Raw genomic sequence first — 113,566 nt, forward strand, 5'->3', positions numbered from 1 at the left:
TTCCGCTGGGTGCCGTCGCCGGGGCGGTGGCCGCGGCACCCTGCGCGCCGCCGGTGGTGAGCGCCCAGACGAGAAGCGTGAGCGCGGCGAGCGCGATGGCGGCGTTCATGGCGTGCAGGCCTCGTCTGATCCAGACGGACATGGCATCGCCTCCCTGGATGTCGGCGGAGGACGCCAGGGGCGGAACGGGCGCCCCTCGACCTGGAAGAGCCGGGAGAACAGCTCGTAGTACTCCAGGCGCAGGGCCTGGATGGCGACCACGAGCCCCTCGATCGTGAGGGCGAGCGCGGTGCCGACGACGAAGACCGCCGCGGCCCCGACGGGGTGGCCGGGCCACAGAGCGGTGGTTCCGGTCCAGACGATCGACCCGATGGCCGCGTGGGTGAGCCCGAAGGCGGCGAGCCGGGCGAACGACGCCAGGTTCGCGCCCAGCCGTACGACCACGTCGAAGATCCGCATGGCGGCCTGGGCGGTCCCGCCGGCGCCGCCGCCCGCCTCGGCCAGGAAACCGGCGAACGCCAGCGTGAGACCCACGGCGGCGAGCAGTCCGCCGGCCACCACGAGATCGTCCAGCCCGGAGTACCAACCGGCGAACGCCAGCCCGAACCCGATGAAAACCGCCGCTCCCGCGATCCCGGCGGAGGAATAGAGCGCGACCCGCACGCCACCTTCGCGCCACCGGTTCACGATGCCGAGCAGGTACGCGGCGCCGAGCAGCAGCGCGCCCGCGCCGATGGCGGCGAGCAGCAGTGGGACCGGATGGGAGAGCGGTTCCAGCCAGAGCACCGGGACGACGCCCGTCGGCCCGAAGAACTCGCCGTAGAGCAGGCCGAAGAGCATGCTCGTCAGGCCAGCTCCGGCGGCGAACGGCCAGGCCCGGCGGAACCGGCCCAGCCATCGTGGACGGCCGAAGTACAGCCCCGCCGCGGCGCAGAGCACCAGCAGCCCGTGCCCGACGTCGCCGAACATCATGCCGAACATCAGGACGTACGCGCTCGCCGCGAGCGGTGTGGGATCGATGTCGGAGTACGGCACCGTCCCGTACGTGGCGACGAGCGGGGACAGGGAGCCGCGCACTCCCCGGGACCGGAGCAGCGACGGCGCTTCGACCCCCTTCGGCCGGGTGATCGGGACGGCGGCACCGCCCGCGGGGGCCAGCCGCTTCGCCAGTTCGGGGACCGCATCGGCGGGCATCCAGCCGGCGAGCGCCGCGACACCGTCGCGGACGACGGCCGCCTTCGCCACGGTCTGCGGCGACGCGTCCGGCGGCGCGGCGAGTTCCACCGCTCCCGCGTCCGCCACCTCGGCGAGCACCTCGCTCAAGGAGTCCACGGGGGCCGCGATCGCGACCCGCTCCATGCGTACCGGACGCAGGGCGTCGCGCCAGCTCATGATCGCCGCCTCGCCCGCGAACCCCGCCGCGCGGACAGGTCAGACGAGGGCATCGCGATCACCACCTCGTGCGGCGAGTTCGAGCGCGGCGCGGACCCTCCGGGCGTCCGCGGCGAGCACGGCGACCGCTCCCAGGACGGGCGTCATGGAGAATCCCGGACCGGCCAGGAGATCGCGGCCGTCCTCCTCCAGCCTCGTCCACCAGCGCTCCTCGCCCTCCCACAGCCGCCCGGGATCGTCGATGTCGCGCAGCGCCCAGCGGGCGGGCGGAGCGAGCCGCTCGGCCATCTCCGGGAGTGACGCCGCCTCGACGGCCCCGGTGCCGAGCAGGGCCCGGCAGCGCTCCCGGACCCCGACCGGCAGGTCACGGGCCTCGGCATGCCGCTCGCGGGCGGCCAGCAGCGCCGTCGCACCCAGGACCCACGCGCCGGCGGCGGGTACCGTGTCGGCGACACGCCCGGCCCAGGCGACGCGCATGCCGAGCTGGATCTCCCGGCGTCCCGCGCCGCCCGGGTCCCCCCACGCGGAGGCGGCCAGCGTCGCCCGGAGCTCGGCGAGCGAGGCGCACCGCCGCAGGCGCGGCCATGCCGTACCCGCCGAGCCGAGGGCGAACTCGGGATCGGCGGGCACACCGGACAGGCGGCACATGAGCTCGTCCACGTTGGCGATCTCGAACCACCGGACCACGACGCGGATCGCCTGCCCGCCCTCGCGGGGAAGCCAGCCGGCGAGCACGCGCAGATGCCACAGGAGCGTGGCGAGCACCGCCCACTGTGCCTCGGGCAGGCTCTGGCCACGCCGTACGTCGTGCCCGTAGGAGGTGCCGGTCAGCAGGGCGACCGCCTCGTCGGCGGAGCCGCAGGCGGCGATCCGGCGGGTGGCGGAGCGGCCGGCCCTCCTCCGTGCCAGGGCTCTGGCCCGTGTCGAACCGGCGACCCAGGCGGCGGTCATGACGGACCACCGGCCAGCCCCCTGACCTCGGCGACGATCCGCGCCACCTCGGCCGGCATCCGGACCTCGGCCCGCGCGCGAACATCGTCGGCGGCGCGCTCGGCGGCGCGGAGGACCGCCCGCTCCTCCTCGTCGGCCTCCCGCCCCGCGGTGGCGGCGGCCTGCGCCCTCTCGGCCTCCGCGGTGTGCCGCGCCGCCGAGGCGACGGCGGCGGCCTGGACCCGGGCCCGCTCCCGTATTTCCCCGGCGTGGTGCTCCGCCGTGGCGCGCATGTCCGCGCAGGCGGCCCGTACGTCGGCGAGGGCGGAGAAGACCATGTCGAGCTCGGTGCTCTGGTCCGCGGCGTAGTCGGCGGGCACCCCGGTCGGCGCCGCGGCACCCGGCACGCCGGTGGGGCGGAACCGCTGGAGGAAATCGCTCAATCGGGCCATGGTCACCTCCGCCGACGCCGGGCGCTTGCATGAGCTGTCAGTTGAGGTGATGCCCCTGTACACGCTGATATCGCCGACGCGGGGGCTTAAATATGTCCGAAATCCGGATATACGCCCAGAACTGGCGGGAGCGACAGGGCGGCGTCTGCGGGGGTGGGTGCGTCGCCAACCGGAACGAGGCGGTGGTGGATGAGCCCCTCGGCTTTCCGGCCGACTCCGGAGCGAGCAGGCGCACGCGCCGGAGCGGACGGGCAGGCAGGGGAAAGCTCATGCCACGAGGTACTCGGGCAGCCGCTTGCCGATCTCCACGAGAACCTCGGTGTTGAGCTGGTAGGCGAGCGCGGTCTCGGCGATGACCCTCTTCGCCTGCACCTCGTCCAGGTTCAATGAGTTGAGCCGGTTCCGGTAGTCGACCTTGAACTCCTTCAGGTCGGGGATGTCGGGGAAGAGGTAGAACGCGACGCCCGCCGATGTCTCGAAGTTGTACGCGCGCTCCACGAGCTTGCGGATCACCTGGCCCCCGGAGAGGTCGCCGAGGTAACGCGTGTAGTGGTGGGCGATGAAGCCGCCGGGCCAGTCGGCGATCTGGTTGATCCGGGCGACATAGGTCAACGTGGGCTTGGACGGGGTGATCTCGTCACGCCAGTTCGTCCCGTACAGCTCCTCCAAGTCGACTTCCAGCGAGGGGACACGCTCGAGTTCCCTGCTGACGAACGGGCTGGCGACCGGGTCGTCGGCGAGGGCGCGTCCCGCCGCCTCAAGGGCCACGTAGGCGTAGTAGTGCTGGGCGACCATGTCGGCGTAGCCCTCCCGGGACACGCGTCCACCCATGAGTGCGTCGAGGTAGGCGGTGCGTTCCGCCTCCTCGTGGTCGTTCCAGGTCGCGTTCTTGAGTTGGTCGGCGAACGTCTCGGTCGCGGTCATGTCCGAACTCCTCTTGCACCGGAATGTCGTTTCGCGACACAGTGTCAGAAAGAGTGCGGTCGGTCAACATTTATACGACATATCGTCGTAAACGGCCGATGGTCGTTCCGTTCCCGTTCGGGAAGGGGTGGCGACGGGGGCGTCGGTCGGGCGTGATCCCGGCGCGAGCGGGCCGTGTGGGCTGGGGGCGGTGGGAAGGCGGGTGGCGGTAAATCCACCCTTCGGATGATGACGATGTGTCGTCAAACCTCTTCCCATGTGAAAAGGTCCCATCTATCATTCCGTCCACATATACGAGATTCCGCACAGCGGAACATTGAGAGAGGTGGTTCGCCATCGTCTCCTATCTCCTCCGCCGTCTGATCGCACTGGTGACCACCGTCCTCGCGGTGATCTCGCTGGTCTTCGTCCTCCTGCGTCTGTCACCAGGCAGTCCGCTCTACACCCTGCTCGGATTCAGCTACAGCGAGGAAGGCAGGGCCGCCGTCGCCGAGCGGCTCGGCTTGAACGCCTCCATCCCCGAGCAGTACGTGCGCTACCTCCGGCAACTCGCCGGCGGGGACCTCGGCGCCTCGGTCTTCTCCGGCCAGCCGGTCGGGGAGCTCCTCGCCCAGCGGCTGCCCGTCTCCCTGGAGCTGGGCCTGGTGGCCGGAGCCGTCTGGATGGCGCTGGGCATCCTCGCCGGAGCGCTCGCCGCGCTCCGGCACGGCTCACCGTTCGACGGTCTCGTACGCGTCACGAGCGTGGTCGCGCTCTCGGTGCCGAGCTTCTGGCTGGGCCTCGTGTGCGTGCTGGTCTTCGGCGTCTACATCACCGGGGTGCTGCCGGTCAGCGGCTACGTCCCGATCTCCGAGGGTCTGCCCGAACACCTGCGCGGTCTGGTCCTACCCGCGTTCGTACTCGGCCTGCCCGCGTTCGCCGTCGTGGCCCGCACATTCCGCGGGTCCGTCCTGGAGGTGCTCGACCGCGACTACGTCTCGTTCGCCACATCGATGGGCATGTCCCGTCGCACGTTGCTGGCGAGGGTGGCGATGCGCAACGCCGCGATCCCCCTGGTGACCGTCATGGGACTGATGCTCGGCATGCTGGTCAGCGGCGCGATCCTGGTGGAGAACGTGTTCGGCGTACCAGGCCTCGGCCAGCTCATGGTCGACTCCTTTCGCCGGCAGGACTATCCGGTGGCCGCCGGCTGCTGCCTGGCCGTGGCCGTCCTCTACCTCCTCACCAACCTGCTGGTGGACCTCGCCCAGCTGGCGATCGACCCGCGCATCCGCGAGGGCGTGCTGAACGGCGGGCGGGTCCGGTGAGCGCCGTCGTCTCCGCACCGCGGGGCGCCCGGCTCCTTCCACGCGACGGCCTCACCTGGTTCGGCGCCGTCTGCGCCGCGCTGTTCTGCCTGCTCGCGGCGCTCGGGCCGTCGCTTGCGGGAGACCCGAACGCCACCGGCTCCGACGTGCTCGCCGCGCCGTCCCTCACGCACCTGTTCGGCACCGACCAGCTCGGCCGGGACCTGCTCGCCCGTACGGCGGCGGGCACCCGGGTGTCGCTGACGGTGAGCCTGGCCGCCGTGGCGCTGGGCCTGTTGGTCGCCCTGCCGCTCGGCATCTTCGCCGGATATCACGGCGGGCGGCTGTTCGACGACCTGATCATGAGGGTGCTGGAGATCGTCCAGGCGCTGCCGATGTTCGTGCTGGCGATGTTCGTCATCGGGCTCAGCGGCACGGCCACGGCGCACCTGGGGCCGATCCCGATCACCATGACGACCAAGGTCGTGCTCCTGCTCGGCGTCGCGTTCGTCCCCTACTTCGCGCGGGTGGCACGTGCGGCGACGATGGCGGAGACCGGCCAGGAGTACGTGGCCGCGCTGCGGGTGGTGGGCGTGCCGCGGCTGCGGATCCTCTTCGGCGAACTGCTGCCCAACGTCGCGCCCGCCATGGTGGTGCAGGCGTTCCTCGCGATGGCGCTGGCCGTCTTCGCCGAGGGCGGGCTGGGCTTCCTCGGGCTGGGCGTCCAGCTGCCGCAGGCCACGCTCGGCAATCTGACCGGCGGCGGCACCGGCTACCTGCCCGCGGGTGTCTGGTGGTACTCGGTCCTGCCCGGCGCGGTCATGCTCGCCGGGATCCTCGGCTTCAACCTCATCGGTGACGCCCTGTCCGACTCCCTCGGCGGACGCGGCACGACCCACGTGGAGACACGATGACCATTCCCCCCTCCTGGTCCCGGCGGCGGTTCCTCGGGCTGGTTCCCGCCGTGTCGTTGCTCGCCGCCTGCTCGACCGCTTCACCAACGGGCGGTGGCAGGACGCTCAGGATCGGCGTCGCCGCCGGCCCGAGCAACCTCAACCCGCTGGACTCCGGCAGCGAGGTCACCCGCTGGATCGCCGAACCGGTGATGGAGACGCTCTACGACTACGACGAGCGAGTCCGATCGGTCCCGCTGCTCGCCGCCGCCGAGCCGGCCGTCTCCGCCGACGGACTCACCTGGACCATCCCCCTCAAACGGGGAGTGACGTTCCACAACGGCGACGCCTTCACCGCCGAGCACGTGGTCGCCTCGCTCGACCACGTCGCCGCCTTCGCCAGCGGCAGTGAGTGGGTCGTCTACTTCCTCGGTTACTACTCCGGGGCTCGCGCCGTCGACCCGAACACGGTCGAGATCAGGCTCAAGCGCCCCTACGGGCTGCTCCGATCGCACCTGACCAACCTGCCGATCACGCACCGGGCCTTCGTCGACCGCAAGGACACCATGATGGGCACCGGGCCGTACCGGCTGGAGCGGGTCTCCGCAGGGCTGGGCTACTCGATGACCGCCCACAGGGGATATCACGGACCATCCCCCGCGTACGCCCGGCTGGAGTTCCAGATCATCCCGGACGGCTCGACGCGGGCGGTGAACCTGCGCGCGGGCAGCGTGGACATCGCCACCGAACTGCCCGTGGCGGCCCTGCCGCTCCTCGCGGGACAGCAGGCGGTGACCGTCCACCGGGTGGACGCGCCGATCGACATCCTCACCTACGTCAAGGCGGGGGATCCGCCCTTCGACGATCCGAACTTCCGGCGCGCGGTCGCCTACGCGGTGGACCGGCAGGGGGTGAACGACAAGGTATTCGGCGGCGCCGCGGTCCTCGGCCAGGGCCCCATCGGCCCGGCCGAGCGGGGGTACGACCCGGACCTGCGGGTCTTTCCCGCCCGGCCCGACACGGCGCGGGCGCGCGAGCTGCTGCGCGGCGTCACCGCCCCCTCCTTCACCCTCACGATCAGCGCCGGCCAGGTCATGGAGGACATCGCGCAGATCCTGGTCCAGAGCTGGGCGCGCGCGGGCATCACCGTGAAACTGGAGGTCCTCCAGGGCGGCCCCTGGGCACAGCGCTGGATCTCCGGCGCCTACCAGATGATCATGAACCGCTTCTCCAGTGGCTTCACCAGCGGCGACGCGAACTATCTCACCCTGTCTCCCGCCCAGTCCACGAGCGTCCTGGCCTGCGGATACGAGAACCCGTCGGTGGACACCGCGCTCGAGCGGGTATGGGCGATCGACGACCAGGACGAGCGCGACCGGCTGCTCCGCGAGGTGAACGCGACGCTGACCGAGGACGCGGTGATGTTCCCTCCCGTCTATCCGAAGATGATCGTCGCACAGCGCGCGAGCGTGAGCCCGATGGATCCCGCGCGGATGAAGATCAGCAGACTGGGCACGCCCCGGCTGCGGCCGGAAGGGAACGCCGGTGAATGACCGTCAGGCGACCGGCTCGCCGGTGACGGATCCGCCACCCGCCGATCTGCTGACCGTCTCGGACCTGCACGTGGACTATGCGGGGCGGCCGGCCGTGCGGGGCGTCTCCCTCAGCCTGCGCCGTGGAGAGATCCTCGGCCTGGTCGGGGAGTCCGGCAGCGGCAAGAGCACCCTGTGCTCGGCGATCACGGGCGTGCTCCCGGCCGGTGCGCGCGTCCGCGCCGCCGGGCTGCGCTTCGACGGGCGGGAGCTGACCGAGCTACCCCCCGAGGACATGCGGCGGATCCGGGCCTCCCGCATCGGTGTGGTGCCGCAGCGGCCCATGACCTCGCTCAGCCCGTCCACCCCCGTGCTGCGGCAGATGCGCTGGTACCACGACGGACACGACCTCGCCGACCTGCTCGCCCAGGTGGGCCTGCGCGCGGTGCTCGACCGGCCGCGCGACCACCCGCACCGATTCTCCGGCGGGCAGCTCCAGCGCCTGCTCATCGTGCTCGCCGCGCTGGCCAGGCAGCCCGACCTGCTCATCGCCGACGAGCCGACCACCACGCTGGACGCGACCGTCCAGGCGCAGGTGCTCCGCCTGCTGCTCGATCTGCGCGACCGGCTCGGGCCGGCGATCCTCTACGTCACCCATGACCTCGCCGTCGTGGCGCAGATCTGCGACCGGGTCGGGGTGATGTACGCCGGCCGGCTGGTCGAGTCGGGGCCCGTGAGCCAGATCTTCACCGCACCCCGCCACCCGTACACGCGCGCCCTCCTGGCCGCGCTTCCCGCCCGCACGGAACGCGGGCGGCGCCTCGGCGCCATGCCGGGGCACACCGTGGCGGAGGTCACGCTCTCGCGAGAGAGGGGCGCGCGAGCGGGCTCGGCGGGGTGCGCGTTCGCCCCGCGCTGCCCGGTCGTGCTCGCCCGCTGCCACGAGGAGGAACCGACGCCGATCACCATGGGGACGGACGTGGTCCGTTGCCACCGTGCGGGGGAGACCCCGGAAGCCGAGGAGGACGCGTGACCCCGGTGCTCGAACTCGACCACGTCACCCGCCGCTTCCCGGCGGGGCGGCGGCAGACGGTCCACGCGGTGGAGGACGTGTCGTTCCGGATCGATCCCGGCGAGACGCTCGCCATCGTGGGCGAGTCCGGCTGCGGCAAGTCGACCGTCGCCCGGCTCGCCGTCGGCCTGCTCCCTCCCACGAGGGGCGCCGTACGCATCGGGGGCGTCCCCGCCGGCACGCGGATGGACCGGGAGACCCGCCGTCAGGTGCAGTTCGTCTCGCAGAACCCGTGGTCGGCGCTCAACCCGCGCAAGACCATCGGCCACAGCGTGGGCCAGCCCCTGGCCGTCCACGGCCTGTGCCGGTCGGTGGCCGAGCGGGCCGAGCGCGTCGCCGAGCTGCTGGAGCAGGTCGGCCTCCCCGCGCACTACGCGGCCCGCCGCCCCGGCGGAGTGAGCGGCGGGGAACTGCAGCGGGTCACCGTCGCCCGGGCGCTCGCCGCCCGCCCCCGTGCGATCGTCCTGGACGAACCGACGGCGAGCCTGGACGTGGGCGTCAAGGCCACCGTGGTCAACCTGCTGCTCGACCTTCGCTCCGCACTCGGCCTGGCGTACGTGCTGATCACCCACGAGCTGGACATCGCCCGGCACCTCGCCACCAGGGTCGCCGTGATGTACCTGGGCAGGATCGTCGAGCAGGGCCCGGCCGACGAGGTCTTCTCCGCGCCGCGACATCCCTACACGCGCATGCTGCTGGCCGCCGTACCGGTGCCCGACCCCGCGCGCCGCAATCTGGTCGCGCTCTCCGGCGAGGTGCCCTCGGCCGTCCATCCCCCTCCTGGGTGCGCCTTCCACCCCCGCTGCCCGTACGTCGAGGACGCGTGCAGGGAGGCGGTCCCGCGGCTGATCGCCGTCGGCGACCGGCACAGCGCCTGCCTGCGCGACGGCGAGATCCCCGCCGACGCCGCAGGGGGTGCCTGACCGATGCTCCGCCAGGCACCCCCTCGGGGCGGGCCGGGGTGCCGGCCCGCCCGATCTGATCGTGACTTACCGGCGTCGCAGGAAGGTGATCGCACCGCCGATCCCGGCGAGAACCACGACGGCGATGACCACGATGAGGGGGAGGGGGATTCCCCCGTCGTCATCCGTCGCGGCCGACGGCGCCGCGTCGGTAGTCGTTGCGGGACTCGTGGGCGGCGAATCGGCGGCGGGACTCTCGGTGGCGCCCGACGCGGCGGCGAACGTGAGGGGTAGCTGGGTGAAGTTCGCGGTGTCCCGGGGGTTGGCCGGGTCGTTGGTCATGAGAGCGCAGGTCGTCGCGGTGCAATCGGTCGAACCGAACACGGCGGCCGGTGTCATCGTGGTCTCCAGTCCGCCGTCGGCGTCGGTGGTGACCCGCGCGAAGCTCCCCGTGTCACACGCCTTCCCGGGCGGCTGCTTGGTGTCGCAGAGGGCGACGAACAGCGTCGTCTTCGGTGTGAACCCCGTTCCGGTGACCGTGATCTCGGTTCCCGGGGCCAGATCGGTGCTCTGGCTCGCGGTCAGCTCCGGCTTGGCCGGCGCGGCGGCGGCCTCTCCGGCGAGCGGTGGGGCGATGGCGAAGGTGATGGCCAGCGCGGTGACGAGCCGTGCGCGCGCTGAACGACTGCAGGGCATTGGTGCCTCCCTTGTGTTCCAAGACGAGCCGATTGACGTCCCCGATCACTTGCGGAACACAGTTTCACGACATAGTGTCATAAAACAAGAGCCTCGAAGCTCTCTGATTCCCCTGAGCCCCCTCCGACGATCCCCCGGCCTTCCGGGCGCGGTCGGCAGGCGGAAAGGACGCATATGAGCGTGGACGTAGCGCTTCCACCGGCCGAAAGACACCAGCACCATCGAGACGTCACCGGAGGCTGGCTGCGGCCGGCCGTGTTCGGCGCGATGGATGGGCTGATCTCCAACTTCGCTCTCATCAGCGGTGTGGTGGGGGGCGGCGCCTCCAACACGATCGTGGTCGTGACCGGGCTGGCCGGGCTGGCGGCCGGTGCCTTCTCCATGGCCGCGGGCGAGTACACCTCGGTCGCCTCGCAGGCCGAGCTGATGCGGGCCGAGATCGACATCGAGAAGGCCGAGTTGGAACGCGACCCCGAGGGCGAGCTGGCGGAACTCGTCGCGCTCTACGAGGCCCGCGGCCTGGACGCGGAGACCGCCGAGGGAGTCGCCAGGCAGCTCACCGCACAGCCCGAACTCGCCTGGCGCGTGCACGTCCGCGAGGAGCTGGGGGTGGATCCCGACGACCTTCCCTCTCCTTATGTCGCCGCGTTCTCCTCGTTCACCGCGTTCGCCATGGGAGCGATCGTCCCCTTGGTGCCGTTCATGCTCGGCGCGACCGGGCTCGCCGTGGCCGCGGTGATCAGCGTGCTCGGCCTGCTGGGCGCCGGCGCGGTCGTCGCCCGGCTCACGGCACGCCCCTGGTGGAAGGGCGCGTTGCGCCAGCTGGCGCTGGGCGTGGCCGCCGCCGCGGCCACCTTCGGCATCGGCAGCCTCGTCGGAACCAGCCTCTCCTGACAACAGAAAGGGTCCGTTGAACCATGGGCATCAGAGAAGAAATGCCGTTGCTCGCCCGGCACGAAGGGGAGTGGGAGGGCACCTACGTCTACGTCGACGCCGACGGGAAGATTGTCGACTCGCACCGCTCCCACCTCACCTGCACCCTCGGCGACGGAACGGACGGGTGGGACTACCACCAGGTGAACGTCTACACCTGGGAGGACGGAAGGACCGAGGAGCACCGCTTCCCCGGCACCTACCTGGGCGGCGGACACTGCGGCTTCGACACGGACCGGCTCACGGGCGAGTTCTGGGGGGTCGACGACAACACGATCTACCTCTCGTGGATCTACAAGGAGAAGGGCGCCGACCTGCGCCTGTTCGAGCTGATCGTGCTGAGCGAGGACGGCAACCACCGGAACCGGGTCTGGCAGTGGATCCGGTCGGGCATCTGCGTCCAGCGGACTCTGATCAACGAGACACGCGTCGTGGCATGAGAGCGCAGCTGTCGATCGCCGGCGGCGTACGCGAGTTCGCCGCCGCCACCCCCTCGGCCGTCGCGGTCATCGACGGCGACAGGCGGCTCAGCTACGCGGCGCTTCACGACCGGTCGAGTCGGCTGGCCAACGCCCTGCTCTCCCGCGGCCTGACCTCCGGGGACACGGTGGCCCTCCTGCTGGCCAACCAGCTGGAGTACCCGGAGGCGGCGGCCGGCCTGGCCAAGGCCGGGCTGGTGATGGTCCCGCTCAACCCGCGCCTGACCCCGCCGGAGATCGCGTTCATCGTCGAGCACTCCCGGGCGCGGGCGCTGATCGTGGACGTGACGCTCGCCGACAGGGCCGAAACCGCCCTCGCCGCGGCGGAACCCGTGCTGGTCACCGGCGACGGCGGAACCTACGAAGCCGCGCTGGCCGCCGCGCACGGCACCGACCCCCGTGTCCCGGTGAGCGAGAACGATCCGTTCTGCGTGGCCTACACCTCCGGAACGACCGGCGCCCCGAAAGGCGTCATGATCAGCCACCGGTCCCGGGTGCTCACCTTCTATGCCTCGGCGCTGGAGTGGGGGCTCGGGCCGGGGCGCCGCTCGATCGCGGTGGCGCCGATGTACCACGGAGCGGGGTTCGCGTTCGGCTACGCCGCCGTCCACACCGGCGGCACGGTTTCCATGCTGCGTTCCTGGGACCCGGAACAGCTGCTCGCGATGATCGAGAAGGACCGGGCACAGTCGGTCTTCATGGTGCCGACCCACGCCCAGACGATCCGCGCGCTCGGCGACCTCACCCTGCGCCGGAGGGATCTGAGCAGTCTCGACACCCTGTTCTTCAACGCCGCCGCGCTGCCGGTCCCGCTGAAGGAGTGGGTGCTCGACACGTTTCCCCACGTCGGCGTGCACGAGCTGTACGGCTCGACCGAGGCGGGGATCGTCACCAACCTGCGCCCGGCGGACGCCGGGCGCAAAGCCGGATCCGTCGGCCACCCGTGGTTCATGACCGAGGTCAGGATCGTGGACGAGGCGGGCGTCGCCGTACCGGCGGGGACCGCGGGCGAGCTCTTCAGCCGGTCGCCGTACCTCATGAACGGCTATCTGCGCGACCCCGGCGCCACGCGGGCCTGCATGACCGACGACGGCTTCCTCACCAGCGGCGACATCGCCGTCAGCGATGAGGAGGGGTTCATCAGGATCGTCGACCGCAAGAAGGACCTGATCATCACCGGCGGCGTCAACGTCTACCCCCGGGATGTCGAGATCGCGATCGACGAGTGCCCGGGAGTCATGGAGTCCGCCGTCATCGGAGAGCACGACGAGACCTGGGGCGAACGCGTCGTCGCCTATGTGGTCGGTGAGACCACCGCGGATGAGATCGAGGCCCGTCTCCGGCCCCGTCTCGCCGGTTACAAGATCCCCAAGACCATCCGCTTCGTGCCGAGACTGCCGCGCAACAGTGCCGGGAAGGTCCTCAAGCGCGAGCTCAGGAAGGACGTCTGAATGCGCCCGCACGTTGAACTGATCCACGACGACGACTACATCTGGCATGCGGCGGAGCTCGTCAGCGGTGAAGGGCGGGCCAGCGAGCGCCGCCTGTCCGTCGACGAGGAGGACGGCTCCTCGTCGCTCCGGATCGACTTCCACACCGATTGGGGCCGCGGGCCGGGCATCCACCACGCCGACACCGAGTACTACGTGCTCGAAGGCTCGATGACGTACGGCGGCCGCGAGATCGGCAAGGGCGGCTACGTCTACGCGCCGCAGGGCGTCCCCACCGACGCGATCACCTTCGCCGAGGGCACCCGGATCCTGCACTACCGCGAGTACGGCGACGCCGGCTTCGACCCGGTGGACGGCCTGAACGCCCCGCGCTGGGCGGACGCGCGCGAGGACGTCATCGTCATCGACAGCGAGGCCATGAACTGGGACGCGGTGCCGAACCCCGGCCCCATGCCCGGCCTGTTCATCAAGTACCTGCACGTCGACCCGGTCACCGGCTTCTACACCCGCCTGGTGTTCTGCCAGGAGGGCTGGACCGACCACCGGCTCGCGCACCACCCCTGCTACGAGGAGGCGTACACCACCCAGGGCCACATGGAGTACAACTTCGGCACGCTCGACCAGGGCAGCTACTTCTTCCGCCCGGCCCGGGTGAAGCACGGCCACTTCACTACCATGGAGGGCGGCATGACCATGCTGCTGCGCTCCGACGGCGAGTTGTTCAACTGGTACACCCAGAACGAGTGGATCCGCTGGGGTGGCGAGGCTGTCAACTACGGTCCCGACGGCGGTCGTATGCGCTGGTCGCAGTCCTCGCACGACCTCGGGAAGGGCTCGGTCCGGCGTAGCGACCGCGACCTGGCGGATCTCGCCGCCTCGGTGCGGTACCAGCGGGAGCAGGGTGCCAAGGACGTCGACTACGTCCCCAACGGCGTGGGCTCCGACAAGAGCATGCTCGCGGTGGCCAAGGCCCTCGACGCGGCCAACCTTCAGGGCGGCCACGGCGGCCACGATCACCAGTACGGCCACGAGCACGGTGACCACGAGCACGGTGACCACGAGCATGTTCTGCGGGCGGACTGGGGCGCCGACCCGGGCTCGCTCGAACACCGCGAGGAGCGTACGGACGCCGGCGCCCACAACCGGGGGCAGGGCCGCCCCTGGAAGCCCGGCGAGCCCATTCCCGCGCCCATCATCTCCACCCTTCCGGTCCGGAGCCGTTCCCGCGGCCGTTGGGACGCCGACGGGATGTAGCGGGAGAGGATCATGGCGGCCGTCCCGCGGTGGCCGCGTCCGCCGGCCCGTGACGTTCAGGGCGAGCGTCTCGGGATAGCCGATCCAATCGATTCCACAAGCGGAAGCACATTCCAGAATCCGGCTGTGGCGGTCCTGACGCCCGCCGCGGTCGGCAGGAGACCGAGGAGAGAAAGATGATCTATCTCGTCTACCGGATGCGGCTGACTGAGCACGCTCGACGCGACATGAAGGCATTCTGGGCCTGGCTGGAACAGCGGGAGAGCTGGTTCTACCGGGACCTGCCGATGGTCAGGGAGCTCCGCTGGTACTACAGCGTCGTCGGTGACGTCTATGTCCTGGAGAACTGGGCCGCGTTCGAGGACGAGGCGGCCTGGGGAGCCTACCGGGCGGCCCTCGCCGGCCTCAAAGCCGATCCCTCATGGGAGTCGGAGCGGGTGTCGCAGGAATCGTGGTGGGACTTCCTCGGTACGAGGATCGTCTCCGACACGCCCGTGCCCGTCGGGTTCTCACGCGGCTAGGGTGCCGTCGTCGCGAGTTGAGGGGCCTCGTCAATGGAGACCGCCAAGCCGTTGCGCCGCCGTACGCCGGACGCCTCCAGCCAGACCGTCGCGACCGTCGAACGCGCAGCCGATGTACTCGTCCTGTTCGCGGAGCCGGGCTCCGTCACGCTCGGGGTCACCGAGATCGCCGGAAAGCTCGGCATGTCGAAGGCGGCCGTGCACCGGATCCTGACATCCCTGCGACTTCGCGGGCTGATCGACCTCGACCTGGAAACCCGCCGCTACTCCCTGGGCTCGACGACCATGCGGCTGGGGCTGGCCTACCTCGACAGGCTGAACGTGCGCGGACTCGCGGCCCCCGCGCTGGTCACCCTGTCGAGGACTCTGGCGGAGACGGCGACGCTGTCGATTCGCACCCGCTCGACCCGGGTGTACGTCGACCAGGCCACGCCCAGCCGAGAGGTGATCATGTCCGTCTCTCTCGGCGTCCCCTACCCCCTCCATGCCGGAGCCTCCTCCAAGGCATTCCTCGCCTTCCTGTCCGACGAGGAGATCGACGCCTATCTCAGGACCGTCCCGCTGACCCGGCTCACCGAGCGCACGCTGGTGCATCCGGACATCCTGCTCAAGGACATCGTCGCGATCCGGCGTCGCGGATATGCCCGATCCACTGCCGAGCGTCAGCACGGGTCGGCCTCGGTCGCCGCGCCCATCTTCGATCACCATGGCCGGCCGGCCGGTGTCGTGAGCGTATGCGGCCCGATGGAGCGGTTCCGGGGCGAAGCGCGGCATTGCGCGGAGGTCCTGCTCGAAGCGACCCGCCGGCTCTCGGCGCGGATGGGTCACGCCTCGGCGGAGAAGAGGTAGCGGTCCGGCGTTCGTGAACACGCCTGCGCCGCCGTCCTCGTCGTACCGCCCCGGCCCTGCCCCGCACGTCCACCCCCCGGAAAACGATCTCATTTGGGAAGCCCCGTGACGAACCTTTCGTACCGCGCCCTCGCCCTTCAGACCAGCACACATTCGGTGAGCGGGATGTCCGTCAGTGACGCCAGAACCTCGATGAGAAACGCCGTTGCGCGCATAGCCGCCCATGTCGGAGCATCAAAGCAGTGGATCGGGCCGGATCTGCGCCTCATCGTGCTCCCCGAGTACGCGCTGACCGGATTCCCGCTCGGCGAGCCGGTCCCGGTGTGGCGGGAGAAGGCGGCACTGGATCCCGGCGGCCCGGAGTACGAGGCAATGGCCGCCATCGCGCAGGAGCAGGACGTCTACCTGGCGGGCAACGCCTACGAGTGTGACGAGCACTTTCCCGAGTTGTACTTCCAGACGTCGTTCGTCCTCTCCCCGGCCGGTGACGTCGTCCTGCGCTGCCGTCGGCTGTACTCGATGTACTCGCCTACTCCGTACGACGTATGGGACCGCTATCTCGACGTCTACGGCGCCGACGGGCTGCTTCCCGTCGCGCGCACCCCGATCGGCAACCTCGCCGCCATCTCGTCCGAGGAGATCCTCTACCCCGAGCTGGCCCGCTCCCTGGCCTTGCGCGGAGCAGAGGTGCTGTGCCATCCCACCTCCGAGTCCTCGAGTCCGCTCCTCACGCCGAAGGCCATCGCCCGCAGGGCGCGCGCGGTCGAGAACCTCTCCTATGTGGTCTCGGCGAACACGGGCGGTCTCACCGGCACCGGCATCCCCGCCGACTCCACTTCCGGAGGCTCGGAGTTGATCGACTTCGAGGGACGGGTGCTGGCCCAGGCGGGAGCGGGAGAGAGCCTCGTCGCCTCCGCCGAACTCGATCTCGGCGCGTTGCGTCGCTACCGGGGCCGCCCGGGAATGGGCAACCTGCTCTCCCGCGCCAAACCGGCGCTGTGGGCCGTCGAGTACGGCCGCCACGAAGGGGAACGGCCCAACGAACTGGAAGGGAAGGTGCCGGATCGCGCGTGGTTCAAGGAACGCCAGATGGAGACGATCACCCGCCTGCGGGACGCGGGGGTGATCGCGTGAGCGGCGGGACCTACCAGGTCAGAGATCCGCGCACCGGAGAGATCGAGCGCCCGCTGTGCCCTCCCACGCCGACGGAGCTGGCCGATCTCGCGGCGCGGCTGCGTACCGCCCAGCCACCCTGGGCCGCGCTGTCTCCCACGCGACGCGCGGCGGTGCTCTCCGCGTGGCGCGAGGAGATCGCCTCCGCGCGAGACGATCTCGTGGCGGCGCTCACCGCCGACACCGGGAGGCTCACCGAATCCGTGATCGAGGTGGACGGTGTCCTGGGCATGCTGGACCGGTGGGCCGCTCAGGCGCCGGCGCTGCTGACGCCACCGGCGCCGCGGCAGGCGAACGTACCCGGTGTCGAGATCCGCGGCGACGGCGTGCCGTACCCGCTCGTCGGTGTGATCGCCCCATGGAACTTCCCGCTGCTTCTGGGGTTGATCGACGCGATCCCCGCCCTGGCCGCGGGCTGTGCCGTACTGGTCAAGCCGAGCGAGGTCACGCCCCGTTTCATCGCTCCCGTGATGAAGACCATCGCGCGGGTTCCGGATCTCCGCGAGGTTATCGCGGTCGTCGAGGGGGACGGCTCCACCGGCGCCGCCGTCGTGAACCTCGTGGACGCCGTGGCCTTCACCGGCAGCGTCGCGACCGGCCGCGTCGTGGCCGTGGCCGCGGCACAGGTGTTCATCCCGGCCTTCCTCGAACTGGGCGGCAAGGATCCCGCGATCGTCCTGGCGGGCGCCGACCTTGACAGAGCCGGCTCGTCGATCCTGTGGGGCGCGACCACCAACGCCGGTCAGTCATGCCTGTCGATCGAGCGGGTCTACGTCGAGGAGGCCGTCTTCGACGAGTTCGTGAGTCGGCTGGTGGAGAAGGCGGAGCGGCTCACGCTCGCCTGTCCTCGGCCGGGCGACGGTCAGATCGGCCCCCTGATCGATCCCGCGCAAGCGACGGTGATCGAGCGGCACCTCGCGGATGCCCGGGAGAAGGGGGCCACCGTTCGATGCGGCGGGCGGATCGAACACATCGGAGGCGGCACGTGGTGCCGGCCGACCGTCCTGACCGACGTCGACCACGGCATGTCCGTCATGACGGAGGAGACGTTCGGACCTGTCATCCCGGTCATGGCCGTCCGTGACGCGGACCATGCAGTCGAGCTGGCGAACGACTCGGTCTACGGACTGTCGGGTGCGGTCTTCGCCGCCGACACCTCAGCCGCCCTGGCCGTAGCCGACCGCCTCCATGTCGGAGCGATCAGCGTCAACGACTGCGCGCTCACGGCGTTCGTCCACGACGGGGAGAAGAACTCCTTCAACAGCTCGGGGCTCGGCGGCTCACGCATGGGACCCGCGTCCCTGAACCGCTTCCAGCGCCGGCGCTCCTACTTGATCAACAATTCCTCTCAGCCCGACCCCTGGTGGCACTGACGCCGGCAGGATCGGTACCGGCGGCGACGGGCGCCGAAGAGCGCCAGACCGTACACGCGATGGAAATCCTCAGGGTGGACGGCATGCGTGGACGGCATGCGTGGACTGCATGGATGGACGGCATGGGTGGACGGCCGCGCAGTGACGCCGTCACGCGAGCCGGTGGAGGTCCACGCGGTCACGTCTACGCGGTTACCGAGCCCTTCCGCGCGGCCGTGCCACCCGCCGGATCCTTCGCGAAGAGGCGGCCGCGGAGGCAGACGAAGAAGAGGACCAGGGCGACGGTGAGCAGAATGTGCCCCATCCCGGCGATGCCGGAGATCGCGGCACCGGTCGTCTTGCCCAGCACGGTCATGGTGCCGTGCACGGTCATCATCGTGGCCGTCATCACGAGCCCGACGTTGTAAATCCAGAAGAACCAGCGGAACGCCTTGCTCTCGGAGAGGGTGAAGGCCCGTTCGAACAAGATCATGGTGAGGAAGAACGCCATACCCAGCACCAGGAGATGGGTGTGGACGACGCCGAGCTGTGTCTGACCGGTGAAGTCGTTCAGCTTGGTCAGTTCACGGTAGTAGAGCCCGCCCGCGAGCCCGAGGACCATGTAGACGGCTGCGGCATAGTAGAGCTTTTTCATGGATTCTCTCCTTTGAGGGGAAATGTCAACTGCCGCCGCAGGAGGCATGGGAGGGTGCGACGTCCATGCCCACAGGCTTTCGCGTACGGCGTCACGAGGGCATCCGCCGCAGGTGGTGTCGCGGCGTACAACCACCGGGGTACATGCGATGGAACCGGGTGGGGGCATCATGGGTACATGGCTGAACGTTTCGACGCGTTCAGGTCACTGGCGGACCGGCGGGGACGTCCCGGCGTCCGGCTGCTGGAGGCCCTCGCCGATGCCTCGGGCCGTACGAAGGACGACCCGCGGTCATGGGCGCCCGACGTCGCGCGGCGCTTCGGCCTGCCGGCCGCGGCGGGGCTCGGGCCCGCCACCTACTACGCCGACCTCGCCACCCCGCACGCCCCGCGCCACGTGCGGGTCTGCGCCGCCGCCGCATGCTTCGCCGCCCGCGCGGGACACCATCTCGCTGAGGTCGAGAACGCGGTCGGCGTCGCCGCCGGCTGTGCCGATCCCCGGAGGGGGGTCTCCCTGCAGTGCGTCCGGTGCCTCGGCTACTGCTACGCGGGCCCGGCGGCACTGGACGGAGACACGCCCTGCGCCGGCCCTGATCTGACCGGGCAGCTCTCCGGGCGGACGCCGCCGCACGCGCCGCCGATCCCTGCGGCCGACGCCACCGGAGACCCGGTGGTGCTCGCCGGGGTCGTGGCGGGGGAAGCCGCCTGGCAGGTGTGGCCGGACGTCGTGCGCGGCACCGGCGGAGATCGGGTCCGGGCCGAGGTGGCCGCCTCCGGGCTGCGGGGGCGCGGTGGGGCGGGGTTCCCGGTCACCGCCAAGTGGGCCGCTGCGGGCGGCTCACCCGGCACGGTCGTGGTGGCCAACGGCGACGAGGGTGATCCGGGCTCGTACGCGGACCGGTTGCTCATGGAGGAGGACCCCGGGCGGGTCCTGGAGGGCCTTGCCCTCGCCTGTCTCGCGTGCGGGGCGCGGCGAGGCGTCGTGCTGGTGCGCTCGGAGTACCCCCGGGCGCTGGCCCGGATGCGGACCGCGCTCGGCGAGGCGTACGCCGCAGGACATCTCGGGCGCCGGATCTGCGGCCGGGACGTGGACATGGACGTCGAGGTGGTGGAGGGCGCCGGGTCGTATGTGGGGGGCGAGGAGACGGCGCTCATCGCCGGGTTGGAGGGCGGCCGCGGCTGCGCCCGGCCCCGCCCGCCCTACCCGACGGACCAGGGGGTGTGGGACGCCCCGACCGTGGTCAACAACGTGGAGACGCTGGCCGCCATCCCGTGGATCATGCGGCTGGGCGGTGACGCGTACGCCCGGCGCGGCACGGCCGCCGAGACCGGCACGAAGCTGGTCTGCCTGTCCGAGCGGTTCTCCCGCCCTGGCTGCTACGAGGTCGAGCTCGGGACGCCGGTGCTGCGGATCGTCTCCGAGTTGGGCGGCGGGCTGCGCGACGGCGCGGAGCTGGACGTTCTGCAGGTGGGCGGGCCGCTGGGCGGGTTCCTCGCCGCCGGCGAGCTGGACGTGCCGCTGACCGAGGCCGGGCTGAGCGGGCGCGGTGCCGCGCTCGGACACGCCGGGCTGGTCGCCTTCGATCGGAGCTTGGCGCCGGAGGGGGTGCTGCGCCACATCTGGGAGTTCGCCGCCGCGGAGAGCTGCGGCGCCTGCTCACCGTGCCGCGTCGGGTCCCGCCGCGGCCTGGAGCTCGCCTCGTCCGGCGGGCCGCCCGGCGACGAGTACGCCCGGCTGCTCCGGGTGATGGGCGAGGCCAGCCTGTGCGCCTTCGGCAAGCGCGTGCCCGCCGCGGTGCGCAGCCTCGCCCGCGCGTACGGGGACCGGCTCGGGGGGTGGGCCGGATGAGGATGCGCGTCGACGGTGTCACCGTCCGGCCCGCCGAGGGCGCCTCGGTGCTCGACGCGGTACGCGCCGCGGGCGTCGAGCTGCCCACGCTGTGCCACGACGACCGACTGAGCCCGGCCGGCTCCTGCCGTACCTGCCTGGTGCGGGCCTCCGGGCGCGTCGTCGCGGCGTGCGTGACCCCGGCGGCCGACGGCGCGGAGATCGAGGTCGCCACCGAGGAGTTGTGGGCGCTGCGCCGCGACGCCGTGGAACTGATCGTGTCGGCCCTGCCGCCGCGAGCCCTGGACGGCGGGCCGGACGGCTGGGCGGGTGGCGAGCTGGCGCGAGTCTGCGCCGAGTTGGGGATCACATCCGAGGCCGCCCGAGGGGCCGGAGGACGTGGGCGGGACGACTCACATCCCTACGTCCACCTTGATCGTGATCTGTGCATCGCGTGCGGCCGGTGCGTGCGCATGTGCGCCGAGGTGCAGGGCACGTTCGCGCTCACGCTGACCGGCCGGGGCGCGGATACCGTCGTCGCGCCGGGTACGGGCGGTTCCTGGGCGGATTCCGACTGTGTCGCCTGCGGTGGCTGCCTCACCACCTGTCCCACCGGGGCGTTGACAGAGCCCGGGCTGGCAGGCGGCGTCCCGATCCCCGTCCTCACGCGGACCCGTACCACCTGCGGCTACTGCGGCGTCGGCTGCTCGCTGGAGGTGCTCACCCGTGACGGCGCGATCAGCGCGGTCCTCCCGGATCGCGACGGCCCGGTCAACCGCGGCCACGCGTGCGTCAAGGGCCGGTTCGCGCACGGCTTCGTGCGCTCCCCCGACCGGCTCACCCGCCCGCTGCTGCGCCGTTCCGGACTCCTGGAACCGGTGAGCTGGCCGGAGGCCCTCGACCACGTGGCGCGCGGGCTGCGGACCGCCGTCGCCGAAGGGGGGCCCGACGCGGTGGCGGCGATCTCCTCGGCACGGGCGACCAACGAGGAGAACTATCTGGTGCAGAAGTTCATGCGGGTCGTGATCGGCACCAACAACGTCGACAACTGCTCCCGGCTGTGCCACGCTCCCTCGGCCGCCGGGCTCATCGCCTCGTTCGGGCTGGCCGGGGGAACGGACGGCTTCGACGACGTCGAGAAGGCCGACTGCCTGCTCGTCGTGGGCGCGAACCCGGTCGAGGCCCACCCCGTGGTGGGCGCGCGCCTGCTCCAGCGCGTCCTGCGGGGGACCCGGCTGATCGCCGCCGACCCGCGCGCCGTGGGGCTGGCCCGGTACGCCGACGTCCACCTTCGGCCCCGCCCGGGCACCAACGTCGCCCTCTTCCACGGCCTCGCGCACGTCCTCCTTGCCGAAGGGCTGGTCGATGAGGAGTTCCTGCGCCTGCGCGCGGCCGGGCTGCCCGAGCTGACCGGCCTTCTCGCGGAATATCCGCCGGACAGGGTGGCCGCCCTCACCGGCGTCCCCGCCGCGGACCTGATCACCGCGGCCCGGCTCTACGGGCGGGCCGAACGCCCGGCGATCGTCTACGGCCTCGGCGTGACCGAGCACCTCCACGGCACGGACGGCGTGCGCGCTCTGGCCAACCTGGCGATCCTGCGCGGCGCCGTCGGCACCGACCGCGGCTACGGGGTGAACCCGCTGCGCGGGCAGAACAACGTCCAGGGCGCCTCCGACATGGGCGCACTCCCCGACAGCCTGCCGGGATACGGCAAGGTGACCGATCCCGCCGCGTCGGCCAGGGCGGCCGAGGTGTGGGGCGCGCCTGTCCCGCCCCGCGCCGGGCTGCGCATTCCGGAGATGTTCGCGGCGGCGCGGGACGGCCGGCTCGGCGCGCTGTGGATCATCGGGGAGGACGTGTGCGCGACCGATCCCGACGCCACCAGGGTCGCCGAGGCGCTGGAGGCATGCCCGCTCGTCGTCTGCCAGGAACTCTTCCTCTCCGAGACCGCCCGCAGGGCCGACGTCGTTCTTCCCGCCGCCTCCTGGCTGGAGAAGGACGGCACCTTCGTCAACTTCGACCGCCGGTTCCAGCGCGTACGGCCCGCGCTGATCCCGCCCGGGGAGGCCAGGACCGACTTCGCCGCGGTCCACGCGGTCGCCGAGGCGCTCGGGGTCGATCTCGGCTGCCCTACGCCCGCGGACGCGCTGGCCGAGTGCGCGCGGGTGGCGCCCATGTTCGCCGGGCTCTCGCACGCGCGTCTCGACCAGGAGGGCGCCGTCCCGTGGCCGTGCCCGGACCCGGACGGCCCGGGGGAGGCCACGCTGTACCGCGAACGCTTCGCCACCCCCGACGGACGTGCCCGTCTCGCCGCATGCCCCTACCTCCCGCCGGGGGAGACGCCGGACGACGACTACCCGCTCATCCTGGTCACCGGCCGCCGCTGGGCGCACTACAACTCCGGCAGCATGACCCGCAGGACGGACAACCTCAGGCTCGACGCCGAGGACCGGCTCGACCTGCACCCGTCAGACGCCGCCCGGTACGCGGTGCGGGACGGCGAGCCTGTCGTCGTGGAGAGCCGGCACGGCCGCGCCACGCTCACCGCCCGCCTCACCGAGGAGGCGGCGCCGGGTCAGGTCTTCTGCGCGTTCCACTTCCCGTCCAGTGGGGTGAACACCCTCACGTCCAGCCACGCGGACACCGCGACGTCATGCCCGGAGTACAAGGTCACCGCAGTCCAGCTGAAACCGCTCCCCGAATAACCCAGGGTCGTGGACGAGCCGGGCGGCGTGCTCGGGGCACACCTGGCCGGGTTCTTCCAGCGGGCCCGCCTCCGTGCCGGTGCCGGCGGCCGAGATAAAGTGTGAGGTGGTTCTGCTCCAGAACGACCTGCGGTCAGGGGTCTCGCGCCGCGCTTGATGTCCTGGCGGGAACCGATCAGTACCGGCGATGACCGGGAAGTCGCGCTCACGGGGCACCATCGGCGAACCGGCCGGATGGGGGATCTTGCTGGTGAAGAGCGACAAGGCTGTTGAGTTCGTCTCGCGCCTGTCGGCGGGTGCCGCTGGGGCGGGTGACGCCCGTCACGCGAGGCAACGACGGCGCTGAGCGGTGTCTCGGCTGCTGAGAGAACGGGCCCGCCCGTCATGGGTGCGGGCGCATCAGTATGCGCCCTGGTTCGCGGTGGGCTCGGTGTGCATCGGCGCGTTCATGGGGCAGCTGGACGCGAGCATCGTCACGCTGATATTCCCGGCCCTTCAGCAAGAGTTCCATGCTCGGCTGGCGGCGGTGCAGTGGGTGTCCCTGGCCTACCTGCTCACGTTGGTCGCCCTGCTGCTCGGGGCGGGACGTCTGGCCGATGTCGCGGGACGCAAGCTGATCTACCTGTACGGGTTCACCGTCTTCACCGTGGCGTCGGCGGCCTGCGGGCTCACGCCGTCGCTGCCGGTCCTGGTGGCCTGCCGGGTGGTGCAGGCGTCGGGTGCGGCGATGTTGCAGGCCAACAGTGTGGCCCTGGCGGTGACCAGCGTCCGCCGGTCGCGGATACGGACCGCGCTGGGGATGCAGGCCGCTGCTCAGTCGCTGGGATTGGCGGCAGGTCCCACGGTGGGCGGATTGGTGGTCGGCTCGCTCGGCTGGCGGTGGGTGTTCTGGATCAACGTGCCGGTCGGGCTGGTGGCCATCCTCGCCGGACGGTATCTGCTGCCCCGCACCCGCGAACGCAGTCGGGGCGGCTCTTTCGACGGGGCCGGGCTGGTCTTGCTCGCCGCGGCCACGACCGGCCTGCTGCTGGCCATCTCAGCGGCGTCCGGTCTGGGGTGGCCGTCCTGGTCGGTCGTGGCCCTGCTGGCCGTGGCCCTGGCATCGGCGGCCGGTTTGCGGGCTCGGGAACGGCGGTCGCCATCGCCACTCTTCGACCCCGTCGTGGTGCGTAGCGCGGTGGTGGCGGCCGGGCTCACCGGGGCGTTGTGCGGATATCTCGTTCTGTTCGGCCCGCTGGTGCTGATCCCGCAGGTGCTCATCGCGGCCGGTCTCGGCGAGTTGCACGCCGGGCTGGTGCTCAGCGCGTTGCCGGCCGGATTCGCCGTGGCCGCGCTCGCCGGCGACCATGTGCTGCCGCGCCGGTGGGGTAACCGGCCGCGATGCGTGAGCGGCGCCCTGACCGCGGCCTCGGCGACCGCGCTGCTGGCGATCGCCCCTACCGTGCCCGGCCTGCTCGCGTGCTTCCTGGTGTTGCTCGGTCTGGGTCTTGGGATGTTCGTCCCGGCCAATAACGCCGCTGTCATGGCCGCCGTACCGGCGCGAATGTCGGCGACCGCCGGAGGAATGATCAACATGGCGCGCGGCGTCGGGACCGCGCTGGGCATCGCCGCGGTCACGCTCGCCCTCTACTCCGCGGGAGGGCCGGGGGTCACCGGGGCCCGGGCCGCTTTGGCGGTCCTTGGCGCCGTCGCCGTGGCCGCCGCGTTCACCGCCGTCCCCGCCCGCACCGGCCCCGTACCGGACGCCAGATAGCAGCTCATCGAGCGTGCTCAGGAAGGGAGAGACACGTCAGTGGCCGCAAAGGTCCCAACGCCGGTACCTGTCTCGACGGGTGTGCCGCCGGCCGACGTCCAGGAGGCCGACCATGCGCACACCACTGACCTGATCAGACGACCTTGAGACCCAAGCACGCCGTCTCTGGTGGGAGTGGCGTCGGTGGCGGCTGCGAGCCGTTCGATACCCGCCGGCCTTCGAGCACGGTCAGGTAGCCGGCGGGCAGGCTCTGCAGGATGCACCGCCGGAACAGCCCGGCGGCGGCCGGCATCGCGGCGAGTAGGGCCGCGGACGCGGCGCCGGCGGAGTGGCCGAAGACGGTGATGTTGTCGGGTTCCCCGCCGAAGGCGGCGATGTTGTCCTGGGCCCAGGCGAGCGCGGCGAGTTGGTCCAGCAGGCCGCGGTTGTCGGCGAGCTTGGCGAGCAGGCTGTGCAGGGTCTTCCGCTCCTCGGGTCCTCCACGCCCGGCACCTGCCTTCCACCCGCGCTGCCCCCTTCACCGACGCCGAACGGGTGAAGAAGGAGGAGCAGAAGGTGCCGGACCATGCACTCGCCGGATGGGCCGACCGGCACCCGGCATCGAGCTCCTCGTCGGCGTCGCTGGGCCAGCGGCGCGATGAATATCCGTTATTCCCAGGTGCGGTGACGTGCCCGGGGGGACGTCACTCGGGCACGCATGGTGGGGCTTTACGATGCCCACGTCTCCAGCGCGAGTAGATCGCGCATCGACACCATGCCGACCATGCGTCCGTCCTGCTCTACAGGCAGATGGCGAATGCCCGCGTCCAGCATCCGGCGGGCAACTTCACGCGAGTCCTCCTCCAGGCCCGCGGTCTTCACCTCGGTCGGGGCGCACGCAGCGGCGTTCACGGAGGCCGGATCGATGAACAGGGCCATCGCCGCCACCAGATCCCGCTCCGTGATTATTCCGGTGACCTGGTCGCCTTCGAGCACAGCCAGAGCACCGACCTTCTTCTCCACCATCCGCCGTGCTACCTCGGACAGCCGTTCGTCCGCTCGACAGCCGAAGACCACTGGACGATAGACGTTGCCGATACGCATATCTCCCCTGTCCGTAGCGTCCACTCGATCGCCTTGTGACTGGCGGCCTCGCCGGCCTGGGGCGAGCGTCGCCATTGCTGAACCTGGTCTGATCGGCCGCTTGGCGCCGGCGAGAACGCCGATCCACTTACCGCGGCCGGCCCTGTCATCGACGAGAAGGTGCATGCGGGTTCGGCTTCGAGTCTACGACCTCAAGAAGGAGCGCATCGTCCTGGACTGCCCGGTAGACCTCTACCACATGCTGGTTCACGACACACCTCCCTGACCTGGCCCTGGTTGAGGGCGTGCCCTGGCGGACCGCGACTCGCGGACGATCAAGGAATCGCAGAGAAGATGCCGGCACGCTCTTCTTACCTGGCCGCCTTGTGATCGTGGGTGCGGCAGAGGAACAGTTTGATCGGGATGGCTCCGGGAAGGGGCTCTTACACCCTTTTCTGATTCGACGAGATCGCGCGACCGGCAATGCGTCCTTTCAAATGCGTCCTTTCAGTCGATCACCACCTCAGTCGACCACCGACGTGGCCTGGAAGCGAAGGACGACCGATATGCAGCGGTCGGATTGGGGGACCGGAACGTCGGCAACCGCGCATCCTTGCCGCCTGATCTATTCGACTGGCTGGGGTCGCCGTGCGGAGGAGTGAGGCATCCAGGGGCGACAGCGCGGTTCCGCCGGGTGGGCGGACATCGGAGGAGACGGACAGTCGCAATCAGAATCAAGGAGTCTGCCATGCTGACGATGACCCACGAGGCCGTGGAGGCGATTCGCGATCTAATGGTCGGCGAGTACCTGCCGCACCACCGGGCGGGCCTGCGGATCGCTGTGAAGCCAGGTGAAGAAGGTGCACTTGAGTTCTCACTGGTGAGCGACGCCTGGTCCGGAGATCAAGTGATCGAAAAGGAGGACGCACGCGTCTTCATCGACCCGGAAGCCATCACGTTCCTGGAGGACAAGACTCTGGATGCCGGGAGCGATGCTCGCGGTCGGCCGGTCTTCCGGCTGACGCCCTGACGTTAGCGCCTGGTCTCATATTCCGTTCTGATGCGTTGGCCTCATTTCCTTGGGGAGGTGTTGGACAGTGAACACCCGTTCCGCAGAAGAGATTAGTCACGCCGTTCACCTCGCCGTGGAGGCCGCGGTCTGGGCGCCCCCCACAAACAACACCCAGACATGGTCGTTCGTGTACCCGCAGATGATCCTGAGGTTCGGGGTCACGAACGACGTTGATCGAGGAGTGCGCCGTCCGGTTCCCGAGGTGCTGGAGGGCGACTGATGGCCGCCCCGATCGTCGTCGGCACCGACGGCTCGCCATCCGCCTCCGTCGCTCTGGAATGGGCCGCCGACGACGCCGCGCGTAAGGGGCTGCCGCTGAGAGTGGTCCACGTCGTTCATCACCTGCCGTACGTCGGCGCGACGCACGTGGTTCCCGGGCTGGAGGACGCCCTGACGCGGGCGGGGCGCCGGATCCTGGATGAGGCCGAACGGATCGCGTGGAGGGGGCGCCCTGACATAGAGGTGTCTGTCGCGCTGCTCGACGGGTCTCCCGAGCACGTCTTGGTCGCCGAGGCCGCTCAGGCGTCCGAGCTGGTGGTCGGCAGCCGTGGCAGAGGCGGTTTCGCCGGGATGTTGCTTGGTTCTGTGAGCTCGTATGTCGCCGGCCGGGTGGCTGTGCCCGTCGTCGTGGTGCGGCCGGACCACACGCCGGCCCGCGTTGAGGTGGTCGTCGGCATCGACGAATCGGGCGAGTGCGACTCCGCGCTCGGCTACGCGTTCGAGCAGGCGCGGCTGTTGGATTGCCCGCTACGCGCGGTGCACGGATGGCAGCTGGCTTCGGAGATCTCCAGCGGCTGGTTCATCCACGACCTTGAAGATGTGAAGCGGATGCGGGAGCGGCTCGCCAGGGGCGCGCTCGCCGCCTGGCGGGCGGCCTACCCGGGTGTGCCCGTGGAGGTCGAGGTTGTCCACGAACATCCCGTCACGGCACTGGTCCGGGCGTCCAGGGACGCGGTCATGCTCGTCGTCGGCTCCCACGGGCGCGGCCCGCTCGGTTCGGCGGTGCTCGGTTCGGTGAGCCGCGGCGTGCTGCACCACGCCCGGTGCCCCGTAGCGGTGGTGCGTCCGCCCGCTGCGGGCCCCACAGCTCCGACATGATCTTCGGGACGGCATGCCCGACGACGGGGGCACCGAGGCCGCACACGGAGCGCGGAACCGTCGAGCCGTACGAGGAGGGCGGGGACACTTACGTGCGGCAGGCTGCCGCCGCGGGTGACTGGTACTGGAGGAGCCGATTGTGGGCAGTGACCTGGGGAGTCGCCAGCCGACATCCGGGTTCGGCCATCGCGCGAGGTGCTTCGAAGGTTCTCCGGCGCGCGGCGACGTCCGAGAGCCTCTCCAGCGGAGGAGGACGGGGTGTTCGTTGACCGTCATGATGCGGGCCTGCGTCTGGCCGAGCGGTTGCGTGGGCTCGTCGGCGCGGAGAGCGTTGTCGTCCTCGGGCTTCCCAGAGGTGGTGTGCCGGTGGCGTTCGAGGTGGCGGAGGCCCTCGGCGCCCCTCTCGATGTGATCGTGGTCCGCAAGCTGGGAGTGCCGTTCCAGCCTGAACTGGGGTTCGGTGCCATCGGTGAGGGCGGAGTGCGGGTCATCAACGACGACGTCGTACGGCTCGCGGAACTCACGCAGGCGGAGATGGTCCAGGTGGAGGAGCGGGAGCGTGCCGAACTCGGCCGTCGCGCGCGCCGTTTCCGCGGTGATCGTCCTTCGGTCGAACTCACCGGCCGCACGGTGATCGTGGTGGATGACGGCATCGCCACGGGCGGGACGGCTCGCGCCGCCTGCCAGGTCGTGCGGGCCCGAGGTGCTCGCCGGGTGGTGCTGGCGGTCCCTGTCGGCGCACCGCAGACGATCGCGAACCTGCGTGACAGCGCGGATGAGATCGTCTGCTTGGAGACGCCCACGCACTTCTACGCGATCGGCGCCTGGTACGCGGATTTCACCCAGACCACCGACGACCAGGTGGTGGAACTGCTACGGCGAGCAGCGTCGGCCGGGTACGAGCACGATGAGGATGAGGCCGGGGTGGGAACCGATCCTCCCGGGCTCGCCGAGGAGGTCCAGGTGAACGCCGGACGGGTGCGGCTGCCCGGCCTGTTCGTGGTTCCAGAGATGGCCACGGGCGTGGTGGTCTTCGTGCACGGCAGCGGCAGCGGCAGGCACAGTCCGCGTAACCGCTACGTGGCCGCGGCGTTGAACGGTGCCGGTCTCGGCACTCTGCTGTTCGACCTCCTCACTCCCGAGGAGGAAATCGATCGCGGGAACGTGTTCGACATCGGACTGCTGGGCGCGAGGCTTCTTCAGGTGACCGCATGGGTGGATGACCAGCGGCTGGCGGCTCCCGGGCTTCCTGTGGGGTACTTCGGGGCCAGCACCGGGGCGGCGGCCGCGCTGTGGGCGGCGGCGGAGCCGGGCAACGACGTCGCCGCCATCGTCTCGCGCGGAGGGCGGCCCGACCTGGCCGGACCACGCCTCGCCAAGGTACGCGCCCCCACCCTGCTGATCGTGGGAGGCCACGATGACGTGGTGCTCGACCTCAACCGGTCGGCGCAAGGGCAGTTGCGCTGCGAGAACTCACTCAAGATCGTGCCGGGTGGCACGCACCTGTTCGAGGAGCCCGGAGCGCTGGAGACGGTCGCGCTCCTTGCGCGGACCTGGTTCACCGATCACTTCACTACGTACGTGGACTGAGCTTTCACACCACCTTGGGACGGCCTCGTGCGGCGGTCGGCGTCGCCGATCTGGCTGAACGGTCGCTGGACCGATCGGATGTGACATCAACCAGGACATCTATCAGGCTGGGGGACGGCGATGGCGCTGCGTATCGTGGCCGGAACGGCGAATCACGCGCTTGCCGACGCGATTGCCGCGACGCTCTACACAGAGGCGGCGTCGCCGATGGTGGAGCGATTCCCGGACGGCGAAGTACGCCCCAGCGTGAGCCGCGTGCGGGGCGCCGACGTCTATCTGGTCCACCCCACTGGGCCACCCGTGAACGATCATGTAGTAGAGCTCCTGCTGCTCTTGGACGCGTGCCGCCGGGCCCGGGCGGCACGGATAACCGCGGTCGTTCCCTACTTCGGATACGCCCGCCAGGACCGGCGTGCGGAAGCCGGGGACGCGATCGGTGTCCGCGTCATGGCCGACGCGCTGGCCCACGCCGGAGCCCAGCGTCTGGTCGTGGTCGATCCGCACACGGTGGCGCTGGAGGCGATGTGCGCCATACCCGTGGAGATGCTGACGGCCGTGCCCGCTCTGACCCGAGTTCTTGAGAAGGAGGCGCCGGCGGAGGCCGTCGTGGTCGCACCCGACCTGGGGGCGGCGAAGCTGGCCCAGCATTACGCCGCGGTGCTGTCGAGACCGGTCGCGGTGGTGCTCAAGACCAGGGTGAGCGGGACATCCGTCATGGCCGAGGATCTCATAGGAGACGTCGCCGGCCGCCCCGCCGTCATCGTCGACGACATGATCAGCACGGGAGCCACGATCGAGGCCGCGGTAGAGGTCCTGCTCAGCCACGGCGCGGTGCAGGAGATCGTCGTGGCCGCCACCCACGGGCTGCTCGTGGGGACGGCGAAGGAGCGACTCAGCCGTTCCCCGATCCGGAACGTCGTCGTCACCGACACCTTGCCACAAAGCGACGGCCAGGATCTGCCGATCCAGGTGTGCTCGGTGGCCCCGTTGCTGGGAGATGCCATCGGGCGTCTCCATCTGAACGAGCCGCTGGATCACGTGATGCTACGTGCCTGAAACCATGTAGTGGACAGAGCTACGCGGCCGCCGCTTCGCCTTCCGCGAGTCGTCCGACGCGATCCGCGGTGGTCCATGAGGGCGGTCCATGAGGTCGCGGCCGATGTCGTCCCGCAGTCGGTGGCGGGGTCCCGGTGCGGCGGGAGGCTCGCCCTTGGGCGGGACATCGTCGGCTCAGCCGGGAAGGTCGTCTTCTGTCCATCCCAGTTTGTCGATGACCTCCGTGACCCCGTTGACCCGTTCGGCCATCCGCACCAGGATTCGTGCGTCGCTGTGACGTTCCATCTGGCCGCCCAGGGTCACGACGCCGTTGGCCACCAGGACGTGGACGCCGGACGTGTCCGTCCACAGGGCGCCGTCGACGATCTCGTCGCGCACTTCGCGGGCGATGTCGTCGTCGGCGCGTGCGAACACCTTGAGGAGGTCGTGGCGGCTGACGATTCCCTCAAGTCGTCCGTCGTCGTCGACGACGGGCAGCCGCTTCACGCCCTTCTGGCTCATCATGCGGGCGGCGCCCACGACGCTGGTGTACGGCCGGACCGTGACGGCGGGAGCGGTCATGAGTTCGGCCGCGGTGTGTCCGCGGGCCTTCTCCGCCGGGTCCTGTCTGCCGAGGCGTTCGCGGAGTCGCACGCGGAGCGGTGGCTGGTAGCCCTCCTGGTAGAACTGCTCCCGGAACTCCTCCTTGTGCAGTAGGTCGGCTTCCGAGATCACGCCGATGACGTGGCCTTCGCCGTCCACGACCGGAACCGCGCTCACACCGTGTGCCATCAGCACCTCGGCGACATCCCTGAACGGGGTGCTGCCGTTGACGGACGCGACCTCGCTGGTCATGACGTCCCGCACCTTCTTGTGCACGATCGACTCCTTCCAGTTTCAGCCGAGCCGCCGCCGTATGGCCTCAAGCCCGTAGTGAGGACAAGGAAGCAGGCTGATCCGGTCTCCTTTCGACGATTGGTTGTGGCGAAGCCATGATTCGTAACGGTGCGGAGAGCCGGACGGCGATGCCCGTCTTGTCGATCTCGATCTGCTCCTGCGGCAACTTGATCAACGTTTGCCCTCCAGAACCCGCAGGAACGGCACGACGGCGGTATTGATCTCCTCGATCAGCGCCTCCAGGGCCGCTTGGGCGTCGGCGAGATTCGGCAATCCGTCGGCCTCCGGTCGGGTGGGGGTTGGCAGCCGATCTGCGGAGATGGGAATCCGAAGCTCAAGGGTGCACAGTGCGGCCTTCTCGTTGTACGGCGGGGCCGTGCGGGGGAACCCTGATTCGCCCTGCTGCCAGCCGAGCCAGCCATCGGGGATCCGCACCGGTGGTGGAGCAGCCAGTTCGACGACCGCCAGGGCGATGTGTGTGCCCTCCGGGCGATGGCAGGTCGCATCCAGCACCCGTGGATTGAATCGGACATACGGCGGTTCAGACACTGGGCGGGTGGCCACATCCCAGGCCGCGACGGCGCAGTGCAACGGGTCCAGGGTGATGCCGCCCGCCTGAGGTTCGCTGTTCGCGGCGGCGAAGGCGTGTCTCCATGCGCGGAGCCGCTGACCGTACCTCTCCTGCGGGTTGTCCCCTGTGGCGTCGATCCAGACCCCCACCATTACTGCGGTAATCCCTCGACAGTGAGCCGTTGGTGCGCGAGGCGCACCTTCATCGGTCCCCTGACGCCGACGGTGATCTGGCGGTCCGGCCGCACTTGGGGGCGGCTGCCGAAGGCGCCCCGCATGTCCGCCCGGTAACGGGAGAACAGCCGATGCGCAGGCCCGATGATCGCGTAGTTCGCCGTGGCGGGAGGCGATGTCGACAGCAGCACATGGCCAAGGGTCAACGTCATGGCCTTCCTTTCATCGGGTAAGACCCTCTCAACACCTACCCGGGCCCTCGACTCGAAACATGCGCGCGGCGGTGTGCCACTCTGGCGAGCGGACCGCAGAGCCTGCATGGGTGTGCCAGCGTCGGGAACAGGGCTTCTTCCTCATGTTCTCCATGACGGACGTCCTGCGGGTAACAACCTCTGATCTCGGATGTCCGTCGAACCGGACCAGGCGAGGACAGAACGTCGGCAGCGGGCTCCGAGTCCGGGCCTCGATCACGTCGGATGGCCGAGACGGGAGGACAGACCTATGAGCAAGCCCATCGTGGTCGGCGTGGACGGATCGGCACAAGCTCTACGCGCTGTGGACTGGGCCGCCGCCGAAGCCGGGCGGCGACGCCTGCCGTTGCGCATCGTGCACATCGCGGTCCGCTGGGAGTACAGCATCGCGATCAAGGAACCAGGCTTGGAGGCCCCACGGCCGGAGGCAGCGGGACTGGAGGTCCTCGAGATCGCCGAGGAACGCGCCCGGACCTTCGCATCCGTCGATGTCAGTTGCCGGCTCGGCATCGGCCCCATCCCCGCCACGCTCCTTCAGGAGGCGGCCGACGCCGCCCTGCTGGTGCTGGGCCCGCATGGGACCGGGGCCTTTCCTCGCCTACTGCTCGGTTCGGTGAGCCGCCAAGCGGCGGAACACGCCTCGTGTCCCGTCGTCATCGTGCCCCAGGAATCCGACACCCGACCCGGCCGATCGGGGATCGTCGTCGGCATTGACGGCTCTGAGGCCTCCGTCGATGCCGTGGGCTTCGCGTTCGAGGAGGCGTCCCTGCGCTCGGTCGGCCTGCGCGCCATCCACGCCTGGGCTCACCCGGCTTACCCACCGGAGATGCGCGCCGCCCGCTACGACACGACGGCGGTCGAACAGGAAGGCGCCAGGCTCCTCTCGGAGTCGCTGGCGGGATGGAAGGCCGAGTGTCCCGACGTCCCGGTCATCGAACAGGTGGTCGAAGGCGCTCCTGTGTCGATTCTGGCCGATGCTTCCGGTGACGCGGAACTTCTCGTCGTCGGTGCCCGAGGGCGCGGCGGTTTCCCCGGGCTCCGCCTCGGCTCGATCAGCCACGCCGTCCTCCACCATGCGAAAGGGCCTGTGGCCGTCGTACGCGGCCACCAGGCGACGTCGTCCGTGGGGTAGTGATGATCAGCCACTGTGAGATCATTCCGGCGTCGTGTAGGTGGTCCCACCTTTGCACATACCTCTCGCGCGCTGAGCTCAACGGTGGCCGCCGAGCACGCACTTTCCACTCGGTCGCGAACGACCAAGCGCGTACGCGGTTGCCGAAATTGCAGGTCAAAGATGCTTCTGGCAGGTTTCGCGTGCTATCGGCGGAGCAGCACCACGGTATCGGGGGATTCACAGGAAGGAAGCCCAGTCATGACGACAGCGCGTGATGTTATGCACCGTGGTTGTGAGTGCCTGCAGGTCAACGACACCATCGACGCGGCGGCGCGCCGGATGGCGGAGTTGAATGTCGGTGCACTGCCGGTCTGCGGAGAAGGAGGACGGCTCAAGGGCATCATCACCGACCGCGACATCGTCGTGAAGTGCGTCGCGAGAAACAAGAACCCGGCTGCGGTCGCTGCCGGGGAGCTCATCGAAGAAGAGCACGTGTGGTCCATCGACGCGAACGCGGACATCGAGGAGGTCCTGCACCAGATGGCCGAGCACAAGATCCGTCGGCTGCCGGTGCTGGAGAACGAGGAACTGGTCGGCATCATCAGTCAGGCTGATCTCGCGGCGAAGCTGCCCGAGGACAAGGTCGGCGAGCTGGTGGAAGCCATCTCGGCAACCTCCCACTGAAATCGCCAGGTCATAGCGATCGGCGAAGGCGTCAACGAGTCCATATCTGACCTGCGGTTATTCGAACAGCCGGCGATGCTCCTACGGATTTCAATCGGCCCGATATGAGATCGGTCGGGGCCTCAGCGGGTGGGACGAGGACGCGGTAGAACTCGAGGTGCGGCCGGAGGCGGCCGGCAGCAGGGGCGGCCCCGGCGACCACGCTGATGATGGGCTACTCGGCCCGGGCGCCTGCGGCGCGGATCGCCGTGGTCGCCTCTATCTCACGTTGGGTGAGTACGACCGAGTGGGTGACAGTGTCGGAACCGACGAAGTCCGGCATAGGACGGCGGTCGGACGATCAGCCGCGGATCTGGCGCAGGCTGTCGGCCAGCGGGCCGAGTGACAGGACGGGCAGGTAGCACAGGGCGCCGATGATCAGCGCGACGCCGACGGTCATGAGCATGAAGACTGGTCCGTGGCTGGGGAGCGTGCCCGCTGTGGAGATGCCGCGCGGTCGGCCCGCCAGCATCCCGGCGAGGACGATGACGAAGATGATCGGCAGGTAGCGGCCGACGAGCATGGCGATCGCGAGGGCGACCTGGAAGAAGACGCCGCTGGAGTTCAGGCCGGCGAACGCGCTTCCGTTGCCGTTGGCGGCGCTGGTGAAGGCGTACACGACTTCAGAAAGGCCGTGCGCTCCGGGGTTGCCCATAGCCGCGCGCGCCTTCGACGTGCCGACGGTGATGGCGGACCCGACGAGGATGGTGGCCGGGGTGACGAGGTGGTAGAGGACCACGGCTTTCATCTCACGGCCGCCGATCTCCTTGCGGAGGTACTCCGGGGTGCGCCCGACCATGAGCCCGCCCAGGAAGACCGCGATCAGCGAGATCATCAGGAGTCCGTACAGGCCGCTGCCGCAGCCGCCCGGGCTTATCTCGCCGAGCATCATGGCGGCCATCAGGACCCCGCCGCCCAGGCCGGTGAAGCTGTCGTAGCTGGAGTTGGCCGCTCCGTCGGCGGTGGAGGTCGCGGTGACGCCGAAGAGGGTGCTTCCCGGAACGCCGAAGCGGGTCTCGGTGCCCTCCGCCGCCGCCCCCACGGTGGCGGGGACCGTGCCCGGGTGGGCGTTCTGCACCATCCCCGCACAGGCGATCGCGAGCAGGAAGAGGGTGCCCGCCACGGTGAGCAGTGTCCAGCCCTGCCGCTGGTCGCCGACCATGCGGCCGAACATGCGGATGAAGCCGGCCGGGACCAGCAGCATCAGCACAATCTCGATCACGTTGGTGACCGAGGTCGGGTTCTCGAACGGATGAGCGCTGTTCGCGTTGAAGAATCCGCCCCCGTCGCCGGACATCAGTTTGATCGACTCCCACGAGGCGACCGGGCCGCCCAGGATCGTCTGCCTACCGCCCGCCAGTGTGGTCACCGCCGCCATCGTGCCGTGAAAGTTCTGTACGACGCCGAGCGCCACGAGCACCACGGCGAACAGCAGGGACAGGGGCAGCAGGATACGGATGACGCTTCGGACGAGGTCGACCCAGAAGTTGCCGATGTGATCGGTACGCTGCCGGACCAGCCCGCGGATGAGCGCCACTCCGGCGGCCATTCCCACACCCGCGCTCGCGAACGCCTGCACCCCCAGGCCCGTCGCCAGCGCGAGGTGGCCCATCGCGGCCTCACCCGAGTAGCTCTGCCAACTCGTGTTGGTGGTGAAGCTGACGGCGGTGTTGAACGCGGCCGCGGGGGAGAGCCCGGTGCGGCCAAGAGACAGCGGCAGCACCGGCTGCAGTCGCAGGACGGCGTACAACAGCAGCACGCCGGCGCCCGAGAAGGCGAGAAGAGCGGTCAGATAGTGGGTCCAGCGCTGGTCGGCGCCGGGGTCGGCCCCGCACAGCCGATAGATCACCCGCTCGGCGCGCCAGTGCCGGGGATCGGTGTAGACGCGGGCCATGTAGTCGCCGAGTGGAACGTGTAGCACGACGACCACCACGACGACGAACGCAGCCTGCGGCCAACCGGTCATCCCACGGGTTCCGGGATCGAGGGGGGTGCGTGGAGAGCCGGGCTGCGCGCGGGCGCGGTGAGGACCCCTGACATCAACTGCTCCTCGTCGAGACGATCACGCGCTGTGGGTATGGCCCCTATGGGCCGATGCCACGCCGTTCATTCGGCGGAAGCGCTGCTGACTCCGCTCACGGCGCCATGACGTCAGGTACATACCCCACTGCCGGCCGTGGGGTCAGCCCGCCAAATCGTGTTCGCGTCGATCTCGGCCTGCGGATCTTGTCTCATGAAGCGGCCAGGCAGCCGAGCAAGTAACGTGCTGAGTAGGTGATCCGAAAAGGCTTCCACCATCACCAGGGCATTACTCAGACACGGGACGACCCAGACAAGGTTCATTTTCTCCGGAACCGCATGAAGGCGATCACGACAATGATCGCGACGCCCAGCAGGAGAAGGGTCCCGATCAGGCTCGCGGTACGACCGTAGTGGGGTAGTCGCTCATGTTCTCTGACCGCGGAGGAAACCATGCCGGCAACATCAACGCTCATGAGCGAATGAGAGACGGTCGTCGCCCACATGTGAACCACCTTCAAATCTGGTTCAAAAGCCGGGCCCCAAACGCCGGCTATGCGCAATCCGGTCAATAGCACTTTATTCCCCTTTTCTGCATGGCCGGCATCATCCAGGGCCTCCCCCTATTTTGCGGGATTGTTGCCATTCGTTGGCGTTTGTCTCATGTCGCTAGGCTGGATATGTCCTTGGCTGGCGGCACGGCCGCTCTCGGCTATTGCGGCTGAGGTGATCGATGAGACGAGACGAAGGCTTCACGCTTCCAGGAGCGGTGAACACGACACAGGCGGCAGGGGTGCAGGCTGTCGGCTCGCGGATGTCACGTACCCGTGGTCGGCTCCATGTCTACCTGGCTGTCGCTCCCGCGGCCGGCAAGACGTACGCGATGCTGGCCGAAGGCCGTCGCCTGGTCGTCGCGGGTGCCGATGTGGTGGTGGGCCTGGCGGAGACCCATGGACGAACTGACACCGACGCGATGCTGCGGACGTTGGACCAGATTCCGCTGCGCCAGGTCACCTACAGAGGAAAGACGTTCGTAGAACTCGACGTTGACGCGCTGCTGGCTCGGCGTCCAGCGGTGGTCCTCGTGGATGAGCTCGCCCACACCTGCGTGCCCGGAAGCCGGCACGAGAAGCGCTGGGAGGACGTCGAGGAACTCCTCGACGCGGGGATCGACGTGATCACCTGTCTCAATGTCCAGCATCTCGACAGCCTCAACGACGCCGTCGAAGGGCTGACACGAGCGGCCCAGGCCGAGACGGTCCCGGACACGGTCGTGGCCTGCGCCGACCGCGTCGATTTCCTCGACATCACTCCGGAGCGGCTCCGGTCTCGCATCTCCGGCGGAGGCGTGTTCGAGCCCGGCTCGGCGGAGGCGGCGCTGGGCGGCTTCTACAGCGCGGACCGGCTTGCGCTGCTGCGGGAGCTGGCGACGGGCTGGCTGGGCGAGCGCGGCCTGCTGAAGACGGCGCCACCCGCCACTCCGAACTCCACGGCGGCGCCGCCGGTGACGACCGATCGGGTGGTCGTCGCGCTGACCGGTGCCCCCGAAGGCAGGCACGTCCTGCGCAGGGCCGCGCAGATCGCCGCCTCCGTCCGGGCCGAGCTGATAGGGGTGCATGTACGGGAACCCAGCGGCCTGATCGAAGCCGAGCCGGCGTGGCTGGACAGTCAGCGCAGGCTGCTGAGCGAACTGGGCGGACGCTACACGGCGTTGGCCGGCATCGACGTGGCGACCACCGTGCTCGATTTCGCCCGCACGGAGAACGCCCGCCAACTGGTGCTGGGCGCCACCCGCCGCTCCCGTTTGAAGGAACTGCTGCACGGCTCCGTGATCAACAAGGCCGTTCGCGCCGCCGGTCCCATCGAAGTACATGTCATCCCGTCGCGCGCGGGCAGGCGCATGGAGCCGGCCACGCTGGGGGCCCGTACGCGGCCACGTCGCGTGGAGCTTCCAGGGCCGCGGCGCCTCGCCGCCTGGGTGCTCGCCGTGATAGCGCCGGTGGTGGTCACCGTGGGGCTGGTGCCGTTGCGCTCCTCATTGGGACTCACCGGGGCGTTGATGTGCGCTCTGGTCACCGTGGTGGGAGTGGCCCTGCTCGGCGGCACCCGCCCGGCCCTGGTGGCGACCGGCGTCGCCGTTCTGGCCTCGGACTTCTTCTACACCGAGCCGCTTTACAGCCTGCGGATAGGGAACTCGACGGACGTGGTCGCGCTGCTCACCTTCGGGGTCGTCGCGGTCGCCGTCGGGGGCCTGGTCGACCTGCTGACCCGGCAGGGAGTGCGCGTCGCACGCGCGAACGCCGAGGCCGAGGACCTCGCCCGGCTCGCCGCCGACAGTTTGAGCGCCCCTGGCCGGTTGGCCGAGACCGTCGCCTCGATCCGGCGCACCTTCGACCTCGACGGTGTCACCTTGCTGCGCAGGAGTTCTGGGGGCTGGGAGGTCGAGGCGGCCGTCGGCGAGACCCGCCTGGAGCATCCTGACGAGGCCGCCTACAGCGTGGAGATCGCCCGCGAGCGTGTGCTGTGCCTGGTGGGGACCCGGCTTACCGACCAGGAGGCCACGTTGCTGCGGGTGTTCCTCGCTCAACTCCGGCTCGCGCGAGAGCGCGCCGTTCTCCACGCACTCGCCCACGAGCAGAAGGATCGGAGCTGAAAGGCGAGACGATGGAACGTGGCCGCTTGCGGGTGCACCTGGGCGCCGCGCCAGGGGTGGGTAAGACGTACGCCATGCTCGAAGAAGGGCAGCGTGTCATGGCTGGTGGCACCGATGTGGTCATCGGGCTTCTCGAACCGCACGGCCGCCGGTTGACGGCGAAGATGGCAGAGGGACTGGAGGTCGTCCCACGCCGCACTCTGGTGTATCGGGGCCACGTGTTCACCGAGATGGATACCGAGGCGGTGCTGGATCGCCGGCCGCAGGTGGCGCTGGTGGACGAGTTGGCGCACACCAACGTGCCCGGGGCCGGGAACGAGAAGCGCTGGCAGGACGTCGAGCGGATCCTCGACGCGGGCATCGACGTGATCACCACGCTGAACATCCAGCACCTGGAGTCGCTCAAGGACGTCGTGGAGCAGATCACCGGCATCAGGCAGTCGGAGACGATCCCGGACGAGGTGGTACGCCGCGCCGACCAGATCGAGTTGGTGGACCTGACGCCGGAGGCGCTGCGCCGCCGCATGGTGCAGGGATACATCTATCCGGCCGATCGCATCGACGTGGCTCTGACGCACTATTTCCGGCCCGGCAACCTCACCGCGCTACGAGAGCTCGCCCTGCTGTGGCTCGCCGACCGGGTCGAGGAAGGTTTGCAGCGCTATCGGATCGAGCACGGCATCGCGACACCCTGGGAGACCAAGGAGCGCATCGTCGTCGCCCTGTCCGGCGACACCGCCGAGCAGACACTGATCCGGCGCGCCGCGCGGATAGCCGACCGGATTCCCGGGAGCGAGCTGCTCGCGGTCCACGTGATCCGCACCGACGGTCGAGCCGGTGCCGACCCGGCGATCCTGGCCGGGCAAAGAGCTCTGGTGGAGTCGCTCGGCGGCTCCTACCACCAAGTGGTCGGCGCCGACGTGGCGACGGCGATCCTGCAGTTCGCCCACGCGGAGAACGCCACCCAGCTCGTCCTCGGCGGAGCCCGGCGCGGCCGCCTGGCCGGACTCCTGCTCGGCGACCAGGTGGTACACAAGACGACCAGGATGGCGGGCCATATCGACGTGCACGTCCTGACACACGAGCGGATGGCCCGTGCTCCCAAAGTGACATTGCCGTCTCTCACGCGCGGACTCGGGCGCACCCGGTTCCGGTGGGGTGCCGCGCTGGCGGCACTGTTGCTGCCGGGCCTGACCTTGGCCCTGGTCTCGCTGCCCGGCTTCGGCCTGGCGGGGCCACTCCTGCTGTATCTGCTGGCGGTGGTGGCCGTCGCCTTGGCCGGAGGGCTGTACCCCGCGCTGGTGGCGGCGGTCGGCTCGGGCCTTCTGGTGGACTACTACTTCGTGCCGCCGGTGCATTCGCTGACGATCGGGCGGCCCGCGGACGCGGCTGTCCTGGCGGTGTTCATCCTCGTCGCGTCGCTCGTCAGCAGCGCGGTGGAGCGGGCAGCGCGAAGAACTCGCGCCGCCGCACGCTCCTCCGTGGAGGCCGCGACGCTCGCGGACCTGGCGACCGGGGCGCTGCGTGGAGGGAACGACCTGCCCGCCCTGCTGGAGCGGGTACGGACAACCTTCGGGCTGGACTCGGTCAGCCTCCTGGAGAGTGACGGCGCGGGCGGCCACCGCTGGTTCGTCATCGCCAGCGCAGGGAGCATGCCGCCGGAGCGCCCGGAGGACGCCGACACGGAAGCCTCGATCGCGGACGGCCTGGTACTTGCCGGACACGGCCGTTCCCTCGACGCCGGCGATCGGCGCGTTTTCACGGCGTGCGCCGCCCTCGTGGCGGCGAGCCTCGCGGACCACCGGAGCGAACAGCGAGCGGAGGAACGCGCGGCGGCCGACCGGCGTCGCGCCGAGTTGCTGCGGACGGTCGCCGGCGATCTGGAACCCGAACTCACCGTCGTGCACCGCGTGATCGAGGGACTACGCGACCGTAGGGCGCCTCATACAGAGGCCGAATGGGGCAAGCTGTGCGATCGCGCCGACGGTGCCGTCGAGCGCGTCCACGGTCTGGTCGCCGACCTCGTGGACGTGAGCCGCCTGAACGGGGCGCTGGACGTCTTCCTCCGCCCGGTCGACGTCGGCGACGTCCTGATCGTCGCCGTCGACGATCTGGGGCCCGGGGGACACGATCTGGTCCTGCGCCTGCCTCAGGAACTGCCGAACGTGATCGCCGACGCCGCGCTGCTGACCAGGCTGGTCACCTACCTGGCCGCCGACGCGTTGCGTCGGAGCCCCGCCGACGCGCCCCCGCACATCGAAGCGGCGCCGGTGAACGGGCGCGTGGAGATCCGGCTGATCGATCACGCAGCCCGCGTCCCCAGGTTCTGGGAGCCGGACGGCGACGGGTACCCGACGGGGATCGTGCCACGCGTGTGCGCCGACCTCGCCCAGGCGATCGGTGGCGTGCTGCGCTGGGCGGAAACCGCCGGCGGCGGTTTCACCGCCGTGCTCACTCTTCCCGCCGCCGCGACGCGCGAGGGGGCCAAGGTCACACCTGCGGATACGGACCGCCGATCGCATGTGCGACCGATCAGCGACCCAGCGCGTCGAGAGCCAGGTTGAGCCGCAGGACGTCGACCCTGACCTCCCCCAGGAAACCCCAGGCGCGTGGTGTGGCGTGGGCCTTGATGAGGTCGCGCACTCGGCTGAGGGGCAGGTGGCGCGCAGCGGCCACGCGCGGCGCCTGCAGGGTGGCGTTGGCCACCGAGATGTTGGGGTCGAGGCCCGGAAGCCGAGGCGGTCACCGAGTCGACCGGGAACGGAAGCACCAGGTCAGGTGTCCGAAGAGTGCCCGGACTGCTGTGCGGGCACCACCGCTACCGGGCAGGGCGCTTCGTGTAGTGCGGCCTGGGTCACGGGTCCGAGGAGCATCTTGGGCGTGGAGCCGATCCCGCGGTTGCCGACCACGAGTAGGGCCGCGTCTTCTGCGGCCTGGACCAGAGCGTGGCGTGGGGTCTCGATGACGAACTTCGTCTTGACCGGAATGTTGGGATGCTCCGACCTCCACGGTGCTACGGCGCGTTCGAATCGCGCGCTCGCTTCGTGTCTCAGCGACTCGGGCTCGATGAAGGGAACCCGATCGGGCCCGGGGAGCGCGGCAGGGTCCCACCAGCTACATACGGCCTCCACCCACGCGTCGCGCAACTCGGCTTCTTCGAAGGCGAACCCGAGGGCCGCCTCGCTTGCCGATGAGCCGTCGATGCCGACCACGATCCGCATGCCGTGCCGCAGGGCAGGCGGCAGACCCGACCGGATGACGATGACCGGGCGATCGGCCCGGGAGGGCACCTGCACCGCGGTGGATCCCACCGTTACGTCGTCGAATCCGCCGTGCCCTCGTGCGCCGAGCACGATCACGCTGGCGTCGCGGGACGCCTCCAGCAGCACACTGGGAGCCCATCCCTGCTTCAGATGCCGGCGGACGTCCAGGCCTTCGGCGAGTGAACGGGCCTTGCGTACGCCTTCCTCTGCCACGGCCTCGCCAATGCTCCTCAGGGTGTTGAGCGTGTCCTCTTCTGGAGGGCGGAAGGGATAGGGCCAGTGCCAGGCGTGGCAGACGGTGAGGGGCAGGCCACGGAGCCGAGCTTCTTCCACCGCCCAGCGCAGTGCGAGTTCGCCGGCCGGAGATCCGTCATATCCGACCAGGACGGTACGCGTCTGGTCATGTTCGCTCATCACTGCCTCCTCCTCAGGGCCGTGTCGGGCTGCAGCAGGCTGAGAGGGTCGGGCTGGAGGCCTGGAGTCCATCAGCTGCGGGATCTTCGATCCTGATTCTGAGGCTGCCGGCCCTCGGCAACCCGCGCTGGAGGAGTACACCTATCGGCGTGGTGAGCGACACGGAGCCGTCATACGGGAGCACACGATCATCGTCTGGGCGGGATCAACAGCCATGTGGACGCCGCGCCGATTGCGGTGTGCACACAAAAGACCTGTGATCGCCGTATCACCTTGCGGTGTTCCGGCCTGTCAGCCCAACTGCCATTCCTCCGTTGGAGGCTACTCCTTCGGAGGGTTGGCTCGGGCTCCCTCGCTCGTCCCACAGGCCTGCTACCACCATCCCCTGCGCCGGGGATGAGGCTCTAGGGCCGAAAGTCCCTTTTACCTTCGACATCAGGAGGAGTCCGCAGATCAGGACCATAATGAGGACAAGAGAACAGGCTGAGCCCCCTCGCGCCTGATCGCGGGATCGTGTGCCGATCGGGTCGCCTCGCGGCTGGCCCTGTGTCTGGCACCCAGATGCTCTCCCCGGCCCCGTACGGAGACGGCACATCCCGCCAGGCCGCACCCAAACTGATCTTCAGACGATGCCGTTCAGCATCCGGCCGTCATCATCCTGCGGGCGGCCCATACTCCTCGATGGGAGCAGCATCTCATCACCGCCGCTCACACCCAAGGCCGCAAGGTCGGGCTGTACGGCCAGCGCCCCAGCGATGACCCGAACTTCGCCCGCCTCCTCGTTCAAGCCGGTATCGACTCGGTCGCGGTCACGCCTGACAGCTTCCTCGCGGTCAAGACCAACGTCTCCGAGGCCGAACGCGAGACCGGTCCGGCTGGCACGGACGAGGCAAGCCTGGGGCGGAGGGGAAAGGGCTCCTGACAACAACAGGTGCCGAACGCTCCCGGCCTGCGGGCGGCCGATCTTGGCGAAGAGTTGGGATCGAGATGAGCGTGAAGCCCGATCCGAGGCGGCACGACGACGCGACCAGTGAGGCGCGCACTGACGGCCCGAAGCCGTCGAGTCGTACGAGGAAGGGCAGGGCACCCGACGCCGCGCTGGCGTTCGCTCAGGCGCCGCCTCACCTTTCCGGCAGGGCGAAGGTACGGCTGTCGCCGCGCCGGAGCCGGGCATGGTGGCCGTGCACGGCGACTTCCAGCGTTGGAGGGCCGTCGTCGGCCCGGGCGATCCGCACCCGGGTGGGGTCGGCGTCGATGGCCAGTTCCGCGCCGCGGTAGCGGACGCACAGCGACAGCGTCGTGAGGTGTTCGGGGAGCACCGGACTCAGGTGCAGGCCGTCATGCCGGGCCTCCAGGTCGAGATAGCAGCGCTGCACCAGATCCAGCGTCCCCGCCATCGCACCGAGGTGCACCCCCTCAGGGGTGGTTCCTCCCTGGACGTCGGTGAGGTCGCCGGTGAGTGTCTCCGTGAAGAACTGCCATGATCCCGCGCGGTCCGAGCGTGCGAGCACCCAGGCGTGCACCACCGCGCTCAGTGTCGAGCCGTGGCAGGTGCGGGCGAGGTAGTGGCGGATCGTGCGGCGGATCGTATCCGGCCCGGTCGGGTAGCCGAGCCGGTCCAAGATCTGCCTCAGTTCCCGGGCCGTGAGCAGATAGAACAGCATGAGCACGTCGGCCTGCTTGGACGCCTGGTAACGGTTGGGGTTGTCCCCCTCGGCCTCCAACGCTCTGTCCAACCGCCGCACGCCCCTATAGCGCTTCCAGTCCAGCTCCGCCAGCCGCGCATAGCCGGTGAACTGGCTGATGACCTCATCGTGGAAGTCCACACGCATCCGCCGGGTGATCTCGTCCCAGCGCTCGGTCTCCGCGTCCACGAGGCCGAGCCGGTGGCGCAGGTCCTCCCGTGCGCGCCGAGGTATCAGGTCAAGCGCCTGCCGTGCCCGCAGCAGCAGCCACACCGTCATGATGTTGGTGTAGGCGTTGTTATCCAGGCCAGGAGAAGAGACGCCGGGATAGCCGTCGTGGTACTCGTCCGGCCCCATCACCCCCTGGATCTCGTAGCGGCCCGACACGGGGTTGAGCCGCGCGAGCGAGGCGAAGAAGCGGGCGATTTCGGCAAGTAGGCAGGCGCCCGTCCCGGCCAGGAACTCCATGTCCCCTGTGATCGCGTAATGCTGCCAAGCGTTGTAGGCGATGGCCAGCCCGACGTGGCGCTGGAGGTGCGAGTGGTCGGGCGTCCACCGGCCGGAGCGGGGATTGAGGTGGAACCGCTGGGTCTCGTCCCGACCGTCGCTGCCGCTCTGCCAGGGGAACATTGCCCCGCGGAAACCCGCGGCGCGGGCGGCGGCCCGAGCTTCCGGCAGACGCCGCAGCCGGTACCGCAGCACGCCGCGGGCGATCTCGGGGAATCGCAGGGTCAGCCAGGGCAGCACGAAGATCTCGTCCCAGAACACGTGCCCCCTATACGCCTCGCCATGCAGGCCACGTGCGGGCACGCCGACGTCGAGGTCGGCGGTGTGGGGCGACAGGGTCTGCAGCAGGTGGAAGGTATTCAGGCGAATGTCCCGCTGGATGCGCGGCCCCGCGACCTCCAGCCGGGCCCGTTCCCACAGGTCGTGCCATGCGATCTCGTGCTGTTCCAGCAGTTCCGCGAAGCCGGGCGCGAGCTCGGCCCGGCGTAGCGCGGAGGAGGAGGCGTCGGCGATCGTGAGATCGCGGGATGTCGTGAGAGCGACGGTCTTGGTGACCGTGACGGGGCGGCCCCGTTCCAGGCGCAGCACACGTGTGTCGGCGATGAGGTCGTCGTGTCGCCCGATCTCGGCCGGGCCCTCGCTGTCTGAGGAGGTGTCGACGCGCGCGGCCAGCACGACCTCGATGCCGGAGGAACGGGTGCAGACACGGAGCCATGCCAGCGGCCCCTGGACCCCCGTCGCGTGCTGTGTCAGGTGGTCGCCGCGCAGGTCGCGATACCGGGCCACCCCCGTGTTGGCCACGCGTCCGTCCAAGCTGGACCGCACGCGAAGCGGCCCGGACCAGTTCTCGGCCGTGAAGGCCGTCTCCAGAGCGGCCAGGTACGGGTCGGCCATGGAGATCAGACGGCGCTGCCGTACCGAGGTGATGCGGCCTCCGGCGTCGCGGAAGCGGATCAGCCGGTGCAGGACGCCGTGGCGCATATCCAGCTCCTGCTGGTACCGGAGCAGATCGGCGGTACCGAGTGAGAACCATCCGGAGTCCGGCATAGCGAAGGTCAGGGGAAGCCAGTTCGGCAGGTTCACCATGTCCTCGTTGGTCACCTCGTGGTCGGCGACGGTCGAGGTGAGCCGGTCATAGCATCCCGCGACGTACGTCCCTGGGTAGTGGACCTCGTCGGCCACGGCTTCGGGCGCCGCACCCCGGGTGGCGAAGCGGCCGTTACCCAACGTGCAGAGGGCCTCCCGCAGTCCCTCACGCGCCGGATCGAACCCCTCATATACCAGCGACCACGGGTTCAACGTCGCTCCTTTCGGGCCGGCATGAGCACATCGGTCTCGCCGATGTCGCGCTTCGGCTCCTACGCATAGCTTCGCCTACCCCGAAATGCCCGTCCGGTCTTCGTCAGGGGAGGCGTCACGCTGTCCACGCGAGGAGCACGGAGACCATCCGGACGCGGTGGTGACGTCGGGCACAACCCCCGGCCGACGGGGAACCATGCCATGGCAATCCGTCCACGGACCTGTTCAACTGTGGGAACGCATGCGCGTCACCCGGTAGGGCAGAAGGACCTGGACTTCGGCCTTCCAGGACCACCGATTTTCGGCATGCTTTCCGCCGCCGGCGACCGGCACGAGGGGTGCCGATTGTGGGCAGGGGCGTGAGGACGGGCGCGGCGGTCATCTGGGACGAAAGTTCCTCCAGCCGGAGATGGAGGGCCCTGCGCCGCGAAAGGGTGGGCGCGGCAACCATGTGACGGACATCTGCCACGGAGGTCAGGGACCGCACCGTCTCCACCACCGTGAAGGAGGCCGCGATGACAGAGCAGCTCATCCTCAAGGCCGGAGAGCAGGCGGTGTCATGCAACTTGGTGGACTATCAGCATGAATATCGGGATTTTTCCTGGCAAGAAGCTCGCCGATCTCTGTCCGGCTTGCCGGGTGGCCGGGGTTTGAACATCGCGTACGAAGCCGTGGACCGCCACATGGACACCACGAGTCGCGACCACGTGGCCCTTCGGTGCGTCGGCAAAGACGGCATGGTCACCGACCTGACGTATGAGGACCTCTTCCTCGCCACCAACCGCTTCGCCAACGTGTTGCGCGAACTGGGTGTGGCGAAGGGTGAGCGGATCTTCACGCTGCTCGGCAGGGTGCCCGACCTCTACGTCACCGTCCTCGGCACGCTCAAGAACGTCAGTGTGCTGTCTCCGCTGTTCTCGGCTTTCGGCCCTGATCCGATCCGCGAGCGGATGTCCCTGGGAGACGGCCGGGTGCTGGTGACCACACCTGAGCTCTACCTGCGAAAGGTCGCCGCGATGCGGGAGTCCCTGCCCAGGCTGAGACATGTGCTGGTCACCGGCACGGGGCCCGCGCCCGAGGGCACGTCGTCATTGGGCGAGTTGATGGCCGGCGTGTCCCCGGATTTCGAGATCCCTCCGACCGACCCGGAGGACATGGCGCTGCTCCACTTCACCAGCGGGACGACCGGAACGCCGAAAGGCGCGATACACGTCCACGAGGCAGTGGTCGCCCACCGTGCCACCGCGTCATACGCCCTCGATCTGCGCCCCTCAGACGTCTTCTGGTGCACCGCCGACCCCGGCTGGGTGACCGGAATGTCCTACGGTGTCGTCGCGCCGCTCAGCATCGGGGCGACCCTTGTGACAGACGCGGGCGAGTTCGACACGCGACGCTGGTGCCGCGTGCTCCAGGAGCAGCGGGTGACCGTCTGGTACACCTCGCCGACCGCGCTGCGCATGCTCATGCGCCACGCCGGCGACCTGACCAGTGAGTACGACCTGTCCAGGCTGCGGTTCATCGCCAGCGTGGGGGAGCCGCTCAACGCCGAGGTGGTGGTGTGGGGGTTACGAGCGCTCGGCCTGCCGATCCATGACAACTGGTGGCAGACAGAGACGGGCGCCATCATGATCGGCAACTTGGCCGCAATGGATATCAAGCCGGGCTCCATGGGGCGACCGCTGCCCGGGGTCGAGGCCGTGATACTCGAACGTGGGGCGGACGGGCGGGCCCGCGTCATCGATGGGCACGTGCGGGTGATAGACGAGCCCGACGCCGACGGAGAGCTGGCGCTGCGCCCGGGCTGGCCCTCGATGTTCCGCGGCTACCTGGACGATCAGGAGAGGTACGGCAGGGCGTTCGCCGGGGGCTGGTACCTGACGGGGGACATCGCGCGACGGGATGGCGACGGCTATTTCTGGTTCGTCGCCCGGGCGGACGATGTGATCAAGTCCGCCGGCCACCTCGTCGGGCCCTTCGAGGTCGAAAGCGTACTGATGCGGCATCCCGCCGTCGCCGAGGCAGGTGTGATCGGCAAGCCGGACGCGGTGGCGGGGGAGTTGGTGAAGGCGTTCGTCACGCTGAACCCCGGCTTCGAGGCGACGGAGGCGCTCCGGCGGGAACTGATCGCGTTCGGCCGTCGCCACCTGGGGGCGGTCGCTCCAAAGGAGATCTCCTTCGACCAGAGCCTCCCGCACACCCGGAGCGGCAAGGTGATGCGCCGTCTGCTCAAATGCCGGGAACTCGGCCTTCCCGAAGGGGACGTCTCGTCCCTGGAGCGTCCGACCCACGACGTCTAGACATGCCCTGACCTGGTGGCGTGCGCATCGCGCGTCCGGGTCAGCCGGCTCCGCAGCGCGTGGCGAGGAAGCTCGCGCCGCCCGCGAGGGTGGACACGGTCGGGTAGTCGTCTTCTTCGACGCGGCACCCACTGAAGTCGCTCAACAACTGCACATAGTTGAGGAAGTCGAGAGAGTCCAGTTCGAGAACGTCACGGATGTCCGCGTCCGGCGGGAGCGTCGCCAGCTCGGCACCTGGTGCCGCCTCACTCAGCGCACGCTTGACGAGTTCTGCCGCTTCCTGCGTGTTCATAGCGTCTCCGGCTCGTTGAGCAGCCGCTCGATCAGGGCGAGGAACCGGCCGCCGGTGTAGCCGTCTGTCGCGCGATGATCGGCGGCCAGGGTGACGGTCACCACGGGCCGGACACCGAGAAGGCCGTCGACGGCCCAAGGCCGCTCCAGGATCTTTCCGAAGCCCACGAGAGCAACCTGCGGTGGATAGATGACGCCCTGAACCGACTCGACTCCCTGGTCACCCAGGTTGGTCACGGTGATGGTCGCCTCCGTCATCTCGGAGCCGCGCAGCCTGCCGGTACGCGCCCGGGCGGCCAGATCCTTCAGGGCGGCCATCAGGTCGTCGAGATCACGAACGGCCGCGTGATGGAGAGCCGGTGCGATCAGCCCGCCGCCTTTGAGGGAGATCGCCACCCCCAGGTGCACGGCATCACTGGCGACGAAGGCGTCATCGATCCAGAAGCCGTTCAGCCGCGGCACCTCCGCGGCGGCTCGGGCGGTCGCCTTGAGGAGCAGGACCGCTGGGAGCAGGCGCCGCGCCACAGGGAGATCCCGGTTGCGCGCGCGTAGCCATCCGAGCATGGCGTTCGCGTCCACGGTCGTGCTCAGGTAGTAGTGCGGAATCTCCCGCTTCGACTTGGCCATCGCCCTCGCGATCGCCCGGCGCATGGCGTCCTGCCGCTGTTCCAGACCGGACTCCTGCGTGGCTCGCGGCCTCTCGACCCCTGCCGCCGGCATGGCGACCACAGGCTCCGGCTCCGCGCGTGGCCTGCCGGTGCCACTCCGCGCCGCCGCTTCGCGCACGTCCTGGGCCCGGATCGCTCCGGTGTGGCCTGTGCCATGGAGGCCGGAAAGGTCGACGCCGAGTTCCGCAGCGAGCCTGCGCGCCAGCGGAGATGCCGTGACCCGCGATACGAGCTCCGCGTTCTCGACGTCCGCGCGGGTCACCCGCCCACCCGGCCCGGTGCCGCGCACGAGGGCCAGATCTAGGCCTCGTCGCTCGGCGAGGTGCCGTACCAGTGGAGACGCGACGGGAGCACGCGCGGGAGCCGGTGTCGTCTCGCGCGGCTTCGCTGACGGCTTGGGACGCTCACGGCGGCGAGGGGGTGTGACAGGAGGTGCCTGCGGTGGAACGGAGGGTACGGTTGTGGGCCCGGCGCCGGTGATGACGGCGAGGGGCGTGCCCACAGGCACCCGGCGGCCGGGTTCCACGAGCAGACTCTCCACCGTCCCGGTGTGGAACGACTCGACCTCGATCAGGGCTTTGTCGGTGTCGATGACCGCGATGACGTCACCCTTGCGGATCTGGTCTCCTGCTTTGACCAGCCACTCGGTGACGGTGCCCGACTCCATGTCCGCGCCGAGCGACGGCATACGGAAATCCGCGCTTTCCACGGTCATGCGGCCACCGCCTCTCGCGCGGCGGCGACGATTCCGATCACCTGGGGGATGGCGGCTTCCTCCAGGTGGCGTGCGTAGGGGATGGGGACCTCGGCGGTGCACACCCGCTGCACCGGCGCGTCGAGTTGGTAGAAGGCCTGCTCCATGATGCGGGCGCTGATCTCGGCGGACAGGCCACCCGAGCGCCAGCCCTCGTCCACGATGACGGCGCGGTGTGTCCTGCCGATCGACTCCATGATGGTGGCGTCGTCGAGGGGGCGCAGAACGCGCAGGTCGACCACGTCCGCCTTGATCCCCCGCGTGGCCAGTTCGTCGGCGGCCGCCAGCGTCTTATGGAGCGTCCCTCCGTAGGCGATGAGAGTGATGTCGTCGCCGGTCCGCCGGAGGGCGGCGGTGGCGATGTCCACGAGACCGGGGCGCGGCACGCCCGACATGTTGTACAGCCCGCCGTGCTCGAAGATCAGGACCGGGTCCGGGTCGTCCAGAGCGGGCGCGAGCATGCCCCGGGCGTCCTCCAACGTCGCGGGGGCAAGGATCTTCAGGCCGGGAATGTGGGCGTACCACCCTTCAAGACTGTGCGAATGCTGGGCGGCGAGCTGCCGTCCGGCTCCGGTGGTCATCCGGATCACCAGCGGAACGTTGAACTGGCCTCCCGACATGTGCAGGAGCGTGGCTGCGTTGTTCATGATCTGGTCGAGGGCCAGCAGGCTGAAGTTGACCGTCATGATTTCGACGATCGGCCGCATGCCGCCCAGCGCCGCTCCGATGCCCGCGCCGACGAAGCCGGCCTCCGACAACGGAGTGTCGCGGACGCGGCCCGGGCCGAACTCCTCCAGCAGTCCCAGGCTGACCGCGAAGCAGCCGCCGTACACGCCGACATCCTCACCCATGAGAAAGACACGGTCGTCACGGAGCAACGCCTCGCGGATGGCCTCCCGGATGGCCTCCCGATAGGTGGTCGTTCCGCGCTCGGTCACGGGGCCGCCTCCGCTGATTTCACATGTCCGGCACCTGTCGGCGACGTCTCGCTGTAGACGAAGCGCGTCAGATCCTCCGTCGCCTCAAGCGGCGCCTGCTCGGCGAAGGCGATCGCCTGATCGATCTCCACGCAGATGTCCTTGTCCATCACGGCGAGATCGTCATCGGAGATCTCGTTCGCCTCCTTCATCCGCGCGACGAGGGAGTCGATCGGGTCACGCTTCTTCCACTGCTCGATCTCCGCCTTGGTGCGGTAACGGTCCGGGTCGTACATCGAGTGCGCGCGGAAGCGGTAGGTCCGCAGCTCCAGGAAGTGCGGTCCGGACCCGGCACGGATCGACTCGGCCGCCCTCGCCGCGGCCTCGGCGACCGCGAGGACGTCCATCCCGTCCACCGGCCAGGCGACCAGGTCGTACGAAGCCGCGCGGAGCGCCAGATCGGTCTCCGCATGAGATTTCGCCAGCGCGGTGCCCATCGCGTACAGGTTGTTCTCACAGGCGAACAGCACCGGCAGGCGCCAGAGAGCGGCGAGATTGACGCATTCGTGGAACTCGCCCTCGGCCATCGCGCCGTCGCCGAAGAAGCATGCCGTCACCCGGCTTCTGCCCTGCATCTTGTCGGCGAGAGCCAGCCCGACTGCCAGAGGAAGGCCGCCCCCGACGATCGCGTTTCCGCCGTAGAAGCGGTGTTCGGCGTCGAAGATGTGCATCGAACCACCACGGCCCCGGCTGCACCCTGCGACCCGGCCGTACATCTCCGCCATGATCACCGTGGCCGGCACTCCGCGCACGAGCGCGTGCCCGTGCTCCCGATAGGTGGACACGATCGCGTCGTCCGGGGCGAGGGCGGCGCAGATCCCGACGGCCACTGCCTCCTCTCCGATGTAGAGGTGCATGAACCCGCGTATCTTCTCGTCGCTGTACAGCTCGACGCAGCGCTCCTCGAAGCGCCGGATCCGCAGCATCTGGTGCAACAGCTCCCGATGTGGGGAGGTCCGCGCGCTGTTCTTGGGTGCCATGACTCTGTCCTCGCATGCGGTGCGCGTCACTATTCACTGTCGATGCCCGGGGGCGTGACCAACAGTGACGAAGGTCCTGACCTCGTCAGGCAGTTCGGCGGCCGCACCCGTGTGCTGAAGGACCTTCGCCTCTGGGGAGCAGGGTTGCCGGGGCATGGGATGGAGACGTGGGGGGATCTCGATACGCGCATAGCCGCTCGAAGGAGGCGGCCGTCATGACAGACCGGGTGATTTGGTTCGCCGATCTCGACCGCTCCGACGTCGGCCGGGTCGGCGGCAAGAACGCCTCGCTGGGAGAGATGATCCGGTACCTGGCAGGAGCCGGGATCAGGGTGCCGGACGGGTTCGCCACCACGGCGGACGCTTACTGGGAGTTCCTGGAGCTCAACGAACTGCGCGAGAAGATCGCCCGCCAGGCAACCCGGCTGCGTGAGGGAGCCGATCTCGAATCGGTCGGACGCTCCGTCAGGGAGCACTTCCTGGCCGCCATACTTCCCCGGACATTCGCCGACGACATCGTCGCGGCCTACCGCGAGCTGGCGGAGCGGCTCGGACGCCCAGACCCCGAGGTGGCCGTCCGCAGCAGCGCCACCGCCGAAGACCTGCCCCAGGCCAGCTTCGCCGGCCAGCAGGAGACCTTCCTCAATGTGAGGGGCGTCGACGCGCTGCTGGACGCCTGCCGCAGGTGTTACGCGTCGCTGTTCACCGATCGCGCGATCAGTTATCGAGAGGATCAGGGATTTGACCATCTCTCGGTGGCGTTGTCGATCGGGGTGCAGCAGATGGTGCGTTCCGACCTCGCCAGTGCCGGTGTGATGTTCTCGATCGACACCGAGAGCGGGTTCCCCGGCATCATCCTGATCGACGCGTCATGGGGGCTGGGCGAGACCGTCGTCAGCGGACGCGTGGACCCAGACGAGTACGTGGTGTTCAAGCCGCTCCTCTCGCGCCACGGATTGCGCCCGATCCTGTCCCGGACGAGAGGCGGAAAGGAGCGCAAGACCGTCTACGACGCCGTGGGCGTCCGTACTGTGGAGACCACCGAAGAAGAGCGCGCCGCCTATGTGCTTGAGGATTCGGAAATCCTCACGCTGGCGCGCTGGGCCGTACTGATCGAAGACCACTACGGCACGGCGATGGACATGGAGTGGGCCAAAGACGGCCGAAGCGGTGAGCTCTTCTGCGTGCAGGCCCGGCCCGAGACCGTGCAGACGCGCAGGGAGGCAGCGACGCTGCGGGAATACCGGCTCACCGGATCCGGCAGGCGGCTGTCGCAGGGGCTGGCGATCGGCGACGCCATCGCGACAGGAATGGTGTGCGCTCTGGGCAGCTCCGAGGAGATCGACCGGTTCGTGGCCGGGGCAGTGCTCGTCACCGCCGTGACCGATCCTGACTGGGAACCGATCATGAAGAGGGCTTCGGCCATAGTCACCGACCACGGAGGCAGGACATCGCACGCGGCGATCGTCAGCCGGGAGCTCGGGGTGCCCGCCATCGTCGGCTGCGGAGACGCCACCGCCACCCTTCCCGACGGCCTGCCGGTCACCGTGTCGTGCGCGGAAGGCGAAAGGGGGTTCGTCTACGAAGGAAAGCTCGACTTCACCGAACGAGACATCGACTTGAGCGACGTGCCCGCCACTCGCACGGGAGTGATGCTCAATCTCGCCAACCCGGCCGCGGCCTTCCGCTGGTGGCGGCTTCCCGCCGACGGTGTGGGGCTCGCGCGCATCGAGTTCGTGGTCAACAACCATGTCAGGATCCATCCGCTCGCCCTGCTTCACTTCGCCGACCTCGACGAGCCCACGCGCAGCCGGGTCGCCGAACTCACCAGCGAATACGCGGACAAGCCGCAGTATTTCGTGGACACGCTGGCCCAGGGCGTCGCTCGGATCGCCGCCTCACGCTGGCCCGACCCGGTCGTGGTCCGGATGAGCGACTTCAAGACCAACGAGTACGCGCGCCTCATCGGGGGAGCACCGTTCGAGCCCGCCGAGGAGAATCCCATGATCGGCTGGCGAGGGGCCAGCCGCTACTACAGCCCCGGCTACCGCGACGGCTTCGCGCTCGAATGCCGGGCGATACGGAAAGTGCGCGACGAGATGGGGCTCACGAACGTGATCGTCATGATCCCCTTCTGCCGCACGCTGGAGGAGGCCGACCAGGTCCTGAAGGTGATGGGAGAGGAGAACCTCGTGCGAGGCCGCAACGGGCTGGAGATGTATGTGATGGCGGAGATCCCCTCCAACATCATCCTGGCCGAGGAGTTCGCCACGCGCTTCGACGGCTTCTCGATCGGCAGCAACGACCTCACCCAGCTCACGCTCGGGGTGGACCGCGACTCCGAATCCCTGGCCCACCTGTTCGACGAGACCGACCCGGCCGTCACCCGCAGCATCCGGCATCTCATCACCGCCGCTCATACTCAGGACCGCAAGGTCGGGCTGTGCGGCCAGCGCCCCAGCGATGACCCGAACTTCGCCCGCTTCCTCGTTCAAGCCGGTATCGACTCGATCTCGGTCACGCCTGACAGCTTCTTCGCGGTCAAGACCAATGTCTCCGAGGCCGAACGCGAGACCGGTCCGGCGGGCACGGACGAGGCGAACCGGGGCCGGAGAGGAAAGGGCTCCTGACAACGGGTGCCGAGCTCCCTCGGCCTGCGGGCGGCCGATCTTGGCGAAGAGTTGAGATCGACATGAGCGTGAAGGCCGATCCGAGGCGGTACGAGAGGGGTGCCGGCTGTGCCGGTGCCAGGCCCCCGGCATCGTCGTCGGATATGCGCAGGACGCCGCCGACTGCCTGACGTACGCGCCCGCTTAGCCGCAGCTGGGACCGGGGACCGGCCGTGAGGGGTCAGGTAGGCGAGAAGGTCTGCTGGCACTCCGGGCGCAGCGCCTGGACGCAGGCCGCGAGGGGGCGAGCACAGCGATAAGGGGGACGGCGGAGCCGATGGAGCGTCCAATCGTCGTTGGCGTTGATGGGTCACAGGGCTCGCTGGAGGCCGCCGCGTGGGCCGGGGCCGAGGCCGCGCTGCGCGGCGCGCCGGTCCGGATCGTGCACGCGGCGCTGCAGTGGGACTATTACGTCCCGCTGGTCCCGCAACCCGATCCGTGGAGCGCCGCGGTGGCCGAGGCCGCTCAGGAGATGCTGCAGGAGGCGGCCAACCGGACTCGCACCGGCCATCCGGGCGTGCAGGTCAGCACAGAGCTCGTCCAGGGAGGGACGTCGGAGGCGCTGGTCGCTGTCACGGAGGAGGCGCAACTGATCGTCGTCGGCAGCCGGGGACGCGGCGGGTTCGCCGGGCTGCTGCTGGGATCGGTGAGTTGGCAGGTCGTCTCACGGGCGCGGTGCCCCGCCGTCGTCGTCCGAGATCCGCACGCCCGCCCCACTGGGCAGGTCGTCGTGGGTGTCACCGGCAGACCCGACCAGGAGCCGGTCCTGGATTTCGCGTTCCGGGAGGCCGAGCTGCGCGGCGCGGACCTGCGTGTCCTGCACGCCTGGACCCGCCCCGCCGGAATCGGGCCCGGTGACACGTCACCCCTGCCGTACGCCGTCGAGGCTGTGGGCAGGGAGGAGGAGGTCCTGCTGGCCGAGAGTATCGCGGGATGGCGGGACCAATTTCCCGATACGCGTCTGATCCAGCAAGTCGTGCACGAACATCCGGCCAAGGCGCTGGTCGACGCGTCGGCAGACCACGACCTCGTGATCGTAGGGGCGCATGGCGGGGCCCGTGCCCTGCTCGGCCTGGGATCCGTGGCGCATGCGCTCGTGCACCACGCACGCGGCCCGGTCGCCGTCGTGCGCCACTAACCTGTGTCCGGTGGCAAGCCCGGACGATTGGCGGAGCCATATCGCTGAGGTGAACGGGACCTCTAGCCGGGGAGCGTCGCCTGCGCGTCACCGGGCGCCGGGCTGGCGGCATCTGTCTCTGGCCGACCTTCGACGATCACGACGGTTTCGTCCGTCATACCGAACGGACTGCCGAGGTCAGGGGCCGACGCGGTACGGGCGCATCATCTCGTTGTCCTCGTGTTCCAGGATGTGGCAGTGCCAGACGAACAGGCCCGGCCGGTCGAATACGGCGACGATGCGCGTGATTTCCCGCGGGTAGGCGATGACGGTGTCCTTCGGTCCGGCCTCCCAACGCTCCGCGGGACGTGGGGCGCCGCCGAACGGCTGGCGGCCGACGACCCTGAACTCCACCTCGTGGACGTGGATCGGATGCGCGTCCCCGGTGAAGTTGTGAAACTCCCACGTCTCTGTGGCGCCAACCTCGGGGTTCTCCGTCACGGGATCGGACCACATCTGTGCCCTGCCGGTGCCGTCGGCCGTGCCGAGGAGCACAGCCGATGATCCCCCGCCGGGGATGGCCGCCGACATGTGCTCGAGCAGGGCGAGCTTCCGAGTCCGGGTAGCCGCGCCGATCGGCGGCACCGCCGGAAGGGTGAGCCGGCCGGGGGGCACGGTCGTGTCCGGCCCGGCGAGTGGTCCTACGAGGAACTTCATCACCTGTCCCGTGATGGCGGGGTCGGCGGGCGCGGCCGCAGAGCTCCCGTTGAAGGCCCCGTCGGGGGCCTCGTTGATCAGGTAGAGCTGTGTGCCCTCCCGCGAGCCGGTGAAGTCGACGATCACGTCGGCCCGCTCGGCCGGCGCCAGCAGCAGCGTGCCAAGTTCCACAGGGACCGGCAGGAAGCCGCCGTCCCCTCCGATCTGCCAGAAAGGCAGCGCCGCGGCCACCGGGCGCTTCCCGCGAGGGTTCGCCACGATCTTGAGTTTCAGGAAGCGGGAGTTGCAACCGTTGAGGAACCGCAACCGGAAACGGCGCGGTTCGACCGTCAGGACCGGCCAGGTCCGGCCGTTCGCCATCATGGTGGTGCCGTAGAACTCTGGATTCCAGATGGGGGGCACGTCGCTGCCCGGGATGTACGGCCCGGCGAAGTGGTCGAAGGCGGCGCGGCCCGCCGGGTAGAGGAGCGAACCGTCCGCGGCGAACGATCGGTCCTGAATGACGATGGGTATCTCGTAATGCTTCGTGCCGCTTGGGTCGCCGAGCGCCGGCGCGGGACCCGGCAGCACACCGGCCGGGAGGTCCTCGGTTCCGCCGCGTAGCAGGTAGAAGCCGGTCAGCCCCGCGTACACGTTGAGCCTCGTGATTCCCAAGGTGTGGTCGTGGTACCACATCGTGGCGGCCCGCTGGTCGTTCTCGTAGCGGAACACCGCGGCGCCCGGCCTCCAGGAGACGCCGTACCCGCTCGCGAACGTTTCCGCGTAGTCGGCGTACTTCGACCCTTCGGTCGCGTAACCCGCTGGGACGTTGCGCGCCGCCGGCAGGTACCACGCCTCGGGGAAGCCGTCGCTGTGCTCCGCGTTGCGCCCGCCATGGAGGTGGGTGACGATCGGCACCGGCCCGCGATAACGGTCCGGGGTCGCGATGAACGACGGGCGCGAGTCCCGCCCCGCGACCCCGCCGGCGGGGTTGGCCCAGTGCAGCGTCGGGTCCACCGGAAGCAGGTGCGGCAGCGCGTCGCCGTTGCTGTCCGTCAGCTCGTTCACCCAGGTGACCTCCACGGGGCGGCCGAACCCCGCCTCCAGGGTGGGGCCCGGCGAGCCGAAGGTCTCCGGGTGAAGTACCGATCCATACCCCCAGACCGTGGTCGGCGGGCTGCCGGGCGGCAGGATTTGCTGCCGGAACTGCCGGACGCCGATGGTGTAGCGGTCCACCACGCCGCCCGCCGGGGAGACCGGGGGCATCACGGGCGGAACCGCCAGCGGTGTGACGTACTTGTCGATCGACGCCGGATCCATCATCCCGTCCGGCACCGCACCGGGCCGCCATGCCGCGGCGCCCTCCAGGAGAAGCGCTCCGGCTCCGCCCATGCCGGCCTTCAAGAACTGCCGCCTCGTGATCATGCGCCCCCCTGCGGTGGCCCAAGGGACCCGATTCCTCTGTTACTACCCGTTGTCGCCGGTCAACCGGACGATCACCCCGGCCGTGCCGGAGTCGGGCGAGGAACACCCGCAGCGATGGGGCCTGACGGTCGGCGAGCCGGATACCCGCCAGCACGGGACACGGTCCTAGGCGATCTCCGCGCTGTACATGGCCTCGTCGTCAGTCCAGCGCGTAGACGCGGTGGACGAACTCGGCGAGTTTGGTGTCGGACAGTTCCTTGGCGAGGTCGGCTTCGCTGATCATGCCGAGGAGGCGGTGGCTTTCGATCACAGGCAACCGCTTGATGTGGTGCTCCTCCATCGTGAACAGCGCCTCATCGATGCTGGCGTCGGCGTCCACCCACACCAGGCCGCGGGCCAGCTCGCCGGCGGTGGTCTGGTCGATGTCCCTACCCTGGGCGCAGCACATGACCACGATGTCGCGGTCGGTGATGATGCCCTTGAGTCGGTCGTCGTCTCCGCAGATCGGTAGTGCGCCCACACCCAGGTCGCACATCATCTGTGAGGCGGTGCGCAGGCTGTCGTGTTCGCCAACGCACTGAACCCCTTCGTGCATCACGTCTCGGGCCTTCTTCCCGGTTTGCGCGGTGCTCATCGCTGCCTCCAAACGCCGATGAACTGCTTACAGTGCTGATAGAGAACCGAAGTCAGGTGGCGCCCTCCGTTTCCCGTACGCGCCGCCACTCCTGGTCGACGTTCTGCGGCGGACGTCGACGTTGGCTTGCGCGGCGCAAGGGCGCGCCACGGGTCCGCCGAGGTGCTGAGCTTCACCCGGGCGTACGGCACGAGCTCGTGGGGCCCGGCTCCGGACTCGTGATGCGTCATCGGATCCCACCTTCTATGGGACGTGTCCTGCTCTCCAGCCTCCCGGGGCGCAGGTCATCGTCCCAGGGACTTCTGTCCATCCGATGTGGGACCTTACGCCGTTTCCGCAGGTTGGCGGGTCGGCCGCTCCCGGCGGATCCGGACCTGGTCTGGACCGATGCGCGCCGATTCCGTGGCCGATCCGGGCCATAGGCGACCCGATTGGACCTGGGACCCGCGAGACCAGGGGCTTAGGTCCCTAGCTGCGGCGTTTCCAGGAGCGCAGCGTGGTTGAGAAGGGAGATTTCCAATGCCGAATCTTGGTGTCGCCATCGTGCGGCAGTATGAGCGCGGCGTGGTGTTCCGGCTGGGTGAGGTCCGCAACGTCCGCGAGCCTGGGCTGCGCTTCATGATTCCGCTGGTGGACCGAATGCGGAAAGTGAGCCTGCGCACCGTGACCATGCCCATCCCGTCGCAGCAGATCATCACCCGCGACAACGTCTCCATCGGCGTCGCCGCGGTCGCGTACTACCGCCGCGTCGACCCGGTGAAATCGATCGTCGAGATCGAGAACGTGGAGGCCGCCGTCGGCCAGATCGCGCAGACGACAGTCCGCAACGTCGTCGGACGCTCCCTGCTGGACCAGGTCCTCACCGACACGGAGAAACTCAACGAGTCGATCAAGCAGATCCTCGACCGCATCACACAGCAATGGGGCGTGTTCGTCCTCCTCGTGGAACTCAAGGACATCGAACTGCCGCCGACCATGCAGCGGGCGATGGCCCGCCAGGCCGAAGCCGAGCGCGAGAAGCGAGCGAAGATCATCGCGGCCGAGGGCGAGGCGCTGTCCGCCGGACGCCTGGCGGAGGCCGCCGACGTCATGGCCGACCACCCCATCGCGTTGCAGCTGCGTAACCTGCAGGTACTCAGCGAGATCGCCGTGGAGCACAACTCCACGATCGTGTTCCCCGCCCAGTTCCTCAGCAGCGTCCGCGCGGTGAAGCGGTTCGTGAGCAAGGAACGCCCTGAACACGCCGAGGCGCCGACGCTCGTGCCTTGAAAACTCCTGACGCGACGAGCCGACAGACACCGGGTGACCGGTGGTGCACCGGGAGCAGTGTGAGCGCCGGAGACCTCGAGTACCTCGGAGGAGAGGGCGATGGAGCGCCGGGGCTGTTTGCCTTCGGGGGGCCGAGTTTGAACGTGCTGTCGGCCTGTCGCTTCCAGGCCCGCCGTACGCGCAAGGTCGGGACGGGCTTGCCGAGGGCGCCGATGTCGAGTACCTGCAAGGCGGCGAGTTCCGCGTAGCGCAGGCCGGTGCCGAATTGCAAAGATCGTCCGTGGTCTGGTGATCCCACGGTGAGCCCGTGAAGATCAAAACTGTGGGCGATGATCACGGGATCTTCTGGTCAGGGGCGATACAAGCGTGGAGCGGGTGACGGGAATCGAACCGTCACCCGCCACTCGTCACGTCACCCGCCACTCCTCATGTCACTCGCCCCGCATGTCGGCGAGCGCCGACTCGAAGGCGTCCATCTCGCGCTCGATCCGGCCGAGCCCGGCGGACGGCAGCCACGCCATCACGCGTGACACCCCGGCCTTCTCGCACTCCTCCAGTACGGCGGGGTCCGAGGGGGCCGACAGCATCACGATCCGGATGAGCCTGCCCGCGTCGTCCGCCCGGCCGAGCAGTTCGGGGACCCGCTCCAGGACGCCGGGACCGTAGTTCGGCAGCCAGGCGTCGCCGTACGCGAGGACGCGGTCGAAGACGCGGGGACCGGTTCCGCCCACCAGGATCGGCGGGTACGGCTGCTGGGCCGGTTTGGGCCACGACCACATCGGGCCGAACGACACGAACTCGCCGTGGTACTCGGCGTCGCCGTGCGTCCAGATCCGTCGCATCGCCTCGATGTGCTCCTTCATCACGGCGAACCTGCGGGCGGGATCGACCCCGTGATTGCGGATCTCCGGATCGTTCCAGCCCGCGCCCACGCCGAGCTCGAACCGCCCGCCGGTGAGGGTGTCGACGCTGGCCACCGCCTTGGCGAGCGCGATCGGCTCGTGCTGCGGGATGAGGCAGATCGCGGTGCCCACCCGCAGCCGGGTCGTGGCCGTGCCCGCGGCCGTGCACGCCACCAGCGGGTCGTGGGTGTGCCAGTATCTGCGCGGCAGGGGCCCTCCGTCCGGCCCCAGAGGCGTGGCGCCGGTCACCGGGATGTGGGTGTGCTCGCTGAACATCAGCGCGACGTGGCCCCGTTCCTCGACCACCCGGGCGAGCGTGGCGGGATCGACGGCGTCGTGCGTGGCGAAGTAGCCAAAGCCGGAGTCCATCGCCCCAGCGTAAGCCGGAGGACGAGCATGGCCCGGGGACGACACTCGGCACATCCGCGCAGGTCCGGCCGTGTATCGGTGCTCACCATGCCCCATGGCGGCACATGCGCCGCCGGGTCGCCGCCGCCCACCACGACGACGCGCCGCCGCCTGTCAGTTCGCGGGGACCGCGTCCTCGGCGGGCACACGGGCGGGGACACGGGCGGGGAGCGGGGCGGGGGCCAGCGCCGCGACCAGGTCGGCGGCGTCGAGCATGCGCACCTCGGCCGGGTCGAGAGAGCCCGGGTGCAGCGCGTACACCTGCGCGCCCTCCCGGATCCCGACCCCGCCACCGAGTTCGCCCCCGGCTCCGGCGCTGTCACCGGCGTCGACGAGTACGGCGAACTCCGCGCCACCGAGCGACGTGCCGGACGACTCGCCCCGCGACGTACCGAGCGCGTCCTCGTACGGCGGAGCGGCGGCGTCGCCGGACGCCCCCGACGAGGGCTCCGCCCGCCCGGCCTCGTGCGATGCCGTCAGCCGCGCGGCGAATTCGGCGCTCTCCTCGTCGTCTCCCCGGACATAGTGGCCACGCGACCCGTCACGGTGCCGTACGACCACCCGCCGAGCGCGGGCGGCGGCGTGCCAGCGGGCGACCTCCCAGAGGGTCACCCGCTCGCCCAGACCGTACGCGTCCTCCAGCGTCGAGCCGAGCCGGGCGAGCTGCCCGTGGTAGGCCCAGACGTCGTGCATGAACCCGGACGTGGACAGGTTGAGGTCGGCCCAGCGCATGGTCCGCGACCACAGGTCGGCGACGAACGGCACCAGGATCTTGGCGGACCCGGTCAGGTCGAACCGCTGCCGTACGGCCAACGGGTCGAACGCGACACCGTTGCGCGCGTCGGAGGAGTCGAGGAAACCGGCGAAACCGCGGACGAGCCGCTCGAAAGGCACGTCGTTGTAGCTGAAGACGATGGGCACCGCGTACCGCGCGCCGTCCTCGCGCAGCGACTCGATGTCGAGATCCACGAACTCCGAGGCGCCGAGCGGCTCGGGCGCGGAGGTGAGGTCGCCGGAATGGACGGCGGCGTCTCCTCCCACCCGCAGGTTGGTGTAGTCGCAGAGATCGACGAATGACCAGCGCGTGTCGAACAGCGCGACCGAAAGGTCCAGGTCCACGCGCTCGCCGTCCGGTTCCGCCCAGTGCAGGAACAGCCGGAGACGGCCCCCTGGGGGGATCGGCCGCACGCTGCCGCGTGTGAGCCGTACCAGCGTCGCGGAGGCGGAGCGCTCGGCGGCGGGCGCGTGCAGGTCGTCGAGTCCCTCGTCGAGCAGCGCGAGCTCCACGGGCGGAAGCGCGGCGGCCCGGCGCAGCATCTCGGCGTCGATGGTGGCCGTGACCGACGCGACCACCTGGTCGGGGATCGGGGCGCGGTCGTCCGGCTCCGTCCAGATCCGCGCGGATCCGCCGCGTGGGAGGAACATGCGGCTGCCACCCGGCGGAGTGCGTACCTGACCGAGCGCGGCGATCAGCACCCCGGGAGACACCCGGGGCGCCGCTTCGGCCACCGCCGCGGCGAGCGGCTCGGCGGGAACGCGCCGGGCCAGATGCGCGACGCGCCGGGCGAGCTCTCCCGGCCGCGTTCCGAGCAGCGTGAGAGCCGTGGCGTGGTCGCCGTCGCGGAGCGCCGTCTCGACTCGGGAGGCCAGGCCGCTCGCGCGAAGCCGTACACCGTCGAACCGCAGCAGGCCGGGGTACGCGGCGGCGCGGTCCAGCAGCGCCGTGGCGAGCGGGCCGCCGCCGTCCAGCCGGGTGCCGCGCAGCGCGGCGAAGGCCAGCGCGGCGTCCGGATGACGGGTGTGGTGCTCGTGCGGGTGCAGCACCTCGGCCATGTGCTTCCACGCCTCGGGATGGCGGTGGAGGTCCTCGATCAGGTACGGCACGGGCATGCGGTCGAGATGGGACAACAGGGTGCGCCGGATCGCCCTGGACAGGCTGCTCCTGCGCGGAAGCCGCTCGCGCAGTCCCGGGTCGCCGCCCATCAGCGCGGTCAGCAGGCGCAGCACGTCGGTCGCCCTGTCGACGTACCGGTCCAGGAGTTCGGGTACGGCGTCGCCGCCGTGCCGCATGGCCGCCGCGAGGACGACGGCGCGTGTCTCGCGCACCGGGATCCGCTCGGGCAGCCAGGCGGTGGCACGCGGCCAGAATTCCCGGACCAGGACGCCGACGGTCGTCAGGTCCTCCTTGCGGAGCGGTGTCTGCCGGGACAGCAGCGCGCGCAGGTGGTCGCGAGCGGTCTCGGCGGGATCGGCGCACAGCGACAACAGGGTGGCGACCCGGGACATGGACCCGTTCGCGGCGCCGGCCTCGGCCACGGGGTCGTCGGCGGGCCGCAGGAACGGGTCGTCCGGATCGACGCGGCGGTGGCAGATCGGGCAGGCGCTGAAGTCGGAGCCGTCCCAGCAGGCCCGGCAGACGAGATGGGCGCACGGCGAGACCGGATGCACGGTGGTGACCAGCCCGCACAGCACGCAGGGCTGCTCGGGCCGTTGCAGCAGGAGCGTGAACACGCGCCGCACGTAGAACTCGGCGGTGTCGGCGGGCACGCTCGCCGGGAAGTTCCGGAACAGCGGAACGTGCTCCACGTAGCCGCCGAGTTCGGCGAGGACACCGTGGATGAGATGCCCTCCCGCGTTGGCGAGCTCGTCGGCGGTCAGCTCGGACAGCGCCCGGCGCAGCGAGGCCGACAGCACGTATCCGAGCTGGAAGAGATCGGCTTCGAGCGCCGCGAGGCCGTCCTCGCACGAGGGCGTGCGATCGGCGCCCTCCTGCTTACGCGGATGCGGCGCGGTCCCGGCGAATGCGGGCGCCGGATCCCGGGCGAGGAGGCCGGGCGCGACCAGACGGTGCCGCCGCAGCAGCATCTCGGCCAGTCCGTTCATGATCGCCCTCCCTCACGCCGGACAGCAGGAAGGGGCGGAGAGCGGACGCGCTAGATCATTAAAAGATGAGAAGGAAGCACGTCCAGGAGCCGCCCCTTGATCGCCAACACTACTGGTGAAACGGGCGGGTTTGTCCAGTCGATTACCCTCGATCATCCGAGGCGGCCACCCGAGCCGCCCGCCTGAGGCGCGGTACCACCGGGAGACCGGCGGCGGCCCAGGCGCGGAAACCGCCCACGAGGTCGGTCGCCCGGCGCATCCCCAGCATGTGCAACGTGGCGGCGGCCAGGCTCGAGCTGTATCCCTCGTCGCACATGACGATCACGTGCAGGTCATGGCCACCGGGCAGGGGAAGCCGCCACTCCGACGCCGGATCGAGCCGCCACTCCAGCACGTTCCTGCCGATGACCAACGCGCCGGGGACCTCGCCGTCCGCCTCGCGCTGCTCCAGCGGCCGCGTGTCGACGAGCACGGCCCCCTCCCGCATCGCCGCCGCGGCCCGCACCGGGTCCAGCCGCGCAGGCGGAATCTGGCCTCGGCGAGGAGCTGGTCGATTGTGCGTCGCATGGGGGCGATTAGACCAGACAGAGGCGGGCAGGACACGCATCATGGCAGGTGGCGGGTGGTTCGCGCGGTGGCCGGTGATCCGGCAGTTGCGGGGGCAGGACGGCAGGGGCGACGCCGCGCGGTCGGCGCGCACCGACGCGCTGCGGCCCCGCGTCGAGGAGGCGGACAGCGTCGCCCGATCCGTCTGCCCGTACTGCGCGGTCGGCTGCGGCCAGCTCGTCTACGTCAAGGACGGCAAGGTCAGCCAGATCGAGGGCGACCCCGACTCGCCCATCTCGCGAGGCAGGCTGTGCCCGAAGGGGTCGGCCAGCAAGCAGCTCGTCACCCACGCCGGCCGCCAGACCGCGGTGCTGTACCGCCGGCCGTACGGCACGGAGTGGGAGCCGCTCGACCTCGACACCGCGATGGACATGATCGCCGACCGGGTCCTGCGGACCCGGCGGGACACCTGGCAGCAGGAGCACGAGGGCAGGGTCGTGCGGCGCACCCTGGGCATCGCCAGCCTGGGCGGGGCGACGCTCGACAACGAAGAGAACTACCTGATGAAGAAGCTCTACACCGCCCTCGGCGCGATCCAGGTGGAGAACCAGGCGCGCATTTGACACTCCTCCACCGTCCCCGGTCTGGGGGCCAGCTTCGGGCGCGGCGGCGCCACGACGTTCCAGCAGGATCTGGAACGCGCGGACTGCATCGTCATCCAGGGGTCGAACATGGCCGAATGCCACCCCGTGGGATTCCAGTGGGTGGTGGAGGCCAGGGCCCGGGGAGCGAAGGTGTTCCACGTGGACCCGCGCTACACCCGGACCAGCGCGCTCGCCGACCGGTACACGCAGATCCGCGCGGGCAGTGACATCGTCCTGCTCGGCGCGCTGATCAACCACGTCCTGTCGAACGAGCTGGACTTCCGGGAGTACGTGCTGGCCTACACCAACGCGTCGACGATCGTGTCCGAGGACTACCGCGACACCGAGGACCTCGACGGCCTGTTCTCCGGATTCGACCACGAGACCCGGTCGTACGACCCGGCGAGCTGGTCGTACGAGGGGGCGCCCGAAGAGGCGGCGGCGGGGGAGCGCGCCGAGCAGGTCGAGGGCGGCAGGGCGCACGCGCGCACGGCGGGGCCCGACCAGTACGGCGCGGGCGGCGCGGCGGCGCTGCCGCGGCCGGCGGCGGACCCGACGCTGCGCCACCCACGCTGCGTCTACCAGATACTCAAGCGGCACTTCGCGCGCTACACGGCGGAGACGGTCGAGGAGCTGTGCGGCGTGTCCCGGGAGGACTTCGCCGAGCTGGCCGAGGCGATCACCGCGAACTCCGGCAGGGAGCGCACCACCACGTGGGTGTACTCCGTCGGCTGGACCCAGCACACCGTGGGCGTGCAGTACATCAGGACCGCGTCCATCCTGCAGCTGCTGCTGGGCAACATCGGGCGGCCCGGCGGCGGCATCCTCGCGCTGCGCGGCCACGCGAGCATCCAGGGCTCGACCGACATCCCGACGCTGTTCAACATCCTGCCGGGATACCTGCCGATGCCGCACGCGCACCGGAACGAGACGCTCGACGACTACCTGGCGAGAGCCGGAGGGGACACCGGCTTCTGGGGCAGGAAGCGCGCCTACATGGTGAGCCTGCTCAAGGCGTGGTGGGGCGACGCGGCGACCGAGGAGAACGGCTTCCGCTTCGACCACCTGCCGCGCCTCACCGGGGACCACGGCCACTACAACACGGTCATGGGTCAGATCGACGGCACGGTCAAGGGCTACTTCGTGGTGGGCGAGAACCCGGCCGTCGGCTCGTCGGGCGGGCGCGCGCAGCGCTTCGGCCTGGCCAACCTCGACTGGCTCGTCGTACGCGACCTGACCCTGGTGGAGACGGCGACCTTCTGGAAGGACGGCCCGGAGCTGGAGACCGGGGAGATGCGCACCGAGGAGATCGGCACCGAGGTGTTCTTCCTGCCCGCCGCGAGCCACGTGGAGAAGGAGGGCACCTTCACGAACACCCAGCGGCTGCTCCAGTGGCGGGAGAAGGCACTCGACCCGCCCGGCGACTGCCGTAGCGACCTGTGGTTCTACTACCACCTCGGCAGGCTGATCAGGGAACGCGTGACCTCCGAGGAGAGGGACCTGCCGCTGCGCGAGCTCACCTGGGACTATCCCGAGGAGGGCGAGCATCGGGAGCCCTCGGCGTCGGCCGTGCTGCGGGAGATCGGCGGAGTCGGAGCGGACGGGCAGGCCCTGTCGGTGTACACCGAGCTCGAGCCGGACGGCTCCACCCGGTGCGGGTGCTGGATCTACTGTGGCGTGTACGCCGACGAGGTCAACCAGGCGGCCAGGCGCAGACCGGGACGCGAGCAGAACCCTGAGGCCCTCGAATGGGGCTGGGCGTGGCCGGCCAACCGGCGCATCCTCTACAACCGCGCCTCGGCCGACCCCGAAGGACGCCCCTGGAGCGAGCGCAAGGCGTACATGTACTGGGACGAGGAGCGGGGCGAGTGGGCCGGGCCGGACGTGCCCGACTTCGAGAAGAACAAGCGGCCCGACTACCGCCCGCCGGAGAACGCGGCGGCGGAGGACGCTCTGTCCGGAATCGACCCGTTCATCATGCAGACGGACGGGAAGGGCTGGCTGTTCGCCCCGGCGGGCCTGTCCGACGGGCCGCTGCCCGCCCACTACGAGCCCTTCGAGTCTCCCGTGCGCAACAGCCTGTACGGCCAGCAGTCCAACCCGGGCCTGCGGACCTACCCGCGCCCCGAGTCGCCGTACAACCCGGAGCGGTCGCCGCGCTTCCCGTACGTGCTGACCACGTACCGGCTGACCGAGCATCACACGGCCGGTGCCATGAGCCGGCCGCTGGCCTACCTCGCGGAGCTGCAACCGGAGCTGTTCTGCGAGATGTCGCCGACGCTCGCCGCCGACCTGGGGCTGGCCAACGGCGACTGGGCCACGATCGTCACCAGCAGGACCGCGATCGAGGCCCGCGTGCTGGTCACGGAACGGGTCAGGCCGCTGCGGATCCAGGGGCGCGTCGTGCACCAGATCGGCCTGCCGTACCACTGGGGATGGGGATCCGGCGGTCTGGTCACCGGGGACGTCACGAACGACCTGTTGCCGATCGCGCTCGACCCCAACGTCTACATCCAGGAGAGCAAGGCGACGACCTGCGACGTACGACCGGGCCGGCGGCCACGGGGCGGGGACCTGCTCGCCATGATGGAGGAGTACCGGCATGGCTGAGCGGATGGGGTTCTTCACCGACACGAGCATCTGCATCGGCTGCAAGGCGTGCGAGGTGGCCTGCAAGGAGTGGAACCAGCTCCCCGACGACGGGTTCCTGTTCCAGGCGACCTCCTACGACAACACGGTCGCGCTCGGGGCGAGCACCTGGCGGCACGTCGCGTTCATCGAGCAGCAGCCTGTCTGGACGCCCGAGGGCGAGACCGGCGATCCGCTCCGGATCGGTCCCGACGGCCGCTGGCTGATGTCGTCGGACGTGTGCAAGCACTGCACGCACGCCGGTTGCCTGGACGTCTGTCCGACCGGCGCGTTGTTCCGCACCGAGTTCGACACCATCGTCGTCCAGCCCGACATCTGCAACGGCTGCGGCTACTGCGTGCCCGCCTGCCCGTTCGGAGTGATCGATCGCAGGGAGGACGACGGCCGGGCCTGGAAGTGCACGATGTGCTACGACCGGCAGCGCGGCGGGCTGGAACCGGCCTGCGCGAAGGCGTGCCCCACGGACTCGATCCAGTTCGGCCCGCTCGACGAGCTGCGCGAACGGGCCGCCGGCCGCGTGGCCGCCCTGCACGCCGAGGGCCGCACCGAGGCACGCCTGTACGGCGAGAGCCCCGGCGACGGGGTGGGCGGCATGGGGGCGTTCTTCCTGCTGCTCGACGAGCCCGAGGTCTACGGCCTGCCGCCCGACCCCGTGGTGCCCACGCGGGACCTGCCCGCGATGTGGAGGTGGGCCGGGGCCGCCGCGCTGACCATGGTGGGCGCCGTCGCCGTGTCCTTCCTCGGCGCTGCCGTTGGCTCCGGCGGTGGCTCCGGCAGGTCCGCCGGTTCGAGCGGGTCCAGGGCGTTCGAGCAGGTTCGAGGGGTTCGAGGGGTCCTGGTTCGGGGGGTCCTGGTTCGGGGGGTTCGGCGGTTCGGGGGGTTCGGCGGCTCGCCTCCGGCGGGGTGGCTTCCGATGAGGCGGTTCCAGGGGAGAGGCCGATGACCAGGAGGTCGCGGGAGCGGGCCACGACGTCAGGGACGGTGTCAGTGGCAGGGACGGTGTCGGGGGTGGCAGGGACGGTGGGGGGCATGGTCTCAGGGACGGGGCCGGAGACGGTGCCGGAGGCGGAGTTCCGCTCCTACTACGGGCATCCCGTGATCAAGCGCCCGATCTGGCACGTGCCGCACATGCCGCTCTACCTCTACCTGGGCGGGCTGTCCGGGGCGTCGTCGCTCACCGCGGTCCTGGCCGGGCTCACCGGACGCCACCGTCTGGCCCGCGCCGCGCGGATCACCGCCGCACTCGGGGCGTCCACGGGATCCGCCTTCCTGATCGCCGAGCTCGGCCGGCCCGCGCGGTTCCTGAACATGCTGCGGGTGTTCAAGCCGACCTCGCCGATGAGCGTCGGGTCGTGGATCCTGGCCGCTCAGGGCGGGCTGTCGGCGGCGGCGGCCGTGTCGGACGTGACGGGGATCCTCCCTGCCGTCGGTGACGCCGCCGCCCTGGCGACCGTGGTGACCGGCCCGTTGACCGCGACCTACACGGCCGTGCTGGTGGCCGACACCGCCGTGCCCGCCTGGCACGCGGGCTATCGGGAGCTGCCGTTCCTGTTCGCCGGCAGCGCGTTGGCCAGCGCCGGAGCGGCGGGAATGCTGGCCACGCCCCGGGCGGAGGCCGGTCCCGCCCGTGCCGTGGCCCTCCTCGGGGCCGCCGTGGAGACGGCCGCCGCCACGCTCCTCGAACAACGGCTGGGGCTGGTCGGCGAGCCGTACCGGCAGGGCAGGGCCGGACTCCTGCTGCGTGTGGCGCGTGCTCTGACGGCGGGCGGCGGCCTGCTCACTCTGCTCGCGGGACGCAGCCGCGTCGCCACCGCCGCGTCCGGACTCGCCCTCACCGCCGGGGCGCTGTGCACCCGGTTCGGCGTCCTCGAGGCGGGCCGCGCCTCCGCCGCCGATCCGAAGTACACGGTGGTGCCGCAGCGGGAGCGCGTCGAGACCGCAGGGCCGGCCTCCGTTCCCGGCCGATGAGTTCGGCTCTCGCGGACCGACCGCCGGTGCTCTCCGGCGGTGGTTCAGGCACAGAACGGCCCCCGCCCTCGTCGTTGCTTCTAGTGGTTGTCGCAACACCCCAGATGAGGGGATGCGATGGACTTCGAGCGGGCGGCATACTTGCGGCTCGTGCAGCAGGGCTTGAGCAACCAGGAGGCATGCCGGATCGTCGGCATCAACTCCCGAACGGGACGACGATGGCGTAACGGACGCAATCCGACCGGGGCAAGAACGTGGGGGCGCTACCGATCACATCGGCGGCGCCCCGAGATGCATGTGTGCCACGAGACCATCTACCAGGCGCTCTACGTCCAAGGCCGCGGCGAACTGCGCCGCGAGCTGACCCGGGCGCTGCGCACCGGCCGCGCCATGCGCAAGCCCCGCCGCCTGGCCCAGCAGCGCCAGCCCCGTTACAGCACACCCATGGTCATGATCAGCGAGCGACCCGCCGAGGTCGACGACCGAGCCGTGCCCGGCTACTGGGAAGGTGATTGCGCTTGGCTTCGTTCGCGAGATTGGGCGCCAGATGTTCGCGACTTTCGGCGCCGCGTTGCCGGCGCCGCGTGCCGAGATGTTCGTGAGAACCGGCACCACTTGTGGATCTTGCCCGCCGGTGGCGCCGGCGGTAGCTCCGGAGCCCGTTCACCCTCCGTGCAATCAATCATGAACCGAGCCGGGTGCGAGTGCGCGGGTCTGCCGATGAGCGCGCACCCCTGGCTTCCGGAGCGGCGTCACGTGACGAGCACGGCGGTGAGCGTCGAGAGATACGACTCATGGGCGAGGCGCAGGCTGTCAAGGTCGGACGTCTCGAACCACGCCACAGCGTCGTGCTCGTCCGGCGCGGCGTTGACGGGTGTTCCGGTCCACCTGTCGACCAACCAGATCTGCATGTCGAACGTCGCGGTCCGGATCTCATGCATCGGCGGGCCGGACGGCTCCGATGCCGTGATTCCCAACTCCTCCTGAAGCTCGCGGACAAGGCTCTCTTTCGGATCCTCCCCCTCTTCAACATGACCGCCCGGCAGGTCCCACACGTCGGGATACCAACGGCGTCCGGCGCTTCGATGACACAGCAACACCCGATCGCCGTCGCGAAGAACGGCCGTCACAATCCGGACCGGACCGGAGCCGTCAGTGGAGATCGTCATCGGCACATTCTGCCCCATGCGGATCTGCCGCAGACAAGGCGCGTCCCGCCTCCGACACCCGTCACCGTGCGTGAGCGGTGCGCTGGCCGACGACAGACATATCCCGCCCCCACCGAGGGGTGGCGCCCAAACTCACGAACATCGAGATCGGCGAGATTCCGCTGGTGCCGAAACTCACGAACAAAGCCAGGTGAGGCTGGAGTGCCTGTTCCTGCAACCCTTGATCACGGCGTCGTTTGCGTCAGTTCCTCAAGCTGCTGGACGACCTTGTCGATCGGCGCACAAGCGTCAATCTCGACAGTGGAGGTGGCCCTGAGCAGCGGCTCCACGTTGGCCAGGTCACGCAGGATGGCCTCACGTTCCTCAGGGCGCTTGCCGAAGGGGTTGTTGGTTCGCGTCGCGATGCGGGCAAGCATGATCTCAGCGGGAGCGCTGAGCAGGACGACGTGGTCGAATTGCGGGTAGAACCGACCCTGATTGGACTTGCAGCCGGCCACGAAGAGGGCGCCCTCACCATGGTTGGCGAGCAGGTCGCTGATAGCCGGCTCCCGCCACACCCAATCAGTGGATCCGTCCGACAGGGTCACCCAGTGGCTCCACTCGTCGGTGTCAGTATCGACGGCGCGATGACCCCGGGCCGCCAGCATCTCTAACGCCGTGGACTTGCCGGTGCCAGACATCCCCGTGACCAAGATCTTCGCCATCAGCCGAGACTACCGAACCGCCCCGATCTCGGCCGGCTTCATGTCACCCTCGTTGGCGATCTGCCGGCTTCCGGCCATGGGCTTCCGTAGCCCCTGCAACTCGGGGACTACGGAAACCCAGTCGGCTCGCTATGCTGGCCGTCGCCAGTAATGGATCAACGTGTTGCGACGACCCCTCGAATGCACCCGTCGGGGGCGGGGGCCGTTCTCGTCCGCGCTGATGCGATCAGCAGCGGTCGGCGCCGTCGAAGTTCCTGGGGCCCCGCGGCACTTTGCTCTTGATGGTGTCGCCGGGCCGCGCGGTCTGGCAGCTCCCGTCCACGCCGTTCGCCCAGACGATCTTCAGGTTAAGTGAGTAGCCGCAGTCGTTTCGGGCGTAGCCGGTCTTGGTGATGGTCCCGGTGTTCTGCCAGACGGCGACGCAGGACGGGGCGTTGCCCGCCGGGATCGCCGAAGTGGACGCCGCGGCGATGCCGTGGAGGGCGAAGACACTGATGCCGACGCCGAGAGTGGTCGTGGTGAGCGCGGTCCTGAGACGTGTACGCACGGCCGGTGGTCCCTTTCTCTGCCGGGGGAATGATGAGCGCGGTCCTCCCGTCCTTGCAGGGCTGTCGCGCATGGTGCGGGCAAGGCGGGAGCAAGGTCACGATCTCAACGGTGCCGGGGGTTCGGCTACGGCCGCGACCGACAAGGCGTTTCCGGCGGCTTGATGGCGTGGCGACCGTAACGATGTGCGGGTGTCGCTGGAAATGGGGAGGCACCGCGCATAGGGGATGAACTGCGGAGATGCCCGGGATGCGGCGGCCGCGGAGTGACGCTGAGCGCCCCCGTGACGGCGCTCAGCGCAGTCGCAGCGCGGCGCCGTCGCATGCGACGAGCTCACCGATGACGGGGGCGCCCGGAATCTCGCCCACCACGAGCAGGCCCCCTGACGTCTGCGCGTCGGCCAGCAGCAAAAGTTCGGCGGCGCCGCAGTGACCCGGATCGAGATGGGGTTCCACCCAGGCCAGGTTGCGCCGGGTGCCACCGCTCACATAGCCGTCCCGCACCGCCTCCCTCGCCCCCTCCAGGTACGGCACGGCCGCCGTGTCCACCACCGCCGTGACGCCGCTCGCCCTGGCCAGCTTGTACAGGTGGCCCAGGAGCCCGAAGCCGGTCACGTCCGTTGCACACCCGGCTCCCACGGCGAGCGCCGCCCGCGCCGCGTCCCGGTTCAGCGTGGTCATCGCGGCGACGGCCTGCGGGAAGACCTCGCCCGTCGACTTGTGCCGGGTGTTCAGCACGCCGACCCCGAGCGGTTTGGTGAGCGAGATCGGGAGGCCGGCCCGGCCCCCGTCGATGCGCAGCAGCCGGGCCGGATCGGCCAGGCCGGTGACGGCCATGCCGTACTTCGGTTCCGGGTCGTCGACGCTGTGGCCGCCCGCCACGTGGCAGCCCGCCGCCCGCGCGACGTCGAGGCCGCCGCGCAGCACCTCGCTGACGAGCTCCATCGGCAGCGTGTCGCGGGGCCAGCCCAGCAGGTTGACCGCCACCAGCGGCTCCCCGCCCACCGCGTACACGTCGGACAGGGCGTTGGTGGCGGCGATCCGTCCCCAGTCGTAGGGATCGTCAACGACGGGAGTGAAGAAATCGGCCGTCGCGACGACCGCCCGGCCGCTCTCGATCCGGATGACGGCGGCGTCGTCCCCGTCGTCCAGCCCGACGAGCAGCTCACCGGCGGGAGAGAAGGCGTCGTCAGGGCGGCCGATGAGGCCCGAGACGATGGCCTCCAGCTCGCCGGGAGGGATCTTGCAGGCGCAGCCGCCTCCGTGGGCGTACTGCGTGAGCCTTATCGTCCCGTTCGCCGTGCCGTCTCCCACGCGGGGTTCCCCGCCCCGGGGGGTGGTGATCGCCACCGGGCCGTTCCCCGCGCCGGATCCCGGCATGGAAGATCCGGGCTCCGTCGTCGTTCCGGTCATGCCGCCTCACTTGATCGATCTGGACAGAAGTGGGGAGTTCATGGGCGCCGTTCGTGATGGCCCTTACCCGCCTGCCGATACGTTCTCCCCTGGAGGCGTCTGGGCGCCTGGTGGCCCCCGCGGTCTTCAAAATCGTTGAGGTCGAGGATCTCGGCCTGGCGGGTTCGATTCCCGTCCGCCTCCGCTACCAGGGAGAACGTGCGGGGACTCGTGAGAGGCGATCACGGGTTCCCCGCTGAAATGATCTCTCCAGGGGGCCGATGCGAACAAAATGTGAACATCGCGTCACGATCTTGTCCGTGCTGCGTCATTCCGGTTCGGGAGGAGCGCAACGACACGCTCCGCTGCATCATTCAGAACCGCCTGGGCCGGTCTACGAAAGCGGCGCATGTGATCCTCCGTTGCAGTGCAGACCAGGAGGGGTATTCGAACAATATCGAACACTCCTGGGAGGTGCCACCACTGGCAGGATGATCGACATGCCGCACGTACAGCCCGGCGCGGCCTTGGGCATCAGCGCCACGACCGTCAAGGAGCACGTCGCCTCCATCTTGGCTAAGCTCCAGGTCCGCGACAGGCTGCATGCCACCATTTACGCCTACGAGAGCGGCTTCATCTGGTCGCGTGAGCCCTAACGGGCGATCACCTGCACCTCGGGAAACCGTGAGGAATGCCTGTCGAGCAGGTCGCCTTTGCGCCGTAGATGCAGATCGAAGAAGGCCATGGAGTAGGCGCGGGTGACGGCCACGGAACGCGCCGCCGACAGTGTGCCGTTTACCGCTTGCAGCTGCTCCTTTGACAGGCCGATCACCGTCGCCGCCTGCTCGTACAGCAGCGGCAGGTCGGTATAGGAATTGTGCTTGACGCCCTTGGTCTTCACGTGCAGCCGCCAGCCCTTCAGCCGGGACCAGAAGGCCTTCTGCCCGCGGATGGGCTTGTCGAAGATCTCGGCCTCCATGAGCATGTACGGCTTGGCCAATCCTTTGGCGGCAACCTTGCCGAGGGCGGGTCCGTCCAGGTTCAAAACCGCCTTGACCCGCCGATCCTCCAGCATCGTCGCGGCGGCCGTCGCTCCTCCCGCGGAATGGCCGAACATGCCGACCCTGCTCAGGTCGAACGCGCCACGCAGCCCCTCCGGCAGCTTCCGGCCTTCAACATCGGGGTTCTGCCCCTTGTTCAGCTCCTTGAGCCGGTCCAGCACGAATCGCGTGTCGGCCACCCGCACCTTGATCTCTTTGGCCTTCTCGTCCAGCCGGCTCACCGGGACTGGTTTCAGGACACGGCCGGTGACCGTGCCGTTGGGGAACTCCACCTCGCCGGCATCGCCCGGATGATCGATCGTGACCACCATGTAGCCCCAGCTGGCCAGTTCTTCGACCGTGGCGGTGTTCATGGAACGGTCGGCGCCGTTGCCGGGTGAGAACAGTACGACGGGCAGCCCTCGGCCCGCCACAGGGGCCCCTTCACGGCCATGGGTCAAAGGCAGGCTGACAGCCGCAGGCGAGAGGCTGCTGTTGCGATAGAAGGCCTCGGCGGCGCGAGGCGGCAGCCAAGGCGCAGCGGGGTGGCCGTCCGGACGACGGGTGGGGTACCACAGGCTGATCATCAGCTCACGCCGGTCATGTGCCTTGATCCACGGGTCGGCCCTGGAGCTGTCACGCAGGTGCAGCGCGACAGTGCCGATCTCGCGTGGACCTGTCGGCTGGGGCAGGGCCACAGTGACGGGCTTTGACATGGCCTGTACGGCGGGCCCGGTGAGCAGAAGGCCGACCGCCACCGCAGAGGCCGCGCCCCGTCTGAGCAATGCGCAATTCATAACGGCCACGCTAGGGAGGCTCGCTGTCCAGAAACTCCCCACCAGAGATGATTTTGGCACTCATACGAATGAAGGAAGCACCCGGCCACCCGGAGGGGAGGTCAAGGCCCGCTTGAGCTTGACACTGAGGACACTCCCCGCTACCTCGATGTGCAGCGTGCGACCTGCTACGGGCGTCTTGGACTGCACAAGGAGGCAGCCGTGCTTTGGGCTACGACCTTGACGGAGCAGCCGTCGACTTCAGCGGCACCGAAGAGATGCCGCTCCAGCTGCGGGAGTGTGAGCAGAGCCACGTACGAAAGCCCTTCAACCGATGTGTCTTGATGTGCCCTGGCCCACGCCATGAACCTGGCGGGCACCGTTCGGCATCTCGGACGACGGATAACCGACCGGCCCTTCCGGCCGCCCTGGGTCAATCCGGCTTGAGCGTCTCCGAACACGGGAAAAGGCTCTGCGGGCCGTCGTCCGCATCGCCCCTATGGCACACCAGGGCCTCCACGAAAACCGGATCGGTTCATCGAGCCGATCTGCGAAGTACTCCAGGTGGCGACCTCTACCTACTACGCGGCCAAGACACGCCGGCCCTCGGCACGGACGGTCCGCGACGAACAGCTCAAAGCCGAGATCACCCGCGTCTGGAACGACAACTTCGAGGTGTACGGCGTGCGCAAGATGTGGAAGGAACTCACCCGCCAGGGCGTCAGCGCAGCCCGCTGCACGATCGCCCGGCTGATGAGGCAACTCGGACTGACCGGCGCGGTCCGCGGTGACCACAAGAAGCGGACCACGATCGTCGAACCGCAAGCCCTGCGGCCTGCCGACCTGGTCGAGCGTGACTTCACCGCCACGGCGCCCAATCAGCTGTGGGTCGCCGATCTCACCTACATCCCGACCTGGTCGGGGTTCGTCTACGCCGCCTTCGTCATCGACGTGTACTCGCGGATGATCGTCGGCTGGCGGCTGGCCGATCATCTGCGCACCGACCTGCCGCTGGACGCGCTGGAGATGGCCATCTGGCGGCGCGGCGGCAACGTCGACGGGCTGGTGCATCACTCCGACAGGGGATCTCAATATCTGTCGATTCGCTACACCGAGCGCCTGACCGAGACCGGCGCCGTCTCCTCGGTCGGCTCACGCGGAGACAGTTACGACAACGCCCTGGCCGAGAGCACCATCGGCCTGTACAAGACCGAACTGATCCACCGGCGAGGGCCCTGGAAGGGCCTGGATGATGTGGAGATCGCCGCCATGGAATGGGTGGACTGGTACAACAACCGGCGGCTGCACAGCGCTTGCCAGGATCTCCCGCCTACCGAATTCGAGGCGCTCTACCGCGCACGGATCAACCCGGTTATCCTCGCCGGAGCCAACTAACCCCGGCCTCCACGAAACCCGGCGCAGTTCACTCCCTGCCAGGCTCCGTGCATGACCTGACCGCAGCCCGGATCTGGGGCATCATCCGCCGCTTGAAAGCCGCCGGCATGGTCACTCTCGCCGATAAGGGCTACGTCGGAGCCGGTGAGCCGGTCCGCGTGCCGTACAAGGGCCGAGGCAAGCCGGTCGGGCAGAAGATCGCGAACTCCGCTCACGCCAAGCTCCGCGGCCCCGGCGAGCGGGCCAATGCACAGCTGAAGAACTGGCGCATCCTCCAGAAACTACGCTGCTGTCCCAAACGAGCAGGTCAGCTCGTCAAAGCCATTCACGTCCTTCAGACTCGAGAAGCAGGATGAAAAAGGCTCAGTTGTCCTACGCGGACGCCCTCTACGATTAATCCCCCTCCCTGACGGTCCCAGCCGTATCCCGGCTGGGGCCCTTCTTTCTTCTTAATCGCCGCCGTCTCCCCCGTCTCCCCCGTCTCCCCCGAATCCGCCGTCTCCGCCTCTCCCGCCTCCGTCGTATCCGGCGCCTCCGTCGCCGCCGCCACGCCCGGTCGGTGGGTCGTCAGACGTGACCACGGCGAGTAGGAAGACCAGGAAGCCGAAGAGCATGAGGGCCCAGAGTCCGTCCGCGTCCGGGTTGACCACCACAAAAAGGATGAGACCGCCCATCAGCATCAGGATTACGCGCACGCTCACGACGACCTCCCTTAGTTTCCGGGGACCTCACTCTTTCTCGCTGAAAGTAATGAAGTCAATACACCCCATTTTCCGCCAGGCGTCGCGGGGCCTATCCGTTCAACGGCTTTTCTCTTTAATCAGGAGGTCTGCCCGTGTTGTTCAAGCCCACCATCGTGCAGTTGCGGGGGAGTGGACGGGTCTCTGTTCACCCTCACCGACGAGGCGTACAGCGGGCCCGCCATCCTGCTTCGCCGTGGCGCCAAGAGGCTCGACGCCCCCACCTTCGATGTGAAGGCGGACGAGTATCCGGCGATCGACGGTGGCTTCCTCCGCTTCGCCCGAGCCGGCATCCGTGAGATCTTCCTCCCGCTGACAATCACCGGCTCCACCAGGGCCCGGATGATGGCGCTGAAGAGGCGCTTCATCAGCAGCCTCGACCCGAAGAGGGGCATGGTCACCCTCCAGAGCATGGAGTACACCAACGTCGGCAACCTGATGGTCGCCGAAACCCCTCGGGTACCCACCTGCTACTACGTCACAGGGATGGAGGGCGGGGAGGGTTCCGATGGCGGAATCCACTGGGCCAAGTACGGCCTGGTGCTGCGCGCACCGCACCCCTACTTCCAGCACCCATCCCGCACCTACGAGAGCTTCATGACCTACGGGACCATGAAGCCCTTCATCGACCGCGTCGGGTCATCCACTGGCCCGTGTGTACGTGGCCGAGCTGGAGGAGCAGTGGCGCCGAGCCGCCGAGGCGGACGCGACAATCCTCCGTGCGATGACCGGCATGATCGGGCAGGCGTTGCCGCACATGCGGCCCGACAAGCTGTCCTGACACGAGCTCGTCCGCCTGGCCGACACGACGATGCGGCTGAAACGGCAGCTGTACGGCGACGCGTGGGAGCGACACCTAAGGCGTCATCGGCGGCTTCCTCGGCGACGACAACCGGGTGTGGATCACCCACGACCGGTCCGGGGTGATGTCGTCGACGGAGTGGTCGGCTGCCGCGTGCCAGCGCGCGCACGAGACGGACGCGAGCGTCATCTTCGTCGAGACGAACTACGGCGGCGATATGTGCGAGCTGGCGATCCGCACCTCGTGGGAGGCGCTGCAGAAGGAAGGCGAGATTCCGGAGAAGAAGCTGCCGCCGCTCGTGAAATCCGTGCGGGCGAAATAGGGCAAACTCCTGCGCGCGGAGCCGATCGCGCAGCAGATGATCCTCGACCGCGTCCGCCTGCGCGGCATGTTCACCGACCGGAACGCGAGTGGGCGACGTGGATGCCGACCGACCCGTTCAGCCCGGGCCGGATCGACGCGAACTACACCCGCCGTATCGGTGGCCGGTAGAAGGACTGCGGGAGAGGCTGCTTCTACGCACGCTCCCCTGTCCGTAGAAGCAGCCGCAGGTCAGTTCGCCGTTGTATCAGTCCGTCGGGGTGTCCGTCGCGGCGTTGAGGCGCAGGCACTCCTCATAGACGGCGAGCGCCTCAGCGGACGCCTTCTCGTGACTCCAGCCCCAACTGCGGAGGACGTTGTAGTTGTTGTTGTAGATCTGATAGCACTCCGCCTGGGCGGCAGCCTGGGCGGGAACGGTGGCGGGGACTATCCACGCGGCGGCCAGTAGCGAGGCGATGACGAGGCGACGTGCGTGACGCATGACGATCCTTCCTATTACTTGGTTCCCCAGCCGGGCGAATGGCACGCGGGACCGTTCGGGCCGGTGTTGCACGAGCCGCCTTCGGTCGCCTGGGCCGGGAGGGACAGTGCCCCCACGAAGGCCGCGGCCAACAGCGCGACGGTGAACGCGGGACGAAGACGGGTCACATGGACTCCTGCGGTGAGGTCGCGGCCAACGCGAGGTGCTGGTCCTACATCTGTGGCGGCCACCGGATGCCCCGATAATCTCCGATGCCGCACTGCCGATTGTCGGCCAGTGACAGCGATCCGGACTCCTCCCAGAAGGTGATCATCTGCGGCCTAAGGGAGGACTCGTCTCCGGCCTAAGGGAGGACGGCAACCCGCTTACTGCGGGCACCGGCCCGGCGTCGTGAGCATGACGAAGCCCCCGCCACCGGTGGGGACTTCGTCATGCCGCGCTCTTCATCTTTCCTGGGCCGGCTCCATCACGGCGTGCCGCTCGCGCCGAGCAGGCAACGCGGTCATGCACGCGCCGCTGCCGCAGCAGCCCTCCGGCGGAGGCCGGCCAGCGGGAAGGGGCGGCTGCGGGGCTGGTCGCGGTGGTGGGCTGCGGCACACGCAGTGCCCTGGACGCGGTCTTCGGCCCGGCCGGCGGGACCGGCAGTGGCGAGACCGCCTATGCGGAGCAAGCGACCCCCCGGGGGGGCCTGAAGCCCGGCCGAGGCCGGGCGGAGCTACGGTGTTCCGCCCGGCCTCGGGTTGATCGGTTCAGGTGTGTTGGGTTAGGGGCAGTTGCCGATATCGCTTTCGGAGGAGGCCAGGACGACGTTGGTCTTGGCCAGGCCGAGGGCGTCGACCGTGATGTGGACGGCGTTGACGGTCAGGCCCTTGTCGGGGGTGGTGAATGGGATCTGCTCGTTGAGGACGAGCTTGACGACGCCGACGTTGACCGTGGTGTTGGGTTGGATATTGGTGGGTTCTGCGATGACCACCGTGTTGCCGACCTTGAGGAAGGCGATCGTGGTGGTTCCGGTGGATCCAGCGCAGGTGGTGGTGGAGCTGGAGTTGACGGTCTTGACGGTGATCACCGGGATGCCGGTGATCCCGATGGTGGTGTCGTCGATGGAGGCGGTGGCCACGGATTTGCCGGGGAATTCGGTGGTGGCGACCTTTGCGCAGAGGGCGTGCGCGCTGATCAGTCCGCTGAGGGAGGCGGTGCAGGGCACCGAGGTGGTATTGGTCGAGGTGGTGGAGATGGGGCCGCTGTCGGGGGTGGGCGCGATGTTGACCAGTTGGATGCCGGCCAGGGTGGCGTCGGCGGTCAGGCCGTAGGCCCGTCCGGTCAGCCGCTGCGGCGTGACGGTGACTTGTTCGGCGCTGCAGGGTGAGGTGACGGAGTTGTTGTGGGCGTCACCGCTGTAGATGGCGGTCCACCGGTAGGTGCCGGCCGCGCCGATGGTCACGTTGCCGGATGCGGCGGTGCCGCTGCCGGACAGCGTCTCGGTGCGGGTGGCGATCGGCGTCGCACAGCTGGTGTCACCGGGCCCGAACAGCTGGAACGTGACGGTGCCCGTCGGGTGGTACCCGTCGGACAGGGTCGCTGTATCAGAGACGTTCCCGCCCGCGGGCACCGGGCCCGATGGCGTCGTGGTGATCGATGGGGTCGCCTTTGGGACGTGCTCGGTGATCGTTTCAGTGAAGCCTGGCGACAGGACACCGTTGAGCAGGAAGTCCACCTTGCAGGTAATGGTGCTTCCCGGTATGGCTCCGGCGCCGACGGAGACGGTCTCAGTGAAGGTGGCATCATCGCCGCTGGTCACCGTCCGACTGCCCGGGGTCAAGGACACCGACAGGTTCGGGTCGCAGTCGCGCGGCTGGTGGGTGACCGTGACCGGCAGGTTGTGCAGGGCCGCCAGGATGGTGTCGCTGACCTCCGAGGGGTTGATGCCGGAGAACAGCCGTCCACCCGTGGCGTTGGTGATCGCGGTCGCTTGCCCGGTGGAGTCCAGCCCGTACGGGTCGTTCAGGTCGAACGCGAGCACGGTGATGTCGGCTGCCTGCAGGGCGCTGATCGCATCGGCCAGCGTATGGCCGTTGCTGGGGTCATGGCTGGGGGCGTCCCCGATCAGCAACACGATCCGAGAGCTGTTCGGCCGAAAGTTGACCGCCCCGGACGCTACCTGGAACAGACCGTTGATGCCGTCCTCGGGGGTGTCGCCGCCGCCCATCGCGACCAGCGAGTTGAGTCCGTCGGTGACGTCGGTCTGGTTGGCGGTGAGGTTCTGCGCCACCCGGAACGACGTCGCGTCCCACGACACGTCCCTGTACTCGGCGACCGCGAACTGCGCGTCCGGCTGCGCCGAAGCGACGTTGGACAAGATGGTGTTCGCATTGGTCTGGACGTTCGAGATGACCTCGCCCATGCTCCCTGTTGTGTCGATCAGGACCGTGATGTCCGGCTTGGGTGGGATCGCCGGAGTGGACACGGTCTTGGCGATCGTCGTCGATCCGCCCGGGGCCAGGTCCAGCGTCACGTCCGCCGGGGTGACCCCGGGCGCGGCGGACGCCGTCCCTACCCCGGCCGCCAGCATTGCACCGGCCACCACCACGCACACGGCGGCCTGTAATCTTCGCGTCATTCTCACGGTGTCATTCCTTCTGGTGTGGCGTTATGCCATACCGAATTTGGGATCGCTGGCCGTGCAGAATTTCTATGATTGCGCTACCCGGAACGCCTTCTCCTCACGTGTTGGCGCGAGCGGATACCAAATCGCATTGGTTGGTAACCCCGGTGACTTTGTGGCCACGGCCATATGGTGACCGGTCGGCGAATAGATGTAAATAGGCCAGTTACGGCAAGTTCCCGACTGGCCGCAGTCGGCCACTACGTGCTGATGAGAGGCGCCCGCGAGAAGCGATCTTTGCCGAGATCTTTTTAGGTACGCCCGATGAAATGAGTGATCCTCAGTTTGCCGCTTCAAAAAGAGCGGCCGTTTCCAGTCCTCCGGGCCGTCTGAATTTCGGTTTGTGAGCATCGCCGCAGAGTCGACCGACGGCCTAACACGCCCATTCGGCATCGGTCAGATCCGACGGATACGACGGCTTCCGGCCATGACTCCGCTTCAGTCAGGGTGTGCACACCATCGGCGGGTAGCGACGATCCACCCGGACGTCTCCGGTCACCCGCAGGTCCTGCTCATGCATGAGCGCCTCATCGAGCACATCAACTGGTACGAGGGCGTCCGGTGGGCCACGTTCGACGCCATCGCGGACGACTTCCGGACGCGCTGCCCCCGGACGTAGACGTCTGGATCACGCCGCCGACGATGTGCGACGCGTCATTGCCGTCAACGAGATCGTGGCGCCGGCGTCAGTCCATGCCGCGTCGTCCCGGCGTCCAGAACGGTTTCACCACGACGTCCCGGCGGGACCAGCCGCGTTCGCCGACCAGATGGCCGTGCACCGCCTGACAGGCGCGTGCCTCGCCGGCGAGGTAGGCGGCACCCGGTTCGCCGGGCAGGTCCAGCGAGCGAACCGCGTCCGGCAGCGCGCGCAGCATCGCGCCGAACGCGACGGCCGCGGTCTCGCCCCCGGCGAACAGGTGGTACGACGCGCCCTCGCGCAGCGCGAACCTCCCCTTCGGCCCGATGAAGGCCGCGGTGTCGCCGACACCCACCTCGCGCGACCACGACGCCCCGGGCCCGGCGGCGGGGTGGTCGAGCACGCATACGTCGAGATGGCCCTCGGGCGAGTAATCCCAGATCGAGTAGGTGCGCAGGAGACCTTGCGGCCATGAGCGGGGGCGGCGCGGGTCGCCGACCCGCAGCCGGATGTGCGTGCCCGGGGTCCAGCTCAGGTCACGTAGCTCCGGGCCGGAGACGCGGACGCGGCGCATGCGCTCGGCGATCGGCTCGATCTCCGTCACCGTCCCGTGTACGAACAGGTTCAGCATGGCGACTCCCACCGCTCACCGGTCGGCAGGTCGGTCACGAGCAGGTCCGGGCCGGCCAGCCGTACCGCGTCCGACGCGGTGCCGTTGGTACGGAACAGGCGTGACAGCGGATCGTGCCCGTGGGCGTCGTGCACGGGGACCAGCACCCGCGCGCCGAGCACGGACGACCCGGCGACGGCCTGGCTCGGGCCCATCACCAGGCGCGGGCCGAAGAACGGCCGCAGCCCGTTGACCGGCAGCAGGGCGAGGTTCACCGGCGGCTGCTCGGCCCGATACCGCTCCAACGGCGTGACCTCGGCGATCTCGCCGCCGAAGAACACCCGCCCGCCTGCGGCGTCGAACGCGTAGGCCATCGGCGAGCTGGCGGAACGGTTCGGACTCGCCACCCACGTGCTGCGCCACTGGGAGAGCATGGGCCTGCTCAAACCCGCACGGCGCGCGGGCGGTCAACGGTCGTACGAGCCGGCGGACCTCGAGCGTGTGGTGCTGATCCTGATGGGCAAGGAGGGCGGCTTCACGCTGGGGGAGCTGCGTACGCTGCTGTCCACCTCCGACCCGATGGACCATCGGGACCTGCTGCGCCGCCATGTCGACGAGCTGGAGCGGCGCATCTCACGGGCGCGGGTGGCCAAGGAGCTGATCGAGCACGCGCTCGCCTGCCCGTACCCCTTCGCCGGGTGCGAGCACGCCCGCGGCCAGATCGCGGCCCGAATTCCCCCGGCGAAGGGCTCGGACACCGGCGAAGCGGATGGCGCTCGTCCGGACGCGTCGGCAGCGGCGGTCACCACCGGTTGACAGAGGCCGTCCGCGGTTCAGGGCCCTGTGGGTGACCGGCCGGGCAGGTGGCGGTTCATGTCGAGGTCGAAGCAGTTTTCGAGATCGCGGTAGGCGCGCCGCTGCTCGACCTCGGCTGCGGCACGCCTACGGAGGTCGCTCCGGGCGGACGGGAGCGGCCCCGCTTACAGCATGCCGAGCATGGTGGGGTCCGGCGCGAAGATATTCGAGCGTGTGGAGAGGCGATCGATCAGCGATGGGCCGTTTCGGTGAGGCGTCGCAGTGCGGCGTGGGCGGGTGGGCCCCAGGTGGGCTTGCCGCCTGGGCGGCCGTGAACGCCGGCGTCTCCGATGAGGATGCCGGCGAGGGCCTGCCCCGCCGTCCATCCGCAGGCGCGGCGCAGGGTCGCGGCGTCCGGGGCCGGCCGGTAGGCGGCATGGAAGCGGTCGGCGGCGCCGTCCGGCAGCAGAATCCACGCGGCGGCGAGGTCGTCGCCGAGCCGCCACAGCGCTTTCCTTCTGCGCGCACGGGTTGATCAGCTCGGTGAGTGCTTGCCGGTCCTACGCGGGGAGGTTCTGCAGAAGGGCGATCGCCGGCTCCGGCGTCAGAACCGCTCACACACCCAGTCCGTAGCCCGCCGGATGCGCGCGAGATCGACGGGTCAGCCGCTCCTCGACGGCTTCTCCTGGCCGGATGGCGAGGCGGTACCGCGGAGCTGGTCGACTTGCTGCTGGAGGTCGACAACGAGCCGGTACAGGGCCTGGACGGCGACGAGCGTTACCCCGTTGGCGTCGACCGCCGGGATGCGGGTGTCCGGCTGGCCGAAGTCGAATGCAGCCTTCCAGTCCTGTGCCATCGGCCCCAGATGGTGCACCCCGTCGGGCTCCCACCCGTACCGCCATGTGCTGATGGGCAGTTCGGCGACCTTGGCGAGGATCTCGTAGCCGTTGACAGCGCTGGGGCATGGCTCGGGTGAAGCGTCGTCTCGATGGTCATGGAGAGGCTGCGCGATCGGCTGGTGGTGTCGATTGCGCAGCCGTATGAGCCCCGACAGCTTCAAGATCAGCGGACCCACTGCACGGGGACGATGTCGCGTTTGATGTTCCGGTCGCTGAAGAGAAGAGTGCCGAGAGGCACCCAATGTACGGTCGCGCCGGCGCCTGCCACGCCGACGCCGACGTCAGCGCTGGCAGCGGCTGCGGTAGCGGCGATCGTGCCTGCGGTGACGACCGCGGGCGTGGCGAAGAGACGGATGATCCTGCGCATGGCACCCTCCGGAGAACAACAGAATGAACACGAAGAGTACACGGATGATTATGATCCGTGTCTGATTTCTGATGTGTCGAGCCAGTCCAGTCGGTCCCGGATCGTCACCGACCGAACGAGCCGCGTCCTGACCGGACTCCATCACCAGCCGACCAGTCGCCCCCTTCAGTTCTTGCGGGTGCGCCGAGAGGCTGGCTATGGGACCGCCCGACGCCGGCTTCGGCGGCCCGCAGCCCACCCTCGTCCTCTGCCCCATCGGAACTCATCGGACCCCATTGAGGGCCATCGGCGTACGGCGGAAACGGGCCGCGCGACCGCAGAACGACGAACAGCGCGGAACCACGGGGGCGAGGCGATCGCGGCGGCCGTGGAGAACTGGCTAGCGCTGAAAGTGCCAGAACAGCATCGACGGCGTCCCGGCGATGGCCGCGTGCGCCGCCTCGGGCGCCAGGTCGCACAGAGCCCACGGCCACACGTCCCAGGGCTCCAGGACGTCGGTCCGCTCGCGCGGTTCCCCCGCCGGGCCGCAACACCCGGGCGAACTCGGACAGCACCGGATCCAGCACCGGCACATGCGTCAACGCCAGCGAGCAGACCACCAGGTCGACGGACGCATCGGGCACCGGCAGGGAGGACAGGTCGCCCAGCCGGAACTCTGCCTGCGGCACCCGCTGGCGCGCCCGCTCCAGCATGTCGGGCGAGAGGTCCACGCCGCGCACCCGATGGCCGCGACCGGCCAGATAAGCCGCCATCCTGCCGGTACCGCACGCCGCGTCCAGCGCGTCGCCGACCGGCAACGCGTCGACAATCTCCCTGATGAACGGCTCGTCGAGGTCGAACGCGGTGTTGGGCCCATCGTAGGTCTGCGCCCAGATCCGGTAACCCTCCACGGTGTCCACGCGGGCCACCTCGACGGCGGTGTCCGCCAGGGAGTCATCGTCGAGAAACGTGCGGATCTCGGCCAGGCGCGCCTCGACGAACGCGCGGTCATGCTCGCCGGTGTAGGACCGCATCAGGGCGATGCCCTCCAGCCCCAGCACGTACGCCAAAGGATGCTCGTAGGTCACCGCGACACGCTAACGACGACCGCCGCGCGGAAACTACCGAATTTCGAACCGGACGGACATGTGCTTGATGCCATTGATGACGTGCGCATCCGCTGGACCGGGCGGGTGGGCGGCGTTCCATCGTCCGGCGGGGATAGCGGCGAAATCGGTCATGAGTCGATCTTGACGCCTCGTTTCCCCAGGCAGTCCAGGCTCAGCGGTCAACCGTGATCAGCTTGTGGGCTTCTTCCTTGTCCTTGTCGGAAGGCAAGGCGTAGCGACGCGTGGTTTCCAGGCGGGTGTGGCCGAGGATCTCGCGACCACCACACCGACCGACACCAGGACCAGGTCGGTCCTGCCGCCGGACCACGGGGGTTGATACTGATGGGCTCGTCTGTTCAACTGTCGCGAGTTTTCGTTCCCGTGACCCGGCCCACGCCGGAGCGGGGTCAGTTACCGTGCTCTTCGTGAGCCCGCCCGAGGTGGACGCCAGCCGATTGTCGCGCCTGGCCGCCCGTGCCCGGTCAGCCGTACTGGTCGGAAGAGTGGGCGGGCGCCCCGCCCCGCTCGTCGAAGTGGCCGGTCTGCTGCTCGTGATCCTGACCTTCTCGTGGATCCATGCCGCCGCAGGGAAGAACGTGGCGGCGGCCGCCACCGTCAACGCACATTCCCTGCAATCCATCGAGCGTGCCCTCCACTTGGACATCGAGCTGGGGGCGAACCGGTTGCTGGCCGACCATGCGGCCCTGATCATGCCGGCGGTGTACTACTACCGTCTGTACTACATCGTGATCATCGGTGTGCTGGTGTGGGTCTTCGTCCGGCATGCCGAGTCCTACGCCAGGGTCCGCTGGACCCTCGTCGTGATGGCCCTCCTCGTCCTCCCCGTCTTCTGGGCGCTGCCCATGTCGCCCCCGCGGTTGGCCCAACCGGGCATCGTGGACATCATCGCCGAGTACGACATCCTGGGTGGCGGCCAGGCCACACGAGACGTCAACAGCGGCCGGAACCTGTTCTCCGCGATGCCCAGCATGCACGTGGGATGGTCGTTGTGGTGCGGGTATGCCGGGTGGTTCGCTCTGCGGGGCTCACATCCGCGATTGGCGTTGCTGCCGTGGGCCTTCCCGCTGGGTATGGCGGTGGTCGTGCTCATCACGGGGAACCACTACGTGCTCGATATCGCCGGAAGCGTCGCGTTGCTCGTCGTCTCCATCGTGGTTGTCTCAGCCTTGGACCGCCTCGCCAAGCGCCGGCGAACGGCCGCAGGGAGGTCGCGGGAACCCGTGCCCCTTCATCCTGCGGGCAACCAGGACGTTCACCTGGGATATGAGAACGAAGGTGGTACATAGCGCCCGCGCAAACGCGGGCTGAAGGTCGGAGCCGCCTCGAAGATCGCTCTCCACCGCGTTGGAGGGTGCGCGGACTCCGGTCGACTGTCGCATCCTTCCCGGGCGCCACCGAGCTCTCCGTACGGGCAACGGCGGGCCTCCCTGCCCCCGCCGCCGCAGACGTCGTGGCCCTGCCGACTGTAATAGTCGCTTCCCGAGCGGCATACCAGGTTCTCGTCCGAGAACTCTGAGCAGACGCTGTGGTTGCACCTTGTGGTTCCCGGCCCGCTCCTCGTCGCTGCACCTGGCGTAGCCGTCCTGCATGTCCTGGCAGAGGAAGCACGCTGAGGCCGATATCCCCTGCGGCGCTGAGAGTGGCGTGGTCTTCGCCGCCTTGCTCCCGGCGGACGGTCTCGTGAACGGCGGATGAATTCTGCCGTACGGTCGATGTTTCGCCGCTCACACCTGAGTTTTTCCGTCACATAATTCCACCACACGGTCTATTTGGTGAAATGGAGTGCGATGAAGCGGTGGATCGGCGTCATTCTGGCGGCTGTTCTCGCCGGAGTGGTGGTGATCGCGGTCGTCGTCGGCAATCGGGGCGGCGAGGTTCCGCAGCCGACCGTGGTGCGGGGTGTGATCGGCTCGGAGAAGAAGTCGTTCTTCGATGATCCGCGGGTCAAGGCGGCCTTCGCCAAGCACGCCCTGCGCGTCGAGGTGGACACCGCCGGATCGCGGCAGATCGCCACCGACGTGGATCTGAGCCGCTACGCCTTCGCCTTCCCCTCCAGCGTTCCTGCCGCGGAGAAGATCAAGCGTGACCGCAGGGCGACCGTGACGTTCTCCCCGTTCTACTCGCCAATGGCCGTGGCCACCTTCGAGCCGATCGCCGGCCTGCTGGCCAAGGTCGGCGTTCTACGCGATTCCGGCAAAGGTTATCAGGTCCTCGACATAAAGAAATATCTCGAATTAGCCGCTAAAGGCACACGGTGGGATCAGATTCCCGGCAACTCGGCCTATCCGGCGCGCAAGCGGGTGCTGCTCACCACCACCGATATTCGCACCTCCAACTCCGCGGCCATGTATCTCTCCGTGATCGGCTACGTCGCCAACGGCGACGACGTGGTCAGCTCCGACACCCAGATCGCCAAGGTCGCGCCGCTCCTCGCACCGGTGGTTCTTGACCAGGGTTTCTCCGAGACCACCAGCGAGGCATCGTTCGACGACTATCTCGCTCTGGGCGCGGGCAAGACGCCGATGCTCGTCATCTACGAGGCGCAGTACCTATCCCACGTCTTCGCCGGAGACGGGGCGATCAAGGCCGGCATGCGGCTGGTCTACCCCTCGCCGACCGTGCTCAGCAAGCACACGCTGGTCCCCCTCAGCGAGCCGGGAATCCGGGTGGGTGAACTGCTCACCCGGGATCCCGAACTGCTCGCTCTCGCCGCCGCGTACGGCTTCCGCACCGCGAGCCCCCAGGCCTTCACCGACCTGGTCGTCGAGACCGGTGCCCCGGCGGCGGCCGACCTGGTCGACGTCGTCGAGCCGCCTACCTACGAGCGCCTGGAAAAGCTGATCACCACGATCGGCGCCGCCTCCCGGCCCTAGCAAGGAGATCCATCACGTGTCCGATCTGGTGCTCACGCCACCCGCGCCGGTCACGCCGGTCCCGGCCGAGACGGCGGCCACCATGTTGTCGCTCCTCGACGAGCGCGCGGCCGAGCTGACCGCCAAGGCGCAGGACTTCGCGGGGGAGTTGAGCGGGCTCGATCCACGCTCACCGCAGTTCACCCGCAAGGTGCATGACATCTCCTCGATGGGCGACACCGAGATCAGGTCCGCGTCGCAGGTGGCCAACCGCATGCTCAAGCGGCCCGTCGCCGCGCTGTCCGCGGCCAGGGGTGAGGGCGCCGACGCCCAGGCCAGGGTCGCGGACCGGCTCGTGGCGCTCCGCCGTACCGTTGTGGACCTGGACCCGAAGCAGGCGACGAGCGGGACGCGCAAACTGCTGGGGCTCATCCCGTTCGGCGACCGGCTACGTGACTACTTCGCCAGGTATCAGTCGGCCCAGAAACATATCGACGACATCATCCGCGCGCTCAAGTCCGGCCAGGACGAGTTGCTGCGGGACAACGCGGCCATCGAGGGTGAGAAGGCCAACCTGTGGGAGACCATGACCCGCCTGCAGGAGTACGCGGTCATGGCCAAGGCGATCGATGAGGCCCTGGAGGAGCGCATCGCGCTGGCCGACGAGGAGCGCGCGACGGCGCTACGCTCCGACGCGCTGTTCGCCGTACGGCAGAAGCACCAGGACATCCTCACCCAGCTGGCCGTGTCGGCCCAGGGCTACCTGGCGCTCGACCTGATCCGCAAGAACAACCTGGAGCTGAGCAAGGGTGTGGACCGGGCCACCACGACGACGGTCGCCGCGCTGCGGACGGCGGTGACGGTCGCGCAGGCCCTGGCCAACCAGAAGCTGGTGCTCGACCAGATCACCGCGCTCAACGCCACCACGAGTGACCTGATCCTGGCCACCAGCGAGATGTTGCGCACCCAGGCCGGGGCGATCCAGAACCAGGCGGCCAGCACGACGGTCGACATGGACACGCTGCGCAAGGCATTCGACAACGTCTACGCCACCATGGACATGATCGACGCGTTCAAGGCGAACGCCGTGGACAGCATGGCGGCCACCGTCGACAGCCTGACGGTCGAACTGGCCCACGCGAACACCTACCTGGAGCGGGCGCGGGAGGCGGCGCGATGAGGCGGGCGCTCGCGGCCCTCCTCCTCCTGCTGGCCGCCGCCTGCTCGTCCGGAACCAAGCCACCCGACTCACCCAACACGCTGCGGGTGCTGGCGGGTAGTGAGATCAAGGACCTCGAGCCGCTGCTCCGGCGGGCCGCCGCAGAAACGGGGGTACAGGTGAAGCTGACCTACACCGGCACACTCGACGGTGCCGAGCAGGTCGCGAGCGGCCGCGCCGACGGTGAGGCGGACGCGATCTGGTTCTCCTCCAACCGCTACCTCTCGCTGATCGACGGCGCCCCCGCGAGGCTCTCCAGCCAGACCAAAGTGATGGTCTCCCCTGTCGTGCTGGGCCTCAAGCCGGCGAAAGCCGCGGAACTCGGCTGGGACAAGAGGCCGGTCTCCTGGGCGGACATCGCCGCGGTGGCCAAGGCCGGGAAGTTCAGCTTCGGCATGACCAACCCCGCCTCCTCCAATTCGGGCTTCTCCGCGCTGGTCGGGGTGGCCGCGGCGTTGTCGGACGCGGATGGGGCGCTCAGCGCCGCGCAGATCGGCGCGGTGACGCCCAAGCTCAAGGACTTCTTCTCCGCGCAGCGGCTGACGGCGGGCTCGTCGGGCTGGCTGGCCGACGCCTATGGCCGCGACACGAGCGTCGACGGAATGGTCAACTACGAATCGGTGCTGATGGGTCTGCGGGAGCCGGTCACTCTCGTCTATCCGAGCGACGGCGTGGTCAGCGCCGACTATCCGCTCACGCTGCTCGCCTCCGCCCCCGAGCACAAGAAGGTCCTGTACGGCAAGCTCACCGCCTGGCTGCGCTCGCCCGCCGTACAGAAGGAGATCATGAACACGACCCATCGGCGGCCGATCGTTCCCGGCGTCGAGCCGGACCCCCGATTCGGCTCCTCCCAGCTCATCGAGCTGCCCTTCCCCAATCAGCGCGGCACCGCCGACCAGCTGATCGACACTTATCTCAATCAGGTGCGGGTCCCGGCCCACGCGATGTTCGTGCTGGACACCTCGGGCTCGATGCGGGGCGACCGGATCGAGGCGCTCCGGCAGGCGCTCGTCACGCTGACCGGCGCGGACACCTCCGCATCCGGCGCATTCTCCCGCTTCAGCAATCGCGAAACCGTGACGATGATCCCTTTCAACAGTACGGCGGGACGGCCGACCTCGTTCACCGTCCCCGACCGGAACCCGTCGCCGGTGCTCGCACAGATCACGGAGTTCGCCGAGCGGCTGGACGCCGACGGCGGCACCGCGATCTACGACAGCCTCAGGGCGGCCTACGACCAGCCCGCCACGCCCGGCCACTACACGTCGATCGTGCTGATGACCGACGGCGTGAACATCAACGGCTCCGGCTACGCCGACTTCGAGGCTCACTATCGCGCGCTGCCGGAGGAGCGGCGCCGTACGCCCACGTTCGTCGTGCTCTTCGGCGAGAGCGACGTCGAGGAGATGCGCGAGGTCGCCGCCCTGACCGGCGGTGCCGTGTTCGACGCCCGCTCCACCTCATTGAGCAGCGCGTTCAAGGAGATCCGTGGGTATCAGTGACCGGGTGCTGCGCTACCTGGGCTCGACCCGGAACATCGTGGGCTCATCGCTGGCGCTGCTCGGCGTCGCGGCCCATTTCCTCGGGCTCGCGGGGGCCCTCTGGCCGGTGGTCGTGGCCGCGCTGTACGGCGTGGGCGCGCTGGTCGCCCCGCCCGACCGGGTTCGGCTGTCGATCTCGCCCGCCGAAGTGGAGACGCAGCGGCTCCGCGCCGACCTGGACGCGTTGCTTCAGCGGATCGACCGGCGATTCCCCGACGACGTGCACACCGCCGTCGAGTCGTTGGCCGAGATCATCGGCGACGTTCTCGGCCGGGCCGAGCAACTCGCGTCCTCGCCCGACCAACTACACGTCGTGTCGCAGACGATCCGGAGCTATCTGCCGTCGAGCCTGGAGGCGTACGCAAACCTGCCGCGCGGCTATGCCCTCGCGCGACGGGCCGACCGCGAGCGCAGCGCACACGAGGAACTGCTCGCCCAGCTCGAGCTACTGGACGCCCAGACGCGCAAGGTCGCCGACGCGATCCACCGCGGCGACGACCAGGCCCTGCGCGATCAAGGCCGCTTCCTGCACGACAGGTTCAGCGGCTCGGACCTCGACCTCTAGATGTCTCCCGGCAGGCCGGGGAAGCCTGACTGAGCAACGGCCTTTGACCACTTGCCACGCTCATGGATGTATCAGCTGTTCCGATCAGATGGTGGCCAGGGTCGCCGGCACCGCGGGGGCGCACGTCTGCGAGGGCCCGGTCGCGCGCCTGCGCGCGACCGGCTTACCCGAGCGTCGTGACCAGGACCGGAGTCTCAGCGGTGACCGTGACGGGGACGGCCGATGTCGGCGTTCGCTCGGCCACGTCGTCGGAGCGGACGGCGAGGACCGCCGGCGGGCAGCTTCCCAGGTGGCCGTAGTGGGCGCTGACCGCTGCGGTTATCGCTGCCCGGGCGTCGCTGACCACATCACGGGCCGATTCATGGGGCGCTGTGGCGGATAGGTGACCGAGCATCGCGGTGAAACGGAGTTCCTCCAGAGGAGCGTGTCCCCGCACAGGAGCGTCCAGCCAGAAGGCCGCCCCCTGAAGCAGTGCGGGATATGTCAGGTTGCCGCACCGGAGAGTGCACACCGCGTCGGCCAAGATCCGGCCGACATCGGCCAGATCGGTGTCCGCGGGCACGTCCGTGGTGACCAAGAGTGGAATGCGGTGGGCATAGAGCGGCATCGGCATGGCTCCCTTCGATCTGATCGCTGATGCTAGAGAAGGAGACCGACATTTTCGGCAGAATCGCTGGACGGAGATATCACCGCCTGCTTTGAGAGGCGACGGCAGCACCCGTCGAGCGTTGGGCCCCGCAACCTTCTTCAGCTCTGATCGGCCGGGCTCGTTCTTCCGCTCGTCTGGCTGATCATCTGGCTGATCGGGTGGCGGGCCGGCACGATCGCCGGCCCCGCCGCTTCGTCACACCGGCGGGCTCACCTCGCTCTTGGCCGCTGGCGGCGCAGAGGGCGCAGAGGGCGCTGGCGGCGCCGGTTCGGTGGCGGAGGCTTCCTGCAGTTCCTGGTGGGTGGCGAACATCTCGACCAGCGAGAGCAGCATGGCCACTACGGGCACGGCCAGCAGCGCACCCACCACGCCGAACAGCGACGTCCCGAAGATAACGGCCGCGAACGACACCCCGGGATGGATGTCCACCGTCCGCGCGCTGATTCTCGGCTCCAGCCCCAGGTTCTCCACCTGCTGGTACAGCACTCCCCAGGCCAGCACTGCCAGACCGACCCAGGGCCGGGGCGAGGCCAGACCTACCACCACCGGCAGAGCGATGGCGATGTAGGTGCCGATGGTGGGCACGAACTGGGCGACCAGTCCCGTCCACACCGCGAGCGCGAACCACGACGGCATGCCGAGCGCCAGGAACACCAGGGCCGAGGCGGCGCCGTTGACGGTGGCCAGGATGAGCCGGGAGGACACATACCCACCGGTCTTGATCGTGGACACGTCCCAGACGCTGATGAAGACCCGCTGGAACCGGCCGGGCAGCAGCTGCGCGATCCACCGGCGCAGCCTCGGCCCGTCGGCCGACAAGTAGAACGTCAACAACAGGAGGGCAAACCCGTTGAAGACCGCTCCGGTCACCGTTCCCAGCAGGCCCAGCACACCGCCGAGCACACCCTGCGCGTACTGGGCGGCCTGCTGCGGGGTCAGGTTGATGGAGGTGAGGATGTCGGAGATCTCATATCTCGTGCCGAGACGGGTGTTGAGCCAGTCGACGGCGCCGGTGACGACGCTGGGCAGCATCTCCAACAGCACGGCGACCTGCTGCACGAAAAGGTTGCCGAACAGGACCAGAAAGACCGCCACGGCAACGATGAACAACGTCATCACCAACAATGCGGCCCTGCCGCGGCGCATGCGCCGCGACAGGCGGCGTACGGCCGGCTCCATGGCCAGCGAGATGAACCACGCCATCACGAGCATGACGATCAGCGAACCCGCCTCGACCAGTACGTAGCGCGCGAAGAACAGCACGGCGGCGACGGCCGCTAGGGCGAGCCCTGCGCGCCAGATGCTCGCGGGCGATAGCAGCACCTCCACCGCGGGCCTTTCCTCGCGCCGCTCCATCAGCTTGTCCATAGCTCCTCAGGAATCTCGACGTCCGCCCCCTGTGGCACACCAGCAGGACAGTACCGAATTCTGTGGCCGACTCCCGCTCCGGGAGTTCGGTTGAGATCATGCGGCGGTTCGAAGAGCGCAGATACAGATCAGGGCGCCCGTGAACCTCGCCGTCGTCATCGACCGCAGCGCCTCGGACCGGCGCTGAGCGCGGCTGGTCGGGGCTGGCACTGGGACCGGTCTCCGTGCTGACACGGATCACTCCCGGCCACTCGCGAGCCTAATTTGAGAGTCGCGGCCACGACCACGATGCCAGGGAGGAGGTCGCGAGCAGCGCCGCGAGTCCGCGCCGGACAACCGGGTGATCATCGGTGAAGAGCGCCCGGATGAGCGCCCGGATCATCGGCCTCCTGGCGGCACGCTCCCCTCGCCGGCCCGGCGATCCGGCTGGGGCCGTGGCCCTACTGGCGCCGAACAACTCCCGGCGCGAGCGGGGCATCGCCTCATGCGTCCCGAGCGCGGGAGTCCGAAAGTGGCCTGTATCTCCACCTCGTCAATAGAACGCGGGTCTGCCGCCCCAACGATTGCCGCCCACCCCCGGGGCACGCCCGGCCCCGACCCTCATCGGAGAAGACGATGCGTACTCGACAGAAGATCACAGTAGCCGTCGCGATGGCCCTGGCCTTTTTCTCGGTGACCGTCCCATCGGCATCGGCGGGTGCCCGTGCCGAGACCACCACCCCATATCAGTACCGCGCTTATCACGACGTGAGCGGCGTGCGGGTGTGGGACAGGATTCCCATGAAGCGCTCGGGGTTACGTCCGGTGGTTCTCTCGGTCGGACGGCAGAACGAGCAGGAGAGATGGGCGATGTTCTCAGACAACAGGCCCGGCCCGGACTGGCAGTTGATCGTGAGGGCCAAGGGGGACGCCATCTATCAGCAGGAGTTCGACCGGTTCACCGCGATGGGCTATCAGCCCACCATGGTGACCGCGACAGGCAGTGGGTCGGCCGCCACATTCGCCGCCATCTTCCAGAAGAAGTCGGGCAAGTTCGTCGCCCGCCACGGCATGAGGGCGAACGAGCTCGACACGATCAACTTTGAGCTGCGGAACAACAAGGGCTACATGCTCAGCTCGCTCAACGTGTACGGCACGCCATCCGACCCGCGCTACGCGGCGGTCTGGGTGCCCAACCCATCGGGCATCTCCTGGAACTACAACCTCTCCATCAGCGCATCCGGCTATCAGAGCGTTTTCGATAACGCTGTCAAGGCCGGATACCGGCCGTCCGTCATCGGGGTCGGCCCTGATGGGAAGACGTACTCAGTTGTCTGGGTCAAGGACGGGATCCGCCCCTGGTACGCCTTCCACGGAATGAGCGCTGCCCAGTACCAGGCGCGGTTCGACGAGATGACGGCCAAGGGCCTGTACCCGGCCAGCATCGACATGGAGAACGGCGTCTACGCGGCCGTGTTCACCGCCAGGTGACAGGCCTTTGAAAGCGAGCCGCAAGGGAGCGCGCGGACGCTCCTTCTCGGTAATGAATCATCGGAAGGGGCCACGAATGAGCAACGTCCGGAAGACCCTCACAGCCGTCGCGGCGATCGTGTTTGTCTCCCTCGCCGCGGCCTGCGGCAGCGGCGAGGGCAGCGGCAGCGGCAGGAGCGGAGACGACAAGGCAGTCGGTGCCGCAGAGGTCGCCGGTGGTAGTGCCGACGGCGGCGCGGGAGGTGTCGCGGGCGGCGCGGACAACGCGGCGCTCTGCGCGGAGGCTGTCGCCGCGTCGGGCGACTTCATGAGCAAGGTGATGGCGGCGGTCGCCGACCCCAAGGGCATCAACACGGCGATCTCGGACCACGCCGGCACACTCAAGAAGATCTCCGAGCGGGCTGACGGCGATCTCAAGACGGCCCTGTCCGAGATGGTCGACGCGCTCTCCCAGCTCAACGTCGACTCCGTCACGGCGGCCGAAGTCAGCAAGAAGGCCGACGCGGCTACCAAGAAGCTCATGGCCGCCTGTTCCTGAGCCTCTTCAGTACTCCAGGTCCCAGCCAACGTCCGCGCCCGGAGCTTCTACCAGGCACTGGGATACGCGGAGGAGGAAGTACGGCTGAGCAAGCCGGTATCGATCGATGATCAGGCAGCGTCAGCAGCGCCTGCTGTTACGACCTTTGAGCTGGCCTTTGAGCTCGGCCGATCAGCCGATGCCCGGAACGCGCTCCCTCCTGCAGGGGAGACGCTTCCCTCACGGGAGGGAGTGATGCCCGGTGTGCCGTGTCTACGGTCGTAGCCATGGTTGATTTTGATCATCCACGACGCTGGCCGGCGTACGCGGTGGCGGTGCTGTTCCTCGGTTACGCCGCAGGGAAGGCCGCCTTCGCCCTGCAGGCCCGGCTCGGGTTTCCGGGCGGCCCGCCCGTATCGGCCGCCGAGAGCGGCAGGTACTTCATGGAAGCGGCCATGGCACAGTGGCTCGCGACCGCGTCGGGCGTGTTGGGTGCGTGCGTCGCCGTCGCGACGGTCACGGCGCTGGGGCGCAGGTTGCCGAGGGCGTTGATGCTGCTGGTACTGGTCGGCATGCTGCTGGCCGTCGGCGGCGGCGCGGGGATCATGATCGTGGATGGGTTCGTCGGCATCGGTGTGGGCTGGCAGTGGTACCACGGGGTCCTCGGGGTCGTCGTGATCGGCCTGTTCCTGGAGATGATCCGGTCCTACGCGGCGGCGACGAGACGTGTCGGGGGCTGATCGGATTCCCGGTGCCGTCGGGTGTCAGTAGGTGATGACGACGCAGCCGTTGCCGCCTACGCCGGTGCTGGTGGGGCAGGACTTGGCTACCCCGACCGCCGCGCCTCCGGCGCCTCCCTTGCCCGAGCTGCTGGAGGTGCCTGCCCGGCCGACGGTGAAAGCCTCCTTGGTGGGACCGCTGTCGCCGCCCCACCCGAAAAGGATGCCTCCCTTGCCACCGTGGCCGCCGCTGTATTTGCTGACCAACTCACCGCCGGCGCCGCCCTGGGCACTGGCTCCGCCGTGGGGGCCGATGAAGGTCGAGTTCTCTCCGGAGGTGCCGCCCTTCCATGCGGCTGCGGTTTCGTTGCCGGGCAAGCAGCCACCGCCACCGCCACCGCCACCGCCACCGCCTCCGGCCCCGGTCATGACTGCCGAGATCTGGGAAACGCCGTTGGGCACGATGAAGGGACTGGTGCCTGGTGCGCCGCAGGTCGCCGTGGTCTCAGCGTGGGCGGGAGCGGCCACACCCAGTAGCAGCCCGGCCGCCACCGCGACGCCCGTGACCCGAGTGATGAGCTGCCCGCTTCCGGTGTTGTGGGGCTGAGGGGTAGGGGTGTGCATGCGCTCTCCCGTGTGCGGTGGCTACGGATCTTGGGGGGCCGCCTCCAGCATATGACTACTCTCTGCGTTCTTATGGATACCTTCCGAAGCGGATTGTGGGTCGGCTGGCGACAGGAAGGCAGAGACGGGAGCGCGGAAGTCAGGCGGCGGAGGAACCCTCCGATCCGCTGCAGCCGCCAGCTGTTGGAGGAGCTGCGGCTGTTGAACGCCGCCGCCGTGGAGACCGCTACAAGGCCCCGGAGTCTGCCGCGGCGGCGGTGGTGCCGATCAGTCTCGAAGTCCCCGCGGACACGATCCCTTCGTACGCGCTACGTCGATCCAGCGTCGGGGGCGGGCTGATCTCGGGGCGCCGGGCGGAGCGGACGGGTGGATCAGGGAGTTCGGGTGAGGGGGAGGCCGGTGATGAGGTGTCGGCGGAGGGCGGAGCCGCGGATGCCGATCTCGGGGAAGTCGTCGGGGCGGAGGGCGCCGCTGATCAGTAGTTCGGGGACCAGGAGGCTGCTGAGCGGGGCATCGGGCGTCGGGTCGACGAGGTCGCCGATGGGGGCGGTGGGGAGGTCGAGGTAGGCGGGAGCGAGGGTCCTGCCATGGAGGGTGCCGGCGACCAGGTCGGGGCAGAACTCGTTCCAGAAGATCGCCACGGTGGTGCGGAGATCGCCGTGGATCATCACCAGCTTCTCGGTCATGTCGCCGACGAAGGTATCGGCCGTCACGTGACCGAGCACGATCAGCTTTGTGTCGCCCGCAAGGTAGATGTTCTTCGCCCGCAGATCCCCCAGGACGATCAACGCGGCGGCGCCGTCGTCCACGTCGGTGATATTGCCGTCGACGGTCAGGTCGCCGTCCACGACGTACCCGGTGGCCACCTCAGGCGTGTCATCCCGCCACGGAGTCCGCTCGTGCTCGTCGAGAGGGAGTTCGCCGGTTACCGAGGTATGACCGGGAACGAGGATGTACTCCTCCTCGTACAGGTTCTTGTACGTGCCCTCAGGCAGCCCCCGCCGCTGGAACAGGTCCACGGCGTCGTCCCACGCAAGGTAACTGGTTCGCATACGCGCGACCGTAACACCCACCCCCGACACATCACGATGGGTTGACGGGGCGTGGATCACCGGTGGAGGAAGGTGCGAACGCGAACGAGCGGTCGTACGGCGGCCCAGGTGGCAGCGGCTCCTGGGGGACCCGACCGGGTGGCCCGGATCGGCCCGCGAAGGTCGATCCGGGCTCTGGCCTGGGTCAGCCCAGGTTCTTGATCTGGCCGTTCTGGATGACCCACTTCAGGTTCGTTGAGGGGTTGGTGCAGTCGCGCCACAGGTAGGCGGGGACCTTCACCTGGGAGTTGTCGCCGCCGCTGTCCAGGCAGTAGCCGGTGGCGACGTTCTTGATCTGGCCGTTCTGGATGACCCACTTCAGGTTCGTTGAGGGGTTGGTGCAGTCGCGCCACAGGTAGGCGGGCACCTTCACCTGGGAGTTGTCGCCGCCGCTGTCCAGGCAGTAGCCGGTGGCGACGTTCTTGATCTGGCCGTTCTGGATGACCCACTTCAGGTTTGCTGAGGGGTTGGTGCAGTCGCGCCACAGGTAGGCGGGCACCTTCACCTGGGAGTTGTCGCCGCCGCTGTCCAGGCAGAAGCCGGTGGCCTCCTTCCTCGCCTGAGCTGCGGGGTGCCCGGTAGAGCCTGAGGCCAGGGAGGTGCCGACGCCGGAGGCCAGGGCGAGGGTTGTGAGTACTGCCAAGGTGGCAGCCCTGGGCCGTCGGGCAGTCGTGGGTGCGACTGGTCGCATGAACGCTCCGATCTTCTGTCGCTGATGAGGCGGTCGTCATGTGAGCCGCCTCAACCATTTACTTACAGCACATGAATGACTACTGAAAGTAACGACACGTTGTTGGGTCGTTCTGGCATGGATGCGTCGCGAGGCGGAGGGGAGGTAGGAGCGTAACCTCCGGCCGACGTGCGCGGGCCGACGCCGGCGCGCCAGCCGGCGCGAGGGTCGCAGGTGGTCCGACGTCATCTTCATGGACAGTGGTGATCGTCGACAGCGATGTCAGCGGCGGCTGCTAGCTTCCGGGGCATGGCTGAAATGGTGGGGAGCGCGGCGCACGGGGCGGCGCTGGCGGAGCGGGTGGTCGAGGCGGTGCGACGGGAGCCGGGACGGTCGGTGCTCGCCTGCCAGGACGTCCCGTGGGTGGCGGGAACCGCCAGACCGATGCCGGCGGACGCGCTGGCGGAGGCGGTCTTCCCGTCAGGGCGCCCGTTGCCACCCAGCCTGCGCGCATGGCTGGAGTTCGACACGAGCCTGCTGGAACGCTTCGGCTGGTTCGCCCCCGGCGGAGGCTTCGCGCCCCGGCCGCTGGACCGGCTGGTGGGCGAGGAGATGGGCACGCACTGGGGGGAGTGCTTCGCGCCGTTGGCCGATCGGTTCGCCGAGTGCTTCCTGCTGCCTGGAGGGTCGGACTCCCGGCGGGTCCTGGCGGTGGGTGAGCCGGACTCCGAAGGGGAATGTCCGGTGCTCGCCGTCGACGTGGACGACCTGCCGTTCACCGGCCTGATGTACCCCGGCTTCGACGTCTACCTGGCCCACGCGGTGGGGATCGTCCGCCGCGACCTCCCGTCCTACACGGCCCTGGCCGGGGACACGGTGTACGGCCCCCGGATGCGCGAGCACTCCGCCCACTGGTTCGCGGGGGAGGTGTACGCCGAATACCCCTTCTGACCCCCGCCGCGCGTCGCGCCCGACGTCCCTCACGCCGCCCCGTATGACGGCGCAATGAGCCCCTCTCCTGTCGTCGGCCGGAGAACGCGCCGAGCGCTCTTCCCGCGGCGCGCCGGAAAGGGGCCGCCCGCGCGCCGTCTGCTCACTCCGGACCTGGGATGGGGCGGGTCGATTCCCGTCCGCCCCCGCTACAAGGGAAGATGTGCCGCGACTTCGAGGAGCGTCGCGACCTGTCCGGCTGTCCGTGCCGCTCGGCCGGTGAACGCTCGGAGAGTCGGCGGGGCGACGTCAATGCACGGACGCGGCATGCGGTTCGGCGTGGGCGGCGCGTCGGCCGGACCCGGCCTTGCGCGCGGGGAGCGCGAGGCTGATCGCCGCGGCGAGGACGGCGACGGCACAGCCGATCACCAGGCTGACGCGGAAACCCGACTCGGAGGGCAGGGTGTGCCCGCCCATCCGCATGGTCATCTGAGACAGGACGACGCCGACCACGGCGGCCGAGACCGAGGTGCCGATGGAGCGCATCAGGGAGTTGAAGCTGTTGGCCGCGGCGGTCTCCGACTGGGGAACCGCGTTCATGATCAGTGTGGGCATCGCCCCATAGGCGAGTCCGACGCCCGTCGAGCCGACACAGGAAGCGATCATCAGACCCCAGGTCGATCCCATGACGGCCAGGGCCGCCCCGTAGCCGAGTGCGATGACCAGGCCGCCGACGATCAGAGTGGTCTTGGGGCCGCGAGCGGTCGACAGGTGCGCGCCCAACGAGGACACGGCCATCATCATCAGCCCCGAGGGAGCCATCCACAGGCCGGCGGCCAGCATCGACTGGCCGAGGCCGTAGCCGGTCGCCGCGGGGATCTGCAGAATCTGCATCACGACCAATGACTGGGCGTACATCGCGAAGCCGATCAAGATCGAAGCGAGGTTGGTCAGCAGCACCTGACGGCGAGCGGTGACACGCAGGTCGACCAGCGGGTCGCCGGACCGCAACTCCCACCACCCCCAGGCCAGCAGGATGACCAGCGCGGTGCTCAGCAATCCGAGAGTGGTGCCGCTCGTCCACCCCCAGTCGGCGCCCTTGGACACGCCCAGCAGCAGGCAGACGAGGGCGGCGCCCAAACCGAGCGCGCCGACGTAGTCGAGGCGTCCTGCGGTCTGTGCCGGGGTCGCGGGCACGAGGAGCAGGATCAGGGCCGCGATCATCGCGCTCAGCGCGGCCGAGCCCCAGAACAGCGCGCGCCAGCTCATGTTCTCGACGACAAGGGCCGACAGCGGCAGTCCGAGAGCGCCGCCGATGCCCATGGAGGAGCTCATCAGCGCGATCGCGGAACCCAGCCGGGCAGGCGGCAGCAGGTCACGTAGCGCGCTGATGCCCAATGGGATCATGCCCATGCCCAGGCCCTGGAGGCCCCGGCCGACGACCATCGGGATCAGTGAGCCGGCCAGGGCGCAGACGACCGAGCCCGCGACCAGCGGCGCCGTGCAGGCCAGCAGCAGGCGGCGCTTGCCGTACAGGTCGCCGAGCCGTCCGATCACCGGCGTGGCGACAGCGCCCACCAGCAGGGTGACGGTGATGGCCCACGAGGCGTTGGCGGCGCTGGTGTGCAGCAGCTGTGGCAGCTGGCCCACCAGGGGGACCACCAGGGTTTGCATGAGCGCGGCGACGATGCCGGCCGCCGCCAGTACGCCGACGATCCCGCCCGGGCGAGCGGTGGACGTGGGGTGTTCCACGTATCCCTCCTCTTCTCGACAGTCGAGTGATGATATGCACCATACACAAGACATGTAATATACATATGACATGTATGATGCATATCTCTGGGGGGCTGCTGCCTGTGAGCCGTTAGCTCGATCGGGGGAGGGGTCTGCTGCTCAGGGCGGACCGGCGGGCAGCCGCGCCGGCGCGTGAATCGACCTCACGCATCGCGGGGTCCGTGTGGGGGAAGCGGCGAAGCAGGCCCCGCCGGCCCCGATGACGGTGGCGGGATGAGCGGTAGGCGCGGTCCGTTTGCGGGGACGCGCCTGTCTCACCAGGTTCGCGGATTATGCAGCATGCATACGATGTGCGTGGCACAGGGTTCGCTCGCTGCCGCGCACCGGGACGGAACACACAGGACGCGCATGAGGGGCGCAGGCGCCTTCGGGAGGACTGGCATGGACAAGCCCACGCACCTGATCGAGTACGAGACCATGCTGCTGGGGCGGCATCGTCCTTCGGTCTTCCTGCGTGCAGAACGCGAGGGCGGGCACCTGGACCGCAGCGCGTACACCCTGCTCAGCCGCATTGGACTGGAAGGCCCGATGTCCATCGGGCAGCTCAGCGAAGCGTTCGGCCTGGACGCCTCGACCCTCAACCGGCAGACCTCCGCCATGCTGCGCGCCGGGCTGGTCGAGCGCATACCCGATCCCGACGGGGGTATCGCCCGCAAGTTCCGCATCACCGCCGAAGGCGAGCGCTGCCTCAACGATGAGCGCGCCGCGAACATCCGCAGCCTGGAGAGGGTGCTGGCCGACTGGACGCCCGAGGAGGTCGCCGCCTTCGCCGCCTGCCTTCAGCGGTTCAACACCGACATCGAACGCCTCGCCGGAAAGCCCTGGCCCCGCCCCTGACGGGGCCGTGTGCCGGGTGAGGAGCGACCGCCGCTGCTTGCCTGCTTAATCGCAGTGCATCCACTTGCCTTTCGGTGTGCCTCCGTGGACGAGGGGCTTGGAGCCGATCCTGATCGCCCCGGTGAACCGCACGCACAGATGGTCGGCGGAAGCGTAGACCGGGCCCGCGAACCACTTGTATTTCTCGCTGCCATTGGCGACCCCGATGTCGGGGTCGTCGTACTTCTTGTTCCCGTTCCTGTCGACGAAGAGCTCAACGTACATATAGCTCGTCTTTCCGACGTACGGGCCCGCCACCCGGGTAATGGCGCACTTCTTGTGCGTGATGCTGCTCTTGTACAGCGTGACGGTGCCGTACTCCTTCCCGTCCTTCGCCCCTTCGGTGATGGGATAGCTGGCCACCTTGTGGAACGGCCCTCGGCAGGTGCCTTGGGGAAAGGCCTGCGCGGGACCGGCGGACACCAAGGTGAGGGCGGCCGCGGCGGTCAAGGTCATGCCGCCCGCGACCCAACGGGTGATCTTCAAGGGTTCTCGCCTGACTGCTCAAGAGATAATCGTCGGACCATCTCAAGTAAGCAAATACGGACGTGATCACGCTAGCATGGCGGCCTTTGGAGCCCCTAACAGAATGATCTCCGTTGTCGTTGGTTAGCGCTTCCGCTGTGGCGACGACCGAGGTGCTGAGGGGGCGATCTCTCCCGCGCCCGGCGGCACGTCGCTGACCACGCACTCACCGCGAAGGCCGCCGACAAAGTGGTACAGTGGCGTTCCACTTGGTACTCCACTGTTCCAGTTCATGTCCAGGGTGGTCGCCTCTCCGTGTCCGACAAGAACCCCCTCCTTCGCTCCGATGCCCAGCGGAATCGCGATGCCGTGCTCGCCACGGCGATGCGTCTGCTCGGGCAGAAGCCCGAGGCGAGCATTCAGGAGATCGCCGACGCGTCCGGCGTCGGCCGCACCACCGTCTACCGGCACTTCCCCTCACGTGAGGATCTCGTCCGTGCGCTCTTCGCGATGGTCGTCGACGAGCAGCGGGCGGTCGTCGCCGCGGCCATCGCCGAGGGCGATACGGCCGCCGCGATCCTCCGCCGGCTCGGGCCCGAGATCGTGGGGATAGGTGAGCGCTATCGCTTTCTCGATACGCATCGCGACCTCGTCATCGACGACCCCCTGAAGCACCCCTCCCCGGCCGAGCCGCTGCTCGCCTGGCTGGTCGCCGCACACGGGCGGGGTGAGGTACGAACCGACCTGCCACCGGACTGGTCGTACGCGATGATCCGCGCCCTCGCCGTCGGTGCGAACGAGGAGGTGGTCGCCGGGCGCAGGAGCCCGGAGGAAGCGGGGCGCCTGCTCGGTGACACGCTCGTCCGGGCGTTCACGACATGATCAGGGAAACCACGTCGACGTTCCTGTGGCGCTGCTCGCCATCGCGGAGGCGTTTCCCGGCAGCGCCCGCCGGACGTAGCTCACGGAAGACGTACGTACGTCACGGAAAGCAGACGCGTCGTCATGCGTACCCGTCGACCGCATGTGAAGCATGAATCGCTGCTCCATATCCCCGGCCACCGCATTTCAGAACGGATTCAAGGCGTGAACATCGAAGAACTGCTGGCAGAGGGACGGCACATCGAAGGGCTCGATCTCTCGGGTGCGGCGCTCACCGATCTGCTGGCGGCGGAACCGTATGTCTTCAAAGACTGCGACCTGTCGGACGCCGACCTCGGGGAGGCCGACCTGGCGGGCTACGTCTTCGAGGGGTGCGCTCTCGTAAGAACCGATTTCCGCGGCGCGGACCTCGAAGGCGCCCGATTCAACGGCGGCGGAGGCGCGACGACCAGATTCGGTGGAGCCGAGTTGACCGACGCGGAATTCACCAGTGTCGACCTGTCGGGCGCGCAGTTCGGCAACGCGCTGCTGACGGACGCGCGCTTCACCGGCTGCCGCATGATCGGTGCCGCGCTGGGCGGATCCAGGGGGACGTCCTTCTCCGTCTCCCACTCCAATCTCACTCTGGCCGACCTGTCCGGATGTTCCTTCCGGAAGCAGGAGTTGGACGGAATCCGATTCGACGAGGCGAACCTCGCCGCCTGCGACTTCACCGGTGCCGTTTTCACCGACTGCCGCCTCATCCGCGCCAGGTTGGTCGGCACGAAGTTCGCCAGGGCCGACCTCCGGGGGGCCGACATAGGGGAACCTGACGACGGCCAACTCCGTGCTTTCGCCGGCGCCGTCATCAGTCCTGCCCAGGCCGCCGCCGTGCTCGCGGCACGTGGACTGACGGTTCTCTGAACAACTGCCACATCGCAGTCGCTGTTCTCATGACATGGGGCCAGGGCCTTGTCCTCACCCCCTCGGCCGAACTGTCTGCCCTTTGGATCCCGCCGCTACGTCGCGGCGGTCACCACAGCGCGGCCGTGGACGTCATCGCCCAGGGTGTGGAGCCTCCGGCAGACCTCCGCCCGGCCTCTGTCGTCGCCGACGCCATGTCGGTCGCCGCGCGGCGTTCCCAGGCACCTCCAAGTGGAACTCAAGATCAACCTTTTAGCGTGCTCCGGGTGCGAAGAGCGTTGTTGGCGACCGGCCTGTTGGCCGTGACCCTGACCGGATGCGGGATGGCCGGGGTTCCCGGAATCTCCGGGACGGCAGAGGTGACGGACACGGCAGGCGGCGGACGAGGGAGTGATTCGGTGAGCGTGGAACAGGCCGGCATCGGAGAGATCGAACCTGGTGTGCTCAAGGGACGGGTGGTCGACGGTAAGGGCACACCGCTCGCCGGTGTGCAGATCGTGGCGGACAACCAACTGCTGTACAACAGCAACCTCATCGTGCCGACCGACGCCGAGGGCTTCTACCGCGTGGAGACGAATGTCGCGGCCACGTTCCATGCGACGGCCACGGTGACCCGTCAGTACAACGGGCAGACGTACTCGCTGGACCTGGCGCCCGATGACGACATGTCGTTCGCCGGGCCCACCGGCGCGATCAGGAACTTCACCTGGAAGCTCACCGGGCAGAGAGCCGACGGCCTGGGTGTCCACGGAAGCTCGGTGCTCATCTATCTGGACTACCGCGATCCGCAGGATCCGGAGGCGTACCTGCAGGACGAGAACGTGGAGCTCACGCTCACCCCCGAAGGGCCGTTGATCGACGGTTCCCAGGGGAGCACCATCACCCGGAAGTCGACCCGGACCGGGGACGGCTCGGGCGTGCACGACGTGCCCCTCGGCCGCTACCGGATCACCGCGACCTACGAAGGCCGCCCGCTCCGCGTCAAACCGCGCAATCGCGGGGAATACGCGCCCGAGATCGTCGCGGACTTCGAGACCATCATGACCGGCATCTACCAGATCAACCTGGAACTGGCGCTCTGAGATGAGCTCGGCCGGACAAAGAGGCAGGCGGCGATCCGTGCGAGCGTACGGTGGCCACGCATGTGATCCGGCGGTGAGAACGCGACGGGCGGGCGGTGGGATCCGTGGGGCACAACCCCGTGATCCGATCAGCGGATCACGGGGTCCGGCAGGGCTGCTGTGCGCGTTCTGATCTAGTCCGTGCCGCCGGCGAGGGCGATCTGCTTGACATTGGTGTTCTCGGTCACCCAGGTGGCCGAGAGGCCGCCTTCTTTGACGAGGGCGGTGCCGTCGGCTTTGAGGACGCCGATGCGGTTGCCCGCGAGGGCGATCTGGGTGATGCCGATGTTTTCGGTCACCCAGGTGGCTGACAGGCCGCCTTCTTTGACGAGGGCGGTGCCGTCGGCTTTGAGGACGCCGATGCGGTTGCCCGCGAGGGCGATCTGGGTGATGTCGGCGTTTTCGGTCACCCAGGTGGCTGACAGGCCGCCTTCTTTGACGAGGGCGGTGCCGTCGCCCTTGAGCACGCCGATGCGGTCGCCGGAGAGCGCGATCTGCTTGACGTTGGTGTTCTCGGTCACCCAGTTCGTGGAGAGGCCGCCTTCTTTGACGAGGGCGGTGCCGTCGGCCTTGAGGACGCCGATGCGGTCGCCCGCGAGGGCGATCTGAGTGATGTCGGTGTTCTCGAGCACCCAGGTGGCCGACAGGCCGCCCTCCTTGACCCATGCCTTGCCGTCGGCGGTGAGGACGCCGATGCGGTCGCCGGAGAGCGCGATCTCCTTGACGTTGGTGTTCTCGGTCACCCAGTTCGTGGAGAGGCCGCCTTCTTTGACGAGAGCGGTGCCGTCGCCCTTGAGGACGCCGATGCGGTCGCCCGCGAGGGCGATCTGGATGGTGCCGGTGTTCTCGGTGACCCAGGTTGTGGAGAGGCCGCCTTCTTTGACGAGGGCGGTGCCGTCGCCCTTGAGCACTCCGATCCGGGGCTGGGCGACCGCCGCCGATGCCTGCGCCTGTACGGACGTCGCCGTGCCCAGCGCGGCCAGCAGCAGACCCGTCGTGCAGGCGAGCGCCGCCCGGTGGGGAGCCCGCCTGCGGCGGGTCGCTGAATCAGTGGTCATGAGTGCCTCCGCATCAGATCAGGTGGGTTGCGCATCCACCTAGGCTGGTCACGGAGAGTGTAAATATAAACACTCAATGTGTTCATGCTTTCTGGATCAACAGGCGAGTCGCGTCGTCGCGACGGCGTGGCCGTGTTCGACCGAGGTCGGCGGGGGACCGTCGGAGAAGTAGCGTGCTGCAAAAATACAGTCGACTTCATATTTGGAGTCTGATTAGATTTCTGCTCATGACCGAAGGGCTTCGGGAGCGGAAGAAGCGGCAGACGCGTCGGCGCATCGCCGACGTGGCCATCGGCCTGTTCGTGCGAAGGGGTTTCGACCAGGTCACCATCGCCGAGGTCGCGGCGGCGGCGGAGGTGTCGGTGAACACCGTCTACAACTACTTCCAGAGCAAGGAGGACCTGGTCCTGCCGCCGGATCAGGCGTCCCCGGACCGGCTCGCCGACATCGTGCGGCACCGCCGTCCCGGAGAGTCCGCCGCGCTGGCGATGCTGGCCCATCTCCGCGACGAGGTGCGTCACCGCGACCGCAAGTTGGGGCTGACCGAGAACTTCGGCCGCGTCTTCGAGATGATGCGGGCCGCCCCCACGCTCACAGCCCGGCTGGAGGACCTCGGCCGGCAGATGACCGACGCACTCGCCGTCGTCCTCGCCGAGGAGACCGGAGCCGCGCCGGACGACCAGTTGCCCCGCGTGGTGGCCTGGGAGCTCGGCTGCTTCCACTCGCTGGTCTTCGCCGAGATCGGCAGGCGCACCGCGGCGGGGGAGAAGCCCGACACGATCGCCGAGGCCGTGCTGGATCTCCTGGAGGTCGTCGAGAGCCTGCTCGGCGAACGCGTCCTCACCTATGCCATACGAAAGGACTGACTGTGTTCAGAGTGACGATCTCGGGCAAGTTCGACGGGTTGGGCGAAGAGGGCCGGGCCGCCGTCCTGGCGGCGGGAGGCACCGCCTTCACCGAGGCGGGGACCTTCACCCACGACCAGAGCGTTTCGGCGTTCACCTTCCGCTGCCAGGTGGCCCCGGGCCCGAACGACGACGAGAACGAGGCCGCCCAGGGGGCGTTCGCGGCGCTGGACGCGCACGGCCACCCGTACAAGGTCCTCCGCGTCGCCGTGACGGACATGCGGGACATCAAGATCCGTCGGAAACACCGGCGGGACTGAGCCGGTCAGCCGCCGTCGATATCGCCGTCGCCGTCGTGACTGAGGACGTGCCGCAGGTAGAAGTCCGGCTTGGCCAGGTAGCGCCGCCAATGGTCCACCACCTGCAACTTCTCCCATTGGATGGTGTGGATCCCGTTGTCGTCGAGCTCCAGGATCTGCGCGCCGGGAAGACTCGCCAGGATCGGCGAGTGGGTGGCGCACACGATCTGCCCGCCCTCCGCGGCCACGCGGTCCATGAGCCCGACCAGCCGCAGGCACGAGCCGAACGACAACGCCGCCTCCGGCTCGTCCATGAGATAAAGCCCCGGCCCGGCGACCATGCGGTCCAGCACGGTGAAGAAACCCTCGCCGTGGGACTGCTCGGTGAGGTCCTCCTCCCAGAAGCCGTACCGGCCGGACACGTTCTGCCCGAGGTTGAACAGCGTCTCGGCGCGGAAGAAGAACGCCCGCCGCTTGAGCCGCGGCCCATGGACGAGCCGCCTTCCCGTGGTGGTCAGCTCGGCGTCGAGCACCTCCCCGAGCGGAGTCGCCGGGCCGGTGCTGGAGTACCGGGTTCCCGCCTTGCCGCCTCCTGAGCTGATGCCGCACACGTCGGCGATCGCTTCGACGATCGTGGACTTGCCGGAGCCGTTCTCGCCGACGAGGAACACCACCGGCGCCGTCAACCGCACCCCGCGGGTCAGATGCCGTACGGCCGGGAGGGTGAACGGCCATTCGTCCGGTACGCGGCCGGGGACGCGCAGACGGCTGAGCAGCATGCGTTACCTCCTCACCCATGAGCCGTGTGACGTCGACGAATCCGCCGACCGGCCACCGCAAGCATCCCGTACGCGAAACGAGTGACGGGAAGCCGCCCTTCCGGCCGGCTCAGCGGGCGCTGCCGAACCACCGCTCCAGTGCCGCGCGGAGGGCCGCTCGCTCCTCCGGACCGGGATGGGGCGAGGTGGAGGCCCAGGCGACATAGCAGTCCGGCCGCAGCAGCAGGGCGGCCGGGGCGGCGGGGTCGTCACAGCCTGCGGCGACAGTGTCCACCCGGTCATGCCATCCGGACAGCTCCGGGGTGAACGACGCGCCCTCGGTCAGGTCGAGCAGCAGCGGACGGGCGTTCGTCGTCAGGTCGGCGAGCCGTACCGGGCCGTTCCCGGTGTCCAGCGGCAGGTCGGGCGCCCATCGGCCGGCCAGGGGGTGCCCGTCACCGGGTCCCATGTCGTAGCGGATGTCCGCGCCCGACATCAGGTCGGCGATGCGCTGAATGTTCCGCCGATCGCCGAGCAACTCCGCGAACAACACGCGTAGCGCGGTGACCTGGCTGCCCGGGGCGATGAGGGCGGACTGGGCCTGGGTGTGCATGACCACCCGATCGGCGGCCGGTCTCCGTTCGGTCTCGTAGGTGTCCAGCAGGCCGGGAGGGGCCCAGCCGTGGACCTCGGCGGCGAGCTTCCAGCCCAGATTGACCGTGTCCTGCAGGCCCAGGTTCAGCCCGGGGCCGCCGATCGCGGAATGCACGTGGGCGGCGTCACCGACCAGCAGCACCCGACCGTCCCGGAACCGGTCGGCGATCCGGGTATTACCGCCGGTCAGCCGGCGCAGCATGTGTGGCCCCTGCCCCTCGGGCGGGCCGAGGGGCAGGTCCGTCCCGAGCACCCGGCGTACGCTCTGCCGCAGCTCGTCGAGGGTGAGCGGACCGGCGTCGGCCGCGGCCGGGTCCCACTCCGTCGTGGACACCAGCGATCCTGACGGGAACGGCGCGTACACGAACAGTCCGCGTTCCGTGCGGTGGTGCATGAACGGCGGGACGGGTCCGTATCCGGGAACGTCGAGCCCGCCGGTGGCCGGGTCGATCAGCGAGGCCGGCACGGAGGCGTGCGCGGTGCGGGACACCGTGTCGTCCGTGGTCACTCCGGGGAAGTCGATGCCGGACAGCTTGCGGGTGAGGCTGCGTCCACCGTCCGCGCCGACCAGGAAGCGTGCGCGCAGCCGGTAGGGGCCGTCAGGCCCCGCGACGTCGAGGGTGACCGCGTCGGCGTTCTGGTCCAGCCCGGTGAGCTCGTGCCCGCGGCGGATCTCGACGCCCAGCTCGATGGCCCGCTCCTCGAGGGCCTGCTCGATGCGGCGCTGCGGTACGGGCAACCCGTAGAGCGGATTGTCCTCAAGAGTGCTCAGGTCCAGTGGCAGCGCGCCGAACACGAAGCTCGGCCCCGGGCGCGGAGGTTCGGTGCTGCCAGTGAGGCGCCGGTACAGGCCGCGGCGGTCGAGCATCCGCACCACCTGGCCGACCAGACCGTTGGCCCGGTTCTCCTCGGTGCGCTCGGGCAGCTGCTCCAGCACAAGCGGGCGTACTCCGGCCAGGCTCAGCTCGCAGGCCAGCATCAGCCCGTTGGGGCCGGCTCCGGCGATGATGACGTCGGAATACATCGGAGGTCCTCCTCGGACGACGGGAACAGGACAGCAGGGAACAGACGGTGGATCAGGGCACAGACAGTGCGGTCAGGTGCGGTAACGGAGGGCACAGACAGGCACCGAGCAGGTACGCGCGGGAAGGTGCGGGCACGCGCGGGAAGGTGCGGGCACACGCGGGAACAGCCCTCGGGTCAGGTGCGGTCAGGAGCGGGAACAGAGCGCAGACAGTTATGGACAGTCACGGATAGGCGTGCGCGGACATGCGCGGGAACAAACGCTCGGGTCGGGTGCGGGAACAGAGCACGGGCAGGTACGACACGACGGACAGGCTGCGGGAACAGAGCGCGGGCAGGTCGGGGGAGCGGAGCCGCGGGGCAAACTCGGAGGAAAGCGCGAGAGTCGGGCCCGCCACGCGGACGCAGGACATGGGACGGATAGGGGGACGGGCGATGGACTCGGCGAACAAGGCCACACCTGATGTTTCGTCAGGCGCTCGGTCCCGCAGCCCCCGGTAGCTCGGCGGATGTCGGGGGCTGCCGGGAGACGTTCGCCCGGCATTCTTTGGGGTGATCGTGGGCTGCCCGGCAGGGTGGCTCGCGGTCCGGATGGCTCGCTGGTCGGGGTCAGGGAACCGGCAGCCCTTGGAAGAGTCGGTGGAGCGCGTCGCGGAGGATCCCGGCGATCGGAACAGGCGGGTCGGCCTGCAGCCACCGCTCCATGGCCACCCGGATGGCGGCCCCGACCACACCGGCCACCAACTGTGGATACAGGTCGAGGGCGGCGTCGGTTCCCGTGCGCTCGGCGATCGCCGCCGCGAGTTCGGCTTCGGCGGCCGCGGCGGTCTTGGAGAACGCACCCATCAGTGACGGCTCCGTGATCATCAGACGGACCCCGTCGATCCATTGCCGGTCGGGGACTCCCTCGCCACCGCCTTCCTGTCCGAGCGCGAACTGTGTCAGGGCCGCGTTGGTGATGGCCTCCCACAGCGGTTCCGACGCCGGTCGGGCGCGGAGCTCCACCGCGATCAGCCGCGCACGGTCTTGGTGCCGGGCGGCGATGGCCTCGCCCTTGCTGGAGAAGTAGTTGTTGAAGGTGCGGGGGGATACGCCGACCTCGGCGGCGATGTCCTCCACTCGAACGTTGTCCAGTCCGCGCTCCACGGCGAGGCGGATGGCGGCCCAGCTCAACGCGATGCGGGTCTCCTGCTTCTTGCGCTCGCGCAACCCCATGCGCTCACCTTCGGTGCCCATGATGTCGACCCTAGCACTTCTTGCGTCCTCCGCAAATCTGCTTAATCGGAAATGTTGCTGAGCGCGCAGCTTGCGGGACGTGCTGTTTGAGGCGTCTGCGGGCCTATGGCGAGTTCATGGGCGATGCGATCCCTGGAGCGGCTGGCCGGAAACTGCGGAGGCGTCGGGTTAGAGGAGCTTGGAGAGGGTGCGGAGGCTCTTGCGAGGTGTCGCGGGGCATGGAGTCGCGCGTCATGGTTCCCGCATGCGTCCGCCCCGGACGGCCGGTGACATCGCTGACATCGGCCGCCGGGGCGGTGGCGCTTGGTAACGATATTTCGGGGTTAACGGGATCGGTCAGGGGCGGGACGGCGTCCAGGGCCACCCGAGGCCGTCCCCCCGGAAGGGCATGGAACGGATCGGCTCCCAGCCGGGCTTCTCGCATGGTTCGAGCTCGTGATCGAGACCCACCGCGGCGAGGAGTCGCTCGACGACGTGCGGGACGTGCGTCAGGACGAACGTGCCACCCTGCTCCCTCGCGTGCTGCTTGATCGGGATCAGAGCGCGTATGCCCGCGCAGTCCATGAACGACACATCGCTCATGTCCACCTCGATCTTCGGGACCGACGCCTGCTGGATGACGCGGTCGAGCGTGTCCCACAGGATGCCCGTGGTCGTCAGGTCGATCTCCCCGTACGGATGGATGACAGCGTGGGGGCCTTCGGCTTCCACCGCAACGTCCAGCCACACCATCACGACCTCCCTGGGTCGGCTTTG

At 69.1% G+C, this 113,566-nt stretch carries 103 protein-coding genes, 1 tRNA gene and 4 pseudogenes (1 of these 108 only partly in view); 55 read left to right on the forward strand and 53 right to left on the reverse strand.

Annotation, left to right across the window (positions count from 1 at the left end):
- The 5 genes from AB0I59_RS19460 to AB0I59_RS19480 form a co-directional block, all read right to left on the reverse strand.
- Positions 1–142, reverse strand: partial view of an ATP synthase subunit C gene (locus tag AB0I59_RS19460; protein ID WP_082777172.1) — the beginning only. 203 nt of this gene lie to the left of the window's left edge; 142 of the gene's 345 nt are visible here — the first part of the coding sequence; the start codon lies at positions 140–142; its stop codon lies off the left edge, out of view.
- Positions 106–1,392, reverse strand: coding sequence for a V-type ATPase 116kDa subunit family protein (locus AB0I59_RS19465; RefSeq protein WP_358134509.1), 1,287 nt, complete (start codon positions 1,390–1,392; stop codon positions 106–108). The genes AB0I59_RS19460 and AB0I59_RS19465 overlap by 37 nt, the downstream gene beginning before the upstream one ends.
- Positions 1,393–1,431: 39 nt before the next feature.
- On the reverse strand, positions 1,432–2,343 hold the full coding sequence (locus AB0I59_RS19470; protein WP_358134511.1) for a hypothetical protein: 912 nt from the start codon (positions 2,341–2,343) through the stop codon (positions 1,432–1,434).
- Positions 2,340–2,765, reverse strand: a complete 426-nt coding sequence (locus AB0I59_RS19475) for a hypothetical protein (protein WP_358134514.1) — start codon at positions 2,763–2,765, stop codon at positions 2,340–2,342. Before AB0I59_RS19475 ends, AB0I59_RS19470 begins: the two co-directional genes overlap by 4 nt.
- Before the next feature lie 276 nt (positions 2,766–3,041).
- Positions 3,042–3,698, reverse strand: a complete 657-nt coding sequence (locus tag AB0I59_RS19480) for a biliverdin-producing heme oxygenase (RefSeq protein ID WP_358134517.1) — start codon at positions 3,696–3,698, stop codon at positions 3,042–3,044.
- A gap of 335 nt (positions 3,699–4,033) precedes the next feature.
- Between AB0I59_RS19480 and AB0I59_RS19485 the strand changes: the two genes are divergently transcribed.
- From AB0I59_RS19485 to AB0I59_RS19505, 5 genes are read left to right on the forward strand one after another with little or no spacing between them, the layout of a single operon-like run.
- A complete protein-coding gene (locus AB0I59_RS19485) occupies positions 4,034–5,005 on the forward strand; it encodes an ABC transporter permease (RefSeq protein ID WP_063818846.1) in 972 nt (323 codons plus the stop codon).
- Positions 5,002–5,898, forward strand: coding sequence for an ABC transporter permease (locus AB0I59_RS19490; RefSeq protein ID WP_358134520.1), 897 nt, complete (start codon positions 5,002–5,004; stop codon positions 5,896–5,898). The genes AB0I59_RS19485 and AB0I59_RS19490 overlap by 4 nt, the downstream gene beginning before the upstream one ends.
- Positions 5,895–7,430, forward strand: coding sequence for an ABC transporter substrate-binding protein (locus AB0I59_RS19495; RefSeq protein WP_358134523.1), 1,536 nt, complete (start codon positions 5,895–5,897; stop codon positions 7,428–7,430). The genes AB0I59_RS19490 and AB0I59_RS19495 overlap by 4 nt, the downstream gene beginning before the upstream one ends.
- On the forward strand, positions 7,423–8,442 hold the full coding sequence (locus AB0I59_RS19500; RefSeq protein ID WP_061258073.1) for an ABC transporter ATP-binding protein: 1,020 nt from the start codon (positions 7,423–7,425) through the stop codon (positions 8,440–8,442). The genes AB0I59_RS19495 and AB0I59_RS19500 overlap by 8 nt, the downstream gene beginning before the upstream one ends.
- On the forward strand, positions 8,439–9,404 hold the full coding sequence (locus AB0I59_RS19505) for an oligopeptide/dipeptide ABC transporter ATP-binding protein (RefSeq protein WP_358134526.1): 966 nt from the start codon (positions 8,439–8,441) through the stop codon (positions 9,402–9,404). Before AB0I59_RS19500 ends, AB0I59_RS19505 begins: the two co-directional genes overlap by 4 nt.
- 66 nt (positions 9,405–9,470) lie before the next feature.
- Here the strand turns inward: AB0I59_RS19505 and AB0I59_RS19510 are convergent, their stop codons facing one another.
- Positions 9,471–10,079 (reverse strand): neocarzinostatin apoprotein domain-containing protein, encoded by a 609-nt coding sequence (locus AB0I59_RS19510; protein WP_061258075.1) that lies wholly within the window; start codon positions 10,077–10,079, stop codon positions 9,471–9,473.
- Between the two features lie 174 nt (positions 10,080–10,253).
- On the opposite strand from AB0I59_RS19510, the gene AB0I59_RS19515 reads away from it, so the two are divergent.
- From AB0I59_RS19515 to AB0I59_RS19550, 8 genes are all read left to right on the forward strand, one after another.
- Positions 10,254–10,973: a VIT1/CCC1 transporter family protein gene (locus tag AB0I59_RS19515; protein WP_061258076.1), complete on the forward strand. Its 720-nt coding sequence runs from the start codon at positions 10,254–10,256 to the stop codon at positions 10,971–10,973.
- A 23-nt stretch (positions 10,974–10,996) separates the two neighbouring features.
- Positions 10,997–11,452 carry a hypothetical protein gene (locus tag AB0I59_RS19520; RefSeq protein WP_358134530.1) on the forward strand — a complete coding sequence of 152 codons (456 nt, stop codon included), beginning with the start codon at positions 10,997–10,999 and terminating at the stop codon, positions 11,450–11,452.
- Complete coding sequence (locus AB0I59_RS19525) at positions 11,449–12,942, forward strand: class I adenylate-forming enzyme family protein (protein ID WP_061258078.1); 1,494 nt, start codon at positions 11,449–11,451, stop codon at positions 12,940–12,942. Before AB0I59_RS19520 ends, AB0I59_RS19525 begins: the two co-directional genes overlap by 4 nt.
- Entirely contained in the window at positions 12,943–14,196 is a 1,254-nt protein-coding gene (locus AB0I59_RS19530) for a DUF4437 domain-containing protein (protein WP_061258079.1), read from the forward strand.
- A gap of 176 nt (positions 14,197–14,372) precedes the next feature.
- Positions 14,373–14,717 carry a hypothetical protein gene (locus tag AB0I59_RS19535; protein WP_061258080.1) on the forward strand — a complete coding sequence of 115 codons (345 nt, stop codon included), beginning with the start codon at positions 14,373–14,375 and terminating at the stop codon, positions 14,715–14,717.
- Between the two features lie 33 nt (positions 14,718–14,750).
- Complete coding sequence (locus tag AB0I59_RS19540) at positions 14,751–15,566, forward strand: IclR family transcriptional regulator (protein WP_061258081.1); 816 nt, start codon at positions 14,751–14,753, stop codon at positions 15,564–15,566.
- A gap of 192 nt (positions 15,567–15,758) precedes the next feature.
- Complete coding sequence (locus tag AB0I59_RS19545; protein WP_358134535.1) at positions 15,759–16,700, forward strand: nitrilase-related carbon-nitrogen hydrolase; 942 nt, start codon at positions 15,759–15,761, stop codon at positions 16,698–16,700.
- Positions 16,697–18,112 (forward strand): aldehyde dehydrogenase family protein, encoded by a 1,416-nt coding sequence (locus tag AB0I59_RS19550; protein ID WP_358134537.1) that lies wholly within the window; start codon positions 16,697–16,699, stop codon positions 18,110–18,112. Before AB0I59_RS19545 ends, AB0I59_RS19550 begins: the two co-directional genes overlap by 4 nt.
- A gap of 184 nt (positions 18,113–18,296) precedes the next feature.
- Here the strand turns inward: AB0I59_RS19550 and AB0I59_RS19555 are convergent, their stop codons facing one another.
- Complete coding sequence (locus AB0I59_RS19555) at positions 18,297–18,746, reverse strand: DUF2871 domain-containing protein (protein ID WP_061258084.1); 450 nt, start codon at positions 18,744–18,746, stop codon at positions 18,297–18,299.
- 177 nt (positions 18,747–18,923) lie between these two features.
- Between AB0I59_RS19555 and AB0I59_RS19560 the strand changes: the two genes are divergently transcribed.
- The 3 genes from AB0I59_RS19560 to AB0I59_RS19570 all read left to right on the forward strand — a co-directional run bounded on the left by AB0I59_RS19560 (position 18,924) and on the right by AB0I59_RS19570 (position 25,031).
- On the forward strand, positions 18,924–20,594 hold the full coding sequence (locus AB0I59_RS19560; RefSeq protein WP_358134539.1) for an NADH-ubiquinone oxidoreductase-F iron-sulfur binding region domain-containing protein: 1,671 nt from the start codon (positions 18,924–18,926) through the stop codon (positions 20,592–20,594).
- Complete coding sequence (gene fdhF / locus AB0I59_RS19565; protein WP_358134540.1) at positions 20,591–23,278, forward strand: formate dehydrogenase subunit alpha; 2,688 nt, start codon at positions 20,591–20,593, stop codon at positions 23,276–23,278. Before AB0I59_RS19560 ends, fdhF begins: the two co-directional genes overlap by 4 nt.
- Before the next feature lie 430 nt (positions 23,279–23,708).
- The gene (locus AB0I59_RS19570; protein WP_358134542.1) at positions 23,709–25,031 is read left to right on the forward strand and encodes an MFS transporter; all 1,323 of its coding nucleotides are present in this window, start codon (positions 23,709–23,711) and stop codon (positions 25,029–25,031) included.
- A 133-nt stretch (positions 25,032–25,164) separates the two neighbouring features.
- Here AB0I59_RS19570 and AB0I59_RS42105 read toward each other — a convergent pair whose 3' ends face one another.
- Positions 25,165–25,488 carry a carboxylesterase family protein gene (locus AB0I59_RS42105; protein WP_082777173.1) on the reverse strand — a complete coding sequence of 108 codons (324 nt, stop codon included), beginning with the start codon at positions 25,486–25,488 and terminating at the stop codon, positions 25,165–25,167.
- 251 nt (positions 25,489–25,739) lie between these two features.
- Entirely contained in the window at positions 25,740–26,114 is a 375-nt protein-coding gene (locus AB0I59_RS19580) for a CBS domain-containing protein (protein ID WP_061258086.1), read from the reverse strand.
- A gap of 727 nt (positions 26,115–26,841) precedes the next feature.
- Here AB0I59_RS19580 and AB0I59_RS19585 point away from each other — a divergent pair.
- From AB0I59_RS19585 to AB0I59_RS19600, 4 genes are all read left to right on the forward strand, one after another.
- A complete protein-coding gene (locus AB0I59_RS19585; protein WP_358134546.1) occupies positions 26,842–27,123 on the forward strand; it encodes a HesB/IscA family protein in 282 nt (93 codons plus the stop codon).
- Between the two features lie 261 nt (positions 27,124–27,384).
- Positions 27,385–28,263: a universal stress protein gene (locus AB0I59_RS19590; protein ID WP_061258088.1), complete on the forward strand. Its 879-nt coding sequence runs from the start codon at positions 27,385–27,387 to the stop codon at positions 28,261–28,263.
- A gap of 258 nt (positions 28,264–28,521) precedes the next feature.
- On the forward strand, positions 28,522–29,853 hold the full coding sequence (locus AB0I59_RS19595) for a phosphoribosyltransferase family protein (RefSeq protein WP_061258089.1): 1,332 nt from the start codon (positions 28,522–28,524) through the stop codon (positions 29,851–29,853).
- Positions 29,854–29,973: 120 nt separating this feature from the next.
- A complete protein-coding gene (locus AB0I59_RS19600) occupies positions 29,974–30,909 on the forward strand; it encodes a ribose-phosphate diphosphokinase (protein WP_358134550.1) in 936 nt (311 codons plus the stop codon).
- 174 nt (positions 30,910–31,083) lie between these two features.
- Here the strand turns inward: AB0I59_RS19600 and AB0I59_RS19605 are convergent, their stop codons facing one another.
- The 3 genes from AB0I59_RS19605 to AB0I59_RS19615 all read right to left on the reverse strand — a co-directional run bounded on the left by AB0I59_RS19605 (position 31,084) and on the right by AB0I59_RS19615 (position 32,741).
- Entirely contained in the window at positions 31,084–31,767 is a 684-nt protein-coding gene (locus tag AB0I59_RS19605) for a CBS domain-containing protein (RefSeq protein WP_358134553.1), read from the reverse strand.
- A 189-nt stretch (positions 31,768–31,956) separates the two neighbouring features.
- Complete coding sequence (locus AB0I59_RS19610; protein ID WP_358134556.1) at positions 31,957–32,508, reverse strand: hypothetical protein; 552 nt, start codon at positions 32,506–32,508, stop codon at positions 31,957–31,959.
- Positions 32,508–32,741 carry a hypothetical protein gene (locus AB0I59_RS19615; protein WP_358134559.1) on the reverse strand — a complete coding sequence of 78 codons (234 nt, stop codon included), beginning with the start codon at positions 32,739–32,741 and terminating at the stop codon, positions 32,508–32,510. Before AB0I59_RS19615 ends, AB0I59_RS19610 begins: the two co-directional genes overlap by 1 nt.
- 289 nt (positions 32,742–33,030) lie before the next feature.
- On the opposite strand from AB0I59_RS19615, the gene AB0I59_RS19620 reads away from it, so the two are divergent.
- Positions 33,031–33,912: a universal stress protein gene (locus tag AB0I59_RS19620; protein ID WP_061258094.1), complete on the forward strand. Its 882-nt coding sequence runs from the start codon at positions 33,031–33,033 to the stop codon at positions 33,910–33,912.
- A gap of 240 nt (positions 33,913–34,152) precedes the next feature.
- A complete protein-coding gene (locus AB0I59_RS19625; RefSeq protein ID WP_061258095.1) occupies positions 34,153–34,578 on the forward strand; it encodes a CBS domain-containing protein in 426 nt (141 codons plus the stop codon).
- Positions 34,579–34,918: 340 nt separating this feature from the next.
- Here the strand turns inward: AB0I59_RS19625 and kdpA are convergent, their stop codons facing one another.
- Positions 34,919–36,583, reverse strand: coding sequence for a potassium-transporting ATPase subunit KdpA (kdpA, locus tag AB0I59_RS19630; protein ID WP_358134562.1), 1,665 nt, complete (start codon positions 36,581–36,583; stop codon positions 34,919–34,921).
- Positions 36,584–36,956: 373 nt separating this feature from the next.
- Positions 36,957–37,142, reverse strand: coding sequence for a hypothetical protein (locus AB0I59_RS19635; RefSeq protein ID WP_061258097.1), 186 nt, complete (start codon positions 37,140–37,142; stop codon positions 36,957–36,959).
- 263 nt (positions 37,143–37,405) lie between these two features.
- Between AB0I59_RS19635 and AB0I59_RS19640 the strand changes: the two genes are divergently transcribed.
- Positions 37,406–39,289 (forward strand): sensor histidine kinase, encoded by a 1,884-nt coding sequence (locus tag AB0I59_RS19640; protein ID WP_358134566.1) that lies wholly within the window; start codon positions 37,406–37,408, stop codon positions 39,287–39,289.
- A gap of 11 nt (positions 39,290–39,300) precedes the next feature.
- The gene (locus tag AB0I59_RS19645) at positions 39,301–41,853 is read left to right on the forward strand and encodes a DUF4118 domain-containing protein (RefSeq protein WP_061258099.1); all 2,553 of its coding nucleotides are present in this window, start codon (positions 39,301–39,303) and stop codon (positions 41,851–41,853) included.
- Here AB0I59_RS19645 and AB0I59_RS19650 read toward each other — a convergent pair.
- The 3 genes from AB0I59_RS19650 to AB0I59_RS19660 all read right to left on the reverse strand — a co-directional run bounded on the left by AB0I59_RS19650 (position 41,822) and on the right by AB0I59_RS19660 (position 43,753).
- Positions 41,822–41,965, reverse strand: a complete 144-nt coding sequence (locus AB0I59_RS19650; RefSeq protein ID WP_358134569.1) for a potassium-transporting ATPase subunit C — start codon at positions 41,963–41,965, stop codon at positions 41,822–41,824. The two genes, AB0I59_RS19645 and AB0I59_RS19650, sit on opposite strands and share 32 nt — an antisense overlap.
- Before the next feature lie 98 nt (positions 41,966–42,063).
- Entirely contained in the window at positions 42,064–42,966 is a 903-nt protein-coding gene (locus AB0I59_RS19655; protein ID WP_061258101.1) for a universal stress protein, read from the reverse strand.
- Positions 42,967–43,588: 622 nt separating this feature from the next.
- The gene (locus AB0I59_RS19660; protein WP_358134572.1) at positions 43,589–43,753 is read right to left on the reverse strand and encodes a hypothetical protein; all 165 of its coding nucleotides are present in this window, start codon (positions 43,751–43,753) and stop codon (positions 43,589–43,591) included.
- On the opposite strand from AB0I59_RS19660, the gene AB0I59_RS19665 reads away from it, so the two are divergent.
- Positions 43,700–43,888, forward strand: a complete 189-nt coding sequence (locus AB0I59_RS19665) for a hypothetical protein (protein WP_358134831.1) — start codon at positions 43,700–43,702, stop codon at positions 43,886–43,888. The genes AB0I59_RS19660 and AB0I59_RS19665 overlap by 54 nt on opposite strands.
- A gap of 199 nt (positions 43,889–44,087) precedes the next feature.
- On the opposite strand, the gene AB0I59_RS19670 is transcribed toward AB0I59_RS19665, so the two are convergent.
- The gene (locus tag AB0I59_RS19670; RefSeq protein WP_358134575.1) at positions 44,088–46,457 is read right to left on the reverse strand and encodes a glycoside hydrolase family 65 protein; all 2,370 of its coding nucleotides are present in this window, start codon (positions 46,455–46,457) and stop codon (positions 44,088–44,090) included.
- 515 nt (positions 46,458–46,972) lie between these two features.
- Between AB0I59_RS19670 and acsA the strand changes: the two genes are divergently transcribed.
- On the forward strand, positions 46,973–48,754 hold the full coding sequence (gene acsA, locus AB0I59_RS19675; RefSeq protein WP_358134578.1) for an acetate--CoA ligase: 1,782 nt from the start codon (positions 46,973–46,975) through the stop codon (positions 48,752–48,754).
- 40 nt (positions 48,755–48,794) lie between these two features.
- Here the strand turns inward: acsA and AB0I59_RS19680 are convergent, their stop codons facing one another.
- From AB0I59_RS19680 to pdhA, 4 genes are read right to left on the reverse strand one after another with little or no spacing between them, the layout of a single operon-like run.
- On the reverse strand, positions 48,795–49,046 hold the full coding sequence (locus AB0I59_RS19680; protein ID WP_358134580.1) for an acyl carrier protein: 252 nt from the start codon (positions 49,044–49,046) through the stop codon (positions 48,795–48,797).
- Positions 49,043–50,428 (reverse strand): dihydrolipoamide acetyltransferase family protein, encoded by a 1,386-nt coding sequence (locus AB0I59_RS19685; protein WP_061258104.1) that lies wholly within the window; start codon positions 50,426–50,428, stop codon positions 49,043–49,045. The genes AB0I59_RS19680 and AB0I59_RS19685 overlap by 4 nt, the downstream gene beginning before the upstream one ends.
- Entirely contained in the window at positions 50,425–51,405 is a 981-nt protein-coding gene (locus AB0I59_RS19690; protein WP_358134582.1) for an alpha-ketoacid dehydrogenase subunit beta, read from the reverse strand. The genes AB0I59_RS19685 and AB0I59_RS19690 overlap by 4 nt, the downstream gene beginning before the upstream one ends.
- A complete protein-coding gene (gene pdhA / locus AB0I59_RS19695; protein ID WP_358134584.1) occupies positions 51,402–52,424 on the reverse strand; it encodes a pyruvate dehydrogenase (acetyl-transferring) E1 component subunit alpha in 1,023 nt (340 codons plus the stop codon). Before pdhA ends, AB0I59_RS19690 begins: the two co-directional genes overlap by 4 nt.
- Before the next feature lie 215 nt (positions 52,425–52,639).
- On the opposite strand from pdhA, the gene ppsA reads away from it, so the two are divergent.
- Together ppsA and AB0I59_RS19705 are read left to right on the forward strand one after the other, a co-directional pair.
- Entirely contained in the window at positions 52,640–55,054 is a 2,415-nt protein-coding gene (gene ppsA / locus AB0I59_RS19700; protein WP_358134586.1) for a phosphoenolpyruvate synthase, read from the forward strand.
- A 316-nt stretch (positions 55,055–55,370) separates the two neighbouring features.
- Positions 55,371–56,231 (forward strand): universal stress protein, encoded by an 861-nt coding sequence (locus AB0I59_RS19705; RefSeq protein WP_061258107.1) that lies wholly within the window; start codon positions 55,371–55,373, stop codon positions 56,229–56,231.
- A 177-nt stretch (positions 56,232–56,408) separates the two neighbouring features.
- Here AB0I59_RS19705 and AB0I59_RS19710 read toward each other — a convergent pair whose 3' ends face one another.
- Positions 56,409–58,331 carry a multicopper oxidase family protein gene (locus AB0I59_RS19710; RefSeq protein WP_358134588.1) on the reverse strand — a complete coding sequence of 641 codons (1,923 nt, stop codon included), beginning with the start codon at positions 58,329–58,331 and terminating at the stop codon, positions 56,409–56,411.
- 199 nt (positions 58,332–58,530) lie between these two features.
- A complete protein-coding gene (locus AB0I59_RS19715) occupies positions 58,531–58,965 on the reverse strand; it encodes a CBS domain-containing protein (RefSeq protein WP_061258110.1) in 435 nt (144 codons plus the stop codon).
- Between the two features lie 519 nt (positions 58,966–59,484).
- Between AB0I59_RS19715 and AB0I59_RS19720 the strand changes: the two genes are divergently transcribed.
- Positions 59,485–60,234, forward strand: coding sequence for a slipin family protein (locus AB0I59_RS19720; protein ID WP_061258111.1), 750 nt, complete (start codon positions 59,485–59,487; stop codon positions 60,232–60,234).
- A gap of 431 nt (positions 60,235–60,665) precedes the next feature.
- Here AB0I59_RS19720 and AB0I59_RS19725 read toward each other — a convergent pair whose 3' ends face one another.
- The 3 genes from AB0I59_RS19725 to AB0I59_RS19735 form a co-directional block, all read right to left on the reverse strand.
- Positions 60,666–61,505: a TIGR03619 family F420-dependent LLM class oxidoreductase gene (locus AB0I59_RS19725; RefSeq protein ID WP_061258112.1), complete on the reverse strand. Its 840-nt coding sequence runs from the start codon at positions 61,503–61,505 to the stop codon at positions 60,666–60,668.
- Positions 61,506–61,658: 153 nt separating this feature from the next.
- Positions 61,659–64,427, reverse strand: a complete 2,769-nt coding sequence (locus tag AB0I59_RS19730) for an MXAN_6230/SCO0854 family RING domain-containing protein (RefSeq protein WP_358134591.1) — start codon at positions 64,425–64,427, stop codon at positions 61,659–61,661.
- 142 nt (positions 64,428–64,569) lie between these two features.
- On the reverse strand, positions 64,570–64,899 hold the full coding sequence (locus AB0I59_RS19735; protein ID WP_358134593.1) for a rhodanese-like domain-containing protein: 330 nt from the start codon (positions 64,897–64,899) through the stop codon (positions 64,570–64,572).
- 136 nt (positions 64,900–65,035) lie between these two features.
- On the opposite strand from AB0I59_RS19735, the gene fdh reads away from it, so the two are divergent.
- The 4 genes and pseudogenes from fdh to AB0I59_RS42110 all read left to right on the forward strand — a co-directional run.
- Positions 65,036–68,227: a formate dehydrogenase gene (fdh, locus tag AB0I59_RS19740; protein WP_358134595.1), complete on the forward strand. Its 3,192-nt coding sequence runs from the start codon at positions 65,036–65,038 to the stop codon at positions 68,225–68,227.
- Positions 68,220–69,011 (forward strand): annotated as a pseudogene (locus AB0I59_RS19745) (4Fe-4S dicluster domain-containing protein); the annotation flags it as partial. The gene fdh and the pseudogene AB0I59_RS19745, both read left to right, overlap by 8 nt.
- 284 nt (positions 69,012–69,295) lie before the next feature.
- Positions 69,296–70,234 (forward strand): NrfD/PsrC family molybdoenzyme membrane anchor subunit, encoded by a 939-nt coding sequence (nrfD, locus tag AB0I59_RS19750; protein ID WP_358134597.1) that lies wholly within the window; start codon positions 69,296–69,298, stop codon positions 70,232–70,234.
- A gap of 117 nt (positions 70,235–70,351) precedes the next feature.
- Positions 70,352–70,747, forward strand: a pseudogene (locus tag AB0I59_RS42110) (transposase); the annotation flags it as partial.
- Positions 70,748–70,986: 239 nt separating this feature from the next.
- Here the strand turns inward: AB0I59_RS42110 and AB0I59_RS19765 are convergent.
- From AB0I59_RS19765 to selD, 4 genes are all read right to left on the reverse strand, one after another.
- Positions 70,987–71,403 (reverse strand): NUDIX domain-containing protein, encoded by a 417-nt coding sequence (locus AB0I59_RS19765; RefSeq protein WP_358134599.1) that lies wholly within the window; start codon positions 71,401–71,403, stop codon positions 70,987–70,989.
- Between the two features lie 224 nt (positions 71,404–71,627).
- Complete coding sequence (locus AB0I59_RS19770; protein ID WP_358134602.1) at positions 71,628–72,107, reverse strand: AAA family ATPase; 480 nt, start codon at positions 72,105–72,107, stop codon at positions 71,628–71,630.
- Between the two features lie 226 nt (positions 72,108–72,333).
- Complete coding sequence (locus AB0I59_RS19775) at positions 72,334–72,654, reverse strand: alpha-amylase inhibitor (RefSeq protein WP_061258120.1); 321 nt, start codon at positions 72,652–72,654, stop codon at positions 72,334–72,336.
- A gap of 292 nt (positions 72,655–72,946) precedes the next feature.
- On the reverse strand, positions 72,947–74,065 hold the full coding sequence (gene selD, locus AB0I59_RS19780; protein ID WP_358134605.1) for a selenide, water dikinase SelD: 1,119 nt from the start codon (positions 74,063–74,065) through the stop codon (positions 72,947–72,949).
- Between the two features lie 91 nt (positions 74,066–74,156).
- Between selD and AB0I59_RS19785 the strand changes: the two genes are divergently transcribed.
- Positions 74,157–74,249: transfer RNA gene (locus AB0I59_RS19785), tRNA-Sec, on the forward strand.
- A gap of 286 nt (positions 74,250–74,535) precedes the next feature.
- Positions 74,536–74,700, forward strand: coding sequence for a response regulator transcription factor (locus AB0I59_RS19790; protein WP_358134608.1), 165 nt, complete (start codon positions 74,536–74,538; stop codon positions 74,698–74,700).
- Here AB0I59_RS19790 and AB0I59_RS19795 read toward each other — a convergent pair.
- Positions 74,697–75,881: an alpha/beta hydrolase family protein gene (locus AB0I59_RS19795; RefSeq protein WP_358134611.1), complete on the reverse strand. Its 1,185-nt coding sequence runs from the start codon at positions 75,879–75,881 to the stop codon at positions 74,697–74,699. The genes AB0I59_RS19790 and AB0I59_RS19795 overlap by 4 nt on opposite strands.
- 501 nt (positions 75,882–76,382) lie before the next feature.
- Between AB0I59_RS19795 and AB0I59_RS19800 the strand changes: the two are divergent.
- Positions 76,383–77,255, forward strand: a pseudogene (locus AB0I59_RS19800) (IS3 family transposase); the annotation flags it as partial.
- Between the two features lie 35 nt (positions 77,256–77,290).
- Positions 77,291–77,611 (forward strand): annotated as a pseudogene (locus AB0I59_RS19805) (transposase family protein); the annotation flags it as partial.
- A 93-nt stretch (positions 77,612–77,704) separates the two neighbouring features.
- Here AB0I59_RS19805 and AB0I59_RS19810 read toward each other — a convergent pair.
- Entirely contained in the window at positions 77,705–77,956 is a 252-nt protein-coding gene (locus AB0I59_RS19810; RefSeq protein WP_061258123.1) for a hypothetical protein, read from the reverse strand.
- Between the two features lie 694 nt (positions 77,957–78,650).
- Here AB0I59_RS19810 and AB0I59_RS19815 point away from each other — a divergent pair.
- Together AB0I59_RS19815 and AB0I59_RS19820 are read left to right on the forward strand one after the other, a co-directional pair.
- On the forward strand, positions 78,651–78,776 hold the full coding sequence (locus AB0I59_RS19815) for a hypothetical protein (RefSeq protein ID WP_358134614.1): 126 nt from the start codon (positions 78,651–78,653) through the stop codon (positions 78,774–78,776).
- A 115-nt stretch (positions 78,777–78,891) separates the two neighbouring features.
- The gene (locus tag AB0I59_RS19820; protein WP_061258125.1) at positions 78,892–79,119 is read left to right on the forward strand and encodes a hypothetical protein; all 228 of its coding nucleotides are present in this window, start codon (positions 78,892–78,894) and stop codon (positions 79,117–79,119) included.
- A 246-nt stretch (positions 79,120–79,365) separates the two neighbouring features.
- On the opposite strand, the gene AB0I59_RS19825 is transcribed toward AB0I59_RS19820, so the two are convergent.
- The 5 genes from AB0I59_RS19825 to AB0I59_RS19845 all read right to left on the reverse strand — a co-directional run bounded on the left by AB0I59_RS19825 (position 79,366) and on the right by AB0I59_RS19845 (position 83,945).
- Entirely contained in the window at positions 79,366–79,599 is a 234-nt protein-coding gene (locus AB0I59_RS19825) for a hypothetical protein (protein WP_061258127.1), read from the reverse strand.
- A gap of 14 nt (positions 79,600–79,613) precedes the next feature.
- Positions 79,614–79,766: a hypothetical protein gene (locus AB0I59_RS19830; RefSeq protein WP_358134618.1), complete on the reverse strand. Its 153-nt coding sequence runs from the start codon at positions 79,764–79,766 to the stop codon at positions 79,614–79,616.
- 596 nt (positions 79,767–80,362) lie between these two features.
- A complete protein-coding gene (locus AB0I59_RS19835) occupies positions 80,363–82,219 on the reverse strand; it encodes a choice-of-anchor P family protein (protein WP_358134834.1) in 1,857 nt (618 codons plus the stop codon).
- Positions 82,220–82,950: 731 nt separating this feature from the next.
- A complete protein-coding gene (locus AB0I59_RS19840) occupies positions 82,951–83,532 on the reverse strand; it encodes a siderophore-interacting protein (RefSeq protein ID WP_061258130.1) in 582 nt (193 codons plus the stop codon).
- The gene (locus tag AB0I59_RS19845; protein ID WP_358134840.1) at positions 83,526–83,945 is read right to left on the reverse strand and encodes an MBL fold metallo-hydrolase; all 420 of its coding nucleotides are present in this window, start codon (positions 83,943–83,945) and stop codon (positions 83,526–83,528) included. The genes AB0I59_RS19840 and AB0I59_RS19845 overlap by 7 nt, the downstream gene beginning before the upstream one ends.
- Here AB0I59_RS19845 and AB0I59_RS19850 point away from each other — a divergent pair.
- Positions 83,923–84,327 carry a MerR family transcriptional regulator gene (locus AB0I59_RS19850; RefSeq protein ID WP_358134621.1) on the forward strand — a complete coding sequence of 135 codons (405 nt, stop codon included), beginning with the start codon at positions 83,923–83,925 and terminating at the stop codon, positions 84,325–84,327. The two genes, AB0I59_RS19845 and AB0I59_RS19850, sit on opposite strands and share 23 nt — an antisense overlap.
- A gap of 640 nt (positions 84,328–84,967) precedes the next feature.
- On the opposite strand, the gene AB0I59_RS19855 is transcribed toward AB0I59_RS19850, so the two are convergent.
- The 3 genes from AB0I59_RS19855 to AB0I59_RS19865 form a co-directional block, all read right to left on the reverse strand.
- Positions 84,968–85,381, reverse strand: coding sequence for a tail fiber domain-containing protein (locus AB0I59_RS19855; RefSeq protein WP_358134624.1), 414 nt, complete (start codon positions 85,379–85,381; stop codon positions 84,968–84,970).
- Positions 85,369–85,572, reverse strand: a complete 204-nt coding sequence (locus AB0I59_RS19860) for a hypothetical protein (RefSeq protein ID WP_358134626.1) — start codon at positions 85,570–85,572, stop codon at positions 85,369–85,371. The genes AB0I59_RS19855 and AB0I59_RS19860 overlap by 13 nt, the downstream gene beginning before the upstream one ends.
- Before the next feature lie 104 nt (positions 85,573–85,676).
- Positions 85,677–86,639: a class I SAM-dependent methyltransferase gene (locus AB0I59_RS19865; protein ID WP_358134629.1), complete on the reverse strand. Its 963-nt coding sequence runs from the start codon at positions 86,637–86,639 to the stop codon at positions 85,677–85,679.
- A 446-nt stretch (positions 86,640–87,085) separates the two neighbouring features.
- Here AB0I59_RS19865 and AB0I59_RS19870 point away from each other — a divergent pair, with 446 nt between their 5' ends.
- The 5 genes from AB0I59_RS19870 to AB0I59_RS19890 all read left to right on the forward strand — a co-directional run bounded on the left by AB0I59_RS19870 (position 87,086) and on the right by AB0I59_RS19890 (position 92,858).
- Positions 87,086–87,967: a phosphatase PAP2 family protein gene (locus AB0I59_RS19870; protein ID WP_358134632.1), complete on the forward strand. Its 882-nt coding sequence runs from the start codon at positions 87,086–87,088 to the stop codon at positions 87,965–87,967.
- A 501-nt stretch (positions 87,968–88,468) separates the two neighbouring features.
- Positions 88,469–89,554 carry a hypothetical protein gene (locus tag AB0I59_RS19875; protein ID WP_358134635.1) on the forward strand — a complete coding sequence of 362 codons (1,086 nt, stop codon included), beginning with the start codon at positions 88,469–88,471 and terminating at the stop codon, positions 89,552–89,554.
- A gap of 16 nt (positions 89,555–89,570) precedes the next feature.
- Positions 89,571–90,713: a toxic anion resistance protein gene (locus tag AB0I59_RS19880; protein ID WP_358134638.1), complete on the forward strand. Its 1,143-nt coding sequence runs from the start codon at positions 89,571–89,573 to the stop codon at positions 90,711–90,713.
- Positions 90,710–92,254 carry a substrate-binding and vWA domain-containing protein gene (locus AB0I59_RS19885; protein WP_358134641.1) on the forward strand — a complete coding sequence of 515 codons (1,545 nt, stop codon included), beginning with the start codon at positions 90,710–90,712 and terminating at the stop codon, positions 92,252–92,254. Before AB0I59_RS19880 ends, AB0I59_RS19885 begins: the two co-directional genes overlap by 4 nt.
- A complete protein-coding gene (locus AB0I59_RS19890) occupies positions 92,241–92,858 on the forward strand; it encodes a hypothetical protein (RefSeq protein WP_358134643.1) in 618 nt (205 codons plus the stop codon). Before AB0I59_RS19885 ends, AB0I59_RS19890 begins: the two co-directional genes overlap by 14 nt.
- Before the next feature lie 163 nt (positions 92,859–93,021).
- Here the strand turns inward: AB0I59_RS19890 and AB0I59_RS19895 are convergent, their stop codons facing one another.
- Both AB0I59_RS19895 and AB0I59_RS19900 read right to left on the reverse strand, forming a co-directional pair.
- Complete coding sequence (locus tag AB0I59_RS19895; RefSeq protein WP_061258168.1) at positions 93,022–93,465, reverse strand: hypothetical protein; 444 nt, start codon at positions 93,463–93,465, stop codon at positions 93,022–93,024.
- Positions 93,466–93,702: 237 nt separating this feature from the next.
- Complete coding sequence (locus tag AB0I59_RS19900; RefSeq protein ID WP_358134646.1) at positions 93,703–94,875, reverse strand: AI-2E family transporter; 1,173 nt, start codon at positions 94,873–94,875, stop codon at positions 93,703–93,705.
- Positions 94,876–95,724: 849 nt separating this feature from the next.
- Between AB0I59_RS19900 and AB0I59_RS19905 the strand changes: the two genes are divergently transcribed.
- From AB0I59_RS19905 to AB0I59_RS19915, 3 genes are all read left to right on the forward strand, one after another.
- Positions 95,725–96,345: a hypothetical protein gene (locus AB0I59_RS19905; protein WP_358134649.1), complete on the forward strand. Its 621-nt coding sequence runs from the start codon at positions 95,725–95,727 to the stop codon at positions 96,343–96,345.
- Between the two features lie 76 nt (positions 96,346–96,421).
- The gene (locus AB0I59_RS19910; RefSeq protein WP_061258140.1) at positions 96,422–96,883 is read left to right on the forward strand and encodes a DUF8711 family protein; all 462 of its coding nucleotides are present in this window, start codon (positions 96,422–96,424) and stop codon (positions 96,881–96,883) included.
- A 266-nt stretch (positions 96,884–97,149) separates the two neighbouring features.
- Positions 97,150–97,602: a hypothetical protein gene (locus tag AB0I59_RS19915; protein ID WP_061258170.1), complete on the forward strand. Its 453-nt coding sequence runs from the start codon at positions 97,150–97,152 to the stop codon at positions 97,600–97,602.
- A 24-nt stretch (positions 97,603–97,626) separates the two neighbouring features.
- Here AB0I59_RS19915 and AB0I59_RS19920 read toward each other — a convergent pair whose 3' ends face one another.
- From AB0I59_RS19920 to AB0I59_RS19930, 3 genes are all read right to left on the reverse strand, one after another.
- The gene (locus AB0I59_RS19920) at positions 97,627–98,205 is read right to left on the reverse strand and encodes a hypothetical protein (RefSeq protein WP_358134653.1); all 579 of its coding nucleotides are present in this window, start codon (positions 98,203–98,205) and stop codon (positions 97,627–97,629) included.
- Positions 98,206–98,576: 371 nt separating this feature from the next.
- The gene (locus tag AB0I59_RS19925; RefSeq protein WP_358134656.1) at positions 98,577–99,257 is read right to left on the reverse strand and encodes a hypothetical protein; all 681 of its coding nucleotides are present in this window, start codon (positions 99,255–99,257) and stop codon (positions 98,577–98,579) included.
- A 184-nt stretch (positions 99,258–99,441) separates the two neighbouring features.
- Positions 99,442–99,939, reverse strand: a complete 498-nt coding sequence (locus tag AB0I59_RS19930; protein WP_061258143.1) for an RICIN domain-containing protein — start codon at positions 99,937–99,939, stop codon at positions 99,442–99,444.
- A gap of 336 nt (positions 99,940–100,275) precedes the next feature.
- On the opposite strand from AB0I59_RS19930, the gene AB0I59_RS19935 reads away from it, so the two are divergent.
- Complete coding sequence (locus AB0I59_RS19935) at positions 100,276–100,917, forward strand: hypothetical protein (protein ID WP_358134658.1); 642 nt, start codon at positions 100,276–100,278, stop codon at positions 100,915–100,917.
- 288 nt (positions 100,918–101,205) lie between these two features.
- Here the strand turns inward: AB0I59_RS19935 and AB0I59_RS19940 are convergent, their stop codons facing one another.
- Complete coding sequence (locus tag AB0I59_RS19940; protein WP_358134661.1) at positions 101,206–102,648, reverse strand: MFS transporter; 1,443 nt, start codon at positions 102,646–102,648, stop codon at positions 101,206–101,208.
- Positions 102,649–103,071: 423 nt separating this feature from the next.
- Here AB0I59_RS19940 and AB0I59_RS19945 point away from each other — a divergent pair, with 423 nt between their 5' ends.
- Positions 103,072–103,527 carry a MarR family winged helix-turn-helix transcriptional regulator gene (locus AB0I59_RS19945; RefSeq protein WP_061258146.1) on the forward strand — a complete coding sequence of 152 codons (456 nt, stop codon included), beginning with the start codon at positions 103,072–103,074 and terminating at the stop codon, positions 103,525–103,527.
- Between the two features lie 45 nt (positions 103,528–103,572).
- Here AB0I59_RS19945 and AB0I59_RS19950 read toward each other — a convergent pair whose 3' ends face one another.
- Entirely contained in the window at positions 103,573–104,052 is a 480-nt protein-coding gene (locus AB0I59_RS19950) for a hypothetical protein (protein ID WP_061258147.1), read from the reverse strand.
- Between the two features lie 294 nt (positions 104,053–104,346).
- Here AB0I59_RS19950 and AB0I59_RS19955 point away from each other — a divergent pair, with 294 nt between their 5' ends.
- The 3 genes from AB0I59_RS19955 (at position 104,347) to AB0I59_RS19965 (ending at position 106,898) form a co-directional block, all read left to right on the forward strand.
- On the forward strand, positions 104,347–104,913 hold the full coding sequence (locus AB0I59_RS19955; protein ID WP_358134665.1) for a TetR/AcrR family transcriptional regulator: 567 nt from the start codon (positions 104,347–104,349) through the stop codon (positions 104,911–104,913).
- A 204-nt stretch (positions 104,914–105,117) separates the two neighbouring features.
- Complete coding sequence (locus AB0I59_RS19960) at positions 105,118–105,816, forward strand: pentapeptide repeat-containing protein (protein ID WP_061258149.1); 699 nt, start codon at positions 105,118–105,120, stop codon at positions 105,814–105,816.
- 398 nt (positions 105,817–106,214) lie between these two features.
- Positions 106,215–106,898, forward strand: a complete 684-nt coding sequence (locus AB0I59_RS19965; RefSeq protein ID WP_061258150.1) for a hypothetical protein — start codon at positions 106,215–106,217, stop codon at positions 106,896–106,898.
- Between the two features lie 173 nt (positions 106,899–107,071).
- Here AB0I59_RS19965 and AB0I59_RS19970 read toward each other — a convergent pair whose 3' ends face one another.
- Positions 107,072–107,995 (reverse strand): hypothetical protein, encoded by a 924-nt coding sequence (locus AB0I59_RS19970; RefSeq protein ID WP_358134669.1) that lies wholly within the window; start codon positions 107,993–107,995, stop codon positions 107,072–107,074.
- 227 nt (positions 107,996–108,222) lie between these two features.
- On the opposite strand from AB0I59_RS19970, the gene AB0I59_RS19975 reads away from it, so the two are divergent.
- Entirely contained in the window at positions 108,223–108,861 is a 639-nt protein-coding gene (locus AB0I59_RS19975; protein ID WP_061261150.1) for a TetR/AcrR family transcriptional regulator, read from the forward strand.
- A 2-nt stretch (positions 108,862–108,863) separates the two neighbouring features.
- Entirely contained in the window at positions 108,864–109,160 is a 297-nt protein-coding gene (locus AB0I59_RS19980; RefSeq protein ID WP_061261151.1) for a DUF6204 family protein, read from the forward strand.
- Positions 109,161–109,165: 5 nt separating this feature from the next.
- On the opposite strand, the gene AB0I59_RS19985 is transcribed toward AB0I59_RS19980, so the two are convergent.
- The 4 genes from AB0I59_RS19985 to AB0I59_RS20000 all read right to left on the reverse strand — a co-directional run bounded on the left by AB0I59_RS19985 (position 109,166) and on the right by AB0I59_RS20000 (position 113,542).
- Positions 109,166–109,918: an AAA family ATPase gene (locus AB0I59_RS19985; RefSeq protein ID WP_358134672.1), complete on the reverse strand. Its 753-nt coding sequence runs from the start codon at positions 109,916–109,918 to the stop codon at positions 109,166–109,168.
- Between the two features lie 109 nt (positions 109,919–110,027).
- Positions 110,028–111,575, reverse strand: a complete 1,548-nt coding sequence (locus AB0I59_RS19990) for an FAD-dependent monooxygenase (RefSeq protein WP_358134675.1) — start codon at positions 111,573–111,575, stop codon at positions 110,028–110,030.
- A gap of 608 nt (positions 111,576–112,183) precedes the next feature.
- On the reverse strand, positions 112,184–112,810 hold the full coding sequence (locus tag AB0I59_RS19995; RefSeq protein WP_061261155.1) for a TetR/AcrR family transcriptional regulator: 627 nt from the start codon (positions 112,808–112,810) through the stop codon (positions 112,184–112,186).
- A 336-nt stretch (positions 112,811–113,146) separates the two neighbouring features.
- Positions 113,147–113,542 (reverse strand): STAS domain-containing protein, encoded by a 396-nt coding sequence (locus AB0I59_RS20000; protein ID WP_061261156.1) that lies wholly within the window; start codon positions 113,540–113,542, stop codon positions 113,147–113,149.
- Positions 113,543–113,566 lie beyond the last annotated feature (24 nt).

The organism is Microtetraspora glauca, from assembly GCF_040656155.1.
In the GTDB taxonomy this organism is placed as follows: Bacteria; Actinomycetota; Actinomycetes; order Streptosporangiales; family Streptosporangiaceae; genus Microtetraspora; species Microtetraspora glauca.

Bases quoted from the DNA above. Each gene is read 5' to 3' on its own strand.
- AB0I59_RS19610 (WP_358134556.1), bottom strand. From the start codon at position 32,508: ATGGTGGGGGTCTGGATCGACGCCACAGGGGACAACCCGCAGGAGAGG.
- AB0I59_RS19470 (WP_358134511.1), bottom strand. From the start codon at position 2,343: ATGACCGCCGCCTGGGTCGCCGGTTCGACACGGGCCAGAGCCCTGGCA.
- AB0I59_RS19725 (WP_061258112.1), bottom strand. From the start codon at position 61,505: ATGGACTCCGGCTTTGGCTACTTCGCCACGCACGACGCCGTCGATCCC.
- AB0I59_RS19990 (WP_358134675.1), bottom strand. From the start codon at position 111,575: ATGTATTCCGACGTCATCATCGCCGGAGCCGGCCCCAACGGGCTGATG.
- AB0I59_RS19920 (WP_358134653.1), bottom strand. From the start codon at position 98,205: ATGCACACCCCTACCCCTCAGCCCCACAACACCGGAAGCGGGCAGCTC.
- AB0I59_RS19835 (WP_358134834.1), bottom strand. From the start codon at position 82,219: ATGACGCGAAGATTACAGGCCGCCGTGTGCGTGGTGGTGGCCGGTGCA.
- AB0I59_RS19730 (WP_358134591.1), bottom strand. From the start codon at position 64,427: ATGAACGGACTGGCCGAGATGCTGCTGCGGCGGCACCGTCTGGTCGCG.
- AB0I59_RS19540 (WP_061258081.1), top strand. From the start codon at position 14,751: ATGGAGACCGCCAAGCCGTTGCGCCGCCGTACGCCGGACGCCTCCAGC.
- AB0I59_RS19910 (WP_061258140.1), top strand. From the start codon at position 96,422: ATGAGCAACGTCCGGAAGACCCTCACAGCCGTCGCGGCGATCGTGTTT.
- selD (WP_358134605.1), bottom strand. From the start codon at position 74,065: ATGACCGGAACGACGACGGAGCCCGGATCTTCCATGCCGGGATCCGGC.
- AB0I59_RS19515 (WP_061258076.1), top strand. From the start codon at position 10,254: ATGAGCGTGGACGTAGCGCTTCCACCGGCCGAAAGACACCAGCACCAT.
- AB0I59_RS19625 (WP_061258095.1), top strand. From the start codon at position 34,153: ATGACGACAGCGCGTGATGTTATGCACCGTGGTTGTGAGTGCCTGCAG.
- AB0I59_RS19545 (WP_358134535.1), top strand. From the start codon at position 15,759: ATGAGAAACGCCGTTGCGCGCATAGCCGCCCATGTCGGAGCATCAAAG.
- AB0I59_RS19600 (WP_358134550.1), top strand. From the start codon at position 29,974: ATGGCGCTGCGTATCGTGGCCGGAACGGCGAATCACGCGCTTGCCGAC.
- AB0I59_RS19530 (WP_061258079.1), top strand. From the start codon at position 12,943: ATGCGCCCGCACGTTGAACTGATCCACGACGACGACTACATCTGGCAT.
- AB0I59_RS19635 (WP_061258097.1), bottom strand. From the start codon at position 37,142: ATGTGGGCGACGACCGTCTCTCATTCGCTCATGAGCGTTGATGTTGCC.
- AB0I59_RS19790 (WP_358134608.1), top strand. From the start codon at position 74,536: ATGATCGACATGCCGCACGTACAGCCCGGCGCGGCCTTGGGCATCAGC.
- AB0I59_RS19875 (WP_358134635.1), top strand. From the start codon at position 88,469: ATGAAGCGGTGGATCGGCGTCATTCTGGCGGCTGTTCTCGCCGGAGTG.
- nrfD (WP_358134597.1), top strand. From the start codon at position 69,296: ATGGTCTCAGGGACGGGGCCGGAGACGGTGCCGGAGGCGGAGTTCCGC.
- AB0I59_RS19480 (WP_358134517.1), bottom strand. From the start codon at position 3,698: ATGACCGCGACCGAGACGTTCGCCGACCAACTCAAGAACGCGACCTGG.
- AB0I59_RS19705 (WP_061258107.1), top strand. From the start codon at position 55,371: ATGGAGCGTCCAATCGTCGTTGGCGTTGATGGGTCACAGGGCTCGCTG.
- AB0I59_RS19825 (WP_061258127.1), bottom strand. From the start codon at position 79,599: ATGCGTCACGCACGTCGCCTCGTCATCGCCTCGCTACTGGCCGCCGCG.
- AB0I59_RS19585 (WP_358134546.1), top strand. From the start codon at position 26,842: ATGCTGACGATGACCCACGAGGCCGTGGAGGCGATTCGCGATCTAATG.
- AB0I59_RS19915 (WP_061258170.1), top strand. From the start codon at position 97,150: ATGGTTGATTTTGATCATCCACGACGCTGGCCGGCGTACGCGGTGGCG.
- AB0I59_RS19525 (WP_061258078.1), top strand. From the start codon at position 11,449: ATGAGAGCGCAGCTGTCGATCGCCGGCGGCGTACGCGAGTTCGCCGCC.
- AB0I59_RS19970 (WP_358134669.1), bottom strand. From the start codon at position 107,995: ATGACCACTGATTCAGCGACCCGCCGCAGGCGGGCTCCCCACCGGGCG.
- AB0I59_RS19465 (WP_358134509.1), bottom strand. From the start codon at position 1,392: ATGAGCTGGCGCGACGCCCTGCGTCCGGTACGCATGGAGCGGGTCGCG.
- AB0I59_RS19685 (WP_061258104.1), bottom strand. From the start codon at position 50,428: ATGACCGTGGAAAGCGCGGATTTCCGTATGCCGTCGCTCGGCGCGGAC.
- AB0I59_RS19520 (WP_358134530.1), top strand. From the start codon at position 10,997: ATGGGCATCAGAGAAGAAATGCCGTTGCTCGCCCGGCACGAAGGGGAG.
- AB0I59_RS19620 (WP_061258094.1), top strand. From the start codon at position 33,031: ATGAGCAAGCCCATCGTGGTCGGCGTGGACGGATCGGCACAAGCTCTA.
- AB0I59_RS20000 (WP_061261156.1), bottom strand. From the start codon at position 113,542: ATGGTGTGGCTGGACGTTGCGGTGGAAGCCGAAGGCCCCCACGCTGTC.
- AB0I59_RS19680 (WP_358134580.1), bottom strand. From the start codon at position 49,046: ATGAACACGCAGGAAGCGGCAGAACTCGTCAAGCGTGCGCTGAGTGAG.
- AB0I59_RS19795 (WP_358134611.1), bottom strand. From the start codon at position 75,881: ATGAATTGCGCATTGCTCAGACGGGGCGCGGCCTCTGCGGTGGCGGTC.
- kdpA (WP_358134562.1), bottom strand. From the start codon at position 36,583: ATGACCGGTTGGCCGCAGGCTGCGTTCGTCGTCGTGGTGGTCGTCGTG.
- AB0I59_RS19860 (WP_358134626.1), bottom strand. From the start codon at position 85,572: ATGCGCAGGATCATCCGTCTCTTCGCCACGCCCGCGGTCGTCACCGCA.
- AB0I59_RS19770 (WP_358134602.1), bottom strand. From the start codon at position 72,107: ATGGCGAAGATCTTGGTCACGGGGATGTCTGGCACCGGCAAGTCCACG.
- pdhA (WP_358134584.1), bottom strand. From the start codon at position 52,424: ATGGCACCCAAGAACAGCGCGCGGACCTCCCCACATCGGGAGCTGTTG.
- AB0I59_RS19710 (WP_358134588.1), bottom strand. From the start codon at position 58,331: ATGATCACGAGGCGGCAGTTCTTGAAGGCCGGCATGGGCGGAGCCGGA.
- AB0I59_RS19590 (WP_061258088.1), top strand. From the start codon at position 27,385: ATGGCCGCCCCGATCGTCGTCGGCACCGACGGCTCGCCATCCGCCTCC.
- AB0I59_RS19845 (WP_358134840.1), bottom strand. From the start codon at position 83,945: ATGCTCTCCCAGTGGCGCAGCACGTGGGTGGCGAGTCCGAACCGTTCC.
- AB0I59_RS19765 (WP_358134599.1), bottom strand. From the start codon at position 71,403: ATGACGATCTCCACTGACGGCTCCGGTCCGGTCCGGATTGTGACGGCC.
- AB0I59_RS19645 (WP_061258099.1), top strand. From the start codon at position 39,301: ATGGAACGTGGCCGCTTGCGGGTGCACCTGGGCGCCGCGCCAGGGGTG.
- AB0I59_RS19900 (WP_358134646.1), bottom strand. From the start codon at position 94,875: ATGGACAAGCTGATGGAGCGGCGCGAGGAAAGGCCCGCGGTGGAGGTG.
- AB0I59_RS19560 (WP_358134539.1), top strand. From the start codon at position 18,924: ATGGCTGAACGTTTCGACGCGTTCAGGTCACTGGCGGACCGGCGGGGA.
- fdhF (WP_358134540.1), top strand. From the start codon at position 20,591: ATGAGGATGCGCGTCGACGGTGTCACCGTCCGGCCCGCCGAGGGCGCC.
- AB0I59_RS19975 (WP_061261150.1), top strand. From the start codon at position 108,223: ATGACCGAAGGGCTTCGGGAGCGGAAGAAGCGGCAGACGCGTCGGCGC.
- acsA (WP_358134578.1), top strand. From the start codon at position 46,973: ATGACAGAGCAGCTCATCCTCAAGGCCGGAGAGCAGGCGGTGTCATGC.
- AB0I59_RS19715 (WP_061258110.1), bottom strand. From the start codon at position 58,965: ATGAGCACCGCGCAAACCGGGAAGAAGGCCCGAGACGTGATGCACGAA.
- AB0I59_RS19580 (WP_061258086.1), bottom strand. From the start codon at position 26,114: ATGCGTATCGGCAACGTCTATCGTCCAGTGGTCTTCGGCTGTCGAGCG.
- AB0I59_RS19510 (WP_061258075.1), bottom strand. From the start codon at position 10,079: ATGCCCTGCAGTCGTTCAGCGCGCGCACGGCTCGTCACCGCGCTGGCC.
- AB0I59_RS19935 (WP_358134658.1), top strand. From the start codon at position 100,276: ATGGCTGAAATGGTGGGGAGCGCGGCGCACGGGGCGGCGCTGGCGGAG.
- AB0I59_RS19995 (WP_061261155.1), bottom strand. From the start codon at position 112,810: ATGGGCACCGAAGGTGAGCGCATGGGGTTGCGCGAGCGCAAGAAGCAG.
- AB0I59_RS19720 (WP_061258111.1), top strand. From the start codon at position 59,485: ATGCCGAATCTTGGTGTCGCCATCGTGCGGCAGTATGAGCGCGGCGTG.
- AB0I59_RS19535 (WP_061258080.1), top strand. From the start codon at position 14,373: ATGATCTATCTCGTCTACCGGATGCGGCTGACTGAGCACGCTCGACGC.
- AB0I59_RS19905 (WP_358134649.1), top strand. From the start codon at position 95,725: ATGTTCTCAGACAACAGGCCCGGCCCGGACTGGCAGTTGATCGTGAGG.
- AB0I59_RS19895 (WP_061258168.1), bottom strand. From the start codon at position 93,465: ATGCCGCTCTATGCCCACCGCATTCCACTCTTGGTCACCACGGACGTG.
- AB0I59_RS19615 (WP_358134559.1), bottom strand. From the start codon at position 32,741: ATGACGTTGACCCTTGGCCATGTGCTGCTGTCGACATCGCCTCCCGCC.
- AB0I59_RS19985 (WP_358134672.1), bottom strand. From the start codon at position 109,918: ATGCTGCTCAGCCGTCTGCGCGTCCCCGGCCGCGTACCGGACGAATGG.
- AB0I59_RS19555 (WP_061258084.1), bottom strand. From the start codon at position 18,746: ATGAAAAAGCTCTACTATGCCGCAGCCGTCTACATGGTCCTCGGGCTC.
- AB0I59_RS19885 (WP_358134641.1), top strand. From the start codon at position 90,710: ATGAGGCGGGCGCTCGCGGCCCTCCTCCTCCTGCTGGCCGCCGCCTGC.
- AB0I59_RS19655 (WP_061258101.1), bottom strand. From the start codon at position 42,966: ATGAGCGAACATGACCAGACGCGTACCGTCCTGGTCGGATATGACGGA.
- AB0I59_RS19840 (WP_061258130.1), bottom strand. From the start codon at position 83,532: ATGCTGAACCTGTTCGTACACGGGACGGTGACGGAGATCGAGCCGATC.
- AB0I59_RS19495 (WP_358134523.1), top strand. From the start codon at position 5,895: ATGACCATTCCCCCCTCCTGGTCCCGGCGGCGGTTCCTCGGGCTGGTT.
- AB0I59_RS19925 (WP_358134656.1), bottom strand. From the start codon at position 99,257: ATGCGAACCAGTTACCTTGCGTGGGACGACGCCGTGGACCTGTTCCAG.
- AB0I59_RS19945 (WP_061258146.1), top strand. From the start codon at position 103,072: ATGGACAAGCCCACGCACCTGATCGAGTACGAGACCATGCTGCTGGGG.
- ppsA (WP_358134586.1), top strand. From the start codon at position 52,640: ATGACAGACCGGGTGATTTGGTTCGCCGATCTCGACCGCTCCGACGTC.